This window comes from Haemophilus sp. 27098_8_127 (assembly GCF_041433495.1).
Lineage (GTDB): Bacteria > Pseudomonadota > Gammaproteobacteria > Enterobacterales > Pasteurellaceae > Haemophilus_D.
Window position 1 is genome coordinate 1 of the sequence record NZ_JAPWBP010000006.1, and the last position, 115,343, is coordinate 115,343.

Annotated in this window: 99 protein-coding genes, 1 tRNA gene, 3 pseudogenes and 2 riboswitches (1 of these 105 running past the window's edge); of the genes and pseudogenes, 57 read left to right on the forward strand and 46 right to left on the reverse strand. The window is 39.5% G+C overall.

The annotated features are described in order from the left end of the window. Window positions 1-100: 100 nt before the first annotated feature. From O3746_RS07365 to mfd, 4 genes are all read left to right on the forward strand, one after another. Entirely contained in the window at window positions 101-1,867 is a 1,767-nt protein-coding gene (locus O3746_RS07365; RefSeq protein WP_371448406.1) for an ATP-binding protein, read from the forward strand. Window positions 1,868-1,870: 3 nt separating this feature from the next. Further along, window positions 1,871-3,715, forward strand: a complete 1,845-nt coding sequence (locus O3746_RS07370) for a tRNA(Met) cytidine acetyltransferase TmcA (RefSeq protein ID WP_371448408.1) — start codon at window positions 1,871-1,873, stop codon at window positions 3,713-3,715. Continuing rightward, window positions 3,712-3,885 carry a DUF5363 domain-containing protein gene (locus O3746_RS07375; protein WP_005697264.1) on the forward strand — a complete coding sequence of 58 codons (174 nt, stop codon included), beginning with the start codon at window positions 3,712-3,714 and terminating at the stop codon, window positions 3,883-3,885. The genes O3746_RS07370 and O3746_RS07375 overlap by 4 nt, the downstream gene beginning before the upstream one ends. A 116-nt stretch (window positions 3,886-4,001) precedes the next feature. Beyond that, entirely contained in the window at window positions 4,002-7,439 is a 3,438-nt protein-coding gene (mfd, locus tag O3746_RS07380) for a transcription-repair coupling factor (protein ID WP_371448411.1), read from the forward strand. A gap of 51 nt (window positions 7,440-7,490) precedes the next feature. Here the strand turns inward: mfd and gltS are convergent, their stop codons facing one another. The 5 genes from gltS to queC form a co-directional block, all read right to left on the reverse strand. After that, window positions 7,491-8,705, reverse strand: a complete 1,215-nt coding sequence (gltS, locus tag O3746_RS07385) for a sodium/glutamate symporter (RefSeq protein WP_314022666.1) — start codon at window positions 8,703-8,705, stop codon at window positions 7,491-7,493. A 36-nt stretch (window positions 8,706-8,741) separates the two neighbouring features. Continuing rightward, entirely contained in the window at window positions 8,742-10,997 is a 2,256-nt protein-coding gene (gene parC, locus O3746_RS07390) for a DNA topoisomerase IV subunit A (RefSeq protein ID WP_371448414.1), read from the reverse strand. An 11-nt stretch (window positions 10,998-11,008) separates the two neighbouring features. After that, complete coding sequence (gene nirK / locus O3746_RS07395) at window positions 11,009-12,202, reverse strand: copper-containing nitrite reductase (protein WP_371448416.1); 1,194 nt, start codon at window positions 12,200-12,202, stop codon at window positions 11,009-11,011. A gap of 16 nt (window positions 12,203-12,218) precedes the next feature. Then, complete coding sequence (gene parE / locus O3746_RS07400) at window positions 12,219-14,117, reverse strand: DNA topoisomerase IV subunit B (RefSeq protein ID WP_070590873.1); 1,899 nt, start codon at window positions 14,115-14,117, stop codon at window positions 12,219-12,221. 196 nt (window positions 14,118-14,313) lie between these two features. Next, window positions 14,314-14,991: a 7-cyano-7-deazaguanine synthase QueC gene (gene queC, locus O3746_RS07405; RefSeq protein WP_371448419.1), complete on the reverse strand. Its 678-nt coding sequence runs from the start codon at window positions 14,989-14,991 to the stop codon at window positions 14,314-14,316. 1 nt (window position 14,992) lies between these two features. Beyond that, a riboswitch (PreQ1 riboswitch) is annotated at window positions 14,993-15,037 on the reverse strand. 123 nt (window positions 15,038-15,160) lie between these two features. Between queC and O3746_RS07410 the strand changes: the two genes are divergently transcribed. After that, window positions 15,161-15,304 (forward strand): hypothetical protein, encoded by a 144-nt coding sequence (locus O3746_RS07410; protein ID WP_014065561.1) that lies wholly within the window; start codon window positions 15,161-15,163, stop codon window positions 15,302-15,304. Window positions 15,305-15,351: 47 nt separating this feature from the next. Here the strand turns inward: O3746_RS07410 and ribA are convergent, their stop codons facing one another. Beyond that, a complete protein-coding gene (ribA, locus tag O3746_RS07415; RefSeq protein WP_197545384.1) occupies window positions 15,352-15,999 on the reverse strand; it encodes a GTP cyclohydrolase II in 648 nt (215 codons plus the stop codon). 67 nt (window positions 16,000-16,066) lie between these two features. Between ribA and O3746_RS07420 the strand changes: the two genes are divergently transcribed. The 3 genes from O3746_RS07420 to O3746_RS07430 all read left to right on the forward strand — a co-directional run bounded on the left by O3746_RS07420 (window position 16,067) and on the right by O3746_RS07430 (window position 19,431). After that, window positions 16,067-16,792, forward strand: coding sequence for a phosphatase PAP2 family protein (locus tag O3746_RS07420; RefSeq protein ID WP_049365786.1), 726 nt, complete (start codon window positions 16,067-16,069; stop codon window positions 16,790-16,792). Between the two features lie 145 nt (window positions 16,793-16,937). Then, a complete protein-coding gene (gene nagK / locus O3746_RS07425) occupies window positions 16,938-17,855 on the forward strand; it encodes an N-acetylglucosamine kinase (RefSeq protein ID WP_371448423.1) in 918 nt (305 codons plus the stop codon). A gap of 136 nt (window positions 17,856-17,991) precedes the next feature. Next, window positions 17,992-19,431: a sodium:alanine symporter family protein gene (locus tag O3746_RS07430; RefSeq protein WP_070590891.1), complete on the forward strand. Its 1,440-nt coding sequence runs from the start codon at window positions 17,992-17,994 to the stop codon at window positions 19,429-19,431. A gap of 74 nt (window positions 19,432-19,505) precedes the next feature. On the opposite strand, the gene O3746_RS07435 is transcribed toward O3746_RS07430, so the two are convergent. From O3746_RS07435 to O3746_RS07445, 3 genes are read right to left on the reverse strand one after another with little or no spacing between them, the layout of a single operon-like run. Further along, window positions 19,506-20,696 carry a Bcr/CflA family multidrug efflux MFS transporter gene (locus tag O3746_RS07435; RefSeq protein WP_371448426.1) on the reverse strand — a complete coding sequence of 397 codons (1,191 nt, stop codon included), beginning with the start codon at window positions 20,694-20,696 and terminating at the stop codon, window positions 19,506-19,508. 1 nt (window position 20,697) lies between these two features. Beyond that, window positions 20,698-21,396 (reverse strand): 16S rRNA pseudouridine(516) synthase RsuA, encoded by a 699-nt coding sequence (rsuA, locus tag O3746_RS07440; protein ID WP_049373355.1) that lies wholly within the window; start codon window positions 21,394-21,396, stop codon window positions 20,698-20,700. A gap of 9 nt (window positions 21,397-21,405) precedes the next feature. Beyond that, window positions 21,406-22,035 (reverse strand): DUF1919 domain-containing protein, encoded by a 630-nt coding sequence (locus tag O3746_RS07445; RefSeq protein ID WP_049373356.1) that lies wholly within the window; start codon window positions 22,033-22,035, stop codon window positions 21,406-21,408. A gap of 201 nt (window positions 22,036-22,236) precedes the next feature. Here O3746_RS07445 and O3746_RS07450 point away from each other — a divergent pair, with 201 nt between their 5' ends. Then, window positions 22,237-23,511 (forward strand): malic enzyme, encoded by a 1,275-nt coding sequence (locus O3746_RS07450; RefSeq protein WP_005697259.1) that lies wholly within the window; start codon window positions 22,237-22,239, stop codon window positions 23,509-23,511. Window positions 23,512-23,657: 146 nt separating this feature from the next. Then, window positions 23,658-25,583: an LTA synthase family protein gene (locus tag O3746_RS07455; protein WP_049373357.1), complete on the forward strand. Its 1,926-nt coding sequence runs from the start codon at window positions 23,658-23,660 to the stop codon at window positions 25,581-25,583. 69 nt (window positions 25,584-25,652) lie between these two features. Here O3746_RS07455 and ytfE read toward each other — a convergent pair whose 3' ends face one another. Further along, window positions 25,653-26,327: an iron-sulfur cluster repair protein YtfE gene (gene ytfE, locus O3746_RS07460; RefSeq protein WP_049373358.1), complete on the reverse strand. Its 675-nt coding sequence runs from the start codon at window positions 26,325-26,327 to the stop codon at window positions 25,653-25,655. 214 nt (window positions 26,328-26,541) lie between these two features. On the opposite strand from ytfE, the gene O3746_RS07465 reads away from it, so the two are divergent. Further along, complete coding sequence (locus tag O3746_RS07465) at window positions 26,542-27,393, forward strand: endonuclease/exonuclease/phosphatase family protein (protein ID WP_371448431.1); 852 nt, start codon at window positions 26,542-26,544, stop codon at window positions 27,391-27,393. 59 nt (window positions 27,394-27,452) lie between these two features. Here the strand turns inward: O3746_RS07465 and O3746_RS07470 are convergent, their stop codons facing one another. Further along, a complete protein-coding gene (locus tag O3746_RS07470) occupies window positions 27,453-28,928 on the reverse strand; it encodes a leucyl aminopeptidase (protein WP_371448433.1) in 1,476 nt (491 codons plus the stop codon). 104 nt (window positions 28,929-29,032) lie between these two features. On the opposite strand from O3746_RS07470, the gene lptF reads away from it, so the two are divergent. Further along, a complete protein-coding gene (gene lptF / locus O3746_RS07475; protein ID WP_049383993.1) occupies window positions 29,033-30,124 on the forward strand; it encodes an LPS export ABC transporter permease LptF in 1,092 nt (363 codons plus the stop codon). Between the two features lie 11 nt (window positions 30,125-30,135). Continuing rightward, the gene (lptG, locus tag O3746_RS07480) at window positions 30,136-31,209 is read left to right on the forward strand and encodes an LPS export ABC transporter permease LptG (protein ID WP_371448516.1); all 1,074 of its coding nucleotides are present in this window, start codon (window positions 30,136-30,138) and stop codon (window positions 31,207-31,209) included. A gap of 91 nt (window positions 31,210-31,300) precedes the next feature. Here lptG and fbp read toward each other — a convergent pair whose 3' ends face one another. Beyond that, a complete protein-coding gene (fbp, locus tag O3746_RS07485) occupies window positions 31,301-32,305 on the reverse strand; it encodes a class 1 fructose-bisphosphatase (RefSeq protein WP_049367726.1) in 1,005 nt (334 codons plus the stop codon). Between the two features lie 198 nt (window positions 32,306-32,503). Here fbp and O3746_RS07490 point away from each other — a divergent pair, with 198 nt between their 5' ends. The 5 genes and pseudogenes from O3746_RS07490 (at window position 32,504) to O3746_RS07510 (ending at window position 38,641) form a co-directional block, all read left to right on the forward strand. Continuing rightward, window positions 32,504-33,868, forward strand: coding sequence for a patatin-like phospholipase family protein (locus O3746_RS07490; protein WP_049368856.1), 1,365 nt, complete (start codon window positions 32,504-32,506; stop codon window positions 33,866-33,868). Window positions 33,869-34,114: 246 nt separating this feature from the next. Next, window positions 34,115-34,507 carry an Hg(II)-responsive transcriptional regulator gene (gene merR / locus O3746_RS07495; RefSeq protein ID WP_007526597.1) on the forward strand — a complete coding sequence of 131 codons (393 nt, stop codon included), beginning with the start codon at window positions 34,115-34,117 and terminating at the stop codon, window positions 34,505-34,507. Window positions 34,508-34,535: 28 nt separating this feature from the next. Beyond that, complete coding sequence (gene merA, locus O3746_RS07500; protein WP_049384183.1) at window positions 34,536-36,194, forward strand: mercury(II) reductase; 1,659 nt, start codon at window positions 34,536-34,538, stop codon at window positions 36,192-36,194. A gap of 159 nt (window positions 36,195-36,353) precedes the next feature. Further along, a pseudogene (locus tag O3746_RS07505) lies at window positions 36,354-37,295 on the forward strand (ISL3 family transposase). 200 nt (window positions 37,296-37,495) lie between these two features. Then, on the forward strand, window positions 37,496-38,641 hold the full coding sequence (locus tag O3746_RS07510) for a 5-methyltetrahydropteroyltriglutamate--homocysteine S-methyltransferase (RefSeq protein WP_049384184.1): 1,146 nt from the start codon (window positions 37,496-37,498) through the stop codon (window positions 38,639-38,641). A gap of 137 nt (window positions 38,642-38,778) precedes the next feature. Here the strand turns inward: O3746_RS07510 and lysS are convergent, their stop codons facing one another. The 13 genes and pseudogenes from lysS to O3746_RS07575 all read right to left on the reverse strand — a co-directional run bounded on the left by lysS (window position 38,779) and on the right by O3746_RS07575 (window position 50,595). After that, the gene (gene lysS / locus O3746_RS07515) at window positions 38,779-40,287 is read right to left on the reverse strand and encodes a lysine--tRNA ligase (RefSeq protein WP_049384185.1); all 1,509 of its coding nucleotides are present in this window, start codon (window positions 40,285-40,287) and stop codon (window positions 38,779-38,781) included. Window positions 40,288-40,571: 284 nt separating this feature from the next. Next, entirely contained in the window at window positions 40,572-41,702 is a 1,131-nt protein-coding gene (nrdB, locus tag O3746_RS07520) for a class Ia ribonucleoside-diphosphate reductase subunit beta (RefSeq protein ID WP_014065539.1), read from the reverse strand. A gap of 11 nt (window positions 41,703-41,713) precedes the next feature. Further along, entirely contained in the window at window positions 41,714-41,911 is a 198-nt protein-coding gene (locus tag O3746_RS07525) for a hypothetical protein (protein ID WP_070590844.1), read from the reverse strand. 110 nt (window positions 41,912-42,021) lie between these two features. Continuing rightward, a complete protein-coding gene (nrdA, locus tag O3746_RS07530) occupies window positions 42,022-44,292 on the reverse strand; it encodes a class 1a ribonucleoside-diphosphate reductase subunit alpha (protein WP_197559336.1) in 2,271 nt (756 codons plus the stop codon). 274 nt (window positions 44,293-44,566) lie between these two features. Next, window positions 44,567-45,148: a division/outer membrane stress-associated lipid-binding lipoprotein gene (gene dolP, locus O3746_RS07535; protein WP_178410017.1), complete on the reverse strand. Its 582-nt coding sequence runs from the start codon at window positions 45,146-45,148 to the stop codon at window positions 44,567-44,569. 84 nt (window positions 45,149-45,232) lie between these two features. Continuing rightward, a complete protein-coding gene (locus O3746_RS07540) occupies window positions 45,233-45,817 on the reverse strand; it encodes an SIS domain-containing protein (RefSeq protein WP_197546356.1) in 585 nt (194 codons plus the stop codon). Between the two features lie 12 nt (window positions 45,818-45,829). Beyond that, window positions 45,830-46,189, reverse strand: coding sequence for a YraN family protein (locus O3746_RS07545; protein ID WP_118856428.1), 360 nt, complete (start codon window positions 46,187-46,189; stop codon window positions 45,830-45,832). After that, window positions 46,189-46,476, reverse strand: a pseudogene (locus tag O3746_RS07550) (penicillin-binding protein activator); the annotation flags it as partial. The pseudogene O3746_RS07550 and the gene O3746_RS07545, both read right to left, overlap by 1 nt. Then, the gene (locus O3746_RS07555; RefSeq protein ID WP_049385178.1) at window positions 46,457-47,488 is read right to left on the reverse strand and encodes a YeiH family protein; all 1,032 of its coding nucleotides are present in this window, start codon (window positions 47,486-47,488) and stop codon (window positions 46,457-46,459) included. The pseudogene O3746_RS07550 and the gene O3746_RS07555, both read right to left, overlap by 20 nt. A gap of 11 nt (window positions 47,489-47,499) precedes the next feature. Next, a pseudogene (locus tag O3746_RS07560) lies at window positions 47,500-47,877 on the reverse strand (ATP-binding cassette domain-containing protein); the annotation flags it as partial. Between the two features lie 36 nt (window positions 47,878-47,913). Then, on the reverse strand, window positions 47,914-48,498 hold the full coding sequence (locus O3746_RS07565; protein ID WP_178410462.1) for an SIS domain-containing protein: 585 nt from the start codon (window positions 48,496-48,498) through the stop codon (window positions 47,914-47,916). Window positions 48,499-48,510: 12 nt separating this feature from the next. After that, window positions 48,511-48,870 (reverse strand): YraN family protein, encoded by a 360-nt coding sequence (locus O3746_RS07570; protein ID WP_178410461.1) that lies wholly within the window; start codon window positions 48,868-48,870, stop codon window positions 48,511-48,513. Window positions 48,871-48,873: 3 nt separating this feature from the next. Continuing rightward, window positions 48,874-50,595, reverse strand: coding sequence for a penicillin-binding protein activator (locus O3746_RS07575; protein WP_049373370.1), 1,722 nt, complete (start codon window positions 50,593-50,595; stop codon window positions 48,874-48,876). A gap of 69 nt (window positions 50,596-50,664) precedes the next feature. On the opposite strand from O3746_RS07575, the gene rsmI reads away from it, so the two are divergent. The 5 genes from rsmI to O3746_RS07600 all read left to right on the forward strand — a co-directional run bounded on the left by rsmI (window position 50,665) and on the right by O3746_RS07600 (window position 56,776). Beyond that, window positions 50,665-51,513, forward strand: coding sequence for a 16S rRNA (cytidine(1402)-2'-O)-methyltransferase (gene rsmI, locus O3746_RS07580; RefSeq protein ID WP_178163923.1), 849 nt, complete (start codon window positions 50,665-50,667; stop codon window positions 51,511-51,513). 66 nt (window positions 51,514-51,579) lie between these two features. Further along, complete coding sequence (gene tldD, locus O3746_RS07585) at window positions 51,580-53,028, forward strand: metalloprotease TldD (RefSeq protein WP_197559337.1); 1,449 nt, start codon at window positions 51,580-51,582, stop codon at window positions 53,026-53,028. Window positions 53,029-53,335: 307 nt separating this feature from the next. Beyond that, window positions 53,336-54,877 (forward strand): Re/Si-specific NAD(P)(+) transhydrogenase subunit alpha, encoded by a 1,542-nt coding sequence (gene pntA / locus O3746_RS07590; protein ID WP_193451674.1) that lies wholly within the window; start codon window positions 53,336-53,338, stop codon window positions 54,875-54,877. Window positions 54,878-54,887: 10 nt separating this feature from the next. Then, entirely contained in the window at window positions 54,888-56,267 is a 1,380-nt protein-coding gene (gene pntB / locus O3746_RS07595) for a Re/Si-specific NAD(P)(+) transhydrogenase subunit beta (RefSeq protein WP_197559338.1), read from the forward strand. 149 nt (window positions 56,268-56,416) lie between these two features. Next, window positions 56,417-56,776 carry a hypothetical protein gene (locus O3746_RS07600; RefSeq protein WP_197559339.1) on the forward strand — a complete coding sequence of 120 codons (360 nt, stop codon included), beginning with the start codon at window positions 56,417-56,419 and terminating at the stop codon, window positions 56,774-56,776. An 88-nt stretch (window positions 56,777-56,864) separates the two neighbouring features. On the opposite strand, the gene yedF is transcribed toward O3746_RS07600, so the two are convergent. From yedF to moeA, 4 genes are all read right to left on the reverse strand, one after another. Further along, entirely contained in the window at window positions 56,865-57,134 is a 270-nt protein-coding gene (gene yedF, locus O3746_RS07605) for a sulfurtransferase-like selenium metabolism protein YedF (protein WP_005696304.1), read from the reverse strand. A 41-nt stretch (window positions 57,135-57,175) separates the two neighbouring features. Continuing rightward, a complete protein-coding gene (yedE, locus tag O3746_RS07610) occupies window positions 57,176-58,399 on the reverse strand; it encodes a selenium metabolism membrane protein YedE/FdhT (protein WP_371448448.1) in 1,224 nt (407 codons plus the stop codon). Window positions 58,400-58,969: 570 nt separating this feature from the next. Beyond that, a complete protein-coding gene (gene moeB / locus O3746_RS07615; protein WP_070583143.1) occupies window positions 58,970-59,692 on the reverse strand; it encodes a molybdopterin-synthase adenylyltransferase MoeB in 723 nt (240 codons plus the stop codon). Beyond that, window positions 59,692-60,909, reverse strand: coding sequence for a molybdopterin molybdotransferase MoeA (gene moeA / locus O3746_RS07620; protein WP_371448451.1), 1,218 nt, complete (start codon window positions 60,907-60,909; stop codon window positions 59,692-59,694). Before moeA ends, moeB begins: the two co-directional genes overlap by 1 nt. Before the next feature lie 155 nt (window positions 60,910-61,064). Here moeA and folE point away from each other — a divergent pair, with 155 nt between their 5' ends. Then, window positions 61,065-61,721 (forward strand): GTP cyclohydrolase I FolE, encoded by a 657-nt coding sequence (folE, locus tag O3746_RS07625; RefSeq protein ID WP_070583141.1) that lies wholly within the window; start codon window positions 61,065-61,067, stop codon window positions 61,719-61,721. 111 nt (window positions 61,722-61,832) lie between these two features. After that, complete coding sequence (locus tag O3746_RS07630; protein ID WP_049368838.1) at window positions 61,833-63,008, forward strand: multidrug effflux MFS transporter; 1,176 nt, start codon at window positions 61,833-61,835, stop codon at window positions 63,006-63,008. A gap of 83 nt (window positions 63,009-63,091) precedes the next feature. On the opposite strand, the gene aroA is transcribed toward O3746_RS07630, so the two are convergent. The 3 genes from aroA to O3746_RS07645 form a co-directional block, all read right to left on the reverse strand. Then, window positions 63,092-64,390 carry a 3-phosphoshikimate 1-carboxyvinyltransferase gene (gene aroA / locus O3746_RS07635; protein WP_295673440.1) on the reverse strand — a complete coding sequence of 433 codons (1,299 nt, stop codon included), beginning with the start codon at window positions 64,388-64,390 and terminating at the stop codon, window positions 63,092-63,094. Continuing rightward, entirely contained in the window at window positions 64,390-65,226 is an 837-nt protein-coding gene (gene purU / locus O3746_RS07640; protein WP_049365819.1) for a formyltetrahydrofolate deformylase, read from the reverse strand. The genes aroA and purU overlap by 1 nt, the downstream gene beginning before the upstream one ends. Window positions 65,227-65,298: 72 nt before the next feature. Continuing rightward, complete coding sequence (locus O3746_RS07645; RefSeq protein WP_049365820.1) at window positions 65,299-65,703, reverse strand: H-NS family nucleoid-associated regulatory protein; 405 nt, start codon at window positions 65,701-65,703, stop codon at window positions 65,299-65,301. Between the two features lie 301 nt (window positions 65,704-66,004). Continuing rightward, window positions 66,005-66,182, forward strand: a riboswitch (Lysine riboswitch). Window positions 66,183-66,242: 60 nt separating this feature from the next. On the opposite strand from O3746_RS07645, the gene O3746_RS07650 reads away from it, so the two are divergent. Further along, a complete protein-coding gene (locus O3746_RS07650) occupies window positions 66,243-67,763 on the forward strand; it encodes a Na+/H+ antiporter NhaC family protein (RefSeq protein WP_371448456.1) in 1,521 nt (506 codons plus the stop codon). A 63-nt stretch (window positions 67,764-67,826) separates the two neighbouring features. Here O3746_RS07650 and cls read toward each other — a convergent pair whose 3' ends face one another. Continuing rightward, window positions 67,827-69,287: a cardiolipin synthase gene (cls, locus tag O3746_RS07655; protein WP_295651537.1), complete on the reverse strand. Its 1,461-nt coding sequence runs from the start codon at window positions 69,285-69,287 to the stop codon at window positions 67,827-67,829. A gap of 18 nt (window positions 69,288-69,305) precedes the next feature. Between cls and O3746_RS07660 the strand changes: the two genes are divergently transcribed. Beyond that, window positions 69,306-69,983 (forward strand): TIGR01621 family pseudouridine synthase, encoded by a 678-nt coding sequence (locus O3746_RS07660; RefSeq protein WP_290991800.1) that lies wholly within the window; start codon window positions 69,306-69,308, stop codon window positions 69,981-69,983. Window positions 69,984-69,993: 10 nt separating this feature from the next. On the opposite strand, the gene O3746_RS07665 is transcribed toward O3746_RS07660, so the two are convergent. Further along, window positions 69,994-71,304, reverse strand: coding sequence for a sodium:proton antiporter (locus tag O3746_RS07665; RefSeq protein WP_070590810.1), 1,311 nt, complete (start codon window positions 71,302-71,304; stop codon window positions 69,994-69,996). 233 nt (window positions 71,305-71,537) lie between these two features. Here O3746_RS07665 and xthA point away from each other — a divergent pair, with 233 nt between their 5' ends. Further along, window positions 71,538-72,341: an exodeoxyribonuclease III gene (gene xthA, locus O3746_RS07670; RefSeq protein WP_070590808.1), complete on the forward strand. Its 804-nt coding sequence runs from the start codon at window positions 71,538-71,540 to the stop codon at window positions 72,339-72,341. A gap of 9 nt (window positions 72,342-72,350) precedes the next feature. Next, window positions 72,351-73,124: a TIGR01619 family protein gene (locus O3746_RS07675; protein ID WP_070583134.1), complete on the forward strand. Its 774-nt coding sequence runs from the start codon at window positions 72,351-72,353 to the stop codon at window positions 73,122-73,124. Window positions 73,125-73,256: 132 nt separating this feature from the next. On the opposite strand, the gene O3746_RS07680 is transcribed toward O3746_RS07675, so the two are convergent. After that, a tRNA-Asn gene (locus O3746_RS07680) sits at window positions 73,257-73,332 on the reverse strand. A 400-nt stretch (window positions 73,333-73,732) separates the two neighbouring features. On the opposite strand from O3746_RS07680, the gene uvrB reads away from it, so the two are divergent. Then, window positions 73,733-75,769 (forward strand): excinuclease ABC subunit UvrB, encoded by a 2,037-nt coding sequence (gene uvrB, locus O3746_RS07685; RefSeq protein ID WP_371448460.1) that lies wholly within the window; start codon window positions 73,733-73,735, stop codon window positions 75,767-75,769. A 37-nt stretch (window positions 75,770-75,806) separates the two neighbouring features. Here the strand turns inward: uvrB and O3746_RS07690 are convergent, their stop codons facing one another. Next, complete coding sequence (locus O3746_RS07690) at window positions 75,807-77,198, reverse strand: DegQ family serine endoprotease (RefSeq protein WP_197560390.1); 1,392 nt, start codon at window positions 77,196-77,198, stop codon at window positions 75,807-75,809. 409 nt (window positions 77,199-77,607) lie between these two features. Here O3746_RS07690 and aroG point away from each other — a divergent pair, with 409 nt between their 5' ends. Beyond that, entirely contained in the window at window positions 77,608-78,699 is a 1,092-nt protein-coding gene (gene aroG, locus O3746_RS07695) for a 3-deoxy-7-phosphoheptulonate synthase AroG (protein ID WP_178162295.1), read from the forward strand. 119 nt (window positions 78,700-78,818) lie between these two features. Beyond that, window positions 78,819-79,736 carry a lysine exporter LysO family protein gene (locus O3746_RS07700; RefSeq protein WP_178162336.1) on the forward strand — a complete coding sequence of 306 codons (918 nt, stop codon included), beginning with the start codon at window positions 78,819-78,821 and terminating at the stop codon, window positions 79,734-79,736. Between the two features lie 79 nt (window positions 79,737-79,815). On the opposite strand, the gene hypF is transcribed toward O3746_RS07700, so the two are convergent. Both hypF and hybG read right to left on the reverse strand, forming a co-directional pair. Then, window positions 79,816-82,083 (reverse strand): carbamoyltransferase HypF, encoded by a 2,268-nt coding sequence (hypF, locus tag O3746_RS07705; protein ID WP_178162293.1) that lies wholly within the window; start codon window positions 82,081-82,083, stop codon window positions 79,816-79,818. Window positions 82,084-82,096: 13 nt separating this feature from the next. Continuing rightward, the gene (gene hybG, locus O3746_RS07710; RefSeq protein WP_005696275.1) at window positions 82,097-82,372 is read right to left on the reverse strand and encodes a hydrogenase maturation factor HybG; all 276 of its coding nucleotides are present in this window, start codon (window positions 82,370-82,372) and stop codon (window positions 82,097-82,099) included. Between the two features lie 344 nt (window positions 82,373-82,716). On the opposite strand from hybG, the gene O3746_RS07715 reads away from it, so the two are divergent. The 12 genes from O3746_RS07715 to fdhF all read left to right on the forward strand — a co-directional run bounded on the left by O3746_RS07715 (window position 82,717) and on the right by fdhF (window position 96,424). Continuing rightward, a complete protein-coding gene (locus tag O3746_RS07715) occupies window positions 82,717-83,316 on the forward strand; it encodes a 4Fe-4S dicluster domain-containing protein (RefSeq protein WP_014065505.1) in 600 nt (199 codons plus the stop codon). 37 nt (window positions 83,317-83,353) lie between these two features. Beyond that, a complete protein-coding gene (gene hyfB / locus O3746_RS07720; protein WP_049373257.1) occupies window positions 83,354-85,375 on the forward strand; it encodes a hydrogenase 4 subunit B in 2,022 nt (673 codons plus the stop codon). A 10-nt stretch (window positions 85,376-85,385) separates the two neighbouring features. Continuing rightward, window positions 85,386-86,348, forward strand: coding sequence for a respiratory chain complex I subunit 1 family protein (locus O3746_RS07725; protein ID WP_290959411.1), 963 nt, complete (start codon window positions 85,386-85,388; stop codon window positions 86,346-86,348). Window positions 86,349-86,359: 11 nt separating this feature from the next. Then, window positions 86,360-87,805, forward strand: coding sequence for a hydrogenase 4 subunit D (locus tag O3746_RS07730; RefSeq protein ID WP_049365606.1), 1,446 nt, complete (start codon window positions 86,360-86,362; stop codon window positions 87,803-87,805). Window positions 87,806-87,820: 15 nt separating this feature from the next. Next, the gene (gene hyfE / locus O3746_RS07735) at window positions 87,821-88,459 is read left to right on the forward strand and encodes a hydrogenase 4 membrane subunit (protein ID WP_005697594.1); all 639 of its coding nucleotides are present in this window, start codon (window positions 87,821-87,823) and stop codon (window positions 88,457-88,459) included. Window positions 88,460-88,463: 4 nt separating this feature from the next. Continuing rightward, on the forward strand, window positions 88,464-90,002 hold the full coding sequence (locus O3746_RS07740) for a hydrogenase 4 subunit F (protein ID WP_049367958.1): 1,539 nt from the start codon (window positions 88,464-88,466) through the stop codon (window positions 90,000-90,002). A gap of 20 nt (window positions 90,003-90,022) precedes the next feature. Then, complete coding sequence (locus O3746_RS07745; protein WP_049365604.1) at window positions 90,023-91,753, forward strand: NADH-quinone oxidoreductase subunit C; 1,731 nt, start codon at window positions 90,023-90,025, stop codon at window positions 91,751-91,753. A 12-nt stretch (window positions 91,754-91,765) separates the two neighbouring features. Then, window positions 91,766-92,413, forward strand: a complete 648-nt coding sequence (locus O3746_RS07750) for a formate hydrogenlyase complex iron-sulfur subunit (protein ID WP_049367960.1) — start codon at window positions 91,766-91,768, stop codon at window positions 92,411-92,413. Next, complete coding sequence (locus O3746_RS07755; protein ID WP_049365602.1) at window positions 92,410-93,186, forward strand: NADH-quinone oxidoreductase subunit B family protein; 777 nt, start codon at window positions 92,410-92,412, stop codon at window positions 93,184-93,186. The genes O3746_RS07750 and O3746_RS07755 overlap by 4 nt, the downstream gene beginning before the upstream one ends. Before the next feature lie 44 nt (window positions 93,187-93,230). Next, window positions 93,231-93,638, forward strand: coding sequence for a formate hydrogenlyase maturation HycH family protein (locus O3746_RS07760; protein ID WP_005696265.1), 408 nt, complete (start codon window positions 93,231-93,233; stop codon window positions 93,636-93,638). Continuing rightward, window positions 93,628-94,086: a hydrogenase maturation peptidase HycI gene (gene hycI, locus O3746_RS07765; protein ID WP_371448469.1), complete on the forward strand. Its 459-nt coding sequence runs from the start codon at window positions 93,628-93,630 to the stop codon at window positions 94,084-94,086. The genes O3746_RS07760 and hycI overlap by 11 nt, the downstream gene beginning before the upstream one ends. Before the next feature lie 184 nt (window positions 94,087-94,270). Further along, window positions 94,271-96,424, forward strand: a complete 2,154-nt coding sequence (gene fdhF, locus O3746_RS07770) for a formate dehydrogenase subunit alpha (protein WP_080351321.1) — start codon at window positions 94,271-94,273, stop codon at window positions 96,422-96,424. Window positions 96,425-96,507: 83 nt separating this feature from the next. Here fdhF and O3746_RS07775 read toward each other — a convergent pair whose 3' ends face one another. The 5 genes from O3746_RS07775 to O3746_RS07795 are packed head-to-tail and all read right to left on the reverse strand — an operon-like array spanning window position 96,508 to window position 99,589. Continuing rightward, window positions 96,508-97,149, reverse strand: coding sequence for an energy-coupling factor ABC transporter ATP-binding protein (locus O3746_RS07775; protein ID WP_049367963.1), 642 nt, complete (start codon window positions 97,147-97,149; stop codon window positions 96,508-96,510). Continuing rightward, window positions 97,149-97,793: an energy-coupling factor transporter transmembrane protein EcfT gene (locus O3746_RS07780; RefSeq protein ID WP_371448472.1), complete on the reverse strand. Its 645-nt coding sequence runs from the start codon at window positions 97,791-97,793 to the stop codon at window positions 97,149-97,151. Before O3746_RS07780 ends, O3746_RS07775 begins: the two co-directional genes overlap by 1 nt. Next, a complete protein-coding gene (gene cbiM, locus O3746_RS07785; RefSeq protein WP_070775313.1) occupies window positions 97,790-98,401 on the reverse strand; it encodes a cobalt transporter CbiM in 612 nt (203 codons plus the stop codon). The genes O3746_RS07780 and cbiM overlap by 4 nt, the downstream gene beginning before the upstream one ends. A gap of 1 nt (window position 98,402) precedes the next feature. Beyond that, the gene (locus O3746_RS07790) at window positions 98,403-98,906 is read right to left on the reverse strand and encodes a carboxypeptidase regulatory-like domain-containing protein (protein WP_371448475.1); all 504 of its coding nucleotides are present in this window, start codon (window positions 98,904-98,906) and stop codon (window positions 98,403-98,405) included. After that, window positions 98,906-99,589 (reverse strand): DUF4198 domain-containing protein, encoded by a 684-nt coding sequence (locus O3746_RS07795; protein WP_197545495.1) that lies wholly within the window; start codon window positions 99,587-99,589, stop codon window positions 98,906-98,908. Before O3746_RS07795 ends, O3746_RS07790 begins: the two co-directional genes overlap by 1 nt. Before the next feature lie 85 nt (window positions 99,590-99,674). Here O3746_RS07795 and O3746_RS07800 point away from each other — a divergent pair, with 85 nt between their 5' ends. From O3746_RS07800 to hypE, 5 genes are all read left to right on the forward strand, one after another. Then, window positions 99,675-100,088 carry a MerR family transcriptional regulator gene (locus O3746_RS07800; RefSeq protein ID WP_005697590.1) on the forward strand — a complete coding sequence of 138 codons (414 nt, stop codon included), beginning with the start codon at window positions 99,675-99,677 and terminating at the stop codon, window positions 100,086-100,088. A 135-nt stretch (window positions 100,089-100,223) separates the two neighbouring features. Then, window positions 100,224-100,565 carry a hydrogenase maturation nickel metallochaperone HypA gene (gene hypA, locus O3746_RS07805; protein ID WP_049367967.1) on the forward strand — a complete coding sequence of 114 codons (342 nt, stop codon included), beginning with the start codon at window positions 100,224-100,226 and terminating at the stop codon, window positions 100,563-100,565. A 186-nt stretch (window positions 100,566-100,751) separates the two neighbouring features. Continuing rightward, window positions 100,752-101,558, forward strand: coding sequence for a hydrogenase nickel incorporation protein HypB (hypB, locus tag O3746_RS07810; RefSeq protein ID WP_371448479.1), 807 nt, complete (start codon window positions 100,752-100,754; stop codon window positions 101,556-101,558). A 9-nt stretch (window positions 101,559-101,567) separates the two neighbouring features. Beyond that, window positions 101,568-102,680 carry a hydrogenase formation protein HypD gene (hypD, locus tag O3746_RS07815; RefSeq protein ID WP_005697602.1) on the forward strand — a complete coding sequence of 371 codons (1,113 nt, stop codon included), beginning with the start codon at window positions 101,568-101,570 and terminating at the stop codon, window positions 102,678-102,680. Between the two features lie 4 nt (window positions 102,681-102,684). Further along, a complete protein-coding gene (gene hypE, locus O3746_RS07820; RefSeq protein ID WP_371448481.1) occupies window positions 102,685-103,698 on the forward strand; it encodes a hydrogenase expression/formation protein HypE in 1,014 nt (337 codons plus the stop codon). A 67-nt stretch (window positions 103,699-103,765) separates the two neighbouring features. Here the strand turns inward: hypE and O3746_RS07825 are convergent, their stop codons facing one another. The 3 genes from O3746_RS07825 to purR all read right to left on the reverse strand — a co-directional run bounded on the left by O3746_RS07825 (window position 103,766) and on the right by purR (window position 108,030). Then, window positions 103,766-104,089 carry an HI1450 family dsDNA-mimic protein gene (locus tag O3746_RS07825; RefSeq protein ID WP_371448483.1) on the reverse strand — a complete coding sequence of 108 codons (324 nt, stop codon included), beginning with the start codon at window positions 104,087-104,089 and terminating at the stop codon, window positions 103,766-103,768. A 113-nt stretch (window positions 104,090-104,202) separates the two neighbouring features. Then, window positions 104,203-106,842: a phosphoenolpyruvate carboxylase gene (gene ppc, locus O3746_RS07830; protein ID WP_371448485.1), complete on the reverse strand. Its 2,640-nt coding sequence runs from the start codon at window positions 106,840-106,842 to the stop codon at window positions 104,203-104,205. 177 nt (window positions 106,843-107,019) lie between these two features. After that, window positions 107,020-108,030: an HTH-type transcriptional repressor PurR gene (gene purR / locus O3746_RS07835; protein WP_371448487.1), complete on the reverse strand. Its 1,011-nt coding sequence runs from the start codon at window positions 108,028-108,030 to the stop codon at window positions 107,020-107,022. A 394-nt stretch (window positions 108,031-108,424) separates the two neighbouring features. Here purR and O3746_RS07840 point away from each other — a divergent pair, with 394 nt between their 5' ends. The 8 genes from O3746_RS07840 to O3746_RS07875 all read left to right on the forward strand — a co-directional run. After that, on the forward strand, window positions 108,425-109,195 hold the full coding sequence (locus O3746_RS07840; protein WP_315066313.1) for a glycosyltransferase family 25 protein: 771 nt from the start codon (window positions 108,425-108,427) through the stop codon (window positions 109,193-109,195). Between the two features lie 7 nt (window positions 109,196-109,202). After that, window positions 109,203-110,402: a hypothetical protein gene (locus O3746_RS07845; RefSeq protein ID WP_315066315.1), complete on the forward strand. Its 1,200-nt coding sequence runs from the start codon at window positions 109,203-109,205 to the stop codon at window positions 110,400-110,402. Beyond that, window positions 110,395-111,276 (forward strand): glycosyltransferase family 2 protein, encoded by an 882-nt coding sequence (locus tag O3746_RS07850; protein ID WP_371448490.1) that lies wholly within the window; start codon window positions 110,395-110,397, stop codon window positions 111,274-111,276. Before O3746_RS07845 ends, O3746_RS07850 begins: the two co-directional genes overlap by 8 nt. A gap of 5 nt (window positions 111,277-111,281) precedes the next feature. Continuing rightward, window positions 111,282-111,653 carry a hypothetical protein gene (locus tag O3746_RS07855; protein ID WP_315066321.1) on the forward strand — a complete coding sequence of 124 codons (372 nt, stop codon included), beginning with the start codon at window positions 111,282-111,284 and terminating at the stop codon, window positions 111,651-111,653. A 40-nt stretch (window positions 111,654-111,693) separates the two neighbouring features. Continuing rightward, the gene (locus tag O3746_RS07860) at window positions 111,694-112,497 is read left to right on the forward strand and encodes a glycosyltransferase (RefSeq protein WP_371448493.1); all 804 of its coding nucleotides are present in this window, start codon (window positions 111,694-111,696) and stop codon (window positions 112,495-112,497) included. A 33-nt stretch (window positions 112,498-112,530) separates the two neighbouring features. Then, window positions 112,531-113,646 carry a lytic transglycosylase domain-containing protein gene (locus O3746_RS07865; protein ID WP_371448495.1) on the forward strand — a complete coding sequence of 372 codons (1,116 nt, stop codon included), beginning with the start codon at window positions 112,531-112,533 and terminating at the stop codon, window positions 113,644-113,646. A 79-nt stretch (window positions 113,647-113,725) separates the two neighbouring features. Beyond that, entirely contained in the window at window positions 113,726-114,865 is a 1,140-nt protein-coding gene (locus O3746_RS07870) for a cytochrome-c peroxidase (RefSeq protein ID WP_111387827.1), read from the forward strand. A gap of 98 nt (window positions 114,866-114,963) precedes the next feature. Then, window positions 114,964-115,343, forward strand: the beginning of a protein-coding gene (locus O3746_RS07875) for an ABC transporter substrate-binding protein (protein ID WP_049369299.1). Its footprint extends 736 nt past the window's final position; the window shows 380 of its 1,116 coding nt (coding positions 1-380); it begins with the start codon at window positions 114,964-114,966; its stop codon lies off the right edge, out of view.

A 115,343-nucleotide genomic window follows, 5' to 3' on the forward strand; every position in this document is an offset into this window, starting at 1 on the left:
TGAATGTGAACCCCGAGCTGAATGGCTTGGGGTTTTTGTTTATGGATTTTTATTAAAAATTATATAGAATGATCTCAATTTTTATTTCTCAATATAAACCATGAAAAACTTTAGATATTTTGCACAACGTTATGTTGATTGGGTTATTCGATTAGGTCGAGTTCGTTTCTCTTTACTTGGTATCGCTATTCTTGCGATTTTAGCTATCTGTATACAAATCTTATTAAGTACGCTTCTTAGTGATGGTATTCACTGGAGTGACATTGCTCGCTCAATCACTTTTGGTTTATTTACTGCGCCTTTTGTTATTTATTTCTTTACGCTACTTGTTGAACGACTAGAACGTTCCCGTTTAGAGCTCTCTAAAACGCTTGCTCGATTAGAAAAAAATAGTCGTGATAAAAGTACCTTACTAGCGACAATTAGCCATGAGTTACGTACGCCTTTAAATGGGATTATTGGTCTTAGCCGAATCCTATTAGATGACAAATTAACAGAACAACAACAAAATTACCTCAATACAATTAATCTAAGTGCGGTCAGTTTAGGCCATATTTTTAGTGATATTATTGATTTAGATAAGATCGACTCTAAGCGTATTGAATTAAATATCCAGCCTTGTGATTTCCATTCACTACTTAATGATTTCTATAATTTTGGCACCTTGATGGCGGAGCAAAAGGGGCTAAAATTCTCTTTAAAACTGGATGATAATTTACCTAATTGGCTTTATCTTGATCGTGCTCGCCTTAGCCAAATTCTTTGGAATTTAATTAGTAATGCCGTCAAATTCACTGACAAAGGTGACGTTATTCTAAGGGTGCAGAAAATGCAAGATAATCAGTATCAATTTAGTGTTACTGATACGGGAGCAGGTATTGCACCTTGCGAATTAGATAAGATTTTTACCATGTATTATCAGGTTAAAGATAATATTCATCGTTCTGCGGGAAGTGGCATTGGTCTTGCAATTTCTAAGAATTTAGCTCAATTAATGAAAGGGGATTTAACGGTTGAGAGTGAACTGGAAAAAGGTTCAACCTTTTACTTAACGATCATTGCAGAAAAAGCTCAGGCTCATGATGGTAATGCTGAAAAAGCCATGCAGCATCTGTCTATTTTATTAGTAGAAGACGTTGAATTGAATGTTGTTGTGGCCAAAAGTATTCTTGAAAAGCAAGGGCATTATGTTGATGTAGCGATGAATGGTGAACAGGCTATCCAATTATTTGAGAAAAATACTTATGATATTGTTTTTCTTGATATTAAGTTGCCAGATATGTCAGGTTTTGATATTGCATACTATCTACGTAAAAACTACGAAGAAGGGATTTATGATTTTCTCCCACCTTTAATTGCCTTTACAGCGAACGTGATGCACAGCGAAGAAGAATATCAAAATCAGGGTATGGATGGCGTGTTGCGTAAGCCTCTTTCTCTGACGGAATTACGTCAATGTTTTAAAACATTCTTAGGTGATGATATCGAGACTACCTCTGATGAAGAAGAGCTCTCTCTAGTTCAAGAAGGTATTAATATTTCACTTATTGAGTTAATTGGAAAATCACAAGCTAAAGCTAATGTAGAGTTATTCAAACAGTGGATGCCAATTTATTTAGATGAATTAGAAACGGCGTATGAAGATTATCTTACAAACGCAGATATGCAACAAATGGTGTCAGATGTGGCACATAAAATAAAAGGTGCTGCAGCATCAGTGGGACTTGTTAATGTTCAGAATATCGCCAAATTGGCTCAAGACACGTCATTACCCAATTGGACATCTGATATTGCTTTATGGATAGAACAACTCAGTAATGAATGGTCTCAAAATGTAGCTGAATTAGAAGCATATTTAGAAAAATAATTCATGACACGTCATTTTCAAATTTTGATCAGTGAGAATATGCCGTCTAATTTGCCGGCAAATACCTTGATCATTAATGAGTTTTCTAAAATTCAAAATCTTCTTGGGCAAGAGTTTGAGACGATCTTGTTTGATGCCCGAAAAGGTATCCATTTAGAGGCGCTCGCCATTGCGGCCGGGACATTGAAAATGAATGGTGCCTTAATTGTCTTGCTATCAAATTGGGAGAAACTTGATTCCCAAATAGACGAAGATAGTCTTCGTTGGTCAGGTTCGCTTGAGGCAATTACGACGCCAAGATTTATTGCATATTTTAAGCATTGTATTCATAAATATGGTTTTCCCATCCTTTATCATCAAAATGATTTAAAATTTGACTGCACTTTTCAGCAGTTATTTGTAAACCACAATGCGACCTTAGATCAGCAGAAAATCATTGAGCAAATCTTACAAAAAAAATCTGAACTTTACTTTCTTACAGCCAAACGAGGAAGAGGGAAATCAGCTCTAGCAGGCTTATTAGCGAATCAATTGGATACTAAAATTTACCTTACAGCTCCAAATAAAAGTGCGGTCAATATTTTGGCTGAATTTTCACAAAAAGAGATTATCTTTATTGCACCAGATGCGCTTTTCCTTGCTTTGCAAAATGATCCATCTTTTTTTGAAAATGCGTGGCTTTTTGTTGATGAGGCGGCAATGCTGCCGATTGCTCAACTTAGCGCTTTTTCCCAGCATTTTAAGCATATTTTATTTACGACAACCATTCATAGTTATGAGGGAACCGGGCGAGGCTTTGAGCTTAAATTTAAGCAAAAAATTAACCGCACTTTCTCTGACTTTGAGCTTATTGAACCGCTACGTTGGTCTAAAGATGATGCTTTAGAGGCATTTATTGATGAGCTTTTATTATTGAATGTAGAGGATGACTTTAAACAAACAGCATACGATAAAAGCAAGTTCTGTCAAATAACTGAACGCTCACAAGAGGAAATACTTTCTTCATTGCCTCAATTCTATGGGTTGATGATATTAGCTCATTATCGTACATCACCATTAGATCTACGGCGATTGTTTGATGCTAATTCACAGCGTTTTTTTACCGCTGAAAATGAACAAGATTTACTAGGCGCAGTTTGGGCATTAAAAGAAGGTGGGATTGAAGATTCAGCCCTCATTGAAGCGATTCAACAAGGTAGTAGACGCCCGAAAGGCAATCTCGTGCCACAAGCACTTTGTTTTCATGCTCAACAACAAAAGGCTTGTGAATTGCATTCTTTACGTATTTCGAGAATTGCGGTTCAGCCTATGTGGCAGCAACATGGTATTGGTAGACAACTCATTGAATATATTACACTAAATTCCGATGTGGATTATTTATCAGTGAGTTTCGGTTATACAAAAGAACTGGCTCAATTTTGGCTGAAATGTGGTTTTTCTCTTGTTCATTTAGGCGAGCATTTAGAGGCGAGTAGTGGTTGTTATTCAGCTATTGCTCTAAAAGGGCTTTCTGCACAAGGGATTGAATTAGAAAGAGAAGCAAAGCAATCTTTTCAACGGAATATGCCTTTGTCTTTCCATCCACTTGCTCAGGAATTTAATACCACATCAGTAGATTGGGAATTGCTTGATGAAGATTGGTTAAGCATAAAAAACTTCGCTTATTTTCACCGCACTTTAGCTTCCGCTTTGCCGGCAATTCGTCGATTTTTAATGAATTTAGATGAAAAAGATTGTCCTTTAATGCGAGATTATTTCATCACAAAACAGATACCCTATAACAAGAAAAATGGGTTAAAATTATTACGTTCGGAAATTGCACAAAGATTAAAAAAGGAGGCAAGATGAGCGAACAAGAAAAAAAAGGTTGGTTTCGCAAAGCCGTAGATGAATATAATAAGTTTTGTAAAGAGCTTGGTTTAGATAAAGGCTCTTGTAGAGGCTGCATGCCACGTATCGAATTCGATGATGATGGGCATGTAAAAAAAGAGAAGCCACTTGAACCACTTAAAAAATAGGAGAAACAGGGTTAATTAACCCTGTTTTTTTATACAGATAATTATTGAAAACTAGATTGAATTTGCTAAACTAATCAGATATTCACGCAAAAATGAGATAAAAATTGACCGCACTTATGAAAACAACCTATTTTAATTTTGATATTCCCACTCAGCCAAATGACCATAAAATTCTTGGCAACGTATTAACGGGTGCTGATGCACTTGCTGTCAGTGAAATTGCTGAGCAATATGATGGATTAACAGTGGTTGTGACACCGGATACCAAAAGTGCGGTTCGTTTATCACAAGTTTTACCGGATTTAACTTCTCAGTCCATTCAGTTTTTTCCTGATTGGGAAACGTTGCCTTATGATTCTTTTTCTCCTCATCAAGAAATTATTTCTTCGCGTTTAAGTGCGTTATTTCATTTGCAAAATACTAAAAAAGGCATTTTTATTTTGCCGATTAGCACATTAATGCAGCGAGTGTGTCCGCCGAAATATCTACAGCATAATGTCCTTTTGATTAAAAAAGGTGATCGTCTTGTCATTGAAAAATTGCGATTACAATTAGAGTCAGCAGGATATCGTTCCGTAGAGCAAGTACTAGAACATGGTGAATATGCTGTGCGCGGATCACTTTTAGATCTTTTCCCAATGGGAAGTGCGGTTCCATTTCGTTTAGATTTTTTTGATGATGAAATTGATTCGATTCGTACTTTTGATGTCGATACGCAGCGAACGTTAGATGAAATTCAATCTATTAATTTATTACCTGCACACGAATTTCCAACAGATGAGAAAGGTATTGAATTTTTCCGTACACAATTTAGAGAAACCTTTGGTGAAATTCGTCGTGATCCTGAGCATATTTATCAGCAAATCAGTAAAGGTGCATTAATTTCAGGGATTGAATATTGGCAACCGTTATTCTTTGATGAAATGGCAACGTTGTTTGATTACTTGCCCGAAAAAACGTTGTTTGTAGATATGGAAACAAATCAAGCACAAGGTGAACGTTTTTATCTTGATGCCAAACAGCGTTATGAGCATCGTAAAGTCGATCCTATGCGTCCTCTTTTGCCGCCAGAACTATTGTGGTTAAGTATTGATGCAGTAAATCATGCATTAAAAAATTACCCTAAAATTAATTTTAAAGCAGAAAAAGTGCGGTCATCTGTTCGTCAGAAAAATTTAGCGGTGTCCGCATTACCTGCCGTGACCATTCAATCACAGCAAAAAGAACCGTTATCGCAACTTCGACAGTTTATTGAACATTTCAAAGGAAATGTTTTATTTTCAGTTGAAACTGAAGGACGTCGTGAAACTTTAGTAGATTTGCTTTCACCATTAAAAATTAAACCTAAACAGATTAAAACCTTATCTGAAGCCAATCAAGACAAGTTTAATCTGTGGGTAAGTCGTCTTGAGCAAGGTTTTATTCTCGATGAGGCTAAACTCGCCGTTATTACTGAACATGAAATTTTAGGCGAGCGAGTACAACAACGTCAGCGTGATAAACGTAAGGCGGTGAATCCAGATACCTTAGTGCGCAATCTGGCTGAATTAAAAATTGGTCAGCCTGTGGTGCATTTAGATCATGGTGTGGGGCGTTATGGTGGCTTAGTGACACTCGATACTGGGGGCTTAAAAGCAGAATATTTGCTGATCAATTATGCGAATGAATCCAAACTTTATGTGCCTGTTGGTTCTCTTCATTTAATTAGTCGCTATGTCGGTGGCTCAGATGAAACTGCACCATTGCATAAATTAGGTAATGAATCGTGGGCGAAAACGCGTCAAAAAGCCGCAGAAAAAATTCGTGATGTGGCCGCTGAATTACTTGATGTATATGCCCAACGAGAAGTGAAAAAAGGCTTTGAATTTAAATATGATCGTGAGGAATTCCAGCAATTCGCTGCAACCTTTCCTTTTGAAGAAACGCACGATCAAGCCATGGCGATTAACGCAGTCATTTCGGATATGTGTCAGCCTAAAGCGATGGATCGTTTGGTTTGTGGTGATGTGGGCTTTGGTAAGACTGAAGTGGCAATGCGTGCCGCATTTTTGGCTGTAATGAATCATAAACAAGTCGCCGTATTGGTTCCAACAACCTTGTTAGCGCAACAGCATTACGAGAATTTTAAAGATCGTTTTGCTAATCTTCCGGTTAATGTGGAAGTGCTTTCTCGCTTTAAAACAGCTAAAGAGCAAAAACAAATCTTAGAAAATTTAGCCGAAGGAAAAGTCGATATTCTGATTGGAACCCATAAATTAATTCAATCCGATGTGAAGTTTTCTGATCTTGGCTTACTCATCATTGATGAAGAACATCGCTTTGGAGTGGGACAAAAAGAGAAAATTAAACAACTTCGAGCGAATATTGATATTTTAACGCTTACCGCAACACCAATTCCTCGCACTTTGAATATGGCGATGAATGGTATTCGCGATCTTTCTATTATTGCGACACCACCAGCTCGCCGAGTGAGTATCAAAACGTTTGTTCGCCAGAAAGATGATTTAATTATTCGTGAAGCGATTCTGCGTGAGATTTTGCGTGGCGGGCAAGTTTATTATTTACATAATGATGTGGCGAGTATTGAAAATACGGCTGAAAAACTGACCGCACTTGTACCAGAAGCACGAGTTGTGATTGGACATGGTCAAATGAGAGAACGTGAACTTGAACGCGTGATGAGTGATTTTTATCATCAACGTTATAACGTATTAGTCTGTTCTACCATTATTGAAACAGGGATTGATGTACCAACGGCAAATACGATCATTATTGAACGTGCAGATAATTTTGGCTTGGCACAGCTTCACCAGTTGCGTGGTCGAGTAGGACGTTCCCATCATCAAGCTTATGCCTATTTGCTTACACCTCCGCCGAAATTAATGACGAAAGATGCAAAACGTCGTTTAGAGGCATTAGAAAGTTTAGATAACTTAGGTGCAGGCTTCATTCTTGCGACGCACGATTTAGAGATCCGCGGTGCAGGTGAATTATTAGGGAATGAACAAAGTGGGCAAATTGAAAGCATCGGTTTTTCACTTTATATGGAATTACTTGATGCGGCAGTCAAAGCCTTAAAAGAGGGCAGAGAACCTTCATTAGAAGAGATTACACATCAACAAGCTGAAATTGAGCTACGTGTTCCAGCTTTATTGCCAGATGATTATCTTGGCGATGTGAATATGCGTTTGTCATTCTATAAACGGATTGCGGCAGCGGAAAGTAAGCAAGAGTTAGACGAATTAAAAGTTGAATTAATTGATCGCTTTGGTTTATTACCTGAAGCAACGAAAAATCTTTTACAAATTGCTGAAATGCGTTTAATGGTGAAACCATTAAAAGTACTGAAAATCGATGCAGGGGCTCAAGGTGGCTTTATTGAATTCTCACCTTCAGCAAAAGTTGATCCAGAAAAATTCATCAAATTAATTCAACAAAATCCAATTGTTTATCGCTTTGATGGACCATTAAAATTTAAGTTTGTAAAAGCCCTCCCAGAAAACAAAGCGCGGTTAGAATTTGTGATGGATTTAGTGAAGACACTTACTGAGTAGCAAGTAAATAAAAAGGCTGACAAAATGTCAGCCTTTCTTTTTCACATTTTATTAGTGAAGCGCTTCAACAACGCTTAAGAACATTTTTAAGATACCGGCATTTAATAAGTCGATAAAGAATGCCCCTACCATTGGTACAATTAAGAACGCTTTGTGAGATGGTCCGAAACGACTGGTAATCGCTTGCATGTTAGCAACAGCTGTTGGTGTTGCGCCGAGACCGAAACCACAGTGACCCGCACTTAATACAATTGCATCATAATCTTTACCCATCATACGGTATGTGACGTAGATAGCGAAGAAAGCCATGAAGACAACTTGAACCGCTAAGATAACTAATACATCTGTTGCAAGACCTGCTAATTCCCAAAGTTTGAGAGACATTAACGCAATTGCTAAGAAGATAGATAAACCTACGCTACCTAATACGTCAATCGCTGAATCAGCCACTTGGAATTTGAATAAGTGGGTTAAGCTGTTACGAATGATTACACCTGTAAACAAACACCATACGAATGTTGGTAATTGAATGTGAGTACCTTTTGTTAAGCCATCTAAGTATTGACCGATGAGTAAACATAAAGAAAGCATTGCGATGGTTTCAATGATTGAACGCGCATTGATTTTTCGTTTGTAAGTTGGGTGCTCAAATGCTTCTTGTACGTCATCTACTTCATCATTCTCTGGGTTCTCACCTTGTTTTTGATGATTTAATAAATAACGAGATACTGGACCACCTAAGATACCACCAAAGACTAAACCGAATGTAGCACATGCCATGGCGATTTCTGTCGCAGCCGGTAGATTAAATTCTTTAGTGAATGTTTCTGCCCATGCCGCACCTGTACCATGACCACCGGTTAGGGTAACTGAACCAGCAAGTAAGCCGTAAGCAGGATCAATGCCTAATAATTGAGTACCTAAAATACCGATGACATTTTGGCAAACAATGAGTATTGCTGCCGCCAATAGGAAGATAACTAATGGTTTTCCGCCTTTAATTAAGCGGGCAAAGTTTGCACTTAAACCGATAGAGGAGAAGAATACCAACATCATAGAGGTTTGTAAGCTTTTCTCAAAAGTGAATGAAGTGCCATTTACTTTGTATAAAATGGTTAATGCAATAGCCACAATAAAGCCGCCAACAACAGGCTCAGGGATATTAAATGTTTGTAAAACTCGAATGCGTTTTACTAGAAAAAAACCGAGTAATAATACAAAACTTGCTAAAGCAAGTGTTTGATAGGTATCAAAAACAATATTCACGAAATATCCTCCTATTTAGTTTGGTTTCGAGAATTCTTATGAGTTGTGTTCAGGTTCAACCACCACAATGTCAACATTACTATGTAATCCACGTGGTAATTGGGAGCCCTTTCTGCCGCGTTCCGCACGGAATTTTTGCAGATCTTCCGGTTTTAATGTGATTTTTCGTTTACCGGAATGGAACTCAAGGCTGGCTTGCTCTGAAATTAAGAACAATTTCACCAATAATTCTGACCGCGCTTTTGCATTCGCTGCTGGAATACTGATGATTTTGTTGCCTTTCCCTTTTGATAATGCCGGTAAATCCCGTACCGGAAAAATCAGCATTCGACCCGCTGAAGTGAGGGACACAAGAAGTGAGGCCGACTCGGAAAGTTTCTCAGGTTTCAAGACTTTCGCATTTTCTGGCAAAGAAATCAAGGCTTTTCCAGCTTTATTACGTGCAATTAAATCTTCAAATTTGCAAATAAAACCGTATCCTGCATCTGATGCCATCAATAATTCTTGTTTTTCAGGTTCCATAATAACCTGTTCAATGGTTGCACCAGCCGGTAATGTGAGTTTACCGGTGAGCGGTTCACCTTGTGAACGCGCAGAAGGTAAGCTTAATGGATCTAAAGCATAGCTACGACCAGTACTATCAATAAAAATCACCGGTTGATTGCTTTTACCGCAAGCGTGCGCGAGATATTTATCACCTGCTTTATAGCTTAATCCTATCGGATCAATGTCATGACCTTTTGCACAGCGTACCCAGCCCATTTCAGATAAGATGACGGTAACAGGTTCTGCTGGAGTCATTTCACTTTCAGAAATGGCTTTCGCTTCTTCACGCTCAACTAATTGAGACATTCTAGGGCTGGCGTATTTTTTCGCATCTTCTTGAATTTCTTTTTTGATCAAGGTATTTAAGCGACGCTCAGATCCTAAAATTAACTCTAAATTTGACCGCTCTTCTTCGAGTTTATCTTTTTCAGCTTGTAATTGATGTTCTTCTAATTTGGCTAAATGGCGCAAACGTAAGTTTAAAATGGCTTCTGCTTGTTCATCACTTAAGTTAAAGCGAGCCATTAAAACTTGTTTAGGTTCATCTTCAGTACGAATAATTTCAATCACTTCATCAATATTGAGGAAAGCAATCATCAAACCGTCTAAAATGTGTAAACGAGCGAGTACTTTATCTAAACGATGTTGTAAACGACGCGTTACTGTTGTACGACGGAATGTCAGCCATTCGGTAAGAACTTGAAGTAGACCTTTCACAGCTGGTTTATGATCAAGTCCGATCATATTCATATTCACACGATAGCTTTTTTCGAGATCCGTCGTCGCAAATAAATGCGCCATCAAGGCATCCGTGTCAACGCGATTTGAACGAGGTACAAGTACAATACGCACAGGATTTTCATAATCCGCCTCATCACGAATATCTTCTACCATAGGCAATTTTTTCGCCGTCATTTGCTCAGCAATTTGTGCAATGATTTTAGAGGGTGAAGATTGATGAGGAAGTGCGCTGATGATGATTTCACCGTCTTCTTTATGCCATGTTGCACGCATCTTGATGGAGCCACGACCGGTTTCGTACATTTTGCGAATATCATCTTTTGGCGAAATAATTTCCGCTTCAGTTGGGAAATCTGGGCCTTGAATGATATTAAGTACATCATCTAATCCTGCTTTTGGATTATCTAATAGCAGGACAGCGGCATCAGCCACTTCATTAATATTGTGTGGTGGAATATCGGTTGCCATCCCGACGGCAATCCCAGTAGTGCCGTTCAACAGAATATGAGGCAAACGTGCAGGCAAATATTGAGGTTCTTCTAAGGTACCATCAAAGTTCGGTTGGAAATCAACAGTGCCTTGACCTAATTCAGTTAATAGAATCTCAGAAATTTTGGACAGACGAGATTCTGTATAACGCATTGCCGCGAATGATTTAGGATCATCTGGCGCTCCCCAGTTTCCTTGGCCATCCACCAAAGGATAACGGTAAGAAAAGGGCTGAGCCATTAATACCATGGCTTCATAACAAGCGGAGTCACCATGTGGATGGAATTTACCTAATACATCACCGACGGTACGCGCAGATTTTTTAAATTTCGCTGCAGCATTTAAACCCAGTTCAGACATCGCATAAACAATACGACGTTGGACAGGCTTTAAGCCATCACCAATAAAAGGCAATGCACGATCCATGATGACGTACATTGAATAATTAAGATAAGCCTTTTCTGTAAAGGTGCGAAGTGGCATCTGCTCGATGCCTTCGTAATTAATATTGCTCATATTCTTCTAATCTATTTTCTTGTTGCACCGGAACTCGCATCAGAGTGTTCGTGATGAGAATGTCCCATATCCATTCCTTTATGACTGTCAATTTCGTAAGGAACAGGTTGCGGTTTTTGTGGATTGGCTTCTTTAAAGGCTTCGTCTTTTAGTTTTCCGGAATAAATATTCGGATTTTTTTCGCCTTCGACCACTATTTGTCCCATCGTGCCTTTATTTACAGCACGGAAAATCGAGTGATCCATGAAGACATAAGTGCCTGGTACATCAATTCGTGTTTCCACCATGGTGGCACTGCCGGATGGAATCAGGGTAGTTTGAACATTATGATTAACAAGCGTACCGCCTTCCACATACACATTATCAAATACGGCACCAATTAAGTGGAAAGAAGAGCATAAATTTGGTCCAGCATTTCCTACAAATAGACGAATGGTTTCACCGGTTTTCGCTTTTAAGGCATTTCCATCCATTGTTGCGCCGACTTTGCCGTTGAAGAGGACGTATTCAGGACGTTCATCAATGGCTTTTTGCATACTGAATGGTTGCAAGCCAGGATCGCCAAATTCACCTTTGGTATAGAATTCACTTTGCATGATGTAAAATTCGCGATCCACTTTTGGCAAGCCTTCTTTTGGCTCAACTAAAACTAAACCATACATCCCTTTAGCAAGGTGAATATCTACAGGTTGGCTGCCACAGTGGTACAAATAAATGCCCGAACGCAATGCTCTAAATTGGAAGGTTGATGTGTGCGTTGGTGGGGTTTCACTTGCGATAGCACCACCCATTGGCACAGCAGCAGCATGGAAATCGATACTGTGTGGCATCATTGAACTCGCTGAGTTGGAAAGTTGCACTTCCACCATGTCGCCTTCGCGCACACGAATAAACGGCGCAGGCACGCTACCATTTAATGTCCAAAATTTAAATTGCACACCATCCATTAAATCCATAATTTGCTCAAGTGCAGTCAGTTTTACCACGACTTTTGCTGGATAGTTACGCTCAATCGGTTTTGGCACATTTGGCGCAAGCGTCAGTTCAGCTTCAATCTCTGGTAAATTCTCAACTGCAGTGGTTGCTGTATTTGAGGCTTTTTCTTCTGCTTGAGCAGAAGGAATAAGGCTTAAACCAGCACCTAATGTAATTGTTGCTAGGCCTAGTGCACTGTTTTTAAAAAAATCTCGACGTTGTTCGTTCATGATTGACCTCAAATAATTAAACAGCTAAATCCACTTGGTCGCCATTGGTTTGTAACCAATTTTTGCGATCTTCCGCTCGTTTTTTGGCAAGTAACATATCCATTAATTCTAATGTTTCCGCGCCTTGATCTTCGCCTAGCTCATAGGTTAATTGAACTAAACGGCGTGTATTCGGATCCATGGTGGTTTCACGTAATTGTGATGGATCCATTTCACCTAAACCTTTGAATCGTTGTACGTTTAAAGTGCCTTTTTTACCTTTTAAGCGTTCTAAAATTGCTTCTTTTTCGTTTTCATCGAGGGCATAAAAGACTTCTTTACCTAAGTCGATACGATAGAGTGGTGGCATTGCCACATAAACGTGTCCATCTTGAACCAATTTAGGGAAGTGACGTAAAAAGAGGGCACAGAGTAGGGTGGCGATATGCAAACCATCAGAGTCCGCATCGGCTAAAATACAGACTTTCCCGTAACGAAGTTGAGATAAGTCTTCATTATCAGGATCGATACCAAGCGCCACAGCAATATCATGAATTTCCGTTGAGCCAAGCACTTGATCACTGGCGACTTCCCAAGTATTTAAGATTTTTCCGCGTAAAGGTAGGATCGCTTGATATTCACGATCTCGCGCCTGTTTGGCCGAGCCGCCCGCAGAGTCACCCTCTACTAAAAATAATTCGGTTTTTTCTAAATTTTGTGATGCACAATCGGCTAATTTACCCGGTAGAGCAGGACCACTCACTAATTTTTTACGCACGACTTTTTTGGCTGCATTCAGACGACGTTGTGCAGAACTGATCGCCATTTCAGCTAAGCGATCTGCATCTTGTACATTTTGATTCAACCATAAACTGAAGGCATCTTTTAAAACACCCGAAACAAAGACCGCACTTTGACGGGAAGATAAACGTTCTTTTGTTTGGCCAGCAAATTGAGCATCTTGCATTTTCAGAGAAAGAATATAAGCACAGCGATCCCAAATGTCGTCTGCAGTTAATTTCACCCCACGTGGTAATTTATTGCGGAATTCACAATATTCAGTCATGGCATTGAGCAAGCCTTGGCGAAGACCATTTACGTGTGTTCCGCCTTGTACCGTTGGAATCAAGTTTACATAGCTTTCTGCAATAAGCTCACCACCTTCTGGTAACCATAATAATGCCCAGCTTACCGCTTCGGTGGAACCTTTAAATTCACCCACAAAAGGTTTTTCAGGTAAGGTTTCAAAACCATTCACTGCTTCGGTTAAGTAATCGGATAAACCATCTTGATAACACCACACATCTTCGGTGTTATTCACTTTATCGACAAATTTAATCTCTAAGCCTGAACAAAGCACGGCTTTCGCACGCAATAAGTGGCGTAAACGACTAACAGAAAAATTCTTGCTATCGAAATATTTTGGGTTTGGTTTGAAGTGAACAGTGGTGCCGGTCGTACGTCTGCCACAAGTCCCGATGACTTCTAATTCTTCTACTTTTACGCCATTTTCAAAGGCAATTTTATATACTTCGCCGTTACGTTTAACTTGAATATCAACGCGTTCAGAAAGGGCATTGACGACAGAAATCCCCACCCCGTGTAAACCACCAGCAAATTCATAGTTTTTATTCGAGAATTTACCGCCTGCATGAAGCTTAGTTAAGATCACTTCCACACCAGAAACGCCTTCCGTTGGATGAATGTCCACTGGCATCCCGCGTCCATTATCAATAACTTCAAGCGATTGATCAGCATGTAAAATTACTTCAACTTTGGTGGCAAAACCCGCAAGGGCTTCATCCACACTGTTATCAATAACTTCTTGAGCAAGATGATTTGGACGGGTAGTGTCCGTGTACATGCCGGGGCGAATTTGCACCGGTTCGAGATCTTTCAGAACCGTAATTTCTTGAGCAGAATAATTTGTAGTCATTTTTAAAATTAGTTACTTATTTATAAAAAAATTAGCGTGATTTTATCAAAAAATGACGCATTTATAAAATTAAAGATGAGAAAAGAGAAGGATACTATATCAAGTAAAAGTGCGGTCAAAATTTGACGTGAATTTTGACCGCACTTTGGATTCATTTGAACCTATTTAATCTGCTATAGATTGAGTTGTTGAGATACTAAGCTTTTGCTTTTGTGGCTAAATATTCCTGCAAGCCTTTATCTCTCAATTTACAGCTCGGGCATTCCCCGCAACCGCCTTCAACACCTTCGTAGCAAGTGTGAGTGTGCTGACGAATATAATCTAACGCATCTAATTCATCGGCTAATGCCCAAGTTTGTGCTTTGGTAAGATACATTAACGGTGTTTTTAAATTGAACGGATAATCCATGGCTAAATTAAGGGTGACATTCATGGATTTGATAAACACATCACGACAATCCGGATAACCACTGAAATCTGTTTCACATACACCCGTGATAATGTCATTGATACCTTGTCCTTTTGCGTAAATTGCCGCATACAATAAGAAGAGTGCGTTGCGGCCATCCACAAAGGTATTCGGTAATTCCCCGTCTTTTTGTTCAATATCTGAGTTTGCATCCATTAAGGCATTATGGGTAATGGATTTGATGACGGACGTATCAATCAACGTTTGTTTTACACCGAGATCCTGAGCGATCCAACGGGCCTTTTCTAATTCAATGGCATGGCGCTGGCCGTATTGAAAGGTGACCGTTTCCACATTTTCCACGCCATATTCAGCAATGGCTTGAATTAAACAGGTTGTGGAATCTTGTCCACCTGAGAAGATCACAAGGGCTTTACGATTGTGATTAGGATTTGAAATATTCATAGAATACCTAGTTTTTTTATGTAGGAGGTTTGCGAACTACAAGTTAAAAATGAGGCGGTATTGTAGAAGCCAAGGATAACTTTTGCAAGAAAATGACTAATTTAAGCAGGAAAAAGCTGGGGAAGTTGTGATACAATTTTGGCAAGTTAGTTTTAAAAAGGTAAACACAATGAAAAAATTAATTCTTATTGTTATTGGTGCATTAGTAATTTCAGCTTGCGCAAATAAAGACGTTTATTTTAATGGTTCAGAAGGCTCCCATTCAGGCATGAAATTTGATAAAGACACTCGTCATTGGGGCGTTAATCAATAATTGTTTTGGCAAAAGAAAAGCCATACAACAGTTGTATGGCTTTTTTATTAAATCACTTCTTCTTGGCAATGTGGGCAAGTCATTAAATGCTCTTCATTATTATGCACGATATAATGGCCCATTTTTTTTGCTTTGGTATCAAGATATTTCGTATTGTAACGGTTTTCACCTACATTCAACGGTACACGTTCTACGATATTAATGCCCGCTTTTTTCATGGTTTCGACTTTTTGCGGGTTGTTTGTCATCAGGCGCACTTGTTTCACCCCTAATAATTCAAACATATCTGCACATACATTAAAGTTACGTTCATCGGCTTTAAAACCTAATGCAAGATTGGCTTCAATGGTATCCATCCCTTGATCTTGTAATGCATAAGCACGAATTTTATTAATTAAACCAATGCCACGACCTTCTTCACGATGATAGATCAACACACCACGACCCGCTTCGCTAATTTGACGTAATGCGGCGGCAAGCTGGAAACCGCAATCACATTTTAAACTGTGTAATGCATCACCCGTTAAGCATTCAGAATGAATGCGGGCGAGCACTGGCTCATCTGGGTTTGAAATATCACCCATCACTAACGCGACATGTTCTTTTTTTGTATCGGGAAATTCAAATCCGACCATTTTAAATATGCCATATTCGGTAGGCAAATTGGCTTGGGCAACCAATTGGATTTTTGACATAACTTATCCTTTTTTCAACTTTATTCTGCTAAAATGCGTACTTTATTTTTATTATCAAGAGGCAACAATGTTTAAAAGGCTGTCATTATATACGTTATTCCTTTGTCTTGTACCATTTTTTGTTTGGGGTTTTGCTTATCATTGGCATGGAAACAACCAATTAATGGAATGGGATTATTGGCTTTATCTTTTAACCGAAACCGGTAGCGTGCCTTACGCTTTAATTACCTGTGGTGTGTTTGCTTTACTTTTCCGTTTTCTTTTTGAAAACCGTAAACAGTGGATTATGGGCGTGATTGTAATGGGCCTGTCGGTATTATCTACACAAGTAATTAAAACAGGTTTAAAAACGGTTTTTGCCGAGCCACGTCCTTTCACCGTCTATTTAGCAGAAAAAACAGAAAGTACGACAGATGCTTTTTATCATCAAGATCGTTCAGAACGTGCAAAATTAGTGGATAAATTTTATTCTACACAAGCGGATACACCGGCTTGGTTAAAAGCGCATTATGAAGATGAAACGGGGTATTCTTTCCCATCAGGACATTCTATTTTTGCAGCCACTTGGCTTATGTTAGCCGTCGGATTCAGCCAATTATTAGGGAAACGTTCTTTTAAAGCGGAATTACTGATTGGTGCCATGACCATTTGGGGCGTATTAATGTTGATTAGCCGAGTCCGCCTTGGAATGCATTATCCAATTGATTTATTTGTGGCGATAATTTCGGCATGGATTGTTCATTTGATTATTTTTGGTTTCTTACAGAAGAAAGGCTTGTTTAACAATAAATAACATCAAAGACCGGTTTTAGTGATAAAGTCGGTCTTTTTTATTGCTTGTAGAAAATATGATTTTTGTCATGGATTTTCATTTTGATTTCAAGGAAAATACAACCTATAAATTTCAATAATTTTGACCGCTCTTTTAAGGAGACAATATGTATTACGGTATTGATATCGGTGGCACAAAGATTGAATTGGCTGCTTTTAATGCAAAATTAGAAAAACTTTATACCGAGCGTGTGCCAACGCCACAAACCGATTATCTAGATTGGTTACAGGCGATCAAAACGCTAGTAGAACGCGCGGATGCCCACTTTGGTGAAAAAGGCACAGTAGGTTTAGGCTTGCCTGGATTTGTTAATTTAACAACTGGGCTTGCTGAAGTGACGAATATTCGTGTTGCAGATAATAAGCCAATTTTAGCCGATCTTGAACGCGTTTTAGATCGTGAAGTGCGGGCAGAAAATGATGCAAATTGTTTTGCACTCTCTGAAGCCTGTGATGAAGAAAATACCCAATATCCTTCTGTATTAGGACTTATTTTGGGGACGGGCTTTGGTGGTGGTTTTGTAATTAATGGAAAAATTCACTCAGGACAAGTCGGGATGGCAGGGGAGTTAGGCCATCTTCAATTAAATTATCATGCCTTAAAATTATTGGGCTGGGATAAAGCACCTATTTATCAATGTGGTTGTGGCAATCAGGCCTGTTTAGATACGTATATTTCTGGTCGCGGCTTTGAAATGTTGTACCGTGATTTAAAAGGGGAAGAGTTATCAGCCAAAGAAATTATCGATCGCTTTTATGCGAAAGAGGAAAGTGCGGTTGATTTTGTTCGTATTTTTGTTGAATTAGCGGCTATTTCTATCGGCAACATTATCACTGCATTTGATCCGCATATGATTGTGCTCGGCGGTGGTTTATCGAATTTTGATTATCTTTATGAAGCCTTACCAAAAGCATTGCCTGCTCATTTAATGCGTAGTGCAAAAGTGCCACCAATCAAAAAAGCAAAACATGGTGATTCCGGTGGTGTTCGTGGCGCAGCTGCGTTATTTTTAAACTGTGAATAGATTTAATCTAAAAATACAGTGAAAATTTGAATAAATTTTATGTTATAGGATAAGAATCCAGTTTTCCTCTAAGAAAACTGGATTTTTTCTTTTGTCTATTTACAATCAGAATATGGATTTTTTAAGTGAGGTTTTTATGCTGACAGAATTTGGGAACTGGATTGAACAAGGATTGACATGGGTTATCGAACATTTTGATGAACCATTATGGAATATCACCATTGTTATTTTATTAGGTGTAGGTCTATTTTTTACCATTACTACTGGGTTAGTGCAGTTACGTCTTTTCCCTACAAGTATACGTGAAATGTGGTTTGGACGTGCAGCAGAGGGAAATTCTTTAACGCCATTCCAAGCGTTTGCGACAGGACTAGCAAGCCGGGTTGGTGTCGGTAATATCAGTGGTGTGGCAACAGCCATTGCACTTGGTGGCGAAGGGGCAGTATTCTGGATGTGGGTAACGGCATTTATTGGTATGTCGAGTGCTTTTGCAGAATCGACTTTAGCACAGGTATTCAAAATTCAAGATAAAGATGGCTCTTTCCGTGGTGGCCCTGCTTACTATATTACACAAGGTTTAAAATCACGTTGCTTAGCGGTAGCGTTTGCGGTATCACTTATTTTTACTTTTGGTTTTGCATTTAATTCAGTTCAAGCAAACTCAATCGTAGAAGCAACTAAAAATGCTTGGGATTGGCAAGGTGAATATGTAGGTCTGTTTTTAGTGGTATTAACTGCTGCAATTATTTTTGGTGGTGTAAAACGTATTGCGACCATTTCTAGTAGCGTAGTACCGATGATGGCACTCTTTTATTTAATCATGGCGGTAATTATCTTAGGTATGCATATTGATATGATTCCGACGGTAATAGCCAATATTTATAAAAGTGCTTTTACTTTCCAATCAGCCGCAGGTGGTATGTTTGGTGCTTTAGTCTCCAAAGCCATGATGATGGGGATTAAACGTGGATTATTCTCTAATGAAGCGGGGATGGGCTCTGCACCAAATGCAGCGGCTGCCGCTCATGTAAAACATCCAGTTAGTCAAGGTTTAGTACAAATGCTTGGTGTGTTTGTAGATACCATGATCGTTTGTACTTGTACGGCGGTGATTATCCTGCTTTCTGATAACTATGGCAGTGAAACACTGAAAAGTATTTCCTTAACGCAAAACGCATTGCGTTATCATGTCGGGGAGTTTGGCGTACACTTCTTAGCTTTCATTTTATTGCTTTTCGCTTATTCCTCTATTATCGGTAACTATGCTTACGCAGAAAGTAACATTCGCTTTATTAAAAATAAACCTTGGTTTGTATGGGCATTCCGTTTATCGGTATTATTCTTCGTTTATTTCGGTTCGGTAAAATCAGGTAATGTTGTGTGGAATTTTGCGGATACTGTGATGGCTGTGATGGCAATTATTAACTTAGTCGCGATCGTTTTACTTTCCCCGATTGTGTGGAAGTTAATGAAGGATTATCAACGCCAATTAAAAGAAGGAAAAGAGCCCGAATTTAAAATAGACCTTTATCCTGAAATTAAAAAACGAGTATTAGATCATCGAATTTGGAAATAAATTTTGATGGAATATGACAAAGGCGGGGAGTCCCGCCTTTATTGTTTTAAATTGATTTTAAAATTGACCGCACTTTATCGTTCATTTCGATAAGTCAGGAAGTAATAAGAGAGGGCTGAAATGACCACGCAAGCTGTCATTGTATAGAGCATTGGTGCAGCGGTTTCCATTTTAAAACTTGCAACTAGAGAACCCATCACAGCACCGACACCAAAACGAACACTCCCCATTAATGAGTTGGCGGTACCTGCCATCGTAGGGAATTTTTCGAGAATAGAGGCAGTAGCATTGGACGAAATAAGTGGATTTTGTCCCACAAAAAAAGCAACACCAATAGCCATAGGCCAAAATCCGAAATCAAAAAGTGCGGTTAAAAATAGCCAGATTCCTGAAATAAATTGTACGGCAATACCAATTCGTAGCATGGTTTCAGCACCTAGCTTCAATACAAATTTTCCATTTAGATAAGAAGCAGCGGTCATAATCGCGATATTGATCATAAAGAAATAGCCGAATTGATCGACTGGAATGCCATAAATACCGATATAAACAATCGAACCAGCGGTTACAAAAGCAAATAAACCACCAAATCCAAAAGAAGCCGCTGCCATATAACCTAACACTTCTTTTTGTTTAGAAAGCATCATGAAGTTACGGGCAATGATATTTAGGCGCAGTGGAATACGGTTTTCTTTTTTATGGGTCTCGGGAATAACGAAAAAAACGAGCAATGCGGCAAGAAATCCCATCGCGCCAATCACATAAAAGATCATGTGCCAATGGAAATATTTCACGATATATCCACCAATTATGGGCGCAACAAGTGGCGCGATCATAAAGACAAGCGTGATGGTGGACATGATTCGAGACAGTTGATCTTTGCTAAATAAATCTCGTAATAAAGCCCCTGAAAGTACAACAGGTGCAGCACCAAAGAAACCTTGAATGAAACGCAGTGCAGTGAAACTGCCTATAGAATGAATGCCCGTTAAAATAATGGCAGTGATAGCACCAATAATGACACCTAATAAAATAATCGGTTTACGACCAAAACTATCGCCAAAGGGACCCCAGAATAATTGTCCTGCGGCCATACCATAAGCGAAGAATGTTAGCGTATGCTGTACTTGCTCGGAGTTGATATTTAAGTCTTCAGCAATATTTAAAAAGGACGGGATATACATATCCACGCCCAAAGGCGGTAGCATCGAGAGGATGCCGAGCGTGGCGATAAAGATAAAAGTAGGTTTAATATTTTGGCTCATATTATTTCACTAAATTGTCGATTTCTTCCTGAGTGAGTGGACGAAATTCGCCTTCTTCTAAGCTTTCATCTAATTCAACGTTACCTATTCTCCAACGGTGTAGCGCAACGACTTTATTACCAAGTGCAGCAAACATTCGTTTCACTTGATGATAGCGCCCTTCAGCGATAGTCAAATTAACGTTGTAATCATCTAATACTTCTAATTTCGCCGGCTTAGTGGGTTCTTTTTCACCACGTAGTAGAATGCCTTCTTCACAGGCTGAAGCATAATGGTTTTCAACTGGATCGGCTAAAGTGACTAAGTAGGTTTTTTCGCATTGATGTTTGGGTGAAGTAATACGATGTGACCATTGACCGTCATCCGTTAATAGCACGAGTCCTGTGGTATCCACATCTAATCGACCAGCACTGTGTAACTTGCCAGAAAGAGGCGGTTCAAAGAATTGATAAATGGTTGGGTAGTCACCATCATCGTGAGAGCAAACGTAGCCTTGTGGCTTATGCAACATAAAATATTGCCCTTCTTCTATCCAAGGCAACAATTCATCTTCAAAATAAATTTCATCTTCTAGGCTTACTTTGATCGCACCATTTTTCACAATTTCACCATTAATTTTGACCGCACTTTGGCGAATGGCCTTGGTGGCTTGTGAACGGGTTAAGCCTGTATTCTCAGCAATAAATTTATCTAGTCGCATCGTAAACTCTTATTTTTGATTGAACCAGCTGACGTAATCAAACTGATCGTAATATTTTTCGCCATTCCAACCGGAAAAAGTAAATAAATCGCCCACTTCGCTTTCGTTTTCAAAGCCTTTAATGTAGAAAGCGGATTTTAATTCAGGATATGGCTTGTGGGTAAAGACGACTTTGTTTGGATAAGGCAAGTTATCGAAGGCTTGCAAGTCTTCATATTTTGCACCTTTTCCACCATCTTTATCTGTCATCATAATAAACAAATTATCGAGATCTAAACGCTGTGAGCGAGCTTCCCACTTTTCCCGAGCCTCTTGTTCGGAGTGGTAGTGCATAAAGTGCACTTTAAGATCACCTAATAGACCAACTGGGTACGGTTTTTCTGTTTGTATAAATTGAAGCGGTTGTGCTTGATAGAATGTGATGTTCTGTAGATAGCGAACAAAATCGCTAGGGTCTAAATAAAGGTTAACAAACGGAGAATTAAAAGGCTGATTGAGGTCGTGCAAAATAAATGCACCGACACAGTTTGCAGAAATCACTGACATACCTTGGTTGGTTAACCGTTTTTGAAAGGTTTTGTTAATCGCTTTCCGTTGTAATTTATTGATGGCACTTCTAAATTTAGAAAACAAACTCATTATTTACATCCTGCATGTTTTTTTGCGACATAGTAACGTTTTTGGCTCAAAATGTGAAGAAAAGACAAAAAGCGCGGTCGATTTCACTCATATTTTGTGATCATTTTGTAAAATTTTTGCGGTATATCACAAATTTCTCTAAAAAAGAGAGTATAATGGCGCAAATTTTATTTAGCCTAAGTGAAAATGGAGTATTTTTATATGAGCGAACAATTACGCCAAGCCGCATTAGATTTTCATGAATTCCCAATTCCGGGGAAAATTGCCGTTACCCCAACCAAATCGCTAGAAACCCAACATGATTTAGCCCTTGCTTATTCTCCAGGTGTTGCAGAGCCTTGCTTAGAAATTGAAAAAGATCCTTCTGCTGCAAGCCGTTATACCGCTCGCGCTAACTTGGTTGCTGTGATTTCAAATGGTACTGCCGTATTAGGTTTAGGAAATATTGGTGCACTCGCCTCAAAACCTGTTATGGAAGGGAAAGGGGTATTGTTCAAAAAATTTGCCGGCATCAATGTATTTGATATTGAAATCAATGAGCATGATCCAGATAAATTAATCGATATCATCGCTTCACTAGAGCCAACGTTTGGTGGCATTAACCTTGAAGATATCAAAGCACCGGAATGTTTCCACATTGAAAAAGCGTTGCGTGAACGTATGGGAATTCCGGTATTCCATGATGACCAACACGGTACAGCTATCATCGTAGGTGCAGCAGCATTAAACGGTTTAGAAATTATTGGTAAAAACATTGCTGATGTACGCTTAGTAGTAAATGGTGCCGGTGCTTCTGCTATTGCTTGTACTAACTTGCTTCGTGCATTAGGCTTCAAAAAAGAAAACATCACCATGTGTGACTCTAAAGGTGTGATTTTCAAAGGCCGTGGCGATAACATGGATGAAACCAAACAATTCTACGCCATTGAAGATAATGGTTGGCGCACATTAGCCGATGCCGTTAAGGGTGCGGATGTATTCTTAGGCTGTTCTAAAGCCGGTGCATTAAAACCTGAAATGGTGAAAACCATGGCAGAAAATCCATTAATTCTTGCATTAGCTAACCCAGTGCCTGAAATTACCCCAGATGAAGCGAAAGCAGTACGTCCGGATGCGATTGTTTGTACTGGTCGTTCAGACTTTCCAAACCAAGTTAATAATGTGCTTTGTTTCCCATTCTTATTCCGTGGCGCTTTAGATGTAGGTGCAACAGCGATTAATGAGGAAATGAAATTGGCGGCTTCTCATGCAATTGCAAGTCTTGCGAAAGAACCGGTTCCATTAGAAATTATTGCTAATTATGGTGCGTTATCTTTTGGACCTGATTATGTGATTCCAACACCATTTGATCCACGCTTATTGTTTACTGTCTCTTCTGCGGTAGCGAAAAAAGCGATGGAAACAGGTGTGGCAACACGTCCAATTACAGATTGGGCAGCTTATGAAAAACAATTAAAAGCATTAGTTGCAGCTTAATTTTTCTCTTCCAAAGTGCGGTCAAAAATGATGATGTTTTTAACCGCACTTTGTGTTTTTTTATCTGTCTATGGAAGGAATGGCACATTCACGTGCTTTAAATTAATCAGAGGGTAGCGATTCCCTTAGGACTTATGAGTGTCAAAATGAAACAAACACGTTCTCCTTTATATCCGATTTTTCTCTTCGTCATCATTAATCTGATCATTTTCACCTTGTCTCGTCTTGGGCTTGCGATTTGGCAGGCAGACCGTGTCTCTGCGGTAGCGGGCTGGGGGCAATTATTCTTACAAGGCTTGCGCATGGATATCGTAGCTTTGTGTTATCTATTTGGTGTGCCAGCATTATTTACGGTGTTATTTCATCATAGCCGTATTTGGAAAATGATTTTACGTATCTGGCTTACCCTTGGCAGTGTGTTTATTCTATTTATGGAATTGGCTACACCGGCATTTATCGAAACCTATGATTTCCGTCCAAACCGTCTGTTTATCGAATATCTAATTTATCCGAAAGAAGTCTTTTCAATGTTGATGGAAGGCCATTTAACTGCAGTCATTTTTAGCCTTATTTTTACCGTTACAGCTTTCTTCTGTTATTGGAAGCTATCTGGTTATGCGGTGAAAAATTTACGCCCAATGAGTTGGAAATTACGTCCTATTGTCGCATTGCTTGTGATTGCAGTTGCTTTTTTAGGGGCGCGTTCTAGTTTTCAGCACCGTGGTGTGAATCCTGCAATGGTGGCTTTTTCCTCTGATGGTTTAGTGAATTCGCTTGTGTTGAATTCAGGTTACTCCGTTCTTTATGCTGCCCAACAATTTAAAGACGAAGGGGCATCTTCTGAAGCCTATGGCAAAATGGATACCGATGAAATGTTGCGTATTGTCAAAGCAAGCCGTGGCCGTCCTGAAAGTGATTATATTTCAGAGAAGATTCCAACCTTAACGAAAAACCAAGCCACTTACCAAGGTAAACCGAAAAATATCGTCATTATTTTGGAAGAAAGTTTTGGTGCGCAATTTGTTGGTACATTAGGCGGAAAACCACTTTCCCCCGAATTTGATAAATTAGCCAAAGAAGGCTGGTTATTTGAAAATCTCTATGCGACCGGTACACGTTCTGTACGTGGTATTGAAGCCACAACAGCAGGTTTTACACCTACTCCAGCACGTGCGGTAGTGAAATTAAATAATAGTCAAAGTGGTTTCTTTACCATTGCAGATTTACTTGCTAAACAAGGTTATAACACGTCCTTCATTTATGGTGGTGAAAAACACTTTGATAACATGGCAAGCTTCTTCTATGGCAATGGCTTCCAAAATATTATCGATCAAAAGGATTATCAAAATCCGAAATTTACTGCGACTTGGGGCGTGAGTGATGAGGATTTATTTGATAAAGCGAACGAAACCTTTACCCAATTACAGAATGAAGGAAAACCATTCTTTAGCTTAGTGTTCAGTTCAAGCAATCACGATCCTTTTGAATTTCCGGATGGTAAAATTGAGCTTTACGAACAACCGAAAGCAACCCGTAATAACAGCGCAAAATATGCGGATTATGCCATTGGTTATTTTTTCAAATTAGCGAAACAATCTAATTATTGGAAAGATACCGTGTTCTTGGTGATTGCAGACCATGATTCCCGTGCAGCGGGTGCAAGCTTAGTACCAATTAAGCATTTCCATATTCCAGCGTTAATTTTAGGGGATAATGTAGATCCACGCCGAGATAGTCGTTTAGTGAGCCAAATTGATATGCCGACAACCTTGCTTTCTATTGCTGGTGTAAGTGGTAATTATCCGATGATTGGCTTTGATTTAACGAAAGATGTGAATCCAGATCGTGCCTTTATGCAATTCGATCAAACGCAAGCGTTAATGAAAGGTAATCATGATGTCGTTATCCAAACACCAAATAGTAAAGCAAAAGGCTATGTTTACGATAAGGAAAAAGACACATTAACTGAAAAAGAAGTGCCGGAAGAAATGAAAAAAGAAGCTTTGGCACATGCTTTACTTGGCAGCTATTTATATAAAAACCGTTTATATAAAGGCAGTGAAGAGAAATAAAGAGCGGTCAGTTTTAGGCTAATTTTAAAGGGCGAATGATTTCGCCCTTTTTCTTTATATGATTTTTGCTTAGTGATTTTCAGCAATTACACGTGGGAATAAAATATTATTTTCACGGTGAATATGCATCATTAAATCATCAGCAAACTCTTGGATGCCACTATAAAGAGCGCGCCATGTATTGCAAGCATCTGCTGGAGGCGTCATATTATTTGTTAATGATTTCAATACATCTAAATGTTCGCCGTGTTCCGCATGTTCCATTTCCATCATACGAATTGGCATTTGCGCCATCATATAATTACCGGCTTTGATCATTGGGAAAAGCACGTGCTCTTCTTTCATCATATGGTTGCTCAAATCTTCATAGACATTGCGTAATTCAGCTGCCACACCCATTGGACAATCTTCACGATCGCCATGAACACTTTCTACACGATCCGCTAAGACGATTAATTCTTGAAGCTGTTCACGGTGACGTTGATGGTAGCGAACTAAAATATGATCGATAATTTCAGGATAAGTTGCATTAACCCAATATTCTTCAGGGTTTTCTGCTTTGCTATTTTGAAGCTCGGTTAAACGTGTTTCAATTTCTGCTAAATTTAATCCTTTTTCTGCCGCTGCGTTTGCAAGTGTATCGGAACCACCACAGCAGAAATCCAAATCGTATTCACGAAGTAGAGAAGTTGAGCCAGGTACGCTGACAGCGATTTCACTTAATTTTTTATCTCCAAAAGACATAATGAATCTCCTTATTGATGAGGTAGAGTTAAAAGTTGAGTGAAATACTATGATAATGGCAAAAAAATGCAAAGCCTTTTTTAGAAAAGTATGATTCAAATCAAAGAGACGGCTCAAATTTACCTTGTTATAGTTAGGAGTTGATGTGTTTAAAAAGAGAAAGTTGCATTGTTTGAATAGGCTGTTATTATTCGAGCATTGAAAGGGGATTTAGATGAAACGAATTTATCGATTTTTAGCTGTTGGATTACTATTGCTGATTTTAGGTGGCGGCTATTTTTTTGCGAATTTAACAATTTTTGAACGTACATTTATCCAATTAAATACGTCACAAAAAGTGAGTTATATTCCTTTTGAAAACAAGCCAAATATGCAATGTGACAAGGTTAATGGTTTAATGCCTAAATTAACGTCTTCATATTTTCGTTTAGTCAATTGGAATGTGCATAAAGGGCAAGATAAGGGTTGGCAAGAAGATTTAGCGAGATTGTCTAAACAAGCTGATTTTGTGTTATTGCAAGAGGCAACGCAGCATCAGAATTTAAACACATTTTCGACCGCACTTTTTGTGTCCTCTTTTTCTTTTAAAGATCTCTTATCGGGTGTAAAAACATTCACCAAAACGCAACCAGAATGGTATTGCGGTGGTGGTGTAGCAGAACCATTAATACAAATTCCTAAAGTGGCAAGTGTGATGAGTTTTCCATTAGAAAAAGGCGATAGCTTGCTACTTATTAATGTGCATTTGATTAATTTTGAATGGGGGATTTCCGCTTATCAAACTCAGTTAGCGCAGCTCTTTTCTTTTGTGGAAAATCATCAAGGCCCCATCATTATGTCTGGCGATTTTAATGCATGGAATGAGCATCGTTTGAATTTAGCTAATAATTTGATGCAACAATATGGACTAGATGCAGTGACGCTCTCCCAAGATGAGCGGGTTAGATTTTTAGGTTATCCACTTGATTATATTTTTACGCGAGGCGTAAAAGTGGTGAGTGCAACATCAGAAGTGGTTACTTCGTCAGATCATAATCCGTTACTGGTTGAATTCGAATTGGAATAAAGTGCGGTCAGATTTTGAGAAAATTTTAGGGCTAACGTTATGTTAGCCCTATGTGTTAATTACTTGGTTTGATTAATTAAAAATTGTGTTAATAGAGACACTGGACGACCTGTTGCGCCTTTATTTGCACCTTGAAGCCAAGCTGTCCCGGCGATATCTAAATGTGCCCAAGTGTACTTTTTCGTAAAGTTGGAGAGGAATGCGCCTGCAGTAATTGCACCGCCCCAACGACCGCCAATATTTGCCAAATCAGCAAATGGGGATTTTAATTGCTCTTGATATTCTTCACTTAATGGTAAACGCCAAGCTTTGTCAGTAGTTTGCTGTGCGGCTAGTAATAACTGTTCGGCTAAGGCATCGTTAGTTGAAACTAAGCCACTGTTATGTTGACCTAAAGCAACCACACAAGCGCCAGTCAGGGTCGCAACATCAATCACATATTGCGGTTCAAAACGCTCTACATAAGTTAATGTATCACAAAGCACTAAACGTCCTTCAGCATCAGTATTTAACACTTCTACGGTTAAACTGTTCATTGTGGTGAGAATATCACCCGGACGATAGGCATTGCCATCAGGCAAGTTTTCACAACCCGCTAATACCCCAATGACATTTAATGGTAGATTTAATTCAGCAATGGCTTTCATTGTGCCGAATACCGAAGCAGCACCGCACATATCGTATTTCATTTCATCCATATCTGCGGCTGGTTTTAAAGAAATACCACCTGCATCAAAGGTCAATCCTTTGCCCACTAATACGATAGGTTTAGTATTTTTATCTGGGGCGTTGTTGAAATGCAAAATAGATAGGTAAGCGGGGTGTTGAGAACCACCAGATACCGCTAAATATGCATTCATGCCGAGTTTTGTCATTTCTTCTTCATCAATCACATCTAAGGAAAGTGCGGTTGATGTTTCGGCTAAATTTTTAGCTTGTTCAGCTAAATAAGCCGGTGTACAAATATTGGGCGGCATATTCGCGATATTACGCGCAGCTTTTACACCATTTGCAATGGCTTGCGCTTCTGCGATGGCTTGCTGAGCTTGTGAATCATCGGTATTAAAAATGATTTCTTGAAGTGAGATAGCATCCGCTTTTTTACTTTTAAATTCATCGAATTGATAGAGACTATGTTCGATGGTTTCAACAGTAAAACGTACATTCCAAAATAGATCGCGATCTTTAATTTCCACATCCGTTAAATTATTCACCGCTTGTTGAATATTTAATTCTTTTAATGTTTGGGTAACTCGTTGGATGATTTGTTTAAATTGGCGTTCAGTCGTTTCGCCTTTTTTGCCACAACCTGCGACTAACACGCGTTTAGTTGCAAGATTCGGTAACGAATGAAGCAGAGTCGCTTGCCCAATTTTGCCTGAAAGATCTTGGCTTTGAGCTAACTGGCTGAGGTAACCTTGTGTGATTTGATCGATTTCATTGAAACTTTTTGTCAATTCATTGTTCTCATAAATGCCGATAATAAGGCAATCGGTTGATTGAGAAAGTGCGGTTGAGTTTGCTTGATATTTCATATTATTTCCTTATGTTGCTAATTTGCTATTTAAATCAGACAAAATAAGGTATCATACGCCATCTAAATTAGCCAGTTTCCCGTGTTTTTTAGTTAGAAAAAAGAATGATATTAACCCGATATTTAACAAAGGAAGTCTTTAAAAGCCAGATTGCGATTTTGTTTATTTTGCTTTTAATTTTCTTCAGCCAACAACTTGTTCGCGTACTTGGTTCAGCGGCAAATGGTAAGGTTCCCGCCGATCTTGTGTTCTCTTTACTCGGTTTAGGGATGCCGACAATGGCGCAATTAATGTTGCCATTATGTTTGTTTATTGCCATTTTGCTGACTTTTGGTCGTCTCTATGCAGAAAGTGAAATTACGGTAATGCGAGCCTGTGGTGTGGGCCAACGTATTCTTGTTCGCGTGGCGTTAATTCTTTCTTTACTCACAGCGGGATTGGCTGCTTACAATGCTTTATGGCTTTCCCCATGGGCCATTCAAAAACAAGCAGCTATTGTTGAAGATGCTAAAGCGAATCCTACCATGGGCGCATTGACTTCTGGTCAATTCATGTCCACAAGCAACAATAATTTCGTCTTATTCATTGATAAGATTAACGGTAATCAAATCAGTGATGTCTATCTTTTCCAAATGAAAGCTAAAGGTCAAACGAAACCATCAGTAGTTACCGCTGAAAAAGGTGAGTTAAAAGCTTTACCAAATGGCGACCAAGTACTGAATTTACAAAATACTTTGCGTGTAGAAGGTACATCGGTACTTCCTGATTTCCGTATTACGCATTTTGATGATTACCAAGCGTATTTAGGTCATCAAGAGACAAATACAGGAAGTGATGAAGCAGCTGAATTATCTTTTGAGCAATTATTAAAAGATAAAAGTGCAGCAGCAAAAGCAGAGTTGCATTGGCGCATAACCTTAATTTTAGCGGTGCCTTTAATGGCGCTTATCGCCGTACCAATGAGTAAAGTGAATCCTCGCCAAGGCCGTTTTGCGAAGATCTTACCGGCACTATTGCTTTATTTAATTTACTTCTTATTACAAAGCTCATTTAAATCTGCGGGTGGTGCAGGTAAGCTTGATGCAGGTTTATTAATGCCATTGGTAAATATCGCCTTTTTAATTTTAGGAATTGTGCTGAATAGTTGGGATAGTACCGCTATGCATAAATTCCGTCGTGTATTCAGAAAAGGGTAATAACAATGTTGATGAATACTCTTGATCGTTATATCGGTAAAAGCATTTTAGGGGCAATTTTTGCCACGCTATTTACGTTGGTTGGCCTCTCAGCAATTATCAAATTTGTAGAGCAATTCCGTAGCGTAGGGAAAGGTTCTTATGATATTTGGCAAGCGGTGGCTTATACAGGATTAACCATTCCTAAAGATGTGGAAACCTTTTTCCCAATGGCGGCCTTGTTAGGAGCCTTAATTGCGTTAGGTAATTTAGCCAGCCGCAGTGAATTAGTGGTAATGCAATCTGCGGGTTTTTCTCGCTTTAAAATTGGATTAGCCGTCATGAAAACGGCACTTCCACTGGTGCTTTTTACCATGATTATTGGTGAGTGGGGGATTCCACAAACTGAACAGTTTGCCCGTGATATGCGTACTCGTGCACTTTCCGGTGGTTCAATGCTTTCGGTAAAAAATGGTGTATGGGCAAAAGACGGTAATAATTTCGTGTATGTTCGTCGAATTAAAGATGATGCACAATTAGAAGATATTTATATTTATACCTTTGATGAACAGCGTAATCTCACTCATTTGAAGCATGCAAATCAAGCACAATATTCTGCTGAAAATAATCAATGGCAGTTGCGTCAAGTGAATAATTCAGCGGTATCAAAAGAACAAATTACCACAACAAACCGTTTAACAGAAGATTGGGCAACAAGCTTAACGCCAGATAAATTAGGCGCAGTTTCATTACGTCCAACCTCATTATCTATTTCCGGTTTGTATGAATATATTGCTTTCTTAAAACAAACAGGACAGGATTCTCGCCGTTTTGAATTAACCTATTGGCGTAAGATTTTTCAGCCTCTTTCTGTAGGTGTGATGATGATGCTTGCGTTATCCTTTATCTTTGGTTCACTACGTAGTGTTACCGCAGGGGCAAGAATTGTAACGGGGATTTGCTTTGGATTCTTATTCTATGTCGTCAATGAAATTTTTGGACAAATGAGTGTGGTATTTAATGCGCCAGCTTTTTTAGGAGCACTGATGCCAAGTCTCTTGTTTATGGCGATTATTTGGTGGCTACTTGCAAGAAAACGGGATTAATTGACAAACATTAATGAAAAAGGCGAACTGACAAGGTTCGCCTTTTTGTTTGCTAAAAAAGTGCGGTCAAAACTGACCGCACTTTAGGAATTTAATCTTCTTTAAATTCTCTCATCATTTCTTCTGCTTTTTTCACCATTTCTGCAGAACCGACGAAAAGTGGTATACGTTGGTGAAGCGCTGTTGGTTGAATATCTAAAATTCGATTGTAACCATCAGAGGCAATACCCCCCGCTTGTTCTGCTAAGAATGCAATCGGATTGCCTTCATAAAGCAAACGAAGTTTACCATTTGGATAGTTAGTTGCACTTGGGTAAATATAGATACCGCCTTTTAATAAGTTACGATGGAAGTCAGCCACTAATGACCCGATATAGCGTGAAGCATAAGGACGGTTAGTTGCTTTATCTTCCTCTTGGCAGTATTTAATGTATTTTTTTACCCCTTGTGGGAATTTGAGATATTGTCCTTCATTGATGGAATAAATTTTGCCCTCTTTTGGCATTTGCATATTTTCATGAGAAAGACAGAATGTACCGATAGACGGATCATAAGTGAAACCATTCACACCGTGACCAGTGGTATAAACCAACATGGTAGAAGAACCATACACGATGTAACCCGCCGCGACTTGTTTATTACCTGGTTGCATAAAATCTTCTAAGGTAACAGGTGAGCCAATAGGGGATACACGACGGTAAATAGAGAAGATTGTCCCAACCGAAACGTTCACATCAATATTGGATGAGCCATCAAGTGGGTCGGTTAAAATAATATATTTGGCATTACGAGCGCGTTCAGTATCAAAAGCGATAAAGCTTTCTTCTTCCTCAGAAGCAAAACCCGCCACTTCTTCACGTGACATGAGTGCTGCGCTCATTGTGTTATGGGCGAATAAATCCAATTTCATTTGGCTTTCACCTTGCACGTTTTCGACACCAGACTGACCAAGAATATTGGTTAAACCCGCTTTGTTGATATCACGATGAATGATTTTTGCTAGTAAACGAATAGAAGACAAAATACCACTAAGTTCCCCTTTTGCATTTGGGTACTCCGCTTGGCGTTCAACAATAAATTCACTCAATGTTTTCATGTTTATTCCTTTTTTATAATTGTTAAATAAATAATAGACCCTTTTATTATATGTTATTTAGCACTTTTGATTGAGATCAAAATGTAAAGAATGAGATCTTTGTCACATTTTATTTTTGATACAAAGCCTTGACAAAACGTATATATCCTTTAAAAAAGATATAATAGATAAATAACGTCACAGTAAAGGAATACTGTTATGAAATTTACTCATTTTCCTTTCAAATCAAGTTTACTTGCTTGCAGTATTGCTTTGCTTGCTGCGTGCAATTCAATTACTTATCATCCCACTAAAACGATTGAGAAAATAGATCCACAAAAGGGATATCGTTTAGAAAATGCGATGCAGCAGGCATTACAAAAAGAAAATCTGGTGATTATGACTTTTTCAGGTGGTGGTTCTCGCGCGGCATCTTTAGGTTATGGCGTGTTAGAGCAGTTCCAAAATGTCTCAGTGCGTCCAACAGAGAAAGGTAGCACCTTATTGCAAAATATTGATATTGTGTATGGGGTGTCTGGCGGCTCAGTATTAGCAGCCTATTTTGCTTTAGAAGGACAGGACATTATCCCTAAATTTAATAATTCTTTTTTGAAAAAGAATTTCCAGAAAAAAGTCATCAATGAAGTATTTTCGGTGAGTAATGTGCCTCGGCTTACTTCTCCACAGTTTGGTCGTAGCGATTTGTTGCAGGAACAGCTCAATCTTGCTTTATATCGTGGAAAAAAATTTGCAGATCTTGAACAACGTAAAGGACCTTTTGCTGTAATTAATGCCACCGACATGGTCGCTGGACAGGAGGTCTCTTTCACTCAAGATTTCTTTGATTGGCTTTGTGTAGATTTAAATGATGTCGAAATTGCAAGAGCTGTGGCAGCATCCAGTGCTGTTCCATTAATTTTTTCACCCATTACACAAAATAATCATGGTGGTGCTTGCCAAGCCGAGAGTAAAAAAGAATTATTGACACAGATGAAAGTAGGGAATCGTTTGTGGCTAAACAATTTTGAAACCATGAAAAAACGTACGGCTTCTTATCAAAATAATGAGGAAAAACCTTATTTACATTTGGTTGACGGTGGTTTAACGGATAATTTGGGCTTGGCAAGCTTGTTGGATATGTCGAATTTACTCACTGTCAAAAAATTGTATGCAGAGCTGAAAAATTACAATTTACGCAATATTGTCGTGGTAAACGTCAATGCGCAAAGTGAGCTATCGAGCCATATTGATAAGTCTGCTGATGTGCCAGGAATCAAAGAAGTGGTGAACACGGTGATAAATGTACCGATTGATAAAACAACGGAATCTACCGTGAAATATTCACAAAAATTTGCTGATCAATGGAATGCTTACACTAAACATAAAAAAGGTGCAAAAATTAAAGCTTATTTTGTGAATTTAAGTTTGAAAGATTTGCCTGATGGGCAGTTAAAAAATGATGTGCTTAATATCGGAACATCTTTCTATTTACCCCAATCAGATGTGGACAAATTGCGTGAAGCGGCCAAGATTTTATTGGAACAATCGAAAGAATATCATAAGGCACTGAAAGCATTACAATAGCCCAATAATTAAAGTGTGGTTAAAAATTATGGGTCTTCGGAATATATAGTGGAATTACTTTCTTAATAGTTTAAAAACAACTGGTGTTTAAATCGGATTTTCTGGTGGGATGTTAGGATAATCAATAGTATTATATAAAAGTATCAATCACATACGAGTGATACTTTGGGAAAAAAATAAAATAGTCCAATTTACTTGACCGTGTACTATAGTACATGGTTTATAATATTCAGGGGGTGAAATAAGATGATTTATCGCATTAGTGAGTTTGCAGATAAATGTGGAGTTAATAAAGAAACGATCAGATATTACGAGCGAAAAAATTTATTACAAGAACCTCACCGAACGGAAGCTGGTTATCGGATATATTCATATGATGACGTTAAGCGTGTTGGGTTTATTAAACGAATACAGGAACTTGGTTTCTCTTTAAGCGAGATTTATAAATTACTTGGTGTTGTAGATAAAGATGAAGTTCGTTGTCAAGATATGTTCGAATTTGTTTCTAAAAAACAAAAGGAAGTGCAAAAACAAATAGAGGATTTAAAACGAATTGAAACTATGTTAGACGACTTAAAACAACGATGTCCAGCTGAAAAGCAATTACATTCGTGTCCAATAATAGAAACATTAACATGAGAGATTAATTAACGAAAGGAGCTTTTTTATGAATAAATTTAAGGTAAACATTTCAGGAATGACCTGTACGGGTTGTGAAAAACACGTAGAATCAGCACTTGAAAAGATAGGTGCTAAAAATATTGAGTCTAGTTATCGTCGTGGTGAAGCAGTATTTGAACTGCCCGATGATATTGAGGTTGAAAGTGCAATAAAGGCGATTGCTGACGCAAATTATCACCCGGGCGAAGCAGAAGAAATACAAGTGCAATCGGAAAAAAGGACAGATGTAAGTTTAAATGATGAAGGTAACTATGATTATGATTACATCATCATCGGTTCTGGTGGAGCTGCCTTTTCATCTGCCATTGAAGCCGTTACTTTGAACGCAAAAGTGGCTATGATTGAGCGTGGAACGGTGGGTGGAACTTGCGTTAATGTCGGATGCGTTCCTTCTAAGACCTTATTAAGAGCAGGGGAAATCAATCATCTAGCAAAAAATAATCCATTTGTGGGATTACACACTTCGGCTTCAAATGTTGATTTAGCGCCATTAGTAAAACAAAAGAATGATTTAGTAACCGAGATGCGAAATGAAAAATATGTGAATTTAATTGATGATTATGGTTTTGAATTAATAAAAGGTGAAGCAAAATTCGTAAATGAAAATACAGTTGAAGTAAATGGCAATCAAATCACAGCCAAAAGATTTTTAATAGCTACAGGTGCTTCTTCAACTGCACCTAATATTCCCGGATTAGATGAAGTAGATTATTTAACAAGCACTAGCTTATTGGAATTAAAGAAGGTTCCAAATCGTCTTACCGTAATTGGTTCAGGATATATCGGCATGGAATTAGGACAACTATTTCATAACCTCGGGTCAGAAGTCACTTTGATTCAAAGAAGCGAGCGTCTATTAAAAGAATACGATCCTGAAATTTCAGAAGCCATTACTAAGGCCTTAACAGAACAGGGAATTAATTTAGTAACAGGTGCAACCTATGAACGAGTTGAGCAAGATGGAGACATTAAAAAAGTTCATGTTGAGATAAATGGTAAAAAGCGAATTATTGAAGCAGAACAATTGCTAATTGCCACTGGAAGAAAACCAAATACAGAATCATTAAACTTACATGCAGCAGGCGTTGAAGTTGGTTCCCGTGGTGAAATTGTCATTGATGATTATCTTAAAACGACCAATTCCCGAATTTATTCAGCTGGAGATGTCACTCTCGGTCCCCAATTTGTTTATGTAGCTGCTTATGAAGGTGGACTTGCTGCTCGTAATGCAATCGGAGGACTAAATCAAAAGGTCAATTTAGAAGTGGTTCCAGGCGTTACGTTTACTTCTCCATCGATTGCAACGGTTGGTTTAACGGAGCAACAGGCAAAAGAAAAAGGATATGAAGTGAAAACATCGGTATTGCCGTTGGATGCTGTTCCAAGAGCGCTCGTTAATCGGGAAACAACAGGTGTTTTCAAATTAGTGGCAGACGCGAAAACATTGAAAGTGTTAGGGGCGCATGTAGTGGCAGAAAACGCAGGAGACGTAATTTATGCAGCAACATTAGCTGTGAAATTCGGTTTAACTGTTGGAGATCTGAGAGAAACGATGGCTCCATATCTAACAATGGCAGAAGGATTGAAGCTGGCTGTCCTAACTTTTGATAAAGATGTTTCGAAATTATCTTGCTGTGCAGGCTAAGGGAACTTTTTTACAACTCCCTATTCAAGTGAACCAGCTAATGCTTTAAGGGATTTTCTAAGTGCATTTGTGGTCACAAAAATAATTTAACACTGATGATTTCGACATCAAATCTATAATTGATACCTTAACACCGCAGAGTAATAAAGGATGAATAATATGTCAGACTTATTATCCCTACCAGACATTAAAACAATAGAACCGCCACAATAAAATGAAACCGATATGATGTTTAAAGTTGAAGCAGTCGGACCACCTGAACGTTGTCCTGAATGTGGTTTTGACAAGTTGTACAAACACAGTTCAAGAAATCAACTAATTATGGATTTGCCCATTCGTTTAAAGCGAGTGGGCTTACAATTGAACCGTAGACGATACAAGTGTCGTGAATGCGGATCTACCTTCTGGGAACGCCTAATATCTGTAGATGAAAAGCGTAGTATGACCAAAAGGCTTTTAAAGTCCATTCAAGAGCAATCCATGTCTAAGACCTTTGTAGAAGTCGCAGAAAGCGTTGGTGTTGACGAGAAAACCATTAGGAACGTTTTTAAGGACTATGTGGCACTCAAAGAACGTGAATACCAGTTTGAAACTCCTAAGTGGCTTGGGATAGACGAGATACATATTATCCGTAGACCTCGGCTTGTATTGACTAATATTGAACGCAGGACTATTTATGACATCAAGCCTAACCGTAACAAGGAAACAGTCATCCAACGTCTTTCAGAAATCAGTGACAGGACTTACATTGAGTACGTCACAATGGATATGTGGAAGCCCTACAAAGACGCAGTGAACACTATCCTTCCACACGCTAAAGTTGTCGTAGATAAGTTTCATGTAGTTAGAATGGCTAATCAAGCCTTAGATAACGTCAGAAAGTCTTTGAAAGCCCATATGAGCCAAAAAGAAAGACGTACCCTTATGCGTGAAAGGTTTATCCTTCTAAAGCGTAAGCCACGATTTAATTCAAGTGCTTTCAATAAAGCTATGTTATACGATACTTTCAATTGGTATGAAGTGAATGATCACGACATTACAGACAACTTAGGTGTCGATTTTTCCACACTTATTAAGAATTTGGAGAAGGGTGATTTATAAGCCCTTTTCCACCATAAAATCCGAATACCCAAAATTATCAGGAATATTAACCGCACTTTTCTTTTTAAATTTTATATCAATTCCATTCATATAAAATCACAATAAAATTCACATCCATCTAGACGTCTAAATCTTTAATGAGGACGTTAATTTTGTTACACTCAGTCTATCTTAGAATTAATTAAATATAGGAAAGCAAAATGAGTAAACTTTTTCCAAATGCCACTATTCGTACTTCTGCGCCATATCGTTTTGATATTGTAGGCAGTTTTTTACGCCCAGAGGCTTTAAAACAGGCTCGTTATCAATGTAGTTGTGGTGATATTTCTTGTGCTGATTTAACGCAAGTTGAAGATACAGAAATTGCAAAATTGGTAGAGCATCAAAAAAATGTCGGATTACATGCCGTGACCGATGGTGAATTTCGTCGTACTTTTTGGCATTTAGATTTCTTAGCTGCATTAGATGGTGTGAAAGAAGTGGATGCTGAAAAATTCTCAGTGCAATTTAAACACGATAATGTACGTCCAAAAACGTTAAAAATTGTGGATAAAATTGGTTTTTCAGATAGCCATCCTTTCGTTGAACATTACCGCTCATTGCAAAAAATAGCAGGGGAGACTGAAGTCAAATTAACGATTCCTTCTCCGTCTATGCTTCATTTAATTTGTACAGTACGTGCCACAGATTATCAGCCGATTGAACGTTATAAAGATAACAATCAATTGTTATTAGATGATATTGCTGATGCTTATATTGATGCGATGAATATCTTTTATAAATTAGGCTGTCGTAACTTACAGTTGGATGATACAAGCTGGGGTGAATTTTGTGCGGAAGATAAACGTAAAACCTATACTGAGCGTGGTTTAGATTTAGATCAAATCGCCAAAGATTATGTGTATATGTTAAACAAAATCGTGGCAGCGAAACCAGCAGATTTAGCGATTACAATGCATATTTGTCGTGGTAATTTCCGTTCAACTTGGTTCTCCGCTGGTGGTTATGAGCCTATCGCAGAAACCTTATTTGGTCACTGTAATGTGGATGGTTTCTTCTTGGAGTATGACAGTGATCGTGCTGGTGATTTCAAACCTTTACGCTTTATTAAAAATCAACAAGTGGTATTAGGATTGATTACCTCTAAATCTGGCGAGTTAGAAAACCGTGATGAAATTATTGCTCGTATTAAAGAAGCAGCGCAATATGTAGATATCAATCAACTTTGCTTAAGTCCACAATGTGGTTTTGCTTCAACAGAAGAGGGTAATATCCTGACAGAAGAACAACAATGGAAGAAACTAGAATTTATCCGTAGTATCGTGGAAGAAGTTTGGGGTAAATAATTTCAAATTGGAATGTAAAAGAGATAATCGTTAAGATGGTTATCTCTTTTTTCATAAAAGTGCGGTTAAAAATAACCGCACTTTTACAGAATAAAAAAGGAAGTCCGTAGACTTCCTTTTATGTTATTTTAATTTAATTATTTTTGACGCATTGCAGGGAATAGGATCACATCTCGGATAGATGGGGCGTTAGCGTAAAGCATTGCTAAGCGGTCGATACCTAAACCTTCACCTGCTGTTGGTGGTAAACCGTGTTCAAGTGCAACAACGAAGTCATCATCTTTAAACATCGCTTCATCATCACCCGCTTCTTTCGCTGCAACTTGTGCATCAAAACGTTCGTTTTGGTCTTCGGCATCGTTTAATTCTGAGAAGCCGTTACCAATTTCACGTCCACCGATGAATAATTCAAAACGGTCTGTTACTTCTGGATTTTCATCATTACGGCGTGCAAGTGGTGAAATCTCAGCTGGATGTGCCATTAAGAAGGTTGGTTGAATTAAGTGATGTTCAGCCACTTCTTCAAAGATCGCATTCACGATAGAGCCTAGACCCCAAGATTTTTGTACTTCGATACCTAAGCGTTCAGCGGTTGCCTTTGCACGATCGAAGTCGTAAAGATCTTCTTTTACGATACCTTTATCTGCACCGTATTTAATGGTTGCATCATGTAATGTAATACGCTCAAATGGTTTGCCGAAGTCAAATTCTAAATCTCCGTATTTCACAATGGTTGTACCAAGAATATCAATCGCGAGTTTGCGTAATAATTCTTCGGTGTTATCCATTAAATCATGATAATCCGCATAAGCTTGGTAGTATTCAAGCATGGTGAATTCTGGGTTGTGACGAACAGAAACCCCTTCATTACGGAAGTTACGGTTTAATTCGAATACACGTTCAAAACCACCAACCACTAAACGTTTTAAGTAAAGTTCTGGTGCAATACGAAGATACATATCTACATCTAACGCATTGTGGTGAGTGATAAATGGACGAGCAGATGCACCGCCTGGAATCACTTGTAGCATAGGGGTTTCAACTTCCATAAAGCCTTTAGAAATAAAGAATTCACGAATACCCGCCACCACTTTTGAACGAATCACAAAAGTACGACGAGATTCTTCATTAGAAATTAAATCTAAGTAACGTTGACGATAACGTGCTTCCATGTCTGTTAAACCATGGAATTTGTTTGGTAATGGACGAAGTGCTTTAGTTAAAAGTTGAACTTCCGTTGTTTTGATGGTTAATTCATTGGTTTTGGTTTTGAAAAGTGTCCCTTTTACCCCAATGATATCACCTAAATCCCAGTTACTTACATCTTCAGCATAAACACCATCAGGAAGGTTATCACGAGCAACATATAATTGGATTTTGCCACTCATATCTTGCAAGGTAATAAAGGTGGCTTTACCCATTGCACGACGGGTCATAATACGACCTGCAACGGCCACTTCAATCGCTTTGTCTTTTAATACTTCGCCATCTTCGGCTTCGTACTTATCATGTAAATCTTGAGCAAGGGAGTCACGACGGAATTGATTCGGGAACGCATTACCTTTTGCACGTAATGCGGCTAATTTTTCACGGCGAACGAGCATTTCGCCATTGAGATCTAATTCTTTCACTTCTTGTTCTGACATATCCTTTACCTCGCTAGTTTGTAATTAGAATGTGATTTATTGAAAATAAACAGGTTTCTTCTATTCTACCCATAGCGTGGTTTTTTGTTAAGCCTTTTTTAATGAAGTTATCTGTTTTATTGGGAAAGTGTTAGTGATAAATGCAGGAAAGCAAAATTGTGCTATTTTTTTAATCAACGCGTTTATCATCATGACTTGATATTCATACAAATAAAAAGAGCGGTCAATTTTTCAGAAGTTTTAAACGCTGAAAATACTGACCGCTCTTTGCGTAGAATGATTAATTAGAGATCGAAATCACCGAAATCATTAGTATCGACTTTAGAGTCAATTTGACCAACAAGATAAGAACTTACCTCCACTTCTTGTGGCGCCACTTGTACGTTGTCAGAAACAAGCCATGCGTTAATCCATGGAATTGGGTTAGAACGCGCACCAAATGGCAATGGAAGACCGACCGCTTGCATACGGATATTCGTGATATATTCCACGTATTGCACCAAAATGTCTTTGTTCAAACCAATCATTGACCCATCTTTGAACAAGTAATCCGCCCATTCTTTTTCTTGTTCCGCTGCCGCTAAGAATAAATCGTAGGCTTCTTGTTTACATTCTTCTGCAATTTCAGCCATTTCAGGATCATCTTGACCGGCAGCCATAATGTTTAAAATGTGTTGCGTACCGGTTAAGTGTAAGGCTTCATCACGAGCGATAAATTTAATAATTTTCGCATTACCTTCCATTAATTGACGCTCTGCAAAGGCAAACGAACAAGCGAAGGATACATAGAAACGAATCGCTTCAAGTGCGTTTACACTCATCAAGCAAAGGTAAAGTTGTTTTTTCAAGTTGCGTAATGTCACCACACATTCTTTACCATCTACCGTGTAAGTACCTTCACCATACAAGCTGTAAAGTTGGCTATCACGGATTAAATCATCGTAATAAGAAGAAATGTCACGTGCACGTTTGATGATTTCTTCGTTCGTCACGATGTCATCAAACACGATAGAGGGATCGTTCACAATGTTACGAATGATGTGTGTGTAAGAACGAGAGTGGATGGTTTCTGAGAAGGTCCAAGTCTCGATCCAAGTTTCTAATTCAGGAATAGACACTAACGGTAATAATGCGACGTTCGGGCTACGGCCTTGAATAGAATCTAATAGGGTTTGATATTTTAAGTTACTGATGAAAATGTGCTTTTCATGCTCAGGTAACGCGGCATAGTCGATACGGTCTTGCGACACATCCACTTCTTCCGGACGCCAGAAGAAGGAAAGTTGTTTTTCAATGAGCTTTTCAAACGTCTCATATTTTTGTTGATCGTAACGCGCAACGTTAACGTTTTGACCAAAGAACATAGGCTCTTTTAATTGGTCGTTTTTGGTTTGTGAGAAAGTGGTGTATGCCATTTTTGTTTATCCTATAAAAAATACTTAATCACAGAAGAAGCTATAGTAATAACTAAGGCGAGTATACGGTGTTTTAAAATACCTTGTTTTTCTATAACCCTACCTTTTTCTGCACTATTTATTACGACAGAATTCCCCCGGATATAGTACTTATTAATAACATAAGTGTTATTTTCACAATGTGGTTTCTGATGATTATTATTCATCATAATAGTTTTTCCTTTTGATTAAGGATGAATAAACTATCCCACATATTACTGGAGGTAGTAGATCTAATTAATTTACATATCCTACAGTAATAGTAGGATCACAAAATTAATTAAATCTTACAAGCACCGCCTGCACAGCCATCATCTAAATCTTCTTGACTGTCTTCCGCACCATCACGGGTGTTTTGATAGTAAAGGGTTTTTAAGCCGTATTTGTAAGCGGTTAAAAGATCTTTTAACAACACTTTCATCGGTACTTTACCGTCTTCAAAACGTTTTGGATCGTAGTTGGTATTTGCAGAGATCGCTTGATCCACGAATTTTTGCATGATACCCACTAAGTGTAAGTAACCATCATTGCTTGGAATATCCCAAAGCAACTCGTAGTTATCGCTTAAGTTTTCATAATCCGGTACCACTTGTCTTAAGATACCATCTTTTGACGCTTTAATACTTACATGACCACGTGGCGGTTCGATACCATTTGTTGCGTTAGAAATCTGTGAAGAGGTTTCTGACGGCATTAATGCAGTTAAGGTTGAGTTACGTAAACCAAACTCTTTGATTTCGTGACGTAACGTTTCCCAATCATAATGTAATGGTTCTTGCGTTAAGCTATCGATATCTTTCTTATACGTATCGATTGGTAAAATACCTTTCGCGTAATTGGTTTCATTGAAGTATTCGCATGCACCTAATTCTTTCGCTAAGTTCATGGAGGCTTTCAATAGATAGTATTGAATCGCTTCAAATGTACGGTGAGTTAAATCGTTCGCTGAACCATCAGAATAACGCACATCATTTTTCGCTAAATAATACGCATAGTTAATTACACCAATACCAAGTGAACGACGACCTAATGAAGAGCGTTTTGCCGCTGGAACAGGGTAGTCTTGGTAATCTAGTAATGCATCTAATGCACGTACTGCAAGATCCGCTAAGTTATCTAACTCGTCTAAATCATCTAACTGACCCAAGTTGAACGCTGAAAGTGTACAAAGGGCAATTTCACCATTTTCATCATGGAAATGTTGTAATGGTTTAGTTGGTAATGCAATTTCTAAACATAAGTTAGATTGACGCACTGGGGCAACAAGCGGATCAAATGGTGAATGGGTATTACAGTGATCCACGTTTTGGATATAAATACGACCGGTTGATGCACGTTCTTGCATTAATAAAGAGAATAACTCAACGGCTTTTACAGCACGTTTGCGGATATTTGGATCCTGTTCGTATTTCACGTAAAGTTCTTCAAATTTATCTTGATCAGCAAAGAAAGCTTCATAAAGTCCAGGTACATCTGAAGGGCTGAATAAAGTAATATCCGCGCCTTTGATTAAGCGTTGATACATTAATTTATTTAACTGTACGCCGTAGTCCATATGACGCACACGGTTATCTTCCACACCACGGTTATTTTTCAATACTAATAAGCTTTCAACTTCTAAGTGCCAAATCGGGTAGTAAACTGTCGCCGCACCACCACGTACGCCACCTTGTGAACAAGATTTAACGGCACTTTGGAAGTGTTTATAGAATGGAATACAGCCAGTGTGGAATGCTTCACCACCACGAATAGGGCTACCTAACGCACGAATTGCACCTGCATTTACTCCGATACCAGCTCGTTGTGAAACGTATTTCACGATTGCTGCAGAGGTAGCATTGATAGAGTCTAAGCTGTCACCACATTCAATCAATACGCAAGAGCTGAATTGACGAGTAGGCGTACGAACCCCCGCCATAATTGGCGTAGGTAAGGAAATTTTAAAGGTTGAGGTCGCATCATAGAAACGACGAATATAATCCAAACGGGTTTCTTGTGGATATTTTGAGAACAAGCTCGCTGCAACTAATAAATAAAGGAATTGTGCAGATTCATAAATCTCACCGGTTACACGGTTTTGAACTAAATATTTTCCTTCTAATTGTTTTACTGCGGCATAAGAAAAGGTCATATCACGCCAGTGATCAATAAACCCATCCATTTCATCCCATTCTTCACGAGTATAGTCGGCTAAAAGTGCAGGATCGTATTTGCCCATGCGCACTAATTTTTTCACATGATCGTATAAACGAGGCGGATCAAAATGGCCATACGCTTTTTTGCGTAAATGGAAAACCGCAAGACGTGCAGCAAGATATTGATAATCCGGGGTATCTTTACTGATTAGGTCTGCCGCTGCTTTAATAATCGTTTCGTGAATATCAGAGGTACGAATGCCTTCATAAAATTGAATATGAGAACGCAATTCAACTTGAGAAACAGACACGTTTTCCAAGCCTTCAGCCGCCCAAGTAATCACTCGGTGAATTTTGTCTAAATTGATTTGTTCAAGCGTACCATCGCGCTTTGTAACCATTAATCCTTTGTTCATGGGAGATAAACCTACTAGAGAAATGAATTTAATAAAACACAAGATATAGTGTTGTGGAAAATGACGGTGCACAAGATAGAGTGTTTTAAAATTGAATTCAAGCAGTAAATTTTTTACTTACATTATTGACAAAAGATAAGTCATTTAAAACAAATAACTTTTTTTCGAAGTGATGTTTTTTTAAGCAGGATCTTTTTTGTAAATCTTTGTAAAGAAAAAAGTGCGGTCAAAAACGAGATGATTTTTGACCGCACTTCAATGTTTAAAAGTTTAATTAATTCAAGTATTTAAATACTTTGACGACTTTTTGAACACCAGTAACTTTACTTGCAATTTCTGCCGCTGAGTCACCTTGTGATTGAGTGACGTTTCCGAGTAAGAATACTTCACCATTTTCGGTGATCACTTTCACATCTGTGGCTTTTACATTATCGCCAACGAAGAGTTTTGATTTAATTTGTGTGGTAATCCAACTGTCTTTGGTAATTTGACCAAAGTTAATTTTATTGCCCACACGTAATTCATTATAGACATCATTCACACCGTCCACGCCTTTTGCAAGACTGGTTGCGGTTTCTTTCACGCCTTCACTCGGTACTTGACCAATCAATAACACACGTCCGCTATAAGAAACGGCATGGACACGACCTTCCGATTTAATTTGTGCATCTTTATCTAATGCATTTTCAACTTTTACTTCTAAAGTTTCATCATCGACTTGCGTACCCATCGTGCGAGGATCTGTTGCAACTTTTGCGCCAGCTGCTGCGCCACCAACAACCGCAGCTACACAGCCTTGTAACATAATTGATGCGCCTAGGACGAAGGCTAATTTTTTAAATGGGGTCAATTTCATTATTAATCTCCTTTTTATAAATGAGTGAGTTAATTAGTTAGTCAATTAATTTTAGAAATAGTTTGGTTGGAAAATCCTTTAATGTCAAGCTCTTGGGAAAAGTGTGCTATCAATAAGCTCACAAAGTGCGTTAATCACGAATAAATGGTTTTCTAAAATACGTGTTTCCTTATTGGCTGGAATGGAGATCTCTAAATCAGTTTCAGCCAATACACCTTGAATCGCATCGTTATTTGAACCCGTTAAAGCAATCACCTGAATTTCTTTATTAACTGCATTGGAAATCGTATTTAGCACGGCTTTTTCTGTTCCTAAAGGGGCAAAGGCGAGCAATAAATCGCCAGGCTTAGCGATAGCGTTAAATTGATGTTGATAAAGTTGATCGGTAGGTTGATCAAAAACCAGTGAAGAACCAACCGCACTTTCAAGGCTAAGTAGTACAGAAGGCAAGCTAGGGCGTTCAAAATCATAGCGATTAAGCAGATTTGATACTAAGAATTGCGCATTAGCATAAGAGCGGGAGACCCCACAAGCAATGATTTTATTACCACTCAGTAAACATTGCATCACCATTTGGGTGGCGTTAGCAATATTTTCCGAAAGCATGCTAGACGCAGCAATTTGAATTTGAATACTTTCGCTATAAATATCTTTTACTTTTTGTAACATCATAAAAAGCCATTAATCGAGAAAATTAGGAATCCATTGAATATCTTGGGGCGTTTTGCCAAAGGCGATTAAATCAAAACGACAATCGGCATCTTCTAAACTCATGTTTTGTTTCATTAGCCATAAATTTGCAGCATCCAACCATTTTTGTTGTTTTTGCCAATCTACGCTTTCTATTGCCGAGCCAAAGGCATTATTAGAACGCTGGCGAACTTCAACAAAAACGATGGTTCCTTTGTCACTCATAATAAGATCAAGTTCACCACATTTGAAATTTTGATTAGCCGCAATAAATTTTAAGCCTTTTGATTCTAAAAAAAGGCGAGCTTGATGCTCAAAGCTCGCCCCTTGTTGACGTTTTAAAGAAAACATTAGTTTGCTACTGGTACAATTGCACCATCTTGATATTGATACCAAGTCATATCTCGTTCAACATTACAATTTGTACCCGCACTTAAAATACCAGTTAAACCACTTAAGCGATATCCTGGTACTTGGCGTAATTCATTAAATTGATTGATGAGTAACCAAGCATCCGCCCCCATTGCATATAAACGCATTAATTGATATTCACCGCCAGGTGTTTTAGCGAGTTTTTGATATTGTGGTGAATTGGTTTCTTTAAAAAATGGAATATCACTAAATTGAACACCATTCATTTAATTTTGATATTCCATAGTTCACTAAAAATCCACCAACCACTAGCCATAAATAAATCAGTATCCCTAAAATCAGAGGTTTTAATCCAGCTTTCTTGATTGCGCTTGCTTGCGTAGTTAAGCCAAGGGCAGCCATCGCTGAAATTAATAAGAAAGAATCGATTTCAACTAATAATTTCACGAGTTCTTTTGGTAATAAATCAAAAGAATTAAAAATCGCAACGCCAATAAAAAGTACAGCAAACCAAGGAATTGTAATTTTGTGTGACGTATTTTCTGATACTCCATTACTACGTGTTAATAACCAAGAAAGCATTAATAAAAATGGTGCAAGCATCATCACTCGGATCATTTTGGAAATGACGGCAGTATTCGCCACGATAGGATCAATATTTTCCCCAATCGCATAAACTTGAGCCACTTCGTGTACACTAGAACCAACATAAATACCAAATTGATGGGCGTTAATTAAATGTTGTGACCACGTGTAGAACAAGGGGTAAGTAAAAATAGCAAGAGTCCCGAAAATGACCACTACGGCAATTGCCACTGAAACTTTATGGGATTCTGCTTTGGTAACAGGCTCTGCCGCCATCACTGCTGCTGCACCGCAAATGCTGCAACCTGCCCCAGTGAGATAAACCAATTGTTTATCCATTTTTAGATAACGAATGCCTAAAAGTGCGGTAAAAAAGAAGGTTGAAATTAGCATGATTGCATCAGTGACGACAGCATTTAATCCGACATCAGCAATATCGCCAAAAGTGAGGCGAAAACCATACAGCACAATGCCAGTGCGAAGAAGCGTGCCTTTCGCAAATAACACGCCTTTTTCCACTTGTGTTGAAAATTGCGGATAAATGGTATTGCCGATTGCCATTCCCAGCAAAATGGCAATAATTAAAGCACTGATATGATAATGATGGGAAAAATCAGTGTTTCCTAAATAGTTAGCAAGTATAGCGATAATCGCGATAAATATAAGTCCGAAATAAAAGGGACGTGTGTTCATTTTTTCTCTCCTTAGGGAGTGTTTTTGTCTTTTACCCAAGCAGTTTCATCTAAAATTTTGCCAAAATAACTTTCCACTAAACGACCAGTTACATCTGTTTGAGGATCGGTAAATAGCGTTTTAGGCGTACCGCTCTTTATCATTTTCCCTTTATCCATCACGATGACTGTGTCTGCAATATGTTTAATCACGCCGAGGTCTTGGCCTACATAAATGTAAGAGATGTCTAAACGTTGCTGCAGATCAAGGGTTAAATTTAGTAATTGAATGCGCACCGAGGCATCTAAATTACCAAGTGCATCATCTATAATAATTATTTCAGGTTCTAAAATCAGCGCGCGTGCCAAAGCGACACGCTGTTTTTGGCTGATAGAAAGATTTTTGAGATTAAATTACTACTAGTTTGAAATTGATTTATTTTGCTGTCAAGCACTTGGGAACAAGGTATGGTCAACTAATTCACAAAGGGCATTGATAACAAAAAGATGGTTTTCTAGGACTCGACTTTCTTTGGTTGCCGGAATCGATATTTCTAAATCACTATCAGCTAAAATTCCTTGAATGGCGTCGTTATTAGAGCCAGTGAGTGCAATGACATTAACTTCTTTATTTACTGCATGAGAAATAGTGTTTAGCACAATTTTCTCTGTTCCCAAAGGTGCAAAAGCGATAAGTAAGTCACCTGGTTTGGCAACAGCATTAAATTGGTGACAATACAATTCTTCAGGCGAGTGTTCAAAAACAAGAGAAGAACCCACCGCACTTTCTAAACTCAAGAGCACAGAGGGAAAACTCGGTCTTGCTAAATCATATCGATTAAGCAAGTTAGATACGAGAAACTGCGCATTGGAATAAGATCGAGAGACGCCACAAGCGATCACTTTATTGCCGCCTAGCAAACATTGCATCACCATTTGGGTAGCGTTAGCAATATTTTCCGACAGCATGCTAGACGCAGCAATTTGAATTTGAATACTTTCGCTATAAATATCTTTTACTTTTTGTAACATTATAAAAAGCCATTAATCGAGAAAATTAGGAATCCATTGGATATCACTGGCGGTTTTTCCAAAGGCGATAAGATCAAAACGACAATCCGCATCTTCGAGGCTTAGGTTACGTTTGGCAAGCCACAAATTTGCGGCATTTAGCCATTTTTGTTGCTTTTGCCAATCTACACTTTCAACAGCAGATCCAAATGCTGAGTTGGAGCGTTGGCGTACTTCAACAAACACAATGGTTTGCCCGTCTTGCATAACGAGATCTAATTCACCGCATTTGAAATGTTGATTTGCTGCGATGAATTTGAGACCTTTAGACTCTAAGAAAAGGCGGGCTTGATGTTCAAAGCCCGCCCCTTGTTGACGTTTTAATGAAAACATGGATTAGTTCGCAACCGCTACCACGTTACCATCTTGTACTTGATACCATGTCATATCGCGATCTACATCACAGTTTGAATCCGCGCTAAGCTGACCGGTTAAACCACTTAAGGTGTAACCTGGCACTTGGCGTAATTCATTAAAGTGATTGATGAGTAACCATGCATCAGAACCCATTGCATATAAACGCATTAATTGGAATTCACCACCGGTTGAGCCGGCCACTTTTTGATATTGTGAAGAATCGCTTTGTTTAAAGAATGGTATATCACTAAATTGGACGCCATTCATTTTCGCATAGTATTCTGGTGTATTGCTTGCCGCGTTAGAACGGGAGCTTGCATAAATACGGACATTCGGATTGCTGGTATCTAAATAACCTTTGATCTCAGCCAATTCATCTGGTGAAGAGATGACATAAAGTGCACTTGTATCTTGCGGCGCACCTTGGAAGAAGTAGGTAATATCAGCCGGTAAGTTATAGTAGCGAATATTCGCATCTGTACCCGCTAAACGTTGCCAACGTACGTTGAAAGCATTACCAACACGTTGCCCTAAATCATTTTGCGGCATTGCAACGATTGGATTGCGAATACCATCTTTCCACATTTTGTTCGCCGCAGACTCTGCTTCATCTTCTGGAGATAAACCGTAATAACAGACTTGGTTAATTGCTTGAGTATTTGCTGTCGCATTTAATGTGAGCACATCCATGCCTTGTACTGCGCTAGGATTCGCAATGATGGCATCGACGTTTTGTTTAAGTAATGGACCCACTAATGCTTTAATACCCGATGCTTTTGCCTGTGCAATAATGTCATTAATCGGGGTAGTTGATGAGTCAAACACTTGTACTGGAATTGTTGAATCACCTTTTGCATCGTTAAAACCTGATTGGATAGTTGTACCTAAAATTTGGCCATCGCCGCTTAAAGGTAAGACTAAACCAATTTGAGCTAAATTCGTTTGTTGGAAATTCAACAAGCTTTCTAGCTCTTTAGGGAAAAAGGTTGCCGCAACGTGGTTTGGATAAGCGGATTTCCAACTTTGTAACGCTTGGCTTAATTGTACTGGCTGACGGATGTTGTCGTTATAAGCTTTAATCAAGGTGAGCCAACCGCCTAATGCCACGCTACCTTCATCAGAGGCATTATTGATAACAGCAGTATTCGCAGAACGAAGTAACGACCACGTTTTATCAACATTATCTTTACGACGTTGCATGTCTGTTAAGTTTTCATCCATTTTGATACGCGCTTTCACCGCTTCAATCACGTCTTTACGATTTTCAGCTGTTTGAGCAAAGGTTTCGTAATAACGAGATTTTTGTGATGGACTTAATTTAGTCAGATCGAGTGCACGTAATTTACCTTCAGCCACATCATTATTACCTTTTGCTGCGGCAATGCGAGCTTCAATTAACGTACGATCTAATTGTTGTGCTTCGTTTAAGTCAACTAACTCCGTTAATAACTCTTCCGCTTGAGGTACTTTATTTTCAGAAATTAATACACGAGCAGCTAAGAGTTTGTATGTTTGTTGATCTTCTTTATCCTGTGTTTGCCCTAATTTGTTCATATAAAATTCAGAACTTGCATTGGCATCACGTTGTAATGTTTGGGTAAAGCTGCTGCCAAATAAGTTAGAACAACCTGCTAACGCAACAGACAATAAAATCGGCATTAAACGTTTTTTAAAACGACCGCCTTGTAATAGAATAGACATATTCGCTCCATAATGAATAAATCAATAATGGGCGATCTTACTTATCTCACAATGTAAAAGCAAACAAAAATGAATGATTTAACCGGAATTTTATATATTGTCGCCACGCCAATCGGGAATTTACAAGATATTACACAACGTGCTTTAGAGACCTTTTCACAAGTGGATTTAATTGCCGCGGAAGACACGCGCCACAGTGGTTTATTGCTCAGTCATTATGGTATCAAAAAGCCTTTTTTCGCCTTGCATGATCACAATGAACAAGAAAAAGCACATGTGTTGGTCGAAAAGTTAAAACAAGGCACCAATATTGCATTAATTTCAGATGCGGGAACCCCTTTAATTAGCGATCCAGGTTTTCATTTGGTGCGTCAATGTCGTGAGGCAGGCATTAAAGTGGTGCCACTACCCGGTGCTTGTGCGGCAATTACGGCATTATGCGCATCGGGTATTGCATCAGACCGTTTTTGTTTTGAAGGCTTTTTACCAGCCAAAACCAAGGCGCGTAAAGATAAGTTAGAAAATATTGCGGAAGAAGACCGCACTTTAATCTTCTATGAATCAACCCACCGCATTTTAGATACCCTTGCCGATATGCAAGATGTATTAGGTGGCGAACGCTATGTAGTACTTGCCCGTGAAATTACGAAAACATGGGAAACCATTGCAGGGGATAAATTAAGTGATCTTCGTCAATGGTTAAGTGAAGATCCGAATCGAACAAAAGGTGAGATGGTGTTAATCGTGGAAGGTAAACCAAAATCAGAAGATAGCGACGAATTTGCACCACAAGCAATTAAAGCGCTCACTTTGATAGCTAAAGAATTACCTTTAAAAAAAGCCGCAGCGATTGTGGCAGAACTTTATGGTTATAAGAAAAATGCGTTATACCAATTTGGATTGGATAATTTAGACTAATTTTTAAGAAATAGTCCTCTTTAGTAAGAGGAATGAAAACAGAATTTGATTAATTTCGGAGAACAAATGTTAAAACAGGTTTCAGATACCTTACTTGCACCAAGCAATTTATCGCATCAATCATTGCTTAATATTTTTGATGTGATGTCGCATCGTCATATTGATTATGCGGATCTTTATTTTCAATTAAGCCAAGATGAAAGCTGGGTATTAGAAGACAGTATTATTAAAGAAGGTGGCTTCCATATTGATCGTGGTGTTGGTGTGCGCGCAGTTTCTGGCGAGAAAACAGGCTTTGCGTATTCCGATCAAATTAACTTAGCGTCATTACAACAATGTGCAGAGGCCGTAAAAGGTATCGCACAAATTAAAGAAGGCAATTTAATTTCGCCTCAAGCATTTAATGCGGTGAATGCGGTTCAGCGTTATGCAGCGATTAATCCGTTGGAAAGTTTAAGCAAAGAGAAAAAGATCGAATTATTACACCTTGTGGATCGAACCGCACGAGCTGAAGATCCTCGTGTTACACATGTTTCCGCCGCATTAAGTTCGATTTATGAAGAAGTGTTAGTGGTCGCAACAGATGGCACACTTGCTGCAGATATCCGTCCACTTGTGCGTTTATCCATTTCGGTTCTCGTGGAAGAAGATGGTAAACGTGAGCGGGGTAGTTGTGGTTCAGGTGGCCGCTTTGGCTTAGATTGGTTCTTTGAAGTAGTAAATGGGGACATTCGTGCCGTTAATTTTGCAAAGGAAGCAGTTCGTCAAGCCCTTGTTAATCTAAGTGCAGTCGCAGCGCCAGCAGGATTAATGCCTGTGGTATTAGGGGCTGGTTGGCCAGGTGTGTTGCTTCATGAAGCAGTAGGACACGGTTTGGAAGGGGATTTCAACCGCAAAGAAAGTTCCTTATTTACGGGTAAAATTGGTGAGTTAGTGACGTCACCATTATGTACGATTGTGGATGACGGTACATTACAAAACCGACGTGGTTCTTTAACCATTGATGATGAAGGCGTGCCAAGCCAATGTAACGTTTTAATCAAAGACGGGATTTTGCAAGGCTACATGCAAGATAAACTCAATGCACGATTAATGGGCGTGAAACCAACAGGAAATGGTCGTCGTGAATCTTATGCACATCTGCCAATGCCGCGAATGACGAATACCTATATGTTGGCTGGTCAAAGTAAATTTGATGATTTAATCGCTTCTGTGGATCGCGGTATTTATGCACCGCACTTCGGTGGTGGGCAAGTGGATATCACCTCAGGTAAATTTGTGTTCTCGACATCTGAAGCTTATCTTATTGAAAAAGGCAAAATCACCAAACCGGTTAAAGGTGCAACGTTGATTGGTAGCGGTATCGATGTGATGCAAAAAGTCTCTATGGTCGCGGATGAAACTGACTTAGATCTTGGTATCGGTGTTTGTGGCAAAGATGGCCAAAGTGTACCGGTCGGTGTTGGGCAACCCGCCTTGAAAATTGATGAAATCACCGTTGGTGGAACAAATTAAGCATGCAGCCCGATAAATCATATCGGGCTTTTTTGTTCCTTTTATTTAAGTGCGGTCAGTTTTTCCGTTATTTTAATTCATCGCTTTCTCAGGAATAATCATTGGGTTAAGTGAGCAATTCTGCATACGATATTTTCATATCCACACTTTTGTGATCCCTATCACAATATCTTGTAAAACCAGTTAAAAAATTTCCCCAAACAATCGCAATAAGTGATACATTTATCGTTGCATGACTTTTTGTCATTTAAGAGACAGGGACAGGCGTGAGTTTGTCTGAAATTTCATCAACCAGAGGGAAACATTTATGTTAATTGGTGTACCTAGAGAACTGCTTGAGAGCGAAAATCGTGTGGCGGCAACGCCAAAAACGGTTCAGCAGATCTTAAAACTGGGCTTTGACGTCATCGTAGAACACGATGCGGGATTCAAAGCAAGTTTTGAAGACCAAGCATTTATCGACGCCGGCGCAAAAATTGGCTCAAGTTCAGAAGTGTGGCATTCGGATGTGATTTTTAAAGTGAATCCACCAACGGATGCAGAAATTGATCAAATGAAGGAAGGTGCAACACTTGTGAGCTTCATTTGGCGCGCACAAAATCCGGATTTAATGAAAAAACTCACGTCGAAAAAAATTAATGTATTAGCGATGGATTCTGTGCCACGTATTTCCCGTGCGCAAGCGCTTGACGCATTAAGCTCTATGGCGAATATTTCTGGTTATCGTGCGGTGATTGAAGCAGCTCATGAGTTTGGTAGTTTCTTCACTGGACAAATTACTGCAGCAGGTAAAGTGCCACCGGCAAAAGTGTTAGTCATTGGTGCAGGTGTAGCAGGTCTTGCCGCGATTGGTGCGGCTAATAGCCTTGGTGCGATTGTACGAGCTTTTGACTCTCGTCCTGAAGTAAAAGAACAAGTACAAAGTATGGGAGCGTCTTTCTTAGAAATTGATTTCAAAGAAGAAGGCGGTAGCGGCGATGGTTACGCGAAAGTGATGTCAGAAGAATTTAACCGTCGCGCGATGGAGCTTTATGCTGAACAAGCAAAAGAAGTGGATATCATTATTACCACTGCGGCGATTCCAGGTAAACCAGCCCCACGCTTAATCACAAAAGAAATGGTTGATTCCATGAAACCAGGTTCTGTGGTGGTGGACTTAGCGGCTGCAACAGGCGGTAACTGTGCTTACACTGAAGCAGGTAAAGTCGTCACTACTGAAAACCAAGTGAAAATCATTGGTTATACCGATTTTCCAAGTCGTTTACCAACGCAATCTTCCCAACTTTACGGTACAAACTTAGTTAATTTATTAAAACTACTTTGTAAAGAAAAAGACGGTAAGATCAATATTGATTTTGACGATGTGGTATTACGTGGTGTGACCGTAGTACGTGATGGGGAAGAAATTCCACCAGCGCAAATCCAAGTATCAGCACAACCAAAACAAGAAGCGAAAGCGGCACAAAGTGCGGTTAAAAAAGAGGAAGAAAAACCGGCTGATCCTCGCATCAAATACGGTGTGATGGCGGGTGTAGGTGTATTATTCCTCTGGCTTGCGTCTGTGGCACCAGCGGCATTCCTTTCTCACTTCACCGTATTCGTATTGGCTTGTGTAGTCGGTTACTACGTGGTTTGGAACGTCAGCCACGCTTTACACACCCCACTTATGGCGGTAACCAATGCGATTTCAGGTATCATCATTGTGGGTGCATTACTGCAAATTAGACAACCAACAGGCAACTTCTTTATTGATGCATTAGCCTTTGTGGCAATCTTGGTGGCAAGCATCAACATCTTTGGTGGTTTCCGTGTAACTCAACGTATGTTGGCGATGTTTAGAAAAGGTTAAGGAGAAGACGATGTCTGAAGGTTTAGTACAAGCAGCCTATATTATCGCTGCATTACTTTTCATTATGAGCTTAGCCGGTCTTTCTAAACATGAAACGGCAAAAGCTGGTTGTTGGTATGGTATTGTCGGTATGACAATTGCCCTTGTTGCAACCATTTTCGGCCCGCAATCTGAAGGCACATTATGGATCATCATTGCGATGATCATCGGTGGCGTGATCGGTGTTCAACGTGCATTAAAAGTTGAAATGACTGAAATGCCTGAACTCGTTGCGATCCTTCACAGCTTTGTAGGTTTAGCAGCAGTGCTCGTAGGCTTTAACAGCTACGGCTTAACACACGAAACTGATCCTGTGTTAATGAATATCCATAACGTTGAAGTATTCTTAGGGATCTTCATCGGTGCGGTAACATTCACGGGTTCTATCGTAGCATTCGGTAAATTAAGCGGCAAAATCAATTCAAAAGCGTTAATGTTGCCACATCGCCATAAATTAAATTTAGCGGCATTAGTGGTTTCAGCTTTCTTGATGGTGGCATTCTTAAACAACCCAGATAATATCTTCCCAGTGTTACTCATGACCGTGATTGCACTTGCATTCGGCTGGCACTTAGTGGCATCTATCGGTGGTGCGGATATGCCGGTTGTGGTTTCAATGCTTAACTCTTATTCTGGTTGGGCAGCGGCTGCAGCAGGTTTCATGCTAAGCAATGACTTGCTTATCGTTACCGGTGCATTAGTGGGTTCTTCTGGTGCGATTCTTTCTTACATTATGTGTAAAGCGATGAACCGCTCATTTATCAGTGTTATCGCAGGTGGTTTTGGTAATGATGTTCAAGTGTCTTCTGATGAAGAACAAGGTGAACACCGTGAAACAACTGCAGAAGAAGTGGCTGAATTACTCAAAAATGCAAGCTCTGTGATTATCACACCAGGATATGGTATGGCAGTAGCACAAGCGCAATATCCAGTGGCTGAAATTACGGCGAAATTGCGTGAACGTGGCATTAACGTGCGTTTTGGTATTCATCCTGTTGCAGGTCGTTTACCGGGTCATATGAATGTACTTTTAGCGGAAGCGAAAGTGCCTTATGACATCGTGCTTGAAATGGATGAAATCAATGATGATTTTGCGGATACTGATGTGGTATTGGTTATCGGTGCAAACGACACTGTAAACCCAGCGGCGATGGAAGATCCAAACAGCCCAATCGCAGGTATGCCGGTGTTAGAAGTATGGAAAGCTCAAAACGTTATCGTATTCAAACGCTCGATGGCGGTAGGTTACGCAGGCGTTCAAAACCCATTATTCTTCAAAGAAAACACTCAAATGCTCTTTGGTGATGCAAAAGAACGTGTTGATGACATTCTTACTGCATTAAACAAATAAGCAAAAAACTGAAGTAAAACTGACCGCACTTTGAGAGATTAAAGTGCGGTTTTTTTATATGTTTTTTAGTGCTTATATGATTAAATAACCTAACTTTAAGAAGTGATACACTAACTTTCTAAAATCAAAATAGGCGAGGAAACGATAAGATGAGATTTACATTACCACTATTATTATCTCTAACTTTGTTTGGTTGTTCTTTTGGAGGATTTCAGCCTCCACCACCACATGATCATTGGCGCTTACATAATGCAGATACATTATTTCCTGATTCAGATCCTGATGTTTTAACTAAATTTCTTGATAGAAGAAAAAAAGATATGTCGGATTGTGGTATGGATTTTGTTACCGGTGAAAGTGTTAATCCAGAAGTGAATCTTTGTTTAGAGAAAAAAGGTTGGTATCTAGAAGGCGGTCCAGTTTGTGAAGAAAGACTAATGTGGGATAGTCCAATATGTATCCAATGGCGAAAAAAACATAGCAAACCTGATGCAAAACCTTGGAAGTAAGTATTGGGTATTACAACTTTCGTTTATTTCTCGATTTTTCTTTCTATTAAATATAAAAGTGCGGTCAATTTTGACCGCACTTTTTACATTAACGTTGAATCAAATAGCGTAATTTAGTGCCATCTTGTTCTACGCTTAATAGTGTGTAACCGTGATTTTTAGTATCAACAGGAATGTTGTTGATGGATTGGGCGCAGTCACTTAATAGCTCTAAAATTTCGCCTTTTTGTAATTGTGGCATGGTTTCGAGCATCACGATTGCTGGATACGGGCAAGGTTCACCTAGCGTATCTAACGTGTAATCTGGGGTGATGTCTTTTGGATCTTTATCTAATTTTTGAACAACAGTAAATGCCATAATAATGTCCTCTTTTTTGGAATGAATTCGTTAATATTTAATTAGCAGCCACAAGCTTGTGGATTCACTGCCGCAATTTTTGCTTTGGCTTTTTTCAAGAAGTGGCGTTCCCACCAAACGACAGCGATTAAGCAGAGAATAAGCAAGCCGTAATTCACTAATAAACCGCCAACAGGGCCAAAGGATTTCAATAAGTTAAGTTTTTCGTAATCTAACGCAAGCACAGGGGCAAGATCGTCCCATGCGTAGGCTAAATAGGTTGAACCAACAACATTACCCACGCCTACCCACATAAAGTGAACTTGACCTTCCATTGAACGATACATCCAACCGGTTTCACATCCGCCGGCTAACACAATACCGAAGCCAAATAATAAACCACCAATAATTGCATTTGGACCCGCCCACATGATTTTTGCAGGTACGCCTAATTGAATGTAGCTGAATACGCCAAGCGTACCCACGATAATACCGAAAATGATGGCTTTTGCCATATAAGCACGGCCCGTTACCCATAAATCACGGAAAGCAGATGTAAAGCAGATTTGAGCACGTTCAATTAATAAGCCGAAAGCTAACCCACAAAGCATCGCAAAACCAAGTTTGATGGAGTTTGTCATCACATAAAGTGAAGCAATCAGGTAAGCAAAAAAGACCACCATACCAATCCAAAAACGACGATTCGCTTGTTTTGGATCGGTTTCTTGTAATTTTGCCGCGCCTTTTTTCAATTCTAATTTCACGCGAAACATCGGAAGTAAGGTGACTTTTACCCCAGCATAAGTACCAATGGCAGTGGCAATAGTGAAGAACCAAGCGTGAACAGAAAATTGAGGAATACCCGTGAAGAGAGAGGCAAGGTTACACCCCATAGCTAAACGAGCACCAAAACCGGCTAATGCACCACCAATGAGGGCTTGAATAATACGACGTTTGTGCGGTTGATTACGCCATTTTACGTTGTTTGCCCAAAGTGCAGCCGAAATGCAACCCGCGAACATACCTAAAATCATCACGCCATCAATACGGGTGAAGATCGTGCCTTGCATGCCGATAATTTTATAGTAGCTCCAGTCAGACACATCGACACCTAGAGCTTGCAAAGCATGACCGCCCCAACGTGTAAATTCCCCCGTAACCGCCCAATAAGTGCCGGTTACCCCAAAGTAATAAGCTGAAATAAGCCCCGCTGCAATGACTGCCGCGACAGGATTCCAGTATTTAATCAAATAATTTTGTTTAAATTGTTGCAAAATCTCTTTCATGAGAGAGTTAATCCTTAAACTGATGAAATGATAATTTGCAAGTGTGGTATAAAATGAAGAGATTTTTGAAGTGTCTGCCATTTTCCTATACACAAAACTTGCGATATAAGACAAATGAATTGTCGAGCAAGATAATAGCATTTGTTTTTGGGTAATGCACGAGGGGATGGATAATTATTTGTGGGTAATTTTGAGTTTTAATATGAGAGAATAAAGTCAATCTATAGCACTTATTTTTTCCTCAATATCAATTTTTCAATTAAAAAAACGAAGGCTAGGGTAATAAGCATCGTAAGTCCACCAGCTAGAATAGCTAATAAACAAATTACCCAAGCAGATTTGTCCATATTAAGGAAAGCAAAGAAATAGAAACCAAATAGTAGGGAAAATGTACACCATAATCCCCAACTTAATTTGGAATATTTATTGAATAGAAATTCAAATAACCCTTCAAAAAATAAACGGAAAAAACATTCAAAGATAATATTACCCATACGTTGTTTTAATACTAAGTCATAATAATGATTTGTTTAGACAAACTTTCTGTCTGCCTAAATGTTAAGAGAAAACTTAAACGGGCAATTTCATTTCTCGGACACGCATGGTTAATCCATCGATTAACAATAAACGTCCACATAAATTTGAACCGATTTTTAACCGCACTTTGATGGCTTCTAAGGCTTGAATAGAGCCAACAACACCCACAATTGGCGCCAGTACGCCTGCTTCTACACAACTTAAAACATTTTGCCCAAAAAGTTGGCTAAGTTGGCGATAGGTTGGAGTATTGGGTTCGTAAGTAAAGACGGATACTTGCCCTTCTAAACGAATCGCCGCACCTGAAATTAGCGGGATCTTCGCTTTCTCACAACCACGATCGAGCGCATTACGAATATCCACGTTATCGGTACAATCTAATATCACATCAAAGTGCGGTATGATTTCCGCGAGTTTTTCTTCGGAAAGTTGTGCATTGATGGTTTCAATTTCGACATGAGGATTAATCTGTTGTAACGCAATTTTTGCCGATTCCACTTTAGGCATATTTAATCGGCTATCGGTATGTAATACCTGACGTTGCAAATTAGAAAGCGATACGGTGTCAAAATCCAATAAAGTTAAATGACCCACGCCAGCTGCTGCAAGATATTGACTTGCCGCACAGCCTAAACCACCCAGACCGACAATTAACATTCGGCTGTCTTTCAGCTTTTCTTGTCCGTCAAAATCAACCGCTTTTAAGATGATTTGGCGGTTATAACGCAGTTCTTCTTCGTAGCTTAATTCAGCCATTATTGCCCCAATAGGTGATTAAACGGTTCAATGGTGACGATTTCGCCCGCAGCGACATTGCCGCGATCTTTTTCGAGGCGAATAAAACAGTTACTTTTCACAAAAGAACTGAATAAATGTGAACCTTGGAAACCCACTGGTTGCACTTCAAGTTGACCATTTTCATTAATTTGATAGAAACCACGTTGGAAATCTAAACGTCCTGGTGATTTTTTCAAATTGGTTTGGGCAATCGCTTGGAAGTGCGGTTGTTTTTTCGGGTGTTTTTTACCGCTTAATTTGGCAATAGCCGGTTGAACCAATTGATAGAATGTCACTAATGCAGAAACCGGATTGCCAGGTAAACCGCAGAACCAAGCATTTTCTAATTTACCAAATGCAAATGGTTTGCCGGGTTTCATCGCAATTTTCCAGAAATTCACCTGACCGACTTTTTCTAACACAGTTTTCGTGAAGTCAGCTTCACCCACCGAAACGCCACCGCTTGTGATAACCAGATCAGCTTGAGCTTGTGCTTTCACAAAAGCGGCTTCAAATTCTGCTTGGTTATCCGGTAGAATACCGAAATCGAGTACATCACAATTTAATTTTTCTAGCATTAATTTCACGGTGAAACGGTTGGTATCGTAAATTTGTCCTGCTTGTAACGGTTGACCGACAGGGACTAATTCGTCACCGGTTGAAAGCACGGCCACTTTTAATCGTGGGTAAGCTTTAACTTCATCGATGCCTAATGAAGCAAGTAAAGGTAAAGATACGGCATTTAACTCATCGCCTTGATGTAATACCACATCACCTTTTTTTACATCTTCACCAATACGGCGAATATTCTGATTGGCTTTAGGTAAGGCAGAAAAGGTAACTGTACCATCTTCATTGACGGTGACCTCTTCTTGCATAACCACCGCATCGGCACCTTCAGGAATCATTGCACCCGTCATAATTCTGACCGCACTTTGTGCTCCCCATTCCCCTTGAAACGGATTACCCGCAAAGGATTTTCCCGCAACAGAAAGCGTCATGGATTGCTGTAAATCGGCTAAACGAACTGCATAACCATCCATCGCAGAGTTATCAAAAGATGGTACGTTAATCGGAGAAATCACATCTTCCGCACAGACACGATCAGCGGCTTCAGTTAAAGCCAGTGTTTCAGTTTTTGTAGGGAAGGGAAGTTGGTGGAGCATTTGCGCCAAGGCATCTTCAAGTGGCAACATAATCAATCCTTTGGGTTGAGCGAAATAAAAGTGGATATATTGTAGCCCGAAATACAATATGAAGGAAATTAATAAATTAGGGTGATTTTTCGCATTTTACGAATAATTCATCTTTTGCTAAAATGCCGCATTATTTTTTTATAAATGGAAAGTGAATGAACGCGATTTCACCTGATGCGGAAAATGTCCGCCGAGCCTTGGTAGCCAAAGGCATCGAAACCCCAATGATTGATCCGACTCAATGTAAAGATGAGCGCCGTGAGGCGATAGCTTCGCATATGCGTGAAGTGATGAAATTGATTGGGTTAGATCTACGTGATGATAGCCTAGAAGAAACACCAAATCGCTTAGCCAAAATGTTTATTGATGAAATTTTCAGTGGAATGGATTATGCCAATTTCCCGAAAATGACAAAAATCAAAAACCAAATGAAAGTGAGCGAAATGGTGCAAGTGAATGACATCACCTTAACCAGTACTTGCGAACACCATTTTGTGACAATTGATGGCAATGTTGCTATGGCATATTATCCCAAAGATTGGGTGATTGGCTTGTCTAAAATCAATCGCATTGTGGCGTTTTTTGCGCAGCGTCCGCAAGTGCAAGAGCGTTTAACCGAACAGCTTTTAACGGCATTTCAAACCATTTTAGAAACCGATGATGTGGCAGTTTATGTGAAAGCGACACATTTCTGTGTGAAAGCTCGCGGGGTAAAAGATACCCACAGTTATACTGTGACATCAGCCTATGGCGGGGTCTTTTTAGAAGATCGCGAAACTCGCAAAGAATTTTTATCTTCTATTCAGAAGTAATGAGCAAAAGCACCGAATAATCGGTGCTTTTTTGTTTATTAATTGTACGGATATAGGTTAAAATCTGCCCTTTCATTTTTATTTCGATTTTTATTTTTCTTGAGGATTTTCATGGCGAAAGCAAATTCAAAACTTTTTCTTGTTTTATTACTCGGCGTCCTTTCTGCATTTGGACCATTTGTAGTGGATCTTTATTTACCTTCACTGCCACAACTCGCGAGCTTTTTTGAAACGAATGCCTCAATGACACAGCTTACGCTTACCACAGCCATGATTGGTTTAGCGCTAGGACAGTTACTTCTTGGGCCACTCAGTGATAAATTTGGTCGAAAAAAACCGCTTATTATTTCATTAGTCATTTATATCATCAGTACGGTTTTAATTGTGTTTTCACCAAATATTGAAACGATGATTGTTTTGCGTGTGATTCAAGGACTTTCTTCGGCAGGAAGTGTTGTTATTTCTCGTGCGGTTGCAACGGATCTTTATCGTGGGCGTGAAATGACACGTTTCTTTGGTTTATTAATGACAATTAATGGACTCGCGCCAATTATTTCACCAATCCTTGGTAGTTTATTGTTGGAATACATCAGTTGGAAAGGTGTATTTGTTTTCCTTGCATTGATTGGTGTGATTGTTTTGATTTTCAGCTTCCGTCTAAAAGAAAGCTTAAGTGTCGAAAATCGCTTACAAGGTTCAATATTTTCCACCTTTTTGACTTTTGGTGTGATTATCAAAAATCGCTTATTTATGAGCTATGTAGGAATTCAAAGTTTCTTGCTTGGTTCCATGTTTGCCTATATTGCGGCTTCGCCATTTATTTTCCAAAGCTTCTATGGGTTGAGTGCATTTATCTTTAGTTTATGTTTTGGTGCAAATGGGGCAGCGTTAGTCATTGGAGCAAATATTGGCGGTAAATTGCCAAATCGTCAGGCTTTAGCTATTGGTGTTTTTGCTTTTGTGGTTGCTGCACTTTATACCATTGCGGTATTGATTATTCAGCCTTACTGGTTATTTATTGAAATCGGTTTCTTTGCAATGTTGTTATTAATGGGTATTACTTTCCCAGCTATTTCTTCTTTAGCCATGGAAAGTGAGCGCCAATATGCAGGCAGTGCATCCGCTTTGTTAGGTTTTGCACCTTTCTTTTTAGGTGGTGTAGTATCTCCGTTAGTGGGTATCGGCAATATTTTCTATTCAACATCCTTCGTTATTCTAATCTGTGCCTTACTTGCTTTGAGTATCTATTGGATGATTCGCCATAAAATCCCAACTTCAGCAGAGTAGTTGAAAAGTGCGGTCATTTTTGACGGTGTTTTAAAAAAGAAAAAGGCGAACATCAATTTGTTCGCCTTTTGTTATTTTAGCAATTACTTTCGAATACTTAATTTCTCAAATTCATCGAAGAATGTTGGGAACGTTTTAGCCGTACATTTTGGATCTAAAATCGTGACGGGGGTATCCGACAATGCAATTAGAGCAAAGCACATTGCCATACGATGATCGTTATAGGTCTCAATTTCGGCATGTTTAAATTGAGAAAGGGCAAGCGGTTGAATTCGAATAAAATCTTCACCTTCTTCAACTTCCGCACCGACTTTTCGTAACTCAGCAGCCATTGCAGCAAGGCGATCAGTTTCTTTCACACGCCAGTTATAAATATTGCGAATAACGGTTTCACCCTTTGCAAATAAGGCAGTTGTGGCAATCGTCATGGCTGCATCAGGAATGTGGTTCATATCCATATCAATGCCATGGAGCTCAGCTTGTTCTGCCTGAATAAAATCTTCACTCCAAGTGATTTTTGCACCCATTTTTTCTAGCACATCGGCAAATAGACGGTCGCCTTGAATGGAATGTTTGCTAATTCCCGTCACTTTTACGTTGCCTTTAATTGCGGCAGCGGCGAGGAAATAAGAAGCAGATGAAGCATCACCTTCCACCATGTATTTGCCCGGTGACACATAGGATTGGTTACCTTTCACCTTAAACACTTGATAATCTTGATTTTCAACCGAAACACCAAAATCTTTCATCATCGCGAGGGTGATATCAATATAAGGTTTTGAGACTAAATCACCCACAATATGGATATCTAAATCGCCCTCAGCAAGCGGAGCAGCCATTAAAAGTGCGGTCAAAAATTGAGAAGAAATTGAACCGTCAATTTCAACTACGCCACCTTTAATCCCTTGATTGCGAATTGCAAGTGGAGGGTAGCCGTCATTTTCTAAATAACGAACATCGGCACCCGCTTGAAGAAGCGCATCAACCAAATGTTTGATTGGGCGCTCTTTCATACGTGGCTCACCAGTCAAAATGACTTCGCCTTCAGTTTTGCCTTTTAAACAAAGTGCAGCCGTCAAAGGACGCATGGCCGTACCAGCATTGCCAAGAAAAAGTGATAAGCCATTTTCAACTTGAAATGCACCACCTAAGCCTTCAACTTCACAGCAAGTTTTATCTTCAGAAAGTTGGTAATTCACCCCTAACGCTTTAAGGGCGTTTAACATATGACGAATATCATCACTGTCTAACAGGTTAGTGACCGTTGTGGTGCCTTTAGCTAATGCCGCTAATAATAATGCTCGGTTCGATAAACTTTTCGAACCAGGTAAGTTGATTTCACCTTCAATACGAGAAATCGGCTCTAAGGTGATAGCTTTCATTACAAGACCACCGTTTTGTTTTTATACACAAAAATACGATCATGTAAGGCAAGATCAAGCGCACGGCTTAATACTGTTTTTTCCACATCACGCCCTGCACGCATCATGGCATCGGCAGAGTAGGTGTGATCCACATTAATCACATTTTGCATAATGATCGGACCTTGATCCAATTCGTTATTAATAAAGTGGGCTGTTGCACCAATAATTTTTACGCCGCGCTCATAAGCTTGTTGATAGGGTTTGGCACCAATAAATGCGGGTAAGAATGAGTGGTGAATATTAATCACACGATTTGGATAACGCGCCACGAATTCTGGATTTAATACACGCATATATTTTGCTAATACAATGTAATCAGGCGCATATTCATCAATTTTTTCAGCAAGTAATTTATCGTGTTCCACACGCGTGAGGCCTTCATGGCTGACACAATGGAATGGAATATCAAAGCGTTCAACTAATTCGCGTAAATTATCGTGATTACCAATTACTGCCGCAATTTCTACATCTAATGCACCGTAGTAATTTTTCATTAAAATATCACCTAAGCAGTGCGCTTCTTTGGTGACTAAAATCACGATACGTTTACGTTTAGCACTGATTAGGCGGCAATTTGTCCCAGCTGGCAAGCTATAATTTAAGTCAGCTAACAAAGTTTCTTCGTTGAAAATACCTTCCAATTCGGTACGCATAAAGAAATGCTTTGTTTCGAAATCAACGAACTCATTATTGTGAAGGATATTTAATTGATGTTTGTAACAAATATTGGTGATTTTGGCGATTAAGCCTTTGTCATCAGGACAGTCAGTCAGTAATATTTTCTTTTCTAACATAATGAATATTTTGCAAGGTAAATAAAAAAAGAGAACCCATAAAAAATGGGTTCTACATAGTTGATAATGAAATTAGATTTCGAAAGAAGCTAAAGAGGCACCTTTATCTAAGGCCTTTTGAATCACACGAGGTGTGCGGCCTTGACCAGTCCATGTTCTTTCTTGACCAGTTTCATCAGTATATTTGTATTTTGCTGGACGAGGTTCGCGTTTTTTACGAATTGAAGAAGGCGCAATACCGATAATTGCAGTTAATTCTTCCGCAGTGATACCTTCTTGTTTAATTAATTCTTTATATTTTGCGATACGCGCACGACGCTCTTGTTCCGCTTGTTCAATTTCAGCTGCTTGAGCACGTTTTTCTTCAACAGCAGCTTGTAATTTTAAAAGTGAACTTTCAGCTTGTTCTAATGTTAAATCGCGTACAGCGGCGCGTAAACTACGAAGGTTAGTTAAACCTTTTGTTAATTCGTTCATGATGTCCTCTTTTTTATGTGTGTGAATGCTTAATTATTTTAGGGAAAACAATAATAGCGAAAATAATATATTTGGTAAATATTAATTCGCCTAATTTAAAGAATTAATTGGTCTGATCTCATCATACTCCATATTATGGAGCGACTTGTTTTCTATACTATTGCAATCGTTTACTCATAAAATTGTGTAACAATGAATTAACAAATTAATATGTCATTTTTAATAAAAGAATAGATTTCACTGAAAGTTCAAGATTTTATTGGTAATTTTATTCATTTTAATGTAATCTCTCACCATCCTATACAACAGTAGAGGTGCGGTCATTATAAGTATTTTCCTGGAGTGGATAGCGTTGAAGGGAAAGGAAAGGAATGATTGCCGAAATCGAATAGGCGTCATCTTATTCGGTTGGTCACGTCTTCGAAAGGAACGTGACTGTCATAGTTTTTGTGTATTAACTATGGAGCGCTACGGTTTGGTCTGGTCATAATTGTGTCTTTTCTTGCCGTTGTCTCCATTAAATTATTAGGTATAACTTAATGGAACTAGTCGATTATTCTTCATCTATTTATTCGATTATCCCCGCATTACTTGCGATCATTTTAGCGATTGCAACTCGTCGGGTTCTGGTGTCCCTAAGTACAGGGATTATTGTCGGCGCATTAATGTTGGTTGATTTCAACCCATTGAATGCATTCATTTATTTAAAAGATAATGTTATTGCATTAGTTTATAGTAGCGAAGAAGGCATGAATTCAAATATGAATATCGTGTTTTTCTTAGTTTTACTTGGCGTATTGACCGCACTTTTAACCGTGTCAGGCAGCAACCGAGCTTTTGCTGAATGGGCACAAAATAAAATTAAGGGTCGTCGTGGTGCGAAATTATTAGCGGCATCTTTAGTGTTTGTGACATTTATCGATGATTACTTCCACAGTCTTGCTGTAGGTGCTATTGCTCGTCCAGTCACCGATCGTTTTAAAGTTTCTCGTGCTAAATTAGCATATATCCTTGACTCCACTGCTGCACCAATGTGTGTCATGATGCCAGTATCAAGCTGGGGAGCATATATCATTACTCTCGTAGCTGGTTTATTGGCGACTTACTCTATTACATCTTATACGCCAATGGGCGCATTCGTTGCGATGAGCTCAATGAACTACTATGCGATCTTCTCATTATTAATGGTGTTCTTTGTTGCTTATTTTTCATTTGATATTGCATCAATGGCGCGTCATGAAAAATTAGCTATGGAGCGCGATTATAAAGAAGAAGTTATTGAAGGTGTGAAAGGTAAAGTTCGTAACTTAATTTTACCGATTTTAGTCTTAATTACCGTCACTGTTTTCATGATGATTCATACGGGGAGTGAAGCCTTAGCGGCAGATGGAAAACCCTTTAGCCTCTTAGGTGCATTTGAAAATACAACCGTAGGTATTTCGCTTGTGATTGGGGGTTCAAGTGCTGTTGCGATGTCAACATTATTGATTATTCTTGAGCGCCAAGTTTCTTTACAAGAATACGGAAAAGCGTGGATTGCCGGTATTAAATCTATGTTAGGTGCAATTGCAATTCTATTCTTTGCTTGGACAATCAATAAAGTGGTAGGCGATGCACAAACCGGTAAATACTTATCCTCTTTAGTGAGTGGCAGTATTCCAGTTCAATTTTTACCTGTGATTTTATTTATCCTTGGTTCTGCAATGGCATTCTCAACCGGGACAAGCTGGGGGACATTTGGCATTATGTTACCAATCGCTGCAGCAATGGCAACCAACTCTGCTCCAGAGTTATTACTTCCTTGCTTATCTGCAGTAATGGCTGGCGCGGTATGTGGCGATCACTGTTCACCAGTTTCAGATACAACGATTCTGTCATCAACTGGGGCAAAATGTAACCATATGGATCATGTCACCACACAATTACCTTATGCAGCAACTGTCGCGACAGCAAGTGCTGTGGGTTACATTGTGGTAGGCTTTACAGAATCAGGTTTAGCTGGATTTGTGACAACAGCAGTTGTTTTAGTCGCTTTAGTGTTTATCGTGAAAAAACGTTAATCATAAAAGTGAAAAAAGAAGGGCGTACTGTATAGTACGCCCTTTTTGTATTTGTTATGAGAATTAGAGTAGTGGACTAAACAAGAAAAATAATCGCTCGATGATTCGATGATAGAAAGGGCGATTGATCCATTCTTGCATATTGAGCGCGGAAGAATTCGCTAAATAATTTTCATGGAGTGTGGCGACTTCATTGGCAAAATTACGATCTTCTACAGCAACAGTGATTTCAAAATTAAGTAAGAAGCTGCGTAAATCCATATTTACTGTACCAACGAGTGCAAGCTTATTATCGATTAACACACTTTTAGTGTGTAGAAGCCCTGCTTCAAAATGATAAATTTTGACACCGGCCTCGAGTAAATCATCAAAGAACGTCCGACTCGCCCAACGCACCATCAAGGAATCATTGTTTTTAGGTAAAATCAGCGTGATATCAACACCTCGGAATGCGGCAATACGTAATGCTTCAGCAATATTGTGACTTGGCACAAAGTAAGGTGAAGTGATCACAATACTTTCTTTTGCCGCATAAATGACAGTCGCAAGAGATTGAGCAATTAAATCATCCGGAAATGCGGGGCCACTTGCAATCACTTGTACAGAGTGGGTGTCATTATCGTCAATTTCTACAAGTGGGCAATTTGGCAATACAAGAGGTAATTCTTCCATGGTTTCAATTTCCCAATCCCAAGCATGTAAGCTGTTTAAAATTGGTGAAACAGGGCCGTTGATTCGCACCATCACGTCTATCCAATTGCCTACGTTGCTGTCTTGTTTGAAGAAATTCGGATCCACCATATTCATACTCCCTGTGTAAGCAATTTGGTTATCAATCACGATAATTTTACGGTGTTGGCGTAAATCAATTCGATTGAAGAACATTCGGAATAAATTTACGTGTAGCGCCTCAGTAATTTCAATGCCTCTCTCTCGCATTTCTTTACAAATAGGGCTTTTCAAAAAAGCATTACTGCCAACGGAATCGAGTAAAAGACAAACTTTTACCCCACGTTGTACAGCTTCTTCTAAGGCTTGTTTCACCTCATTAATCAGGCCATCATTGCTCCAAATATAGAACACCATATTAATGGAGTGGCGAGCTTGTTGAATATCACGAATGATACTTCGAATAATGCTTTCCGGAGTATCGAGAATATGTAATTCATTACCTCGAATATTTGGAATGCCTAAACGCTGGTGGACTAATTTAAATAAGGCATGATAACGAGGATCTTGGGAATGTGTAACCAGATCTTTTTGTTCTGAAAGTTGCTGAAGCCATTGCGTATATTTAGGTTTTAACAACTGAAATGCTTTGGCTCGGCGAGTACCGAGTTTAATCTCACCAAAAATCAAATAGGCAATGACGCCAATCAGTGGCACAAGATAGATAATCATCAGCCATGATAATGTCGCGGAAACCGCTTGCTTTTTGACGAGCAAACGTAATGTGATGGAAATAACCGCTACCCAAATTAACACGGGAATAATATAAACCAGTATAATATGTTCAAAACTCATTAATTTTTGACCGTACTTATGAAATTAGAGATTGTTTATCAGACAGATGATTTTATCATTATTTATAAGCCTTGTGGACTGAGCGTGCATAAAGATCAGAGCGAAATTGGTTTAACCACTTTACTTGCTGAGCAGCTTGATGTGCCACAAGTTTGGCTTGTGCATCGGTTAGATAAAGTGACATCAGGTTTACTCATTTTGGCATTGAACGCCGAAAGTGCGGCTGAATTTTTCCGACTTTTTTCTGAACACCATGTTCAAAAAACTTATCTCGCCCTTAGCAATCAGAAACCCAAAAAGAAACAAGGATTGATTATCGGCGATATGCAAAAGGCCAGAAATGGTGCCTGGAAACTCTGTCCATCGAAAGAGAATCCCGCGATTACGCGTTTTGAAAGTGTAAGTTGTGAGCCTAATTTACGATTATTTATCTTAAAGCCACAAACTGGTAAAACCCATCAATTGCGTGTGGCGATGAAAAGCTTAGGTAGCCCTATTTTAGGTGATGCGCTTTATGGTAAAAACACTGAAAATATTGACCGCACTTATTTACACGCTGCAAGATTGCAATTTGAATTTAAAGGTCAGGCATTTGATGTGTTTACTCTTCCTAAAGAAGGGGAGTGGTGGCATCGTGAAGGTGTTATGTCTCAGATTCAAAAAATAGGCTCAGCAAATGCTGAGCCAAAGATATAAACGTGATTGATTATTTCGCTAATCCGATACCTGTATAGCCACGTTCACGCATGGTGGCTTCTTTTGATTTACGAATTAAGGTTTCAATTGTCATGCCTTGTACGAGAATTGAAAATGCCACAACCGCATACGTCATACCTAAAATAAGATCGCGAACATCCATTTCTAATCCTTCAATATAAAATTGGCCACTTGGAATAGAAAGCGCCATAGCGAGTGCTAATCCGCCTCGTAATGCGCCCCAAGTGAGCACTTTCATCGTGTAAGGGTTGTATTTACGGTAGCGTTTCATGACTTGGAATGGTAGCCAAACACTGGCATAGCGACAGATTAAACAAACCGGAATAGCAAGAAAAATTAAGATTAACCCTTGCCAAGACACATGAATCAATAAAATCGCTAAACCGATTAAGATGAAGAGTAAGGAATTGAGAAAGTGATCGATCATTTCCCAAAAGTGATCTAAATAGCGTTGGCTTTGTTGAGAAAAGCCGGTGTATCTTGTCCAGTTACCAATTAAAATCCCCGCGACAACCATGGCTAATGCACCTGAGACGTGTAAGAGATTAGCCAGCATAAAGCCCGCAGTAGGTACGATTAAGGTTAAGAGAATTTCTAACGAACCATCATCAGTGGCTGAAATCAGATAATGGACGAATAGACCTAAAACCAATCCAAAGGCAATCCCACCTAAGGCTTCTTTAAAAAATAAATGAAGAATACCGTTTGCTGTCGGTTCATGACCGCCAAATGCGACAGCAAAAACAGTGGTGAAAATCACCAAGCCAATCCCATCATTAAAAAGTGATTCGCCTTCCACCTGCATGGATAAGCGTTTTGGTGCTTTTAAGTTTTTAATAATGGCAAGTACGGCAATAGGGTCATCAGGCGATATGAGTGCACCAAATAAGATGCAGTAAATTAAATCAATATGCCAGCCGAAAAGTAAGGCAACGCCATAAAGTAGAAAACCAATAAAAAAGGTGGAGGCAAGCGTTGAGAAAAGAGCGAAAGTGGTAATTTCCCATTTTTGATTGTTCAAGACCGGAAGTTTAATGCCTAAGGCGCCGGCAAAGAGTAAAAAGCCTAAAATCCCATTTAATAAGAAATCTTTAAAATCAATGCGTTCAATGACGCGAGTGGCGATATCATCCAAATTAAACCAGCCGAAATATCCCAATAACACCAGGAAAAGCGAGCCAGCCATAGAAGTGGCGGTGATGGCAATGGTATATTGGATATTATCGTTCAGTTTGCGTGTGATAAAACTGATAAGAATGGCTATTGTGGTGAGGAAACACAAGTAAGTATAAATATTCATAAAATGATCCGAGTAAAGTAATAAAAACGCCGCCAGTATAAGCAAGTTAGTTTTATTAATAAAGTGCGTTTTTAGGAAAAATTTTAATGAGAAAGAAGGAGCAAATTCATTTGAGTGCAACTGAAGCGTAATCACATTAATAGGCGTAACTTCTTCTGTTACAAGAGGAAAAGTGCGGTTAAGATTTCAATTATTTTGTATAATAGACCCAATTTTTCACATTAGGAACAAAAATGAAATTTATCTCTTTTAATATTAATGGTTTACGTGCTCGCCCTCATCAACTTGAAGCAATTATTGAAAAATACCAACCGGATGTGATTGGTTTACAAGAAATCAAAGTAGCAGATGAGGACTTTCCTTATGCGATTACTGAAAATCTGGGTTATCACGTTTTTCATCACGGACAAAAAGGCCACTATGGTGTAGCGCTCTTAACCAAACAAGAACCTAAAGCGGTGCGTCGTGGTTTTCCAACAGATAATGACGATGCGCAAAAACGTATTATTATGGCGGATTTAGAAACCCCATTTGGTTTGTTAACAGTAATTAATGGCTATTTCCCGCAAGGCGAAAGCCGTTCACATGAAACTAAGTTTCCAGCAAAAGAAAAATTTTACGCGGATCTTCAACGCTATTTAGAACAAGATCACGATAAAGCCAATCCGGTTTTAATTATGGGTGATATGAATATTAGTCCAAGTGATTTAGATATTGGTATCGGTGATGAAAACCGCAAACGTTGGTTGCGTACTGGCAAATGCTCATTCTTACCCGAAGAGCGTGAATGGTATCAACGCTTATACGATTATGGATTGGAAGACACGTTCCGCAAATTAAACCCAACAGTCAATGACAAGTTCTCGTGGTTTGATTATCGCTCAAAAGGTTTCGATGACAACCGTGGATTACGTATCGATCATATTTTAGTGAATCGTCAATTAGCAGAACGTTGCGTTGATGTTGGCATTGCATTAGATATTCGTGCAATGGAAAAACCGTCCGATCACGCACCAATCTGGGCAGAATTTAAATAGGAAAGCAACATGGATATGGCAAATTGGCAGAATTACCGTTCACAAGTGAATGGCATGCCTGCCGTGTTTACCGCAAATATTGAAGATTTAGATGTTTATCATGGTAAGCATCTTAGTAAAGTTGTGCAATTTACCGTGCCTTATCAGGGAGATGAGGACGGTTTGCCGAATGAAGACGAATATGAAAAATTGATTAATCGTCTTTTTAAAATCCTTGCACAATTGACCGCACTTCCAAATGTTTTCTTTGCAGGGCATTTTATTTGCAACCATCAGGCAAAAATGCATTTCTATTGTGAACATGATGCTTTGCTTAAAGAAACCCTTCAACAGCTTGATTTTGTTTCTGAGATTAATGTACAGGATGATCCTAATTGGGATACCTATTTCGATTTCTTATTGGCTTCACCACTAGAAATGAAATTAAATGCGACAGAAGAGATTTTGAGTATGCTGAATAGTAAGGGGCGTAATTTAAGTGACACTTATTTAATTGAGCATACTTTTCATTTTGATGAAGAAGAAAAAATGTTCCCCTTTATGGATGAACTAACACTTGGAAAAGTCTCTTTCAATACGTTGAAATATTCTAGCCAAGCAATTCAAACAGAAGAAGATGAAACGCCTTACTTTATGGTGAAATTGGAGCAAGAGCTTTCATTAGACAGTAATGAGATCTTCGAGTGGGTAGAGCGCTTTGAAAAATTAGCCATGGAGTTTTCTGGCGACTATATTGGCTGGGAATGCGATAATTTAATGGATGACCGGTCATCATTAAATTAGTGTGATAATTCATTAAATCAGCATAGATTAGATAAAAATAAAGCCCATCAACACGATGGGCTTAAATTCTTTTGGCTACAAATTTAGGATTCGTAAAAGGAGACAAACGAAAGCTAAACCAAAAGAGAAATTTGGCTCCTCCTGCGGGACTCGAACCTGCGACATATGGATTAACAGTCCACCGTTCTACCGACTGAACTAAGGAGGAATAAATTTGGTATCACAAAGAATAGGCGCGCATTTTAATGAGCGACCTGTCGCTTGTCAATACTCAAAATGAAAAAAATGACAAAAAAATTCACCGTTTTTGCTATCCACAAAGCCTGTGGATAACTTTGTGGATTGTTTTTGTTTAAAATGGTCAACCTCTGGTGCAGACTGGCTTTGTCTCAAATTGTTCATCTATTAGCCATTCGTTGATATTTGTTTAAATATCAATACGTTACATAAAGTCCAGCAAAAAAAATAAAATATTTTTCAATTTTGAAGTGTTTAAGACTTGACACACCTAAGTGTGTGTAAAACTTGGATTTTTATCGCTCAATTTGGAGTGATAAATGTGCTAAAATAGTCACACTTCTAAAACAGTTAAAAAATTGACCGCACTTATGGCAGAGAAAATTAATACTAAGCCTTTTATCCTTCATTCCGATTTCAAACCTTCTGGTGATCAACCCCAAGCAATCGAAAAATTAGTCGAAAATTTAGAGGATGGCTTGGCCCATCAAACCCTTCTCGGGGTAACGGGCTCAGGTAAAACCTTTACCATTGCAAATGTCATCGCGACATTAAATCGCCCGGCGATGTTGCTTGCCCCAAATAAAACTCTTGCCGCTCAGCTTTATGCGGAAATGAAAGCATTTTTTCCAGAAAATGCAGTGGAATATTTCGTCTCATACTATGATTATTATCAGCCAGAAGCTTATGTACCGAGTAGTGATACCTTTATTGAGAAAGATGCTTCTATTAATGATCAGATTGAACAGATGCGTCTTTCGGCTACGAAGTCGTTCTTAGAACGTCGAGATACTATCGTAGTGGCGTCTGTATCCGCGATTTATGGTTTGGGTGATCCAGATAGCTATTTGCAGATGATGTTGCATTTACAGCAAGGTGCCATTATCAATCAACGTCAGATTTTAGCGAAGTTGGCGGAATTACAATACACAAGAAATGATCAGGCCTTTCAGCGTGGTACATTCCGTGTTCGCGGCGAAGTGATTGATATTTTCCCTGCTGAATCTGACGATCGTGCGGTACGGATTGAATTATTTGATGATGAAATTGAACGTTTAAGTTTATTTGATCCTTTAACGGGTACTAGTTTTGGCGCTGTTCCGCGTTTTACGGTGTATCCGAAAACCCACTATGTGACGCCAAGAGAGCGTATTTTAGATGCCATTGAAAAAATTAAAGTGGAGCTTGTGCAACGCCGTGAATATTTCATCAAAGAACATAAATTGCTGGAAGAGCAGCGTATAACCCAACGTACGCAATTTGACATTGAGATGATGAATGAGCTGGGCTATTGCTCGGGAATCGAAAACTATTCACGCTATCTTTCTGGCAGAAATGAGGGCGAACCGCCTCCGACATTATTTGATTATATGCCGTCTGATGCGATTTTGATTATTGATGAATCACACGTGACCGTGCCGCAAATTGGCGGGATGTATCGTGGTGACCGTTCTCGTAAAGAAACCTTGGTAGAATATGGTTTCCGTTTGCCTTCTGCATTGGATAACCGTCCCTTACGTTTTGAAGAGTTTGAACGTTTAGCGCCGCAGACGATTTATGTTTCTGCGACACCTGGCCCTTATGAGTTGGAAAAATCTGGAACTGAAATAGTCGATCAGGTTGTACGTCCAACGGGCTTACTTGATCCACAAATTGAAATTCGTCCAGTATCCATTCAAGTAGATGATTTACTGTCAGAAGCACGCCAAAGAGCGGACAAAAATGAGCGTGTTTTAGTGACGACGCTAACGAAGAAAATGGCGGAAGATTTAACGGATTACTTAGATGAACACGGTATTCGTGTACGTTATCTCCATTCTGATATTGATACGGTTGAGCGTGTAGAGATTATTCGTGATTTGCGTTTAGGGGAATTCGATGTGTTGGTCGGTATCAACTTGTTACGTGAGGGCTTGGATATTCCAGAAGTTTCTCTTGTTGCGATTTTAGATGCGGATAAAGAAGGTTTCTTACGTTCTGAACGATCTTTAATCCAAACCATCGGTCGTGCTGCTCGAAACTTAAATGGTAAAGCGATTTTGTATGCTGATAGCATTACTAAATCTATGGAAAAAGCCATTACTGAAACGAATCGCCGTCGTGAAAAACAAATGAAATACAATGAAGAGAACGGCATTGTTCCACAGGCATTAAATAAGAAAGTCGGCGAGTTGTTAGATATTGGTCAAGGTGCAAATCAAAAAGCGAAATCGAAACAGCGTGGAAAAGCTGCGGCTGAACCGACCGCACTTTACAATGCACCTAAATCAGCCAAAGAGTTCCAACAACAAATTAAGAAATTGGAACAACAAATGTATAAATTTGCTCAAGATCTCGAGTTTGAAAAAGCCGCCGCAGTACGTGATCAGCTTCATCAATTGAGAGAGCAGTTTATGGTATCGGAATAAAGAAAAAGAGCGATCAAATTGACCGCTCTTTTTTATTTTATTGTACTAATAAGTAGAAGTTGTTTTTGCCACGTAAGATATTGAGTGCAACAGCTGATGGTTTTTCATCTAATGCTTTGCGTAAGTCTTGCGTGCTTTCAATTGGCTGGCGGTTGATGCCGATGATAATATCACCCGATTTTAAACCGCGTTGTGCTGCCATTGAATTTGGTTGAACTTTACTAATTTCCACGCCTTTAACACCTTTGGCATCATAGTTGTTTAAAGTTGCACCGTCTAATGCTGGAAGTTCCGTTTTACTTGCTGTTTGAGAGCCATCGTCTGCTTGTAAAGTCACTTTTACGTTGTCAGTTTTACCATCACGTAAGTAAGTGAGTTCAATTTCTTTACCCGCACCAGAGGTCGCAATTTTTGCACGCATTTCGGCGAAACTTGAGATTTTTTGACCATTCATTGCGGTAATGACATCACCTGCTTTCAAGCCTGCTTTTTCTGCTGCTGAATTTGGAATAACTTCACTCACAAATGCACCTTGTTGTGCACTAACATTAAAGGCTTTTGCTAAATCGGCATTTAATTCACCGCCCTTAATACCGAGCAAACCACGGCGTACTTCACCAAATTCTAAGATTTGTTGAACAAGGTTATTGGCTTGGTTACTTGGAATCGCAAAGGCAATCCCGGCGTTACCACCACTTGGCGAAATAATCGCGGTATTAATACCAATTAATTCACCTTGTAAGTTCAATAATGCACCGCCAGAGTTACCACGGTTTACTGCAGCATCAGTTTGAATATAGTTTTCATATGTACCACTATCTGAACCGGTAGAGCGGCCTAGCGCTGAAACGATACCAGAGGTTACAGTTTGACCTAAACCGAATGGATTACCGATAGCAACGGTAAAATCACCGACACGTAATTTATCAGAGTCGGCCATTTTGATTGCGGTGAGGTTTGTTGGTTTTTCGATTTGTACTAAAGCGATATCAGATTGTTCGTCTTTTCCAACAAGTTTTGCTTTGAATTCACGCCCATCTTGTAGTTTTACGGTAATTTTATCCGCACCATCTACCACGTGATTATTGGTTAAAACATAGCCTTTATCTGCATTGATGATCACACCTGAACCTAAACCACGGAAGTTGCGCGATGCGCCACGATCTCCGCCGAATTGTTCACCAAATTGATCACCAAAGAAAAATTTAAATTCTTCTGGAATATCATCAGGCAATGCTGAACGGCTGTTTGCTTTTGCTTTGCCTTCAACAGAAAGCGTTACGACTGCTGCTTGCGCTTTTTCTAACATGGGCGCAAGACTGCCTTGTTCGACAATTTCATTCGGAATAGCCGCTTGTGCAGATAAAGAGGTCGCAAATACGCTTAAACCTAATGCGATACCGGTTAATACAAAATTTCTTTTCTTCATAGAGTTCTCCAAGTAAAAATAAATGACTGAATAAGTGTTCAGTCAGACAATAAAATGAGGGGGATGTTCACTAAAAACAAGGGCATTGAAAAAATATTTAAAAAGTGCGGTCGGAATTGAAATTGTTCTTTTGCCCGCATTTATCTAAACCTATTTTCAATTTGAAAGATAAAAGAATCATTCTGTTTAAATAGTGCTGGTACAACCTATTTTTACGTCAAAAACCTTGCCAGCCAAGGCGGAAATATAGTTTAATAACGCCCTGTTTCACTGCTTAAGCAGTATAAATTTTACGCAATCACATAATAATTGTGTATGAATTTAATGAACTAGTTTACTAGTACAAAAAATAGGTGTAGAGTAACGCCATTAGATTTAAGCACAACATTTAAGATTTAGAGAGTGACATATGGCGACGAAGAAAGAAGAAATCGAAGTAAAAGTTGCAAATGATGATACCCGAATTGAAAAAGTCGATCAGGTATTACCTCCAATTGCCTTATTAGAAAAATTTCCAGCAAGTCAAGAAGCGGCTGATTTAGTTCATGAAACCCGCTTGCATGCACACAATATTATTCATGGAAAAGATGATCGTTTACTTGTGATAATTGGTCCTTGTTCTATTCATGATCCTAAAGCGGCATTAGATTACGCGAAACGTTTAAAAGTATTACGTGATGAATATAAAGATACACTTGAAGTGGTGATGCGTGTTTACTTTGAAAAACCGCGTACAACAGTAGGTTGGAAAGGCTTAATTAACGATCCTTATTTAAATGATACCTATCGTTTAAATGATGGTTTACGTATTGCACGTAAATTATTATCTGACATCAATAACTTAGGCGTACCATCAGCCGGTGAGTTCTTAGATATGATCACACCACAATATGTAGCTGATTTCATGAGCTGGGGCGCAATTGGTGCGAGAACAACGGAATCTCAAGTTCACCGTGAGTTAGCTTCAGGCTTATCTTGTGCGGTAGGCTTTAAAAATGGCACAAATGGTGGCGTAAAAGTAGCCTTAGATGCAATGGGGGCGGCAGAAGCCTCGCATTACTTCTTGTCTGTGACAAAATTTGGCCATTCGGCGATTGTTTCAACAAAAGGAAATGAAGACTGCCACATCATTTTACGTGGTGGGGATAAAGGTCCTAACTATAAAGCAGAAGACGTTGCAAAAGTTTGTGCAGAGATCGAAAAATCAGGTCGTATTCCACATGTCATGGTTGATTTCAGCCATGCAAATAGTAGCAAACAATTCAAAAAACAAATGGAAGTTTGTGAAGATGTTTGCCGACAAATTGCAGGTGGTTCAAAACAGATCTTCGGTGTCATGGTAGAAAGTCATATCGTTGAAGGGCGTCAAGATTTAGTCGATGGTAAAGCGCAGACTTACGGACAAAGTATCACTGATGCTTGTATCGGTTGGGAAGATACAGAAATTGTGTTAAAACAGTTATCTGATGCTGTATTAGCACGTCGCCAAGTAAATGGCTAATCAGTTTAATTTTCAGATGGTTAAAAGTGCGGTCGATTTGACCGCACTTTTTTATGCGCTTTGAAAAGAGGACGAAAAGGGGTATGCTAGCTTCAATGGAATAAGAAAGGAGAAGTATGATGCAGGATATGATAAATGGCTTATTAATTGTCTTAATACCGATGGTGTTAGGTTATTTATTAAAGGTCAATAATAAATCCTATATTGCAAAAATTAATCATATCGTGATGTTTTTGCTTTACATTATTCTTTTCTTAATGGGTTATTTACTCGGCCAGTTAGATGATTTAGAGCATAAACTGCCGATTATTGGCACAACTGCGGTGACACTATCTGCGATCATTTTGGGATCCAATATGATTGGTTTGATGCTTTATGACCGCTTTAACCCCGCTGAGCCACTTAAATCACAAGGTAAAATTGATTCTCGCTGGCACTCCTTAATTGACTCACTCAAACTTTCCGGCACCGTGGTGATTGGTACCCTTTGTGGTTTCTTATTCAAATCCTATATCATGTTGCCTACTGGTATCAATTTGTATGTATTGATCATACTGATTTTCTTTGTGGGGATTCAGCTAAGAAATAACGGCATTTCCTTGAAAGAAGCTCTGTTCAATAGACGAGGTTTCCAAACGGGGATGGTGTTTACTTTTACTTCATTACTAGGCGGTATCATTGCTGCTTTCGTTTTGGCTATGCCAATTACGCAAGGATTGGCGTTTGCCTCTGGAATGGGGTGGTATTCGTTATCCAGCGTGGTATTAACCAATGCATGGGGACCAGTACAGGGTAGTATTGCCTTTTTTAATGACTTATCCCGTGAAATTGTCAGTTTATTTGTCATCCCATTATTTATGCGTCATTTCCGTTCGACTGCAATTGGGATTACGGGTGCGACAGCAATAGATTGCACTTTACCAATTATCCAAAAAGCGGGAGGTATTGAAGTCACGCCAATTGCGATTTCATTCGGATTTGTCACGAATATTCTGCCACCGTTACTATTGGTTTTCTTTTCCAGTATTCCGCTATAAAAAAGAAATACAAAAAAACAAAAGAGTTAATCGTCACTTTTCGATTAACTCTTTTTCTTATATTTAATATTAAGGATTATCAGTTTCTATGCATGGCAATAATCGCCTGACCTAAACTGAGTCCACCATCACCCATCGGTAGTTTATGCGCACTTAGTACATGGAATTCGCTCAAATTTTCTTTTAATAAACGACGTAGCAGTTGGTTATGCATCACACCGCCGGATAATACGATAGTACGGCATCGGTGTTTGCGTGCTTGGTTCGCAGCAAGTTCAGCAAAACCTTGGGCGAGAGCATAATGAAAGGCAAAGGCTTTATCTGCGACAGGCGCCTGGTAATTCAACCAACTTTGCCAGAAATAAGCCAAATCCAGTTTATTGCCGATAAGTGGCATTTTTACTGGAATATTGACCGCACTTTGTGCTTGTGTCGCCAAAGATGAGGTATTTGCCAGTGCTTCTAAATGGCAGGCAGCTTCGCCTTCCCAAGAAACAACAGTTGGTGCAATACCGAGAGCATAAGCTACGGCATCAAATAAGCGCCCCGCAGATGATATAGGTGGGCAATTGAGTCCGCGTTCAATGGCATTGACTAATATTTGCCAATTCGGTTCTGTACAGGTTTTAGTGAGAATTTCTTGCCATTGTGGAATAAATTGATGCAGGTGAGCCAGCCAGTTGCGCCAAGGTTGTTTAGCTGCAAGATCGCCTCCTGGCAGAGCCACAGCAGGCAGACCACCTAAATATTGACTATGTTGATAGTCAACGAGTAGACATTCACCTCCCCAAAGTTGTCCATTTTCCCCCATGCCGATACCGTCTAGTGCAAGACCGATTACAGGTTCATTACAATGATGTTCGGCCATCACACTGACAATATGAGCATGATGATGCAGTACTTCTATTGGTGTGATTTGTTGCTGTTCGGCAAGTTGTTTACCAATGGAAGAGGAAAAATAGCCAGGATGAGCATCCACCGCGATAATGTCTGGTTTAAATTGGTAAATTTGCTGAAATAATGCAAGATTTTCACTTAATTGTGACCGCACTTGCTCATTTGCAGTATCACCAATATGTTGGCTCAGTACGGCTTTATTGTGACGTAGTAAGCAGAAGGTATTTTTCAGATCAGAACCCAACGCCAACACATTTTTTGTGCTTTGTGTTTCAAGCGATATTTCATCTGGCACATAGCCACGAGCACGACGCAATGTTTCTAATCCATCGAAGGCAACGCGAACAAGGCTATCATCAGCACGTTGTAGAATATCGCGATTGTGACAAAGATAAAAATCCGCTAAATCAGCTAATTGTTCCACCGCATGTTCATTTTTCAATACAGGAGGTTGACCGCTTGCGTTAGCAGAGGTCATGACTAGCGGACGATTAACCGCACGTAACAACAAATGTTGTAGTGGATTACTTGGAAGCATGACGCCGATTTCTTGCAAGTTAGGCGCAATATTATCAGCAATATTGGGTACTTTATGTTTTGCTAGCAGTACAATCGGTGCAGCACTGCTAGTTAGCAGTTCTGTTTCTTGAGAACTCAAATTCTGTAAAAACTGCAGATCAGGCACCATAATAGCCAACGGTTTTGTCGGACGATGCTTCCGTTGACGTAATAAATCAACCGCCTTTTGATTATTCGCATCACAGGCTAGATGAAAACCGCCTAAGCCTTTTACCGCGACGATGTGACCTTGTTGCAATAAAAGTGCGGTCTGTTTTAGTGCGGTTTCATGAGTAGCAAGCGTTTGTTCCCGATCCTGCAACCAGATATGAGGACCACAGACCGAACAAGCATTGGGTTGAGCATGAAAACGACGATCGGCTGGATCTTTGTATTCTTTTTCACATTGTGGACAAAGCGGAAAAACAGACATCGCCGTGTTTTTTCGGTCGTAAGGAATTGCCTTGATGATGGTAAAACGCGGACCGCAATGGGTACAATTGGTAAAGGGGTAGTGATAACGTCGATTGTTGGGATCGAATAAGTCAGCTAAACAATGTGGACAGGTTGCTGCATCGGGAATAATTTGCGTGTCCATTTGATTGTTTTCGCTTTCCCGGATAGTAAAGCTTGTTACTGTGGCTGCTTCAGGCCAATCTATGGTGCGCTGAGTAATGTCCGTAATTTGAGCCAGTGGTGGAAGCTTATTTTGTAGATCGGATAAAAATTGTTCAAGAGAGCCGGATGGTGGAGAGACAAAACGAATTAACACGCCTTGTCCATCATTATTGACATCTCCATTTAATCCATATTGATTTGCCAGAAGCCAGACAAAAGGGCGAAATCCCACGCCCTGAACTTTTCCTTTTATGCGTAATTCGATCCCTTGCATAACGCAATCCTGTTTATTTTTGATTGAGGCCAAGAAAATCGCCGACTTCGTGTTCCAGCTGGCTCATGGCAATTAAGGCTTCTTGCGTCTGTTTGGCTTCTTCTTCATCAATAATTGTCATGGCAAAACCCACATGTACGAGAACCCATTTGCCAACCAAAGGTTTTGGGTCATCCTGACAAATTAATGAAATATTAACTTCTCTTTTTACTCCGCAGACATCGACTACAGCAAGCTGTAATGCGCTGTCAGCTACTTGAATGATCTGTCCCGGAATACCTAAACACATAATCTGTCCTTAGTTAGAATGTTTATGAGATGAATTGTTTATTGTGTGCCAATAAACATACTGCGAAAAGAAAATTTTATCACGTAACCATTTAAATTTGTATAGCGATATTTCAAATAAGGTGATGTCTATTTGTTGGAAATTTGTTCACATTTTTAACATAAAATTATTATGTTTCACGGTTATTTAACAGCTGCATCACAGCAGTAGAAAAACAATCAAAATCTTTTGATCTTAATCACAAATTTTTGAATTACTTCTTGAGCTTTACTTTTCGACAGGAGTATCCTTACTACCAGAGTGGTTATTGTAGAAACGTTATTTACATACAAGGAGGGGAATGTATGAATCGTTTTGTAATCGGTGATCCGAAGGATTGCATTGGATGCAACACCTGTATGGCCGCTTGTAGCGAAGTGCATAAAGCTTTCGGATTACAATCTTTTCCACGCTTACAAGTCATGCGTAATGATGATGTAACCGTGCCAATTCTCTGTCGTCATTGTGATGATTCACCATGTGCTACCGTGTGTCCGGTGCACGCAATCACACATATTAATGACACCATTCAACTTAACGAAAGTCTCTGTATCGGTTGTAAACTCTGTGGTATTGCTTGCCCATTCGGTGCAATTACCCAACATGGTTCAGCACCGATTGACGCACCAACCTATTACGAAGGGTTCTCCTTCACAGATGCGGTAAAACGAGATATTCGTACAGCACCAGATAATACAGATTTACACAATATGCTGGCATGGCAACCAGGCGTGAAAGCCATTGCTGTGAAATGCGATCTCTGCTATTTCCGTGAAGATGGTCCGGCTTGTGTTCAAACCTGTCCGACCAAAACGTTATTTATTATTAGTGATGAGAGTATTAAGCAGGCTAACGAAAGAAAACGTGAAATGGCAATGGTTTCTTCGCCTGCTATTCCAAGATAATTAGTGTGTTTTAACTTGTAATCAATGGAGTGATATTATGAGTTTACCTATCAATTTACTCATCACGACCCTGTTGATTTATGTCGTAGGTGCGTTTATTTCGCTCGCAGTGAGACGAAACGAACAACTTTCAATCAATATATCCGGCGTGACCGGTGTACTTGCTGGAGTGTTAGGTATTGTTGCCTGCATCCCCGTTCTGATCAGCAGCGACACAGTCGTTGATGTTTTCAAAACCCCATTTGAATTTGCCTCGTTCTCCATCCGTATTGACGGATTGGCGGCGTTTATGGTGTGTGTCATTTCTTTATTAGTTATTGTGACCGCACTTTATTCTTTCTCTTATGTAAAAGAGTACAAAGGTAAAGGCGCAGGTTCCATGGGCTTCTTTATGAATTTATTTATCGCTTCCATGGTTGCGTTAGTCACCAGCGATAATGCATTCTACTTCCTTGTATTCTTTGAAATGATGTCATTGGCATCTTATTTCTTAGTCCTTACCGAACAAGATGACAACGCCGTAAATGCGGGCTTGCTCTATTTCTTTATTGCGCATGCCGGTTCGGTATTAATTATGATCGCCTTCTTCATTTTCTACTGCTATGCCGGTAGTTTTGAATTTAGTGCATTCCGTCAAACCACTTTGCCGGCACCGCTTGCCTTTACTGCCTTTATTTTGGCATTTTTAGGTTTTGGCGCAAAAGCCGGGATGATTCCATTACACAGCTGGTTACCGAAAGCTCACCCGGCTGCGCCTTCTCATGCATCAGCGATGATGTCTGGTGTGATGGTTAAAATCGGTATCTTCGGGATCATTAAAGTAGGAGTTGATCTTCTCGGTTCTACCAATGTTTGGTATGGCGTTATCGTACTCGGCTTCGGTGCGGTGTCTTCCGTACTCGGCGTACTTTATGCCTTGGCAGAACATGACATCAAAAAACTCTTGGCTTATCACACGGTAGAAAATATCGGCATCATTATGATGGGTGTGGGCGTTGGTATGATTGGTATCGCGACACATCATCCAGTATTAGCAACCGTGGGCTTACTTGGTGGGTTATACCACTTACTTAACCATGCCGTGTTCAAAGGCTTGTTATTCTTAGGTGCAGGTTCAGTAATGTATCGCTTGCATACTAAAGACATGGACTTAATGGGCGGCTTAGGCAAACTTATGCCTTACACTGCATTCTGTTTCTTAATCGGTACCATGGCGATTTCGGCATTGCCACCGTTTAACGGTTTTGTCAGTGAATGGTTTACTTATCAATCTTTATTCACCTTAAGCCAAAGTGATGATTTCGTATTAAAACTTGCCGGTCCGATTGCCATCATTATGTTGGCATTGACTGGTGCGTTAGCGGCACTTTGTTTCGTGAAAGTGTACGGTATCAGCTTCGGTGGTGCACCACGTAGTGAAAAAGCAGCTAATGCACGCGAAGTACCAAAACCAATGGTGATTGCCATGGCGGTATTAGCGTTATGTTGTGTGTTGTTAGGTGTGGGGGCATCTGTGGTAACCCCAATAATTGCGAAAATTTCGACCGCACTTGCTCATAGCGAACCGTTAATGTTGGCTCAAAATGGCGTAGTGGTCGCACAAGCTGAACCGCATACTGCACTTTCAACACCAATGGTGACTATCATGTTATTGGCATTTTTCTTTTTGCCATTTAGTTTCTATGCGTTCACCAAAAATCAACGTTTATCCGATCGTGCAAAAGGCAATCCATGGGCTTGTGGTTATGCTTATGAACAAGATATGGCTGCCTCTGCAGGTAGTTTCACTCGTCCGTTACGTACGATTTTCAAATCGCTTTATACCTTGCGTGAAGTGTTGGATCCTGCACCTTTAGGTGATAAAGGCATCCAAGCGGTAATTAAAGGCGCAACAAAAGCTGAACCTTTCTGGGAAGAAAAAATGACGATGCCTATCGCTCGTTTTATTCCGTGGTTAGGAACAAAAATCCAATGGTTGCAACAAGGTGACTTCCGTGTGTACTGCGTGTACTTCGTGATTGCCTTGGTGGCAATACTACTTTCCATTGCGTTGATGTAGGAGGTTGAAGATGATTACGTTACCTTCAGAAATTGCAACATCTGCCGGAATGTTTGTTTTTGCCATCGTGCAAGCCTTGATTTTGCTTGCCCTTGCACCGTTATTTTCCGGTATTTCACGTATGATCCGTGCGCGTATTCAATCTCGCCGCGGTCCGGGTCTGTTACAAGATTATCGCGATATTGCGAAATTAATGAAACGTCAAAACATTTGGCCTGACAATGCGGGTTGGGTTTCTAAAGCGATGCCTTATGTGTTAATTAGCACCGTGATGGTAGTCGCCATGAGTTTGCCTTTATTTACTCGTGTTGCACCATTTGGCGCTGGCAGTGATTTAATCACCGTGATTTACTTATTCGCCTTGTTCCGTTTCTTCTTTTCAATTGCGGGTTTGGATTCAAACAGCACATTCTCAAGTTTAGGGGCAAGTCGTGAAGTCACATTAGGTGTCTTGGTAGAGCCAATTCTCATGTTGGCATTCCTTGTCATTGCGTTAATTGCCGGTTCAACCAATTTTGCGGTTATCGGTAATGCACTTTCCGAAAACACTTGGCAATATCCAATTGCGACAGTGATTGCTATCGCTGCAGCATTCTTCGCCGTATTTATTGAAATGGGTAAAATTCCATTTGATTTGGCGGAAGCGGAACAAGAATTACAAGAAGGTCCATTGACAGAATACTCTGGTCCAGCACTCGCCTTATTAAAAGTCGGCTTAAGCTTAAAATCTATGGTTGTAGCATCTATCTTTGTGAGTGTGTTGCTTCCTTTCGGTATCCCGACAGAGATGAGCTTAAGTGCGGTCATTTTAGGTGGCATTTTATTCTTCGTGAAATTATTAGTGGTGTTCGTATTGGCTTGTGTTTTTGAGAACACACTTTCTCGTACCCGCTTTATGTTAACAGGACGTTTAACCGTGGTCGGCTTCGGCATTTCTGTGTTGGCGTTTGTATTTTACTTCACTGGGTTGTAAGGAGGACAAATATGGAACGTTTAGCTCTGATTACAATCATTTTACCTTTCGTAGGGGCGTTTATTGTCGGTTTGAATAAAAAACATTTTGCTCAAATTGCCACAGTATTTGCTGCGCTTGCTACGCTGGGAACCTTGTTAGTCGCAGGACAATGGTTTGCCGATGGTCATCAAAGCGTCACTTATGACATCGTCGCTTTTGATAAAACCGCGATCTTTGGTGTAACGCTTGATGCAGTCAGTACATTAATTGCCTTTGCCGTTGTGGCCTTAGGTTTCTTAATCTGCTTATATTCTTGTGGTTACTTAACTGATAAAAACCGTGAACACCCACATAATGGGTTACCACGTTTTTATGCATTCTTGCTCATCTTTATCGGTGCCATGGCGGGCTTGGTGTATTCCTCAACTTTAGCAGGACAATTATTGTTCTTCGAAATTACCGGGGGATGTTCTTGGGCATTAATCAGTTATTACCAAACACCAAAAGCTCAAGCAGCCGCAATGAAAGCCTTGATTATCACCCACGTGGGGGCAATCGGGTTATATATTGCCGCAGCCTATTTATTCAGCCAATCAGGTACTTTCTCTATCACTGCATTAGAGCATTTAGACCCGAGTGCGAAAACCATCGTGTTATTCGGTGTGATGTTTGCTGCGTGGGGTAAATCAGCACAATTACCAATGCAAATTTGGTTGCCGAATGCGATGGAAGCACCAACACCGGTGAGTGCGTATTTGCACGCCGCATCAATGGTTAAAGTTGGGGTGTACATCTTCGCTCGTTCTGTGATGTCTGCTGGTGAGATTCCACATATTGTGGGTGAAGTCGGCATCATTATGGCGATGATTACCTTAATTTATGGCTTCTTGATGTACTTGCCACAAACTGACTTAAAACGTTTATTGGCGTATTCAACCATTACCCAACTGTCTTATATTTTCATTGGGATTTCTCTTGCTGCATTAGGTTCTAAATTGGCCTTTGTGGCAGCGATTAGCTACATCTTCAACCATGCTTTCGCGAAAAGCTTGTTCTTCTTGGTCGCTGGTTCATTAAGTTATGCGACTGGAACCCGTTCTATGCCATTACTACAAGGCATTATGCGTACAATGCCAGTGGTAGGGGCTGGATTTGGCGTAGCCGCGTTAGCGATTGCCGGGGTGCCACCGTTTAACGGATTCTTCAGTAAATATCCATTATTTGCGGCCGGATTTGAATTAGGCCATGAATATGGCTGGATTACTTGGTTAATGGTGCTTGCTTTAGTTGAATCTACCGCGACATTCGTATGGTTGTTGTATAAATTCGGACAATGTGTCATCGGTAAACCATCAGAAGCGGTTGCCAATGCACAACCTATACCATTCTCTATGCGTTTCGTGTTAGTTGTATTAATGGTGATGTCCGTGGTGTCCAGTTTTATCGCCGCATATTGGTTAGGTTTGGCTGGTTAGGTTAAGGAGGAATCTATGTTAATGATAAATGGACTTGCGTGTTTACTCATTATTACCTCTCTTTGCGTAATTATGGTTCGAACCGCCAAAAAAGCTGCGTTATTTTATAGTTTGCAATCATTGGTATTGGTATTACTGTTTGTTTATCTTGCTAATGAAATGCAAGCCCATGAACTTTATATGTGGTCAATCAGCGCATTTATTACCAAAGTGGTTTTGGTGCCAGCAATTTTAATCTATGCGATGAAAAAAGTGGATGAAAGTCAAACTCCAGCTGGAATAAATGTCGCTTGGTTGATCCCGATCACAGCAGTGATAGTTACATTGTGCTACTTTGTTGTTGTCCCAATCGATTTACCGTTGGTTGCACATCTTAAACCGGCATTATCAGTGTCATTAAGTCACTTCTTATTAGGTTTAGTATGCATTGTTAGCCAACGCAATATCGTAAAACAAGTATTCGGTTATTGTTTGATGGAAAACGGTTCTCATCTCACATTAGCCTTATTGGCAAATAAAGCACCTGAGTTAGTGGAAATCGGAATTGCCACAGATGCTATTTTTGCCGTCATCATAATGGTGGTGTTGGTAAACAAAATTTATCGTACATTCCATTCATTAGATGCAAAACAACTTATGAGTTTGAAGGGGTAACGCTATGTATGAACAATGGATAATCGCGTTATTAATCGCACCTTTAGCAATATCACTTGCCAGTTTTGCTTGTGGCGTGACAAAAGCACGGACAATTTGTACCGCACTTCATGTTACAGGTTTGATTTTGATGTTAGCATTTGCCTTACAAGTTATTAATGGCGTGCTAACTCAGGGGGAAATCAGTGCATTAAATAACTGGGTTTACATCGACAGTCTATCTGCTATTTTCTTAGGTCTCATCGCTATTGTCGGAACATTAGCCGGTATTTATTCTATCGGCTACATTGGTACGGAATATCGCGAAGGGCATCTTGATTTGAAAACATATTGCAATTATTACGGCTTTTTGCATTTGTTTTTCTTTACCATGATTATTTCTGTGATCACCAATAATGTGATTTTGATGTGGGCAGCCATTGAAGCAACTACATTAAGTTCTGCATTCTTGGTCGGCACATACAAACAAAAAACCTCTCTTGAGGCAGCATGGAAATACATCATTATTTGTTCAGTTGGGGTGGCGTTTGGATTGTATGGCACAATTTTAACGTTCTCTAATGGAACTAATCTTTTAGCTGACCCAAGCCAAGCTATTTTCTGGACAGAAATCAATCAACAGGCAGCAGGTTTGAATCCAATGCTCATGTATCTTGCTTTTGCCTTTATTTTGGTTGGGTTTGGTACTAAATGCGGTCTATTTCCAATGCATACTTGGTTGTCTGATGCGCACAGTGAGGCACCAAGTCCAGTGAGTGCGATTCTATCAGCTGTGCTATTGAATTGTGCCATGTTGGTGGTATTGCGTTATTACATCTTAGTTTCTAAAGCAGTCGGTTCTACATACCCGCAAACCTTGTTGTTGGTATTTGGTTTACTCTCTGTATTAGTGGCGGCGTTGTTTATTATCGTTCAATTCGACATCAAACGCTTATTGGCATACTCCAGTATTGAAAACATGGGTTTAATTAGCTTCGCTTTTGGTTTAGGTGGCCCAATAGGCGTATTTGCTGGGTTATTACATACCATTAACCATAGCTTAGCGAAAACCTTGCTGTTCTGTGCTTCAGGTAACATTTTATTGAAATACAAAACACGTGATATGAACCAAGTACGTGGTTTATGGCGTGTGGCACCAATGACAGCGGTATTATTTGCTGGAGGTGCATTAGCACTAGGTGGTATTCCACCATTTAACGTGTTCGTCAGTGAATTCAGTATTGCTGTTGCTGGTATTTACGCAGGTAAAACTTGGTTAATGGTATTCTGTTTAATTTTACTCACTATTGTGTTAGCTGGATTGTCTTTAATGGTATTAAAAACTGTATTAGGCAAACAGCCAGATAATGTTGAAGTGGGGGATGTGAACAAAGTTTCACTCGTGGCGATGGCAATTTTATTGTTATTCATGTTTATTATGGGTATTCATATTGCCGAACCAATTTTGCAGTTATTAAAAAGTGCGGTCGGAATTGTACTCGGATCTGAACAAGTGTCTTTTGGTGAAATGTTAGTTTTACCTTGGCAAAGTTTAGCGCAATGATCGACAGGAGGGATAAATATATGGAATTAACTAAAAATACATCAGTCGATCCAGCCAAAATGATTGGCAAAAATTACATTGAAGCAGTCAATGCAAAATTTCCAAATACTATTTTGGATGAGGAGTGGTCAACACCAAATCAGGTTACGCTTACCATTAAAACCAATATGTTACCTGACGTGGTTGAATACCTCTATTATCAACATGAAGGTTGGTTACCTTTGGTATTCGGGAATGATGAGCGTTCAATTCATGGCAACTATGCAGTGTACTACGTACTTTCCATGGAAGGGGAAGTGAAAACTTTTATCACCATTAAAGCCTTGGTCGATCCTGTGAGCTTAGAATTTCCGTCTGTGACACCAAAAGTCAAAGCGGCTGTTTGGGGCGAGCGTGAATTATTCGACATGTATGGTTTGAAAGCGGTCGGTTTGCCTGATCAACGCCGTTTAGTGTTGCCAGATGATTGGCCGGATGATCTTTATCCATTACGTAAAGACTCAATGGATTACCGTTTACGTCCAGATCCGACAACCGCGACAGAAACATACGAATTTATTAACGAAAAAGGCGAAGCTCGTATCGTTCCACTTGGCCCGTTACATATCACTTCCGATGAACCAGGACACTTCCGTTTGTTCGTGGATGGGGAAGATATCATTGATGCGGACTATCGTTTGTTCTATGTACACCGTGGTATGGAAAAATTGGCAGAAACTCGCATGGATTACGATCAAGTCAACTTCCTTGCCGACCGTGTGTGTGGGATTTGCGGTTTCACTCACAGTGTAGCCTATGCTAATTCCGTAGAAAGCGCTTTAGGGATTCAAATTCCAAAACGCGCTGAATGGATTCGTGCGATTTTGTTAGAAGTAGAACGTTTACACAGTCACTTATTAAACTTAGGTTTATCAAGCCACTTTACTGGCTTTGATACCGGCTTTATGCAATTCTTCCGTGTTCGTGAGAAATCTATGACCTTGGCAGAAGTGCTAACCGGTGCACGTAAAACCTATGGTATTAACCTTATCGGTGGTGTGCGTCGCGATATGTTGAAACATCAACGTGAGCAATGTATTAAACTTATCGGCGAAATGCGTGAAGAACTCAAAACCTTAACCGATATTTTATTAAATACACCGAATATGGAACAACGTACGGTAGGTGTCGGTGTCTTGGCAAAAGATATCGCTCGTGACTTTAGCCCGGTTGGGCCAATGATTCGTGGTTCAGGCTTTGCTCGTGATGTGCGTAAAGTACACCCATTCTCAGGTTATGGCGATATCCCTTTCAATCTCTTCACTGAAGCCAATGGTGACGTATTATCTCGTGTGAAAGTGCGGATTAATGAAGTGTTTGAATCCATGAATATCATCGATTACATGGTGGACAATTTGCCAAGTGGCGAAATCTTAAAAGAAGGTTTCAATTATACGCCTGGACGTTTTGCTTTAGGGATTACTGAGGCACCACGTGGCGAAGATATTCATTGGTCAATGCTAGGCGACAACCAAAAACTTTTCCGTTGGCGTTGTCGTGCTGCTACTTATGCTAACTGGCCGACTTTACGCTATATGTTACGTGGCAATACAGTGTCTGATGCACCACTTATTATTGGTAGTCTTGACCCTTGCTATTCTTGTACCGACCGTGTCACTGTGGTAGATGTGCGTAAACGCAAAGCGAAAACCGTGGATTATAAAGAAATTGAACGCTACGGTATTGAACGTAAAAATTCACCATTGAAATAGGGGAGGCGGAAAATGTTTAAATTACTAAAAACAGTATTTAAAGCAGGTGATGTTACCACCAAATATCCGTTCAAACCTTATGAAGTCGATGATGATTTTAGAGGAAAACCGGAACTCAATTCTGATCAATGTATTGTCTGTGCGGCTTGTACCATTGCCTGTCCAGCCAATGCGTTGACTATGAGAACCGACCCGGTTACAGGTGAACGTACATGGTCATTATTCCTTGGTCGTTGTATTTTCTGTGGACGTTGCGAAGAAGTTTGCCCAACTAAAGCCATTCGCTTGTCACAAGATTTTGAACTCTCAGTGACCAATAAACAGGATCTTTTCCAAGAAACCACCTTTGCGACAGTAACTTGTCAGGAATGTGGTAAACCGTTTATTTCTTATAAAGAATTGAATTACACCATTGATTTATTCAAACAAACTTTGGATAAACCTGAATTAGTGAAACAAAAATTGGCGGAGTTGCATACTTGTCCGGTTTGTAAACGTCAGCACAGCTTAGAAAAAACCGCGAATATGGAATCCAACATGCGGATGAAATTAATCGACTTTAAAGAGCCGGTTCGCTTGAATTTTAAAAAAGCGCTCGAGCAACGAGAACAAAGTGCGGTTGATTTACCTAACGTTTTAGCAGGAGGCGAAAGACGATGAACACACAAATTCCAATGCCGGTCAATGGCATATCAACACCGTTTAGTATTGATGAAAATATTGCCAAAATGAAACAAACGTTACTGAAAGATATTCAACGTTCAGCTTACGTTTATCGTGTGGACTGTGGCGGTTGTAATGGGTGTGAAATCGAAATTTTCAGTACCATTACGCCAACATTCGATGCGGAACGTTTTGGTATTAAAGTGGTGGCGTCACCTCGTCACGCGGACATTTTATTATTCACTGGTGCGGTTACCCGTGCGATGCGTACGCCAGCAATGCGTGCTTACCAGGCTGCTCCCGATCCTAAAATCTGTATTTCTTACGGTGCTTGCGGTTGTGGTGGCGGTATTTTCCATGATCTTTATTGTGTTTGGGGTGGTAGTGATCAAATCGTACCGATCGATGTGTACATCCCTGGCTGTCCTCCGACCCCAGCAGCGACAATTTATGGATTCGCGGTAGCACTTGGCTTGCTTGATCAAAAGCTCAAAGGTAAACAAGAAAAAGCTGATCCTAACGCTGAAGCTAAATTACGTTTCCCAACTATTCCGTTGGATTTGCGTATTAGTCTTGAACGTGAAGCACGTCGTCTTGCCGGTTATCGTCAAGGTGGCAACATCGCTAACCAATTTATGGCAATGATGACAGAAAATGACAAAGTGCCATTTGGTGTACGTTTAGGTGAATACCTAGAACGCGAAGCCGATCCGCGTTTAAGCGAAATCGTCAATCGTTTGCATGCGATTAGTCTGCCGTTTTCGGGATAATTAATGATGGGGCAAGTGATTGCCCCTATAAAAATGGGAATGTTATGACAACGAAAGTCTTTTTCTATTTATTAAACGAACGTTTCGTCGAAAACGATGAACAGGTGCCAGAGCAAGCAAAACAGGTGATGTACTACTCTTTGGCGATTGGTCACCATGTTGGCGTAATTGATTGTTTTAAAAAATTATTGGTTTGCGACTACGATGCTTATCAACGTTTTGTAGATAGCTTTCCAGAAGGGGATGCTAAACGTAAATTTGCCGGCTTAATGCGATTCGGTGAAATAGTGATTGATTCTAGCCATGTCAATTTATTGGCGAAAGCGATGGATGAAAATAAAGCAAATTTCACCCCAGAGCATCAAGAATGGGTCGAAATTCTGATGGATACGTTAGCATCGATTCAGCGTGAACCTGTGATGTATATTATGGTGAAACGTCGTGACGAATAATGTGATCTTAACCGTTGGCAACAGCATGATGGGGGATGACGGTGCGGGCCCTTATCTCTATCAGCTATTGAATGAAAATCCATTGCCAAATTGGACCGCACTTGACGGTGGCTCAGCACCGGAAAATGTTGCACATATTGTGCGAGACATGAAACCCGATTTGCTTTTAATTTTCGATGCGGCTGATATGGAATTAGCGCCGGGCAAAATCCGAATTATTGAAAAAGAGAGCATTGCTGAAATGTTTTTCATGAGTACGCATAATATGCCGCTCAATTACCTCATTGAACAACTGGAACAAGATATTAAACAAATTGTTTTTGTTGGGCTTCAACCCGATCTGGTTTCCTTTGGTTTTCCGATGACAGAAAGCGTAAAAGAGTCTGTGCAATTTATGTATGATTTTTTAAAAGAGGGAAGATCGCTTGAAGATATTCCTGTTTTGTAAAAAAAGTGAGGGTGATTTTCTAAACATATTTTAAAAATATTACGAAAACCTGTTTTATATCAATAAATCCATGTTTTTTGTAAGACTATAAACTGATTTTGGGTGTAATATATACCCAGAATTAATTATTCTAATTCTATCTCTAACCTCGTGTTGTATCTAAAATAAGGACGTTACTATGGCTATTAAAAAAGTAATTACCGTATGTCCGTATTGTGCCTCAGGTTGTAAAATCCATCTTTTGGTGGAAAACAACAAAATTGTGGGAGCTGAAGGTGCAAACGGCAAGACAAACGAAGGGGAGTTATGCCTAAAAGGATATTATGGCTGGGATTTTGTGCATGATACAAAAATCCTGACTCCTCGCCTAACTCAACCGATGATCCGCTACAAACGTGGCGAACCATTCACACCAGTGAGCTGGGAAGAAGCGATTTCTTACACAGCAAAACGTCTCAGTGAAATCAAAGAAAAGTACGGTAACGAATCGATTATGGTAACGGGCTCTTCCCGTGGACCAGGTAACGAAGTGAACTTCGTGATGCAAAAATTTGCCCGTGCAGTATTAGGAAATAACAACATTGACTGTTGTGCGCGCGTGTGACACGGCCCTTCTGTAACAGGTCTGCTCAAATCGGTCGGTAACGGCGCAATGTCCAATTCAATTGTTGAGATTGAAGATACCAAATGCGTATTTATTTTTGGCTATAATGCCTCCACTTCACACCCTATTGTGGCGCGTCGGATTAACCACGCCAAAGCAAAAGGGGCGAAAATCATTGTTTGTGACCCTCGTAAAATCGAAACAGCCCGTATTGCGGATATTTATGCACCGCTTGCTAACGGGTCTAACGTCGCATTCTTGAATGCGATGATGAATGTGATTTTAGAAGAAGGATTACAAGATCAAAAATTTATTGATGAACACACCGAAAACTTCGATGCGTTCTATGAAACAGTGAAAGCTTATACACCGGAATCCACTCAACACATCACAGGTATTGAGCCTGAAATGTTGCGTGAAATTGCCCGCACTTATGCGAAAGCGGAAACCGCTACTATCTTATGGGGTATGGGCGTTTGCCAATTCCGTCAAGGTGTAGAAACCGTGCGTGCATTAGCAAGCTTGGCAATGCTTACCGGTAACTTAGGTAAACCAAATGTTGGGGTAAACCCAGTACGTGGTCAAAACAACGTACAGGGTGCGTGCGATATGGGCGCATTATTCAACACATTACCGGGCTATCAAAGTTTTGCTGATCCAGAAATTAATGCAAAATTTGCGAAAGCTTGGGGCGTACCATCTATTCCAACCAAACCAGGTGTGCCGTTGAGTGAAGTCCCTGAAGCGATCATGGAAGATAAAATTAAAGCATTCTATATCATGGGTGAAGATACATTACAAACTGAGCCTGATATTAATGCTGTTAAAAAAGCCTTCGAGAAAGTTGAGCTTCTTATCGTTCAAGATATCTTCATGACTCAAACCGCAGCAGAAGCAGATATTTTATTACCTGCGACTTCTTGTGCTGAACATGAAGGTGTGTATAGTGCCGCTGACCGTGGTTTCCAACGTTTCTATAAAGCGGTTGAACCAACCGGCGATGTCAAGGATGACTGGGTGATCATTAGCGAAATTGCTACGGCAATGGGTTACCCAATGCACTATAACAATACCAAAGAAATTTGGGATGAGTTGCGTGATCTTTGTCCGCTTTATAAAGGGGCAACTTACGAAAAAATGGAAGGTATGGGCTATATCCAATGGCCATGTACTGACGAAGGTCCTGAAGATCAAGGTACGCAATATTTGTATAAAGGCCAAATCTTTGACCGTCCAAACGGCAAAGCTGAATTCTTTGCATGCGACTGGGAACCACCGATGGAAGATCTTTCAGAAGAATTCCCATTGGTACTTTCTACCGTACGTGAAGTGGGTCACTACTCCTGCCGTTCAATGACTGGTAACTGCCGTGCACTTGCAGCACTTGCGGATGAACCAGGATTCGTACAAATGAACGATCAAGATGCTAAAGAATTAGGCATTAAAAACAACGACTTGGTTTGGATTGCCTCATCACGCGGCAAAGTTATTTCTCGCGCGGATGTGAGCACTCGTACCAACAAAGGCGCTTGTTATATGACCTATCAATGGTGGATCGGTAAATGTAACGAATTAACCGCTGAACATTTGAACCCGGGTTCTAGAACACCGGAATACAAATACAGTGCGGTTCGTATTGATAAAATCGAAGACCAAGCCTGGGCTGAACGCTATGTGGTAACTGAATACGCGAAATTAAAAAATCGCTTAAAAGAAACCGCACTTGTGGCTTGATTAGCGTTATAAATGAATGACGGGCGAACTTAATGGTTCGCCCGTTTTTTATTGAATTATTTTCTCATGCATTATGAGCACATTTAGCCATTGTTGTCTGTGGCTAAAGACAAACAGGAATCGGCGAGTGTTTCACTAAAGCGTAAATCATGCGAGGCAATAAGCATCGGTAACTGTAGTTCACGTAAAAGTGCGGTCAGTTTGGCAATATTTTTTACATCCAGTCCGTTGGTTGGTTCATCCAACAACAACACTCTTGGTTGCATCGCTAACACACCAGCCAGTGCTGTAAAGTTCTGTTCTCCGCCAGATAGGGTATTCACAGAACGATCTTTTAATCCAACAATATTCAGACGTTCTAGTTGTTGCAAGGCAATTTGATAGGCTTCATCTCTGTTCAAGCCCTGATTAAGTGGACCAAAGGCCACATCATCAAGTACGGTTGGACCAAACAGTTGATCGCCTGCATGTTGGAAACAGATACCAATCTTTCCACGTAACGGTACAAAATCTTTTTCTTGACGGCAGGTGTTATCAAACCAGCGAATTTCCCCTTGTTGATAAGGGATGAATCCTAATAGGCTATGTAATAGCGTCGATTTCCCACAACCAATATCGCCTTGTAAAAAAAGGCGGTGACCTTCGGGGAGTTCAAAAGAAAGGTTATCAATAATCACGCGTTGGTCACGCACGATCTGTAATTGTTTGACTTCGAGGACGTTCATCAAGATTTATCCTGTATTTTTTTCACATCATGCAGCTGAAAGCCACGAGCTTTTAGCGCCATTTCTGTTTTTTCTGCTTTAACGAGTGCATGAATTAATAATAGGGCGACACGCTGCGCCGCGATAAATAAGGTTCGGCTATTCAGTTTTGGCTGGTAGCCACGTGCTCGCATTGCCATATCCATCTTTTTATGTACTTCACTGAACACGGAAATATAGCGAACAGTGAGAACAAAGAGATGAAGTAGTTTTTCAGGTAATGGCAAACGACACAATGCTTGCAATAAAAGGCTCTCGTTCATATCAATTAACAAGAGGCGAGTTAAACTTAAAATTAAATTGAAACGTAGCGTGATGAGTAGCGCGAGCTGAATGCCCATTGGATTTAATACTAAACCTTGCTCGGTGATTTTCCAGCTTAAGGTTAACCAAACGAGTAGTGTAAATAGATTTAGTTTCAGCCAATATTTGAAATAACTGGCAAGGGATTTTTGATAGCGAATTAGCGCAATAAGTAATCCGCTGAATACGAGCAGATTAAGGATAATAAGCGTTGAAATATGTGCCATTGTGCTGACGATAAGTCCACACAAAAACACATAAATTAATCGCAAGTGCGGTTGAAAAATAGTAAGAAAATTCATTTCACTACACTGAGCGCTGTTGGATACATTTTGTTTAACAATAAGACCACACCAACACTGACGATACTGTCGATAATAAATACAGGGATATGTGATATCACTAGAAGCATGATCAGATCGCTATAGGCTTTACCGCCATCCAGAGCCAAGACTAAAGAAGCGAGCAAGGCTGAACCGCCAACTCCGATCACGCCGGCACCAATACCTGCTGCAATTTGAGTGCGACGGGAATTGTCATTTTCAAGTCTTTTTGCAAATAGCCAATGTACAAGAAGGGCAGGTAATGCCATCACGCATAAATTGACACCTAATACAGCAAATCCCCCAAAGGAAAAGAGCAGAGCTTGTAATACCAATGCGATTAAAAAAGCAGGGAAAACGGCCCAGCCGAGAAACAGGCCGGCCATGCCGTTTAAGATGAGATGCACGCTACCAATGCCTACCGGTACATGAATGGTTCCAGCAACAAAAAAAGCAGCGGCAAACAATGCTGTTAGCGGCAATTGCTGCGAATTGAGTCGTTTAAGACCAATCATTACGCAGACTAATGCGACAGCTGCACCACCAAGCAATACGGGTGTATGCAACACACCTTCCGATAAATGCATATTATCTTTCCTTAGATTGCGACGCACGCGTCATCTTTGAGGCTCTAATCAATGCCCATAAGCCAAAAATACCAACAATATAGCCGATACCGCCAATAATATCGTGCAGGTAAATTTTGTCTTTTAATTTAGAAATATCTTCGCGGACCAACATCAATGCATTGTCACTGTTATTAGTGGTTTGCGCAGATACTCTGTTGGCAACAATTGAGGCACGATGTCCTTCTTCACCTTCTATCACTACTTTAATGGCACCTTCGGTAGTTGTATTGATCGGATAGGCAAATTGCCCATCGCGATCCGTTTTACCTTCCAATAGAGGGGAGTCCTGGTCAGCTTGCAAAATCTCCATATAGGTTTCTGCTGCTGGGGTCATATCGGAATAATAGGCTTTGCCAGAAACTGTGCGTCCATCATATTGTGCAAATACATGCAAACTATGAGCCAATGCTGATGATGCGCACAGCCAAGTGAAAAGTGCGGTTAAAAATACAACTCTTTTCATTATTTCGCATCAAAAGTGAGCATATATTCAACACTACGTTTGTTATAGTCAGGATTGTCTTTAACCGGCTCGTCAAATTCAGCCCAGACTTTGTTATAACCCGCTTTAGGGGTGAATTGTGCAACCCCTTTTTCATTGGTTAAGTTGAATGGGTGATCTTCGCCTAAACCCACTTTGATGCCTTGCACAGGTTTACCTTTGACTAACACGAGAATATCGAGTGGTTGTCCCGCTTTCGGTTCACTTTGTGGAATAAGCTCATAATCCATATTGTGTGATTTATTCGCTTGTGCATCCCAGTGTAAAATCGCTTTGCCGAATTTGACTGGATTAACACTGAGTACAGCTTCAGGTGCTTGCTGTTTGGTTTTTTCGACATATTTACCGCTTGGCAATTTTGACCAAACGCCATTATCAAAGCGAATAAATGCGATGGCCGCATCAGGTGCAGCAAAGTGTGCTTCGCCTTCTTTAAAGTTTACTGTGGCATTTTGCAATTGGCCTTTAGCATCAAGTAGGCGTACCGCTTTTAATTTGCTTTGAGGATAGGTTTCAGTTTCCTCATGACCAAATTTAACCACATATTGCCCTTTTACATCCTTAACGGGCTCCAACCAAACATTATGTGCATTAGCGAGTGAAGCACCGAATAGTGCAGTGATAAGTAATGCTGTTTTTTTCATGGAAGTTCTCCTTTTCTAACATGTGAATACTGTGATAAAGTATAAAATATGAAGTAACTTCAGAGTCAAGTGAAATTTTAAAAAAATGAAAATTGGTCAGCTAGCCAACATTGTTGGCTGTACGGTGGAAGCTGTACGTTTCTATGAAAAACAAGGATTGATCGAACCCGCCAAGCGAACAAGTGGTAATTTTCGCGTTTATACGGAAGAGCATTTGAAACAACTTTCTTTTATTTGCTATTGCCGCAGTTTGGATATTTCACTAAAAGAAATCAAAATGTTGCTCAATCCTCAATGTGCGACGCAAGAGCAAGAAAGGGAAATTAATGAGTTGCTAGATCGACATATTCGAGAAGTATCAAAACGGATCCATGAATTGGCTCACTTGAGAATTCGCTTAATTCAGCTCAAAGGCAAATGTAGCCAATTTGAACAAAACAATGATTTAATGAATACTTTATTGCAACATAGCGGCATTAATTTTGTACCGCTAAAGTGATTTCTTGTACGAGTACCAGTAAAAATTTTTCAAACAACGTTTAAATATCAAGCAACGAAACACAGAAACACTGAAAATAAACATCAAAAAGAGTAGAATTGGAACAGACTGCTTTTTTATTTTAAGGAGAAAATCATGCATGAGATGTCTCTCTGTCAGAATATTATGGAAATTATTGATCAACAACAGAAAAAGCATGAAATCCATGAAGTGACAGATATTTGGCTAGAAATTGGGGCACTGTCTTGCGTCGAGCAAAGTGCGGTAGAATTTTGCTTTGAAATTATGCGCAAAGATACTGTTGCTGAAAACTGTCAGTTACATTTTATTCATTTACCTGCGATTGCATGGTGCTGGCAATGTCAAAAGGAAGTTGAGATTGAAGCCTATCAAGATTGCTGTCCACATTGTCACAGTGCATGTTTACAACGTCGAAGTGGCACCGAATTTAGAGTGAAAGAAATTGCCGTAAAATAGTAAGACGTCTAAATTGGCAAATTTAACCTAATCTTTTGAATATAAAATACGCTAACTACTTGATAGTATGTATTTATCTCTCTTCAAAGAATATATTTAAGATAGAGAATATGGTATTCTAACGCATGTGAATTACCATAGATTCTAAGTATTTACAGAATAAACGAAACATTATTGAGGTGACTTATGTGTACAACCTGTGGCTGTGGCCATCCAGACCAAGTCAGAATCGGAGAATTACCGCATGTTCATAATGATTCCAATGCGCAACATGCAACAAAACTACCTAATTTTTCTCACTCCTCCTTCCGCATGCCAGACTCTCCACATCAAGATGATACCCAGCAACGATTACTGAAAGTAGAACAAGATATTCTTGGCGCAAACAATCAATTAGCCGATATGAATCGTCGCTTTTTTGCCAATCAACACATTTTGGCACTTAATCTTGTCTCAAGTCCTGGTTCAGGCAAAACAACTTTGTTGACGACCACATTAAATGCATTAAAAAATGACTATCCTTGTTATGTGATCGAAGGGGATCAACAAACAGAAAATGATGCGGATCGTATTCGTCAAACGGGTGTGCCGGCAATTCAAGTTAATACGGGCAAAGGTTGTCACTTAGATGCACAAATGATTGGTAATGCATTGGTGAAATTGCAGCCTCAGGAAAATAGTCTGATGTTTATTGAAAATGTCGGAAACCTAGTTTGTCCGTCAGAATTTGATTTGGGTGAGCACGCCAAAGTAGTGATTTTATCTGTAACAGAAGGCGAAGATAAACCACTCAAATATCCACATATGTTTGCGGCTTCGAAGTTAATGATTTTAAACAAAGTCGATTTACTGCCGTACTTAAATTTCGATGTGGAAAAATGTATTGCTTATGCGAAACAAGTGAATCCAACAATTGAGGTTATCCAGTTGTCTTCTCAAAGTGGAGAAGGGTTACAGCAATGGCTAGACTGGTTAAAAGCGCAAGAACGATAGGAGCATCAAATGCAGTTTGTTGATGAATTTCGTGATCCTGAACTGGCAAAAAGTCTGTTGCAGCGGTTACAAAAAATAATGGAAAACCAACCGCACTTTACGCCAGAAAATCCGTTATATTTGATGGAGGTTTGCGGCGGACATACTCATACCATTTTTAAATTTGGGCTGGATCGTTTATTACCAAAAAGTATTGAATTTATTCACGGTCCAGGCTGCCCGGTGTGTGTATTACCGATGGGACGAATTGATGTATGTATTGAGATTGCTCGTCGCCCAGAAGTAATTTTCTGCACTTTCGGTGATGCCATGCGAGTGCGTGGACGTTTAGGCTCATTATTAGAAGCTAAGGCACAGGGGGCTGATGTTCGAATCGTTTATTCACCGCTCGATGCATTGAATATCGCATCAAATAATCCTGATAAAAAAGTGGTATTCTTTTCACTTGGTTTTGAAACAACCATGCCAAGTGCCGCAATTACCTTGCAACAAGCGAAAAAACAGCAGGTAAAAAACTTTTTTGTGGTATGTCAAAATATCACTATCATCCCAACATTACACAGCTTATTGTCACAAGGACAAGTCAAAATTGACGGCTTTCTTGCACCAGGTCATGTCAGCATGGTGATTGGTTCTGAACCTTATCAGGAATTGTGTGATACCTACCATAAGCCTTTTGTAATCACTGGTTTTGAGCCTTTAGATATCCTACAAGCAATTTTAATGTTGGTGACACAGATTGTTGAAAAACGCTGTGAAGTGGAAAATCAGTATAAACGTATCGTACACCAACATGGCAATGAGTTAGCACAACAGGCAATCAGTGAAGTGTTCCGCTTGAAAGCCAGCAGTGAATGGCGAGGGTTGGGCGAAATTGCAGAATCTGGCGTAGAACTGACAGATGATTATCAATGCTTTGACGCAGAAGCGCATTTTGCTTGTCAGCCACATCAAGTTGCCGATGATCCTGATTCTCGCTGCGGTGATGTATTAATCGGTAAATGTAAGCCTGCTGATTGCCCATTATTTGCTAAAAAATGTAATCCTGACAATGCTTATGGCGCATTGATGGTATCTTCCGAAGGGGCATGTGCTGCCTATTATCAATATAGACGGGAATAAAACAATGACTGATTTTATTACAATGGCACACGGAAATGGTGGTGCCACAATGCAAGAGTTGATCCGCGATTATTTTGTCGAGGCATTTGATAACCCGATACTTTCACAAGGTGAAGATCAGGCTCGCATTGCGTTACAAGAAATGAACGCTTTGGGCGGAACATTAGCTTTTTCTACCGACAGCTTTGTGATTGATCCGATTTTTTTCCCTGGTGGAGATATCGGTAAACTCGCTGTATGTGGTACCGCTAACGATGTGGCGGTATGCGGTGCCGTACCAAAATATTTGTCTTGTGGCTTTATTTTGGAAGAAGGCTTACCACTGGAAACCTTAAAAAAATTGATCCAATCGATGGCAAAAGCTTGCCATTCAGCCGGTATTCAAGTAGTAACGGGCGATACCAAAGTGGTACAAAAAGGTGCAATAGATAAAGTGTTTATCAATACGGCAGGTATTGGTGTGATTCCAAACGGACTCGACTGGGGCGTGCATCGTATTCAGCCTGGCGATCAGATTATTGTGAGTGGTACTTTGGGTGATCATGGTGCAACTATTTTAAATTTACGCGAAAATCTTGGTATTCAAACGGACTTACGCAGTGATTGCGCCGTGCTTGCACCGCTTATTGATTGCATTCGTCCGATTGAAGGGGTGAAAGCTGTACGCGATGCGACCCGTGGCGGTGTGAATGCGGTACTTCATGAATTTGCACAGGCACAGAAAGTGGGGATTCAAATTGATGAAACGGTATTACCAATTCGTCAGGAAGTACGTGGTATTTGCGAATTACTCGGTTTGGATGCATTAAATTTTGCTAATGAAGGCAAATTGGTGATTGTGTCGGATAAAGAAAAAACAGATGAAATTCTGACCGCACTTCGTAGCCATCCATTAGGTGAAAATGCGGCTATCATTGGTGAGGTGACCACTGATGGCAAAGTTCGTGCAGTTGGTCTTTTCGGTCAAAGTCGTTTATTAGACTTACCACGCAACGAACCTTTACCACGCATTTGTTAAGCAAAAACCGGTTTAATGTTAAATTAAACCGGTTTTAGTTTGTGAATTGATATGTGTGAGAAGGGGGCTATTTTTTCCAAATAACGTGGAATTCACGATCTTCTTCTCGGTGTGAAATTAAGAATTTTGCAAACACATCATCCATTTCATCTTTCTCATTCACTAAACCCACCCACACTTCAGCAAAAGCGTCAGGATCGATTAACACCCCAATTTCTTGTTCCCAATCGTTTGCTGTTTCGACAAACTCGACCGCACCACGATCTTCAAATTGCAGATTGAATAGCATAATATCAGCGGGATCGAGATTTTCTCCTGCCATCTCTAAGAAAATATCATAAGCAAGATCAATCGCTGCATCGGGATCGAGTTTTTGGATATCAGTTGTCATTGGGTTTTCCTTTATCAAGTAAATTGTGCGTATGATACCGCAAGAAATAGAAAACAAAAAGTGCGGTCAAATTTATCATTATTTTTGACCGCAGTTATTTTTAGTTGCCGTAACTAGCCCGTATTTCGCATACCTGCGGCAATACCTGTGATGGTAATCATCAGGGCTTGTTCGACATCAGGGCTTGGGTTTTCAGGCGATTCACGGAAACGACGGAGCAATTCCACTTGAAGTAGATTGAGTGGATCCGTATAAACATTACGTAACGCAATAGAATCGGCGATCCACGGCAAGTCCGCCATTAATTCATCTTTGTGAGAAAGCGAAAGCACGGTTTTAATATCCGCATTGAGTTGATTACGCAGATTTTCACCTAAGTACCAAAGCTCTTTTTTCACTAAGTTATGATCATATTGTTCAGAAAGCCAAGTATCGGTTTTACTGAACACCATTTCTAACATACCTACACGAGTCGAGAAGAATGGCCAAGCTTTACACATTTCTTCAATAATATGACCTTTGCCTTCATCTACAATTTTTTGAATTGCCGCACCCGCCCCCAGCCATGCTGGTAGCATTAAGCGGTTTTGCATCCAAGCAAAAATCCATGGAATGGCACGTAAGCTTTCTACGCCACCATTTGGATTACGTTTTGCAGGGCGAGAGCCGAGTGGCAGTTTAGACAGTTCTTGTTCTGGTGTGGCACTACGGAAATAAGGCACGAAGTCTTTATCACCACGAACAACACTACGATAAATATCACATGATGTGCTAGAAAGCTCATCCATCACAGTACGCCATTCTGCTTTAGGTTCTGGCGGTGGAAGTAAGTTTGCTTCTAAAATTGCACTGGCGTAAAGATCAAAGGTTTCAACGGCGACTTCAGGCAAACCAAGTTTAAAGCGGATCATTTCCCCTTGTTCAGTCACACGTAAACCATTTTTGAGTGAGCGCGGAGGTTGGGAAAGTAATGCCGCATGTGCAGGCGCGCCACCACGACCGATTGTACCTCCACGACCATGGAATAAAGTGAGCTCGATACCTAATTCTTCGGTTAAATTGACTAACGCTTCTTGTGCACGATATTGTGCCCATGAAGCTGCCATCATTCCCGCATCTTTAGCTGAATCAGAATAACCAATCATCACCATTTGATGATTATTAATCACCCCACGATACCAACCAATATTAAACAATTGACGCATGACACCTTCAGAGGCATCTAAGTCATCTAAGGTTTCAAAAAGTGGCACAACAGGAATGTGATAAGGCACGCCCGCTTCTTTTAATAATAAATGCACGGCGAGTACATCAGAGGCACTTCTTGCCATTGAAATAATATAGCAAGCAATTACGCCTTGTTTTTGTTGGGCAATGACTTTGCAAGTCTCTAAAATTTCTTGGGTTTCTGCAGACGGCTCCCAATGGGTTGGAATTAATGGACGGCGAGAATTTAATTCACGCACCAAGAAAGATTGTTTTTCTGCTTCGCTCCATTGTGCATAATCTCCAATGCCAAGATAACGTGTAATTTCAGCAATCGCATCTGTATGACGCGTGCTTTCTTGACGGATATCCATTTGTGAAAGGGTAACCCCAAAACAGCGAATACGATGCAAAATATCCAATAAGGATCCATTGGCGATAATCCGCATGCCACACGCCATTAATGATTGATAGCAATCATGGAGCGGTTTCCAAAGTTGATTATCTTCCATAATGATATCCGCTTGGCTTACGCGTGGTGGACGATTAGCCATGCAATCATCAAAGTAATCAAGGGTCGCGATAAGTTTTGCGCGAAGTTCTTTGACCACAAAGCGGTAAGGCTCTAAATGTTCACCATATTTTGCGGTAAATTCTGGTGTGCATTTCACCATGGATAATTCATCGGCAAGGGATTTGATGTCATTTAAGAATAAATCTGCTGCTTTCCAACGAGCAAGATAGAGGACTTGCTGAGTAATTTTTGAAGTAACAAATGGGTTACCATCACGGTCACCGCCCATCCAAGAAGAAATTCTGACAGGGCGTAAGCCCACAGGTAAATCGTAGCCTAAGAATTCACGAGCATGTTCATTTAATTGACGTAAGAATTCTGGCACACCTTGCCATAGGCTATTTTCAATCATGGCATAGCCCCATTTTGCTTCATCGAATGGGGTAGGGCGAACAGTACGGATTTCATTAGTATGCCAAGCTTCAGCAATTAAACGAAGCAACAGACGTTCAATAATGCCGCGTTCTTTCGGTGTTAAGTCATCATGCTCTAATTTGCTTAAGCATTTATTGATCTCAACGTGTTTATGGACTAAAGAACGACGTGTAGTTTCGGTTGGGTGTGCCGTTAATACAAGCTCAATGAGTAAGTTTTCAACAGTTTTATAAACCTCTTCTTTTGAGGCATTTTGTGCTTTTAAACGTTGAAATAAAGCACTTAATGAACGATTAGAAGATTGTAAATCTTTATGTTGGCGAGAGACCGTTTGGTATTGTTCAGCGATATTCGTCAGATTAAGAAAATGGCTGAATGCACGCGCAACGGGAATAATGTTTTCGTTAGAAATGGTGGAAAGGGTATCCAACAATGTTTTACGTGCTTGGCTATCGCCCGCTCGAGATTGTTTGGACAATTGTCGAACATTTTCAATCAAGGTAAGAATGTCTTCGCCTTGTGCATCATTGATGGTTTCTCCAAGAAAACGCCCTAACATATTAATATTATGGCGGAGAGTGCGATACTCATCAGTCATATAAACTCCGATAAAGAAAAAATAAAATAAAACCAAGAGAGATATAACCAAAAATATGTATCGGGATCAAATGCTATACGTCGAAAACTTGTATTAAATCAAAAAAGCTGAAAATAAGTAAAAAAAAGACCGCACTTTTTTAGATAAAATTTAAAGTGCGGTCAAAAAATTTAATGTTTATGCAAGTGTACGAACTGATTTTCGTAGTACCAATTCTGGATGGATCGCAATACGATGTTTTTCGTGATTGTCGTTATCTTTATTCGCAATACGTTCAAATAAGAGATTCACTGCCTGTGCACCTAAGCGCGACTTCGATTGGTGAATCATTGTGAGTGGCGGTGCATAGAAACGTGATGAGTGAATATTGTCATAGCCAATAATCGAAATATCATCAGGCACGCGCAAGCCTTTTTCCGTAATTGCGGAAATTGCACCTAATGCCATCACATCATTACAGCAGAAGACTGCAGTAGGTAGGTTATCTTGTGAAAGGATCTTGTTCATGCACTCGTAACCGTCTTCTGGCTCAAAGAAACCTTCCATAATCCAATTTTCATGAATAGGCAGATTGGCTTCATTCATAGCTTTCACAAAACCTTCATAACGGGTTCTTGCGGTAGTTTTATCCAATTCCCCCGCAATAAGACCAATGGCTTTATGACCACAATCAATTAAATGCTTAGTCGCAATATAACCGCCCGTAAAGCTGTTATCTTCAATGATATCGGTATCAACATTAGGGCCCCAATCCATTACCACCATAGGTACGGAAGAGAAACCTGAAAGCACATCAAGTGAATGTTGCGTATATTCAGAACACATCACCAATAAACCATCTACGCGTTTCTTGGCGAGCATTTCGACGTGATTTTTAATTTTTTCAGGATCATTTTGTGTATTACACAAAAAAAGTGAATAACCTTGACGATAACAATGATCTTCAACGGCATGAATGATTTCAGCAAAATAAGGGGATTCACTGGTGGTTACAATCATCCCAATAGATTTTGTCGTATTGACTTTCAAACTACGCGCAACAGCACTTGGTGAGTATTTCAAGCTTTTAATGGCTTGCATCACTGCCTCTTCGGTTTCCTTTGCTACAAAACGGGTTTTATTAATTACATGGGAAACTGTGGTGGTGGAAACACCAGCCATTTTCGCGACATCTTTAATTGTTGCCATAATTTTGCCTCTAGAGAATTTTTCCCATTATAAAGACTGTCACCAAATAGGTTAAGCAAATTATAAAAAATTTTTGAAAAAACGTACTTTATTGTTAGAATGGGTTATCTTTAACTAAACAAGTGGGAAATTAAAATGGGTGATTTTGGTTACGCGATGCTAACAGTAGTACTTTCTTTAAGTGTTGTAGTTGGTTTAGCAGTTTCAATTTTCTAATTGAAAGAAAAACATATTTAGGATTAACCGCGCTTTAAGCAATTAAAGTGCGGTTATTTTTTTGTTGTTTTTTGTCTCTGAGCTAAAAGCAATGCCAACAGACTATTTCTTTAGTATAATTTGCAACTATTTTCGTTTGTTGCAATCAAAATAACGCAAAAACTAAATTGAGATAATTATGAATAAATATTTGATTTCACTAGATAAAGATGTTCAGCGTCGTGAGCTGTTTTTTGCTCAACCGGATACAGCAGATTTCGTTATATTTTCAGCGATTAATACCATGCAAAAAGAGTGGGATGAATTGGCAGAAGTATTCAATCCAACGAAGTTTGAACAGCATTATGGACGCAACGTCACAAAAGGCGAAATTGGTTGCACATTAAGTCATTTAGCGGTTTATCGTCAGATCGTAGAAGATCAAAATATGATGGAAAATGACTATGCATTGGTCTGTGAGGATGATGCGTTATTCAATTCAAATTTATCGCCAAAAACGATCGCACTTTTAACCGAAAAGTGTGATGCGGATATTGTATTAATCGGGCAGTCAAAAATTGCTGAATTTAATGATGTGGAATTAGAAATTAATTATCCAACCACTTTTTCATTCTTGCGCCAAACTATTGGTGATGTCACCGTGGCTTATCCATATAAAAGCTATTTTGCAGGTACGGTGGCATACTTAATCAAAAAATCAGCGGCACGTGCATTTTTAAAGCAACTCGAACAAGAAAAACCGTTTTGGCTTGCTGATGATTTCTTATTATTTGAAACCCAATTCCAGATTAATAACAATGTGGTTCGTCCGCTTGTAGCGATTGAAAATCCACAATTAGTAAGTAATTTGGAAGCGATTCGTGGTTCAAAATCTAATAACTTAGTGAAGAAATTAATTAAATATCCACTCAAAAAAATCTTAGCAGTGAAAAAGAATTTAGGAAAATAATGTAAAAATGACCGCACTTTTTAACCTTTTTTATCTTTACGATCCTTGGCTGTTTCATGTCGTACGAATGTCATTCGTCGCTGGTTTAGCGGCATTAGCTGTATTGGCTTATCAGTATCTTAAAAAACAGAAACCACAAGGTATCACTGTACCAGTAGATAGTTTAGCCGTTATTATTGGGCTGATTGCATTTAGCGTGATTCCGCTTTTAGTTAACGGTACGCGAGATTTTTCTGTCATCACCATGTATGTGAAAGAGCTGATTTTATTTATCTTCGGCGTAGGACTTTATAATGCCTTCTATGCCAATGTAAATGGTCAACAGAACGTGGTGCGTGATTTACAACTCGGTGTAGTAGTGCAGTTTGCAGTGGGCGTGATTGGCTTACTCGGTGCATCATTTATGATTGATTTCTTGCTTTCGACCAATGCGGTGTTGCCCGCACGTTTTTATGGTTCAGAGCAGGAGTATCGCTTATATAACATCACAGCAACCGCCTTTTTCCAACTGAGTTTATTCTATTTAATGCTGTTGCATTTCTTACTGGCTTACAACGCTAAACATAATACGCTTCCAAGTATTATGGTATTTTTAATGTTATGTATCGGATTAATTTCAGGGCGTACATTCCTTCTGTTATCGGTTGTGAGCATTTTAGTGTATTTCAAATGGCGTTATGTTCCATCACTCATTGCATTTGCTGTTTTGGTATTATTATTGGCCTATTTCTTACCTGAAAATCCTTATGTGGCACATGCTTTAGAACCTGTGATTAATTTATTACATGGTGCAGGATTTGTCAGCTCGTCAACGGATACATTGATGAAAAACCACCTCTTTATGCCTACACTCAAGCAGTTCATTTATGGCGATGGCATGTATATGACAGGTGAGTTAGAAGTCGGCCGTTATTATGGTCATACGGATTCTGGTTTCTTACGTCAGATTCTTTATGGTGGCCTATCCTATGCCTTAGTGTGTTTTGCCGTGACATTCTATTTTGTGCGCAAAGTTGCCTTAAACTGGTTTGATGGCAGCTGGAAATTTACCCTTTCTGCCTTTGTGATTTTAGCGTTCTGTAATATCAAAGCAGATACCTTTGCTTTCCCGGGTATTATGTTTGTCATGCTGATGTTCTTATCACTTTTTGGCACTCACGGTAAACAACTTATTTTATTTAAACAACAGGAGCCGAAAGATGTTTAGTATCATCGTGCCTTCTTATAATCGGAAAGAAGAAATTCCTGCGTTATTGGAAAGTTTAACCAAGCAAACCACCTATAATTTTGATGTGGTGATTGTGGATGATTGCTCGAAAGAACCCGTTGAAGTGACACAATCGTATCCATTTGCAGTTAAAGTTATTCGTAACGAAACCAATCAAGGCGCGGCAGAAAGCCGTAATATCGGGGCAAGAAATGCCGATAATGAATGGTTGTTATTTCTTGATGATGACGATCGTTTTGCAAATGATAAATGTCAGACATTAGCTGATGTGATTGCCGAGCATGTCGATGTTAACTTTGTTTACCATCCAGCTAAATGTGAAATGGTGAATGAAGGCTTTAGCTATGTGACCAACCCGATTGAGCCTCAAGAGATTAGCGTAGAGCGAATTTTACTGGCGAATAAAATCGGTGGTATGCCGATGATTGGGGTGAAAAAAGAGCTGTTTTTAAAAATTGGCGGATTATCGACCGCACTTCGTTCATTGGAAGACTATGATTTCTTGCTGAAACTTGTGCAAGATCCAACGTTTAAAGCGTGCAAAGTAGCAGAACCATTAACTTATTGTACGTTCCATACTAAGCGTTCTAGCGTATCAACGGATACGACTAATACGCAAAAAGCGATTGATTATATCCGTGAAAATTATGTGAAAACGGCAGAGCAAGAAAAGAATTTTGCCATCAACGCACAATATATGTTGGCCTACCCACATATAATGAATTTATCCCGTAAAGCGGCTTTTTACTATTTTGAGATTTTTAAATTAACGAAAAGCATTAAGCAGCTAGTCATTGCCTTTGTGGTTTTAATTTCACCTAAATTGGCAATTAATTTGAAACGGTTTATGTAGTTTGAATGAGAAAGAATATATTAGTTATCTCTATATTGGTGCTTTTCTTTGTCGTAACGTTAATTCACTCTTGTAGCTCTAATGCTCAAAAACAAGATTTTAGAGAAAAGGCAGGGATTCGATTACTTTCAGCAATCTATAAAGAAAAGCTATCATCAAAGATAATAAAAATGGAGACTTTTAAATATTATAAGATAGATATATTACTTTCTGGCGATAAAGAACAATATACTGAATTTGTGAAGAAGAATGGGTATGTAGCTATTAGTAATGGCTATTTTTGTAAAGATAGAAATTTAATAAAAATCTATAATAGCAATGAAGGCGTATGGTTAAAGTACAATTATTCAGATGATCATTGCCTTAATGTTAATTAATTTGTAATAACTATAGAGAGAATCTCTACGAGAGAGAAGTATGAAATTTTCAGTTTTAATGTCCTTATACATTAAGGAAAATCCACAATATTTAAGAGAATGTTTTGAAAGTTTAGTGGCTCAAACCCATCCTGCAGATGAGATTGTGTTGGTGTTTGATGGTGCGGTAACGCCAGAATTGGAAGCCGTGGTTGCTGAATTCGAAACCAAATTACCCTTAAACTTAGTGAAGTTGCCAAAGAACTTAGGCTTAGGTAAAGCGCTCAATGAAGGATTAAAACATTGTTCTCACGATTGGGTCTTCCGTATGGACACCGATGATATTTGTGTGCCTGAGCGTTTTGCGAAGCAAGTGGCGTTTATTGAGAAACACCCGGATACGATTATTTTCGGTGGGCAGATTGCTGAGTTTGGCGAAAATATTCAAGACATCGTGGCATATCGTAATGTGCCGACTGAAGCACAAGATATCGTTAAATTTACGCAAAAACGTTGTCCGTTCAATCACATGACGGTGGCGTATCAAAAAAGTGCGGTCATTAATTGTGGTGGATATGAGGATTTACAGGAAGATTATTACCTGTGGATTAAGCTTGTGGCACAAGGTCAAAAAGTGGCAAATTTGCCGGATGTTTTAGTTTATGCCCGCGTAGGCAATGGTATGGTAGGGCGTCGTCGTGGTTTAAACCAAGCGAAAGCAGAATGGCGTTTATTTAAATTGAAACATCGCTTAGGTATTCAAGGCTTATTTTCTGGCCTATTCACCTTTGCTTTGCGTTCAGGTTCTCGCTTGCTACCAACCTCATTATTAAAAGCGGTTTATAACCAATTTTTACGCAAATAATGCGATATTTTGATAATTAAAAAAGGAAAAGAAATGAATTTAATCTCAACGTTAAAAATGACTGCGTTATCGACCGCACTTTTATTAGTGGGTTGTTCAAGCAATACGACAACAACCACGTCATCCACAAAAAGTATTCCGTCAGTAAGCAGTAGTGCTGTTTATAGCAAACCAAGAACTTTAGATAACTTTAATGATTATGTACAGTTCTTAAAAGGCAAAGCGGCGGCTGAAGGAGTCTCGTTGTCAGTATTGAATGCACAAAATAATATTCAATATATGCAAAAGGCTGTAGATTTGGATCGTGCTCAAGCGGGTAGAAGTCAGCGTAATGCGGATCAACCACAGTTACCGAATCCAAACGGTACAACCAATTATCTGAATAAAGTACTGACCCAAAACAAAGTAGATATTGCCGAAGAGCGTTATTGGGAAGTCCAAGCGCCATTACAACAAGCAAGCCAACGCTATGGTGTTCAACAAGAATATATCCTTGCCTTATGGGGTATGGAAAGTAGCTTTGGCTATTATCAAGGTAGCTATGATGTGCTTTCAGCTTTAGCCACCTTAGCTTTTGATGGCAGACGTGAAGCCTTATTTAGCAAAGAATTTGTGAATGCGATGAAGATGTTAGAACGTGATCATATTCAACGCAACAGAATGTTAGGCTCTTGGGCGGGCGCAATGGGGCAAACCCAATTTATGCCAAGCGCATTCTTAAATTATGCGGCAGATGGTAATAATGATGGCGTGAAGGATATCTGGAATAACCAATTTGATGCGTTTGCTTCAATTGCAAATTATCTTCACACTGTAGGTTGGGATAACAAATTGCCTTGGGGTGTTGAAGTCACATTAAATCAACCATTAGATTTATCGCTTTCAGGCATTGAGAAAAACAAAGCACGTTCATTAAGTGATTGGCAATCTAAAGGTGTTACCCTAGCAAGCTTCAGCCAACAAGAACAAGATAAATTAACCGCACTTTCGCAAGCCGATCTTTGGCTAGTTCGTCCTGATAAAGAAGTTGGGCGAGCATTCTTAGTCTCCAATAACTACCGCACAATTTTAGATTGGAACAAATCAAATTACTTCGGCCTGAGCATCGGTATGTTTGCTGATCGCATTAAGATGGCCACCGGCTTGTAGAAAATTATTTTCCTTTTATAATCCAACAAAGCTTTGTTGGATTATTTTTTATCTATAATTTGAATATTTGGAGAACACGATGCAAAAAAAATGGCTTTCTATTTTATTGTTTGCACCTTTGATGCAGAGTAGCTATGCATTGGCTGATCAAGTTACGAAAAAAGAATTGGATTATAAAGCACTCGGTGAAGTGTTGTTTTTTGATAAATCGATTTCTTTTAATAAAACACAAAGCTGTTCAACTTGTCACAACCCGGATACAGCCTTTGTGGATCAACGTAAGAACTCTGCAAATCAAATGGTTTCAGAAGGGGATAATCCTCATCTTCATGGTAATCGCAATGCTAATACTGCGCTTTATGCGATGTTCTCACCGGATTTTCATTTTGATAAAAAAATTCAAGATTATGTAGGCGGACAGTTCTGGGATGGTCGTGCGAAAGATTTAGCCGAGCAAGCAGGTGGACCACCAGTAAATCCAGTAGAAATGGGCATGCCAGATAAGAAAGCCATTGTTGAGAGATTAAAAGCAGATCCGACCTATTACAAACCAATTACGGATCTTTATGGCGAAGGCATTTGGGCGGATACCGACAAGATTTATGCCATCATGGAAAAAGCCATTGGCGAGTTCGAAAAACAGGAATTATTTGCGCCATTCTCTTCAAAATATGATCGTGCTTTAAAAGGTGAAGCAGAATTGACCGCACTTGAGGCAGAAGGTAAGGCATTATTTTTCGATAAAACACGCACAAATTGTAGTAACTGCCATCAATCAAGTGAAGCGAATTCAGCAAAAGAAACCTTTACGAATTACCGCTATTTCAACATCGGTGTGCCAAGTAACCAAGAATTAATTAAGCACAACAAATTAGCTGCCGATTTTGTGGATAATGGGCTATTGGATAATCCGATGGTGAAAGGCGATAAAAAGCAAAAAGGCAAATTTAAAGTGCCAACTTTGCGTAACATCAGTGTCACTGCACCTTATATGCATAACGGCGTTTTCCGTGATTTAAAAACTGTTTTGTTATTTAAAGACAGTTTTAATAATCCTAATCGTAAAATCAATCCTGAAACAGGAAAAGCGTGGGAGAAAGCCGAATATGCTCAAACCATCAATCCTGATGTTTTAAAAGCAAAACCGTTTACAGATGAAGAGATTAACGCATTAGAAGCATTCTTAAAAACATTAACTGACGAAGCTTACGAAGAATAATTAATCGCCTGAGTTGAATTTAGCAATCGTTTTCGGTATTATTCGCATCGATAATTATTATCATTTACTTTCTTAATTTTACTCAGGAGATTTTTCTTATGAAAAAACGTTTTTCAACTTTAGCGATTGCTACTATTCTTGGTTTAAGTGCAGGTTTTGCCAATGCTGACCCCGTGAAAGTAAAAGATATACTTGATCGTGAAGTCACTGTTGATTTACCGGCAAAACGCGTGGTACTTGGTTTCTATTATCAAGATTATATGGCAGTTGGTGGTGACAAAGCGTTAGATAACGTTGTCGGTTTTTCTAAGAAAGTATGGTCTTCTTGGGCACCAGCAAGCTGGGAGTTATTCAGCAAAGCGGTGCCAAAATTGAATCAATTAGATGATGTGGGTGAAGTGGAAGAAGGCACATTCTCTGTGGAAAAAGTGCTTTCATTAAAACCTGATCTTTTAGTCTTAGCTGATTGGCAGTACGA

Coding starts and splice junctions, on each gene's coding strand:
- fbp (WP_049367726.1), bottom strand. CDS start 32,305: ATGAAAACATTGAGTGAATTTATTGTTGAACGCCAAGCGGAGTACCCA.
- parE (WP_070590873.1), bottom strand. CDS start 14,117: ATGACTACAAATTATTCTGCTCAAGAAATTACGGTTCTGAAAGATCTC.
- pntA (WP_193451674.1), top strand. CDS start 53,336: ATGTTAATTGGTGTACCTAGAGAACTGCTTGAGAGCGAAAATCGTGTG.
- merR (WP_007526597.1), top strand. CDS start 34,115: ATGATTTATCGCATTAGTGAGTTTGCAGATAAATGTGGAGTTAATAAA.
- lptF (WP_049383993.1), top strand. CDS start 29,033: ATGATATTAACCCGATATTTAACAAAGGAAGTCTTTAAAAGCCAGATT.
- O3746_RS07420 (WP_049365786.1), top strand. CDS start 16,067: ATGTTTAAAAGGCTGTCATTATATACGTTATTCCTTTGTCTTGTACCA.
- O3746_RS07725 (WP_290959411.1), top strand. CDS start 85,386: ATGATTACGTTACCTTCAGAAATTGCAACATCTGCCGGAATGTTTGTT.
- O3746_RS07565 (WP_178410462.1), bottom strand. CDS start 48,498: ATGTTACAAAAAGTAAAAGATATTTATAGCGAAAGTATTCAAATTCAA.
- hypF (WP_178162293.1), bottom strand. CDS start 82,083: ATGCAAGGGATCGAATTACGCATAAAAGGAAAAGTTCAGGGCGTGGGA.
- O3746_RS07645 (WP_049365820.1), bottom strand. CDS start 65,703: ATGAACGAATTAACAAAAGGTTTAACTAACCTTCGTAGTTTACGCGCC.
- O3746_RS07510 (WP_049384184.1), top strand. CDS start 37,496: ATGAGTAAACTTTTTCCAAATGCCACTATTCGTACTTCTGCGCCATAT.
- O3746_RS07450 (WP_005697259.1), top strand. CDS start 22,237: ATGAGCGAACAATTACGCCAAGCCGCATTAGATTTTCATGAATTCCCA.
- O3746_RS07845 (WP_315066315.1), top strand. CDS start 109,203: ATGACCGCACTTTTTAACCTTTTTTATCTTTACGATCCTTGGCTGTTT.
- O3746_RS07745 (WP_049365604.1), top strand. CDS start 90,023: ATGGAATTAACTAAAAATACATCAGTCGATCCAGCCAAAATGATTGGC.
- O3746_RS07700 (WP_178162336.1), top strand. CDS start 78,819: ATGCAGGATATGATAAATGGCTTATTAATTGTCTTAATACCGATGGTG.
- parC (WP_371448414.1), bottom strand. CDS start 10,997: ATGAGCAATATTAATTACGAAGGCATCGAGCAGATGCCACTTCGCACC.
- O3746_RS07650 (WP_371448456.1), top strand. CDS start 66,243: ATGGAACTAGTCGATTATTCTTCATCTATTTATTCGATTATCCCCGCA.
- hypB (WP_371448479.1), top strand. CDS start 100,752: ATGTGTACAACCTGTGGCTGTGGCCATCCAGACCAAGTCAGAATCGGA.
- mfd (WP_371448411.1), top strand. CDS start 4,002: ATGAAAACAACCTATTTTAATTTTGATATTCCCACTCAGCCAAATGAC.
- hypE (WP_371448481.1), top strand. CDS start 102,685: ATGACTGATTTTATTACAATGGCACACGGAAATGGTGGTGCCACAATG.
- tldD (WP_197559337.1), top strand. CDS start 51,580: ATGTTAAAACAGGTTTCAGATACCTTACTTGCACCAAGCAATTTATCG.
- O3746_RS07865 (WP_371448495.1), top strand. CDS start 112,531: ATGAATTTAATCTCAACGTTAAAAATGACTGCGTTATCGACCGCACTT.
- pntB (WP_197559338.1), top strand. CDS start 54,888: ATGTCTGAAGGTTTAGTACAAGCAGCCTATATTATCGCTGCATTACTT.
- O3746_RS07430 (WP_070590891.1), top strand. CDS start 17,992: ATGCTGACAGAATTTGGGAACTGGATTGAACAAGGATTGACATGGGTT.
- O3746_RS07540 (WP_197546356.1), bottom strand. CDS start 45,817: ATGTTACAAAAAGTAAAAGATATTTATAGCGAAAGTATTCAAATTCAA.
- nirK (WP_371448416.1), bottom strand. CDS start 12,202: ATGAACGAACAACGTCGAGATTTTTTTAAAAACAGTGCACTAGGCCTA.
- O3746_RS07545 (WP_118856428.1), bottom strand. CDS start 46,189: ATGTTTTCTTTAAAACGTCAACAAGGGGCGAGCTTTGAGCATCAAGCT.
- lptG (WP_371448516.1), top strand. CDS start 30,136: ATGAATACTCTTGATCGTTATATCGGTAAAAGCATTTTAGGGGCAATT.
- hyfB (WP_049373257.1), top strand. CDS start 83,354: ATGAGTTTACCTATCAATTTACTCATCACGACCCTGTTGATTTATGTC.
- O3746_RS07740 (WP_049367958.1), top strand. CDS start 88,464: ATGTATGAACAATGGATAATCGCGTTATTAATCGCACCTTTAGCAATA.
- hypA (WP_049367967.1), top strand. CDS start 100,224: ATGCATGAGATGTCTCTCTGTCAGAATATTATGGAAATTATTGATCAA.
- O3746_RS07490 (WP_049368856.1), top strand. CDS start 32,504: ATGAAATTTACTCATTTTCCTTTCAAATCAAGTTTACTTGCTTGCAGT.
- O3746_RS07760 (WP_005696265.1), top strand. CDS start 93,231: ATGACAACGAAAGTCTTTTTCTATTTATTAAACGAACGTTTCGTCGAA.
- lysS (WP_049384185.1), bottom strand. CDS start 40,287: ATGTCAGAACAAGAAGTGAAAGAATTAGATCTCAATGGCGAAATGCTC.
- O3746_RS07690 (WP_197560390.1), bottom strand. CDS start 77,198: ATGAAGAAAAGAAATTTTGTATTAACCGGTATCGCATTAGGTTTAAGC.
- O3746_RS07465 (WP_371448431.1), top strand. CDS start 26,542: ATGAAACGAATTTATCGATTTTTAGCTGTTGGATTACTATTGCTGATT.
- O3746_RS07855 (WP_315066321.1), top strand. CDS start 111,282: ATGAGAAAGAATATATTAGTTATCTCTATATTGGTGCTTTTCTTTGTC.
- O3746_RS07570 (WP_178410461.1), bottom strand. CDS start 48,870: ATGTTTTCATTAAAACGTCAACAAGGGGCGGGCTTTGAACATCAAGCC.
- nrdB (WP_014065539.1), bottom strand. CDS start 41,702: ATGGCATACACCACTTTCTCACAAACCAAAAACGACCAATTAAAAGAG.
- hybG (WP_005696275.1), bottom strand. CDS start 82,372: ATGTGTTTAGGTATTCCGGGACAGATCATTCAAGTAGCTGACAGCGCA.
- O3746_RS07600 (WP_197559339.1), top strand. CDS start 56,417: ATGAGATTTACATTACCACTATTATTATCTCTAACTTTGTTTGGTTGT.
- cbiM (WP_070775313.1), bottom strand. CDS start 98,401: ATGCATTTATCGGAAGGTGTGTTGCATACACCCGTATTGCTTGGTGGT.
- rsmI (WP_178163923.1), top strand. CDS start 50,665: ATGAATGATTTAACCGGAATTTTATATATTGTCGCCACGCCAATCGGG.
- ppc (WP_371448485.1), bottom strand. CDS start 106,842: ATGACTGATGAGTATCGCACTCTCCGCCATAATATTAATATGTTAGGG.
- O3746_RS07800 (WP_005697590.1), top strand. CDS start 99,675: ATGAAAATTGGTCAGCTAGCCAACATTGTTGGCTGTACGGTGGAAGCT.
- O3746_RS07375 (WP_005697264.1), top strand. CDS start 3,712: ATGAGCGAACAAGAAAAAAAAGGTTGGTTTCGCAAAGCCGTAGATGAA.
- hypD (WP_005697602.1), top strand. CDS start 101,568: ATGCAGTTTGTTGATGAATTTCGTGATCCTGAACTGGCAAAAAGTCTG.
- moeA (WP_371448451.1), bottom strand. CDS start 60,909: ATGTTGCCACTTGAAGATGCCTTGGCGCAAATGCTCCACCAACTTCCC.
- O3746_RS07750 (WP_049367960.1), top strand. CDS start 91,766: ATGTTTAAATTACTAAAAACAGTATTTAAAGCAGGTGATGTTACCACC.
- O3746_RS07410 (WP_014065561.1), top strand. CDS start 15,161: ATGAAAAAATTAATTCTTATTGTTATTGGTGCATTAGTAATTTCAGCT.
- O3746_RS07775 (WP_049367963.1), bottom strand. CDS start 97,149: ATGAACGTCCTCGAAGTCAAACAATTACAGATCGTGCGTGACCAACGC.
- O3746_RS07575 (WP_049373370.1), bottom strand. CDS start 50,595: ATGTCTATTCTATTACAAGGCGGTCGTTTTAAAAAACGTTTAATGCCG.
- yedF (WP_005696304.1), bottom strand. CDS start 57,134: ATGGCATTTACTGTTGTTCAAAAATTAGATAAAGATCCAAAAGACATC.
- aroA (WP_295673440.1), bottom strand. CDS start 64,390: ATGAAAGCTATCACCTTAGAGCCGATTTCTCGTATTGAAGGTGAAATC.
- rsuA (WP_049373355.1), bottom strand. CDS start 21,396: ATGCGACTAGATAAATTTATTGCTGAGAATACAGGCTTAACCCGTTCA.
- O3746_RS07715 (WP_014065505.1), top strand. CDS start 82,717: ATGAATCGTTTTGTAATCGGTGATCCGAAGGATTGCATTGGATGCAAC.
- O3746_RS07795 (WP_197545495.1), bottom strand. CDS start 99,589: ATGAAAAAAACAGCATTACTTATCACTGCACTATTCGGTGCTTCACTC.
- O3746_RS07860 (WP_371448493.1), top strand. CDS start 111,694: ATGAAATTTTCAGTTTTAATGTCCTTATACATTAAGGAAAATCCACAA.
- uvrB (WP_371448460.1), top strand. CDS start 73,733: ATGGCAGAGAAAATTAATACTAAGCCTTTTATCCTTCATTCCGATTTC.
- O3746_RS07445 (WP_049373356.1), bottom strand. CDS start 22,035: ATGAGTTTGTTTTCTAAATTTAGAAGTGCCATCAATAAATTACAACGG.
- O3746_RS07455 (WP_049373357.1), top strand. CDS start 23,658: ATGAAACAAACACGTTCTCCTTTATATCCGATTTTTCTCTTCGTCATC.
- O3746_RS07850 (WP_371448490.1), top strand. CDS start 110,395: ATGTTTAGTATCATCGTGCCTTCTTATAATCGGAAAGAAGAAATTCCT.
- O3746_RS07780 (WP_371448472.1), bottom strand. CDS start 97,793: ATGAATTTTCTTACTATTTTTCAACCGCACTTGCGATTAATTTATGTG.
- O3746_RS07435 (WP_371448426.1), bottom strand. CDS start 20,696: ATGAGCCAAAATATTAAACCTACTTTTATCTTTATCGCCACGCTCGGC.
- cls (WP_295651537.1), bottom strand. CDS start 69,287: ATGAGTTTTGAACATATTATACTGGTTTATATTATTCCCGTGTTAATT.
- folE (WP_070583141.1), top strand. CDS start 61,065: ATGAACGCGATTTCACCTGATGCGGAAAATGTCCGCCGAGCCTTGGTA.
- O3746_RS07755 (WP_049365602.1), top strand. CDS start 92,410: ATGAACACACAAATTCCAATGCCGGTCAATGGCATATCAACACCGTTT.
- ribA (WP_197545384.1), bottom strand. CDS start 15,999: ATGTCAAAAATCCAATTGGTTGCCCAAGCCAATTTGCCTACCGAATAT.
- O3746_RS07525 (WP_070590844.1), bottom strand. CDS start 41,911: ATGATGAATAATAATCATCAGAAACCACATTGTGAAAATAACACTTAT.
- O3746_RS07790 (WP_371448475.1), bottom strand. CDS start 98,906: ATGAAAAGAGTTGTATTTTTAACCGCACTTTTCACTTGGCTGTGCGCA.
- merA (WP_049384183.1), top strand. CDS start 34,536: ATGAATAAATTTAAGGTAAACATTTCAGGAATGACCTGTACGGGTTGT.
- purU (WP_049365819.1), bottom strand. CDS start 65,226: ATGTTAGAAAAGAAAATATTACTGACTGACTGTCCTGATGACAAAGGC.
- queC (WP_371448419.1), bottom strand. CDS start 14,991: ATGAATATTTCAAATCCTAATCACAATCGTAAAGCCCTTGTGATCTTC.
- dolP (WP_178410017.1), bottom strand. CDS start 45,148: ATGAAATTGACCCCATTTAAAAAATTAGCCTTCGTCCTAGGCGCATCA.
- aroG (WP_178162295.1), top strand. CDS start 77,608: ATGGCGACGAAGAAAGAAGAAATCGAAGTAAAAGTTGCAAATGATGAT.
- O3746_RS07730 (WP_049365606.1), top strand. CDS start 86,360: ATGGAACGTTTAGCTCTGATTACAATCATTTTACCTTTCGTAGGGGCG.
- O3746_RS07665 (WP_070590810.1), bottom strand. CDS start 71,304: ATGAATATTTATACTTACTTGTGTTTCCTCACCACAATAGCCATTCTT.
- O3746_RS07825 (WP_371448483.1), bottom strand. CDS start 104,089: ATGACAACTGATATCCAAAAACTCGATCCCGATGCAGCGATTGATCTT.
- purR (WP_371448487.1), bottom strand. CDS start 108,030: ATGGCAACAATTAAAGATGTCGCGAAAATGGCTGGTGTTTCCACCACC.
- ytfE (WP_049373358.1), bottom strand. CDS start 26,327: ATGTCTTTTGGAGATAAAAAATTAAGTGAAATCGCTGTCAGCGTACCT.
- nagK (WP_371448423.1), top strand. CDS start 16,938: ATGTATTACGGTATTGATATCGGTGGCACAAAGATTGAATTGGCTGCT.
- nrdA (WP_197559336.1), bottom strand. CDS start 44,292: ATGAACAAAGGATTAATGGTTACAAAGCGCGATGGTACGCTTGAACAA.
- O3746_RS07675 (WP_070583134.1), top strand. CDS start 72,351: ATGGATATGGCAAATTGGCAGAATTACCGTTCACAAGTGAATGGCATG.
- O3746_RS07840 (WP_315066313.1), top strand. CDS start 108,425: ATGAATAAATATTTGATTTCACTAGATAAAGATGTTCAGCGTCGTGAG.
- yedE (WP_371448448.1), bottom strand. CDS start 58,399: ATGAAAGAGATTTTGCAACAATTTAAACAAAATTATTTGATTAAATAC.
- O3746_RS07370 (WP_371448408.1), top strand. CDS start 1,871: ATGACACGTCATTTTCAAATTTTGATCAGTGAGAATATGCCGTCTAAT.
- O3746_RS07660 (WP_290991800.1), top strand. CDS start 69,306: ATGAAATTAGAGATTGTTTATCAGACAGATGATTTTATCATTATTTAT.
- xthA (WP_070590808.1), top strand. CDS start 71,538: ATGAAATTTATCTCTTTTAATATTAATGGTTTACGTGCTCGCCCTCAT.
- O3746_RS07555 (WP_049385178.1), bottom strand. CDS start 47,488: ATGAACACACGTCCCTTTTATTTCGGACTTATATTTATCGCGATTATC.
- O3746_RS07870 (WP_111387827.1), top strand. CDS start 113,726: ATGCAAAAAAAATGGCTTTCTATTTTATTGTTTGCACCTTTGATGCAG.
- O3746_RS07365 (WP_371448406.1), top strand. CDS start 101: ATGAAAAACTTTAGATATTTTGCACAACGTTATGTTGATTGGGTTATT.
- moeB (WP_070583143.1), bottom strand. CDS start 59,692: ATGGCTGAATTAAGCTACGAAGAAGAACTGCGTTATAACCGCCAAATC.
- hyfE (WP_005697594.1), top strand. CDS start 87,821: ATGTTAATGATAAATGGACTTGCGTGTTTACTCATTATTACCTCTCTT.
- O3746_RS07470 (WP_371448433.1), bottom strand. CDS start 28,928: ATGAAATATCAAGCAAACTCAACCGCACTTTCTCAATCAACCGATTGC.
- O3746_RS07630 (WP_049368838.1), top strand. CDS start 61,833: ATGGCGAAAGCAAATTCAAAACTTTTTCTTGTTTTATTACTCGGCGTC.